Origin of the sequence: Microcoleus sp. AT3-D2, assembly GCF_036705715.1 — a bacterium.
Classification (GTDB): domain Bacteria; phylum Cyanobacteriota; class Cyanobacteriia; order Cyanobacteriales; family Microcoleaceae; genus Microcoleus.
In genome coordinates, this window is the sequence record NZ_JAUBVE010000001.1 from 57672 (window position 1) to 159448 (window position 101777).

Consider the following 101777-nt stretch of genomic DNA (forward strand, 5'->3'; position numbering starts at 1 on the left):
AAATATCAGCGACTGAGTGCGATCGCCCGCAAGCTTGCAGCAATTCATCCTGAAAAGCTTGCACTCCCAAACTAACTCGATTTACTCCCGCCGCTGCATATCCCCGCAATTGTTCTAAAGTAAACGTACCAGGGTCTATTTCTATAGAAATTTCCGCCTCAGCAGCAATCCCAAATTGGCCGTCGAGAGTCTCTAAAATATTGCTCAACTGACTGACAGAAAGCAGTGAAGGCGTGCCGCCACCAAAAAAAACTGTTTTGAGAGATGCGCCTAAATTTTTAGTTTCTTGAATTTCTTGACACAGTACAGCAACGTATTGGACTATGGTGCCTGAATTCTCGCCATTTTTGCGATCGCCCACCACAAAAACCGGAAAATCGCAGTAGTAACAGCGGCGGCGACAAAAAGGTATGTGCAGGTAAGCCGAAGTGGGAATGCCGGAATTTGTCGCTTGCACACTTTTTTTTAATTCAAATGTTAAATAATCTGTGGGGGGGTTCATTACATTTCAAGCCGAAAGCGCAACTTCAAATCTAAAGTTTTAATTAAACAATCATGAATAATTATGTATATTATGACATTTTCTTAGCAAAAAAGCGCTGCGAACGATGGCGTCCCGCCCTCGCCCGTGCTACGGCTCTTTATAATTTAACCTCGTACGATTTTGATCGACCACAATTCCCCAACAGCCCGCAGCGCGGTCTATTCGCACCTCGTGCCTGCTTTCGGCGGGGCGTGGTAAATTCCGAGCGACTCGCTGGCACATCCCCCAAAGGGTACAACCGCGAAATATAAGTTTATGAAAGTCCCTGAGTAAATATGGCGATATCCGACCAAAGCATGAAAACAAGTATCAGCACTGCAAAGATATAATGTGAATAAATTCATTAACCTAGAACTAATGCTAGACGCAATCATAATAATCTCATTCATAATCGCAGGCGGAGGCATCGGCTATTACGGAGTCGAACTCCTGCCGATCGAGCTGCTGGAGCAAGTTACAAATATACAAGGTTTAAGTTCTGTACTAGGTTCCTTTGGAGCATTAATCGGCTTCGTGATGGGATTAGTGGCTCAAACAACCTATCGGCGCTTGGAAAAACAAGTCCGCGATATGCCAGTCGAGATGCTGCTGACGCGGGCGATCGGCTTAATCATCGGACTGCTAGTAGCGAACTTAATGCTGGCTCCGCTGTTCCTGCTGCCAATTCCCCGCGAGTTCGGCTTCATCAAACCTTTAGTCGCAGTCTTGGGTAGCGTCATGTTCGGCTTCACAGGCGTCAGTTTGACCGACACCCACGGCCGCGCTTTCTTGCGGCTGATCAACCCCAAAAGCTTTGACACGGTGTTGGTAGCCGAAGGTACTTTCAAACCAGCAACTGCCAAAGTTGTCGATACTAGCTGCATTATTGACGGCCGAATTGAAAACTTGCTAGAAACTGGTTTCCTCGAAGGTCAAATTATCGTGCCGCAATTCGTGCTCCAAGAACTGCAACTGGTAGCTGATTCCGCCAACGATCAAAAGCGAGTGCGCGGACGCCGCGGCTTAGATGTACTCAACCGCATCAAAGAAACATATCCAGAACGGATTCAAATTCACTCGGCTGACTACGAAGATATTGCCACAGTCGATGCGAAATTAGTCCGCTTCGCTTTGGATATCGACGGCATTTTGCTCACCAACGATTACAACTTATCAAAAGTAGCTACCGTCCAAAAACTGCCGGTTTTGAATATCAACGATTTGACTCATGCGGTGCGCCCGACTTATTTGCCGGGAGATACGATCGAACTAAAAATCCGCAAAGAAGGCAAAGAACCGTCTCAGGGAATCGGTTACTTGGATGACGGCACAATGGTTGTCGTGGAAGCCGGTAGCAGCTATGTCGGCGGCGAAGCCAGAGTCGTAGTCACCAGCGCCCTGCAAACAAGCGCCGGCCGCATGATATTCGCCCGTCCTCAAGAATCCGTTATTGTTTAAAACTGAGTAACAATGGCCAGGGCAATCAGAATCAAATATTGCGATCGGTGTTCCCAATCTGCCCCGACTCTCTACCGCGCCCGGTATGACGAGTCGGGGCAGTGGTTTTTTTTGTGTCTTAAATGTTGGGAATCGGTAAGTAAAAACAATCCTTTTTACTTCTACGGTGGCACTTGGAAAGCCAGCAAGAAAAAATAGCAATTACCAGCTTCTTCTTCTTTTCTCTTCCTTCGCGTCCTTAGCGTCTTCGCGGTTCAATCATATCAATATCAGTGATTCAGGAGTAATTAAAATCAACCAATCTCGATCGCATCTTCATACAATGTCTCAATCGCACAGCTAAAATTAACGCTAGCAAACTGAACGTCTTGCCCTTGAGTGTAAGGATAAAGCACCCACAAACCCTCTGCATTCCGGCGAAAACACTCTACACTAACTCTTTCTTGATTGATTAATACATACTCTTGCAAACTTTCAGAAGTGCGGTAATCAGCAAATTTATCGCCTCTGTCAAAAGCCGCTGTTGTCTGCGATAAAACTTCGACAATTAAGCACGGGTAGCGAATGAAATCTTCATCAGCATTTTTGTCTCGTTCATCACAACTCACCGCTACATCGGGATAGTAATAAAAATTTGATGCCTCAATCCGAACTTTCCTATCTGCCATGTAAGGCATACAACCACTTCCCCGAAGATAGTTCCTCAAAAGTACAGATACGTTCCCCGTAATAATGACATGAGGTTTGCTTTCCCCTGCTTTTGCATAGATTTTCCCTTGCCTGTACTCCTGTTTTATAGGGCTGACTTTCTCGGCTTCTAAATAGTCTTCGGGGGAGATAGAGGTGCAGCTTTTACTTGCAACCATATAATTTTGAGGTGGGTGAGGATTTCACTATTATAGCCGTAGCACGGGCGAGGGCGGGACGCCATCGCCCTTTTTCACCTTTCCCCAAAGTTTCAACGTCGGCGCGGAGTCGGAAGCCGGCGTTCGCCATTTTGCGGTTGCGGTTTTTCTTGCAGCTTCATCGTCAAACTAACCCGCTTTAACTTCTCATTCACCTCCAAAACCCGCACTTTCACCACTTGTCCGACTTTGACAATCTGTTTGGGGTCATCTACGAATCGATCGGCTAATTGAGAAACGTGAACCAAACCATCTTGGTGTACTCCCACATCAACAAAGGCTCCAAAGTTAGCTACATTCGTGATTATGCCTTCTAATTCCATCCCAACTTGCAAGTCGGAGATTTCTTTAATTCCTGCTTGGAAAGTGGCATATTTAAACTCGGCTCGCGGGTCTCTTCCCGGTTTTTCTAGTTCGGAAATAATGTCTCGGAGTGTTGGTTCACCCACTTTTTCGGTGACATATTTCTTAATGTTTACAGTCTTGATTTTTTCCGATATTTGTGTTATTCCTGTCAACGGCAAGTCTAAATCCTTGGCGATCGCCTGCACTACAGGATAACTTTCGGGATGAACTGCGGTATTGTCCAGGGGGTTTTCTCCGCCGCGAATGCGGAGAAAGCCGGCTGCTTGTTCAAAAGCTTTGGGCCCAAGTTTGGGAACTTTCAGGAGTTGGCGGCGATTTTTAAATGCGCCGTTTTCGTTACGGTAATTAACGATATTTTTGGCAACTGTTGTCGTCATTCCTGACACAAATGTCAGCAGTTCTTTCGAGGCTGTGTTTAAGTCAACTCCGACATAATTAACGCAGCTTTCGACTGTTTCGTCGAGTTTCTTTTTGAGCAGTTTTTGGTCAACGTCGTGCTGGTATTGACCGACTCCTATTGATTTCGGGTCGATTTTCACGAGTTCGGCGAGGGGGTCTTGCAAGCGCCGCCCGATGCTGACTGCGCCGCGAACGGTGATGTCGAGGTCGGGAAATTCGGCGATCGCCACCTCGCTTGCTGAATAAATCGATGCACCCGATTCATTCACCATGACTTTAATCGGTTTCCTGTCCATTTGGGCCAAAACTTCCGAAACAAATTCGTCTGTTTCGCGAGAAGCTGTACCGTTGCCGATCGCGATTAATTCAATCTTATATTTTTCAATTAAATGCTTGACAATTTTACCAGCTTGTTGTCGCTGAGCGGCCGCTTGGTGGGGGAAAATTGCTTGATATTCTAAAAATTGCCCGGTTTCATCGAGGGCGGAAACTTTGCACCCCGTGCGAAATCCCGGATCGATCGCCAGTGTCGGTTTCATTCCCGCTGGCGCCGACAGCAGCAACTCGCGGAGGTTGGTTTCAAAAGTGGCGATCGACTCGATATCAGCGACGGCTTTGTTGTGCGATCGCACTTCGGTAATTAACGAAGTCTTCATCAGCCGGTTGAAGGCATCCTTCAAGGTCGATCGATAAAACTCTTTAACTTCCGGTATCCTAGATCTAATTTCCTGAGCTTCCAAATAAGCCATCACTGCGGATTCATCAAACGCCAGATCCAAATCTAAGACTCCTTCCGTTTCCCCGCGAAACAGCGCTAACATATTGTGCGATTGAACGCTTCTCGCTGCAACTTGGTAATTGCGGTACATTTCAAATTTAGTGCTTCCTTCCGGGAAATCATCTTTAATTTTTGAGAGAAAAACTCCTGTTCGCATCAAAAAATCTCGCAAGTAAGCCCGCAATTCTGCTTTCTCCGAAACCGCTTCCGCCAAAATATCCGCAGCACCTTTGAGAGCTTCTTCTACTGTTTTTACTCCCTTTTCTTCCGAAATGTATTTAGCTGCTTCAGACTCAAAATCTGCTGGTTTAGCCGTCGGTAAGTTCAGAGACTTGATAAATTCTGCCAGCGGTTCCAAACCTTTTTCCCTAGCAATTGTGGCTCGCGTCCGCCGCTTGGGTTTGTAAGGCAGATAAAGGTCTTCTAGTTCGTTTTTTTGCAAACACGATTCGATTTTCGCTTGCAATTCTTCAGTGAGTTTCCCCTGAGATCTAATCGTCTCTAAAATCGATTTTTTGCGGTCTTCTATTTCCGTCAGATAGGTGAAGCGATCGGAGATATCCCGTAACTGAATTTCATTCAGCAAATCCGTGCGTTCTTTGCGGTAGCGGGCAATAAACGGAATAGTTGCTCCCTCTGCGAAAAGTTCCAGAGCATTATTGACTTGAGATAGATTAATGGAAAGTTCTTGAGCAATCAGTTGAGGAATGTCGATCATAGTGCAGAATTTCGGATCAGTCGATTTTAGATTTTAGATTTTAGATTTTAGATTTTAGATTTTAGATTAACTTCACAGAAGAGACGAAGAAAAGGGAATCATCCCATTTTTGTTAAAATCGCTTTCTAGGAGTGCGATCGTCCCGCACAGCAAAGCCGATATATCTCGCTTCTAGCTCTACGGCTTGCACTCCTGTGAAAGCATCATTGGGATGTTCCCGTGATGTTAGCATAAATGCAGTCATTGCTCAATATTATATGTTTCCTTTTAAATATCCTGTGCCGCAAACCGATCCGCCGCGATCGCCCAGAGAAACGCTGCCGACGATGTACGATTTACCCAGCGAAGACCCGGAGGAACCTGGTTTGCCTGACGAATTTCACGATTTGCAGCCGCAGTTGTTGAGCCTGACGTTTCGACCTCGGAATTATCCAGCTTCTGAGATATTTAGCGGCACCGACATGAACCTTTATTATGACGTGCATCACACTCTGTGGCACAAGCAGCCGGATTGGTTTGGAGTTGTGGGAGTTCCCCGACTTTACGATCGATCCGAACTGCGGATGAGTTATGTTACTTGGCAGGAAGGCGTCAATCCTTTTGTAATTGTAGAACTCCTTTCGCCGGGAACGGAAAAAGAAGATTTAGGCGAAAATACCGATGAGGAAAAGTTGCCACCTCAGTCGGGAAGCACTACGGATAACGGGCAAGTTTTAGAGGCCGAGACGAAGGAGGAACCGCCGAGAAAATGGGATGTTTACGAGCAAATTTTGCGGGTTCCTATTTATGCCGTTTTCAGTCGCTATACTAACAAATTGCGAGTGTTTGAATGGAAGGGCGGACACTATCAAGAATTAGAATTGCCCGACTCGCGAGTGTGGATTGCTGACCTAAGTTTGGGCTTGGGTTTGTGGCAAGGAGAGTTTCAGGGAATCGATCGACTGTGGTTGCGCTGGTATGATGTTGATGGCAATTGGATTCTGACTGAAGCGGAACAGCAACGGCAGCGGGCCGAGTCAGCGGAATCTAGGGCTCAACAAGCGGAAGCTCAATTGCAGTCTTTAATTCGGCGGCTGCGGGAATCTGGTATCGATCCCGATCAATTTTTAAACGGTTAGAGAGGACTGAAGTCCTGACTAAAAACTGGTTCGCAGTCAGGACTTTAGTTTGTTTTTACTTCACCATAAGACTCAAGGCCTCACTACGCACAGGCTTTAAGATTTGACCAAAACTTGATTGGTTGCGGCTTGTTTGTTTGTTGCTGGTACTCTTTGCGGTAAAGTCATCCGCGTCGAGAGAGTGATGCAAATAAGCTTGACCGACAGAACCGAAAAGTTGCAGTTTGTCAGAAATGACCCATCGCATGGCATTGATAGCTTTTTCCATTATTTCCAACAAATCAGGCTCTGACAGAGAAATGCTACTTTTTAACACGTCCATATAAGCTTCGCGAACTTCTGTATTCACATTAAATTTCGATACTCCGAATTTAATACACTCATGAATCATTGATCCCGGCAAACCGCTAGCACCGTGCATCACTAACGGCACTGAAACAGCAGCCCTGATTTTTGCCAGACGCGGAAAATCTAGTTTTGGTTCGCTTAAATATTTGCCGTGAACGTTACCAATTGTTACGGCTAAACAATCCACCTTAGTTTCTTTGACAAACTCTAATGCTGCTACGGGATCGGTCATTTTTGCAGCTTTCTCATCGCTTGTCAAACCGTCTTCCCTGCCACTGATTCTGCCGATTTCTGCTTCAACTGCCGCACCGTTAGCGTGGGCTAATTTAGTCATTTCTCGGCTAAATATTAAGTTTTGTTCGTATGGCAAAAAAGAACTGTCTGCCATAATTGATTTGATGCCGGCGGCTAAGCCGAGGTGAATGTCTTTTTCTGAAGTGCTGTGATCTAAGTGTACTGCGATCGGCACTAAAGATTTGCGGGCCGCTTTGATGCACAGCGCGACTAAAGGCGATTGTCCGTATGGGAGGGCGCTGGGGTGAAGTTGCAGTATAGCAGGGCTGTGCAGCGCTTCGGCCGCATTGATGACGGCTTTTACTCCTTCGAGGTTGTAGACGTTAAAAGCGCCGATCGCATAACCATTTCTCAAAGCCGTGTTCAGCAATTCGCTAGTTGAGGCGAGCATATAGTACCTACTTTAAAAACTTTTCTGAATGTTGATCATTCTATCAAAGTTTAAGGGCAAGCTCAGCTTAATCTGTGTTTATTTTAATTGCGAATTCTTCGGCTACGATTTATGTGAAGTGGATTTATTCTTGGGTAAGGTGCGCTTAGCGCACCCTACTATTTGTTTGGTGACTCTAGCGCACCTTACTCCTTGAGTGATTTACTAGGTTTGTGCGTTACCCACGTGCAAACCGCACTCTTTTACGGTCGCTTCTTCCCACCACCAGCGACCTTCGCGTTCGTGTTGGTTCGGCAATACTGGCTTGGTACAAGGTTCGCAACCAATACTTACAAAACCGCGTTCGTGCAACTTGTTGTAAGGCACATCCAAAGCGCGAATGTATTCCCAAACCTCTGCCGAAGACCAATTTGCTAAGGGATTGAATTTAATTAATTCATGGTCAGGAGTTGAGAATGCAGTGTCAACTTCAATAACCGGAATACCGTTGCGGGTACTGGGACTTTGGTCTTTGCGCTGACCGGTAATCCAAGCATCGAGAGTATTCAATTTGCGGCGCAGCGGCTTGACTTTCCGCACGCCACAGCATTCTTTGTGACCGTCTTGATAAAAACTAAACAATCCCTTTTCTTCTACTAGGGCTTGTACTTCTGCTGCATCGGGAAACATTACTTCTAATTTAATGCCGTAATGTTTTCTGACTTGATCCAAAAACTGATAAGTTTCTGAGTGCAATCGTCCGGTGTCTAGGGTGAAAACGCGGAAATTCTTGGTGATTTTTGAGGCAAGATCGATCAGAACTACATCTTCAGCCCCGCTGAAAGAAATGGAGATATTGTCAAAATTTTCTAGGGCAAATTTGAGAATGTCTCGCGGTGTTTTTTGACTGTATTCTGCTTCTAGCGCGGCAATGTTGAGATTTCTTTGGATGGCAACCATATTTTCGGGTTTTCGGTGTTCTTTTCCTCTAGCCCTTTATTATAGCCGATCGCCGTCTCTGGCTCACCGACTAATTTGACAATCAAGCAATGTCGTCCGGGACCGCCGGATTCATCCGTGAAGCGAGAAAAAAGCTCCGACTGCTCATCACCCGCCCCCGGATTTATCAGCGGGAGCGCTTTCTTCAATCTAAAATCTAAAATCTAAAATCTAAAATCGATTGACCGCATCTTGCAGCAGTCTTTGCGGCTGAACCCACAATCAAGCTCAAGGATGGCGATCGTCTGCTGGTAGCAGTTTTGGTGAACCCAACACTCCTCTACTGGCTAAAATGGGACGGCCGCGCGATCCATTGAATTTGCGCCCCAATTATAAAACACACACAATAAAATCATTTAAATGTCATTGTTACAATCCTAAAATTTGACTTGTCTTATTAATTAAATAATAGCGCTTGCTAAGCGATATTGTGCTGTATTTGAACGGAAAAAACATTATTTTAATACCAGTATTAACACCGCTATAGATCCTTTTAAATTGCTGTCAATACCGCTAATTAAATAATTTATCTAACATCATTTAGGCACTGCACTAGACTAGCTTATTGGGAATAAAGCTAAAAAAATACGTAGAAAATCCGGCTTTTGTCGGGTCATCGATCTTTCTCCTGATATCTGTTGGTTTCAAAACAGCGAATTACCACGAATCAATTACTAATTGCCGATTAATTTATTCAGAGCAATGTAGTTAGTAAAGTAAATTTTTATCGCTTTTTGTCGCTGACCGCCAACCTTCAGCCATACGATCGGCTATATTGTATTTGGAAGTACATTAATTTGTCCGTAAAGCGGTCTAGTCCCATCGCCGCCGATCGCGCCAGCTTCTGAATAAACGTAGTCCGCTGTCAATAAGAGCAAGGAAGTGTGGAATTATGTCAAAAATTTTAGTAGTGGACGACGTTAAGAGCGAACTAGAAATCATCTGCCGAATTCTTCAAGATGCCGGATTGGATGTGATCCGGGCAGGCGACGGCGAAGAGGCGATCGCCATGATCCGCAGAACCCCTCCGGCTTTGGTCGTTTTAGATGTAGTGATGCCACGAATGAACGGGTTTGAAGTGATCAGAGAATTGCGGGGCGATCGCGCAACTGCAAAATTGCCCGTAGTATTTTGTACTCATAAAAACACCGAGATTGATAAAGCTTGGGGAACAGATTTAGGGGCCGATGCTTACGTCAGCAAACCCTTTGAACCTCAGCAACTCGTCCACATAGTGCAGCGCCTGCTTTCGGCGTAAACAAAATATAAAGTGATCGGCAGCTTCTCAAAAAACATTATACAGACAAACCCCCTTTTTTTTTAAGAAACTGGGTTTTTGAAACCCCTAAAAGTTTTATGTTTAATGATAGCGACCTGCTTATTTGCTCAACCCGCGATTTATCTAACGGAAACATTTGAGGCACCAAAACTGATGCTGAAAAAATCGATCGGCGATCGGCTTTAGGGTCAAAGCAAAACTTTAATTTGTAAGCTACACTAGAAACTAAAAATAATCCATGAAAATAACGACTCTCCCCGCTGGGGGGAATCAGACAAGTGCAACAAAGCAATTTCTCCTGTTCGGTCAAGGAGGGAGTCTGTTCGGCATAGAGTTAGATGCAGTGCGGGAAGTCCTTTCCCTCAATGAACAACCGATTTCCCTGGTTCCCAACACCCAGCCATTTTTGCTGGGATTAACCAACTTGCGGGGCGAAATCTTAGCAGCAGCAGACTTCGGACTGTTTGTCGGTATTGAGTCGGTTGACACCTACCACTCAAACAGCCGCATCTTAGTGGTAGAAGCGCCCGATCCGCGAGACGTGAGATTGTTGTCGAGAATCAGCCTGGGATTAGCCGTCTCCCGCGTCGAAGGAGTTTTACCTCTCAATCCCGATCGCATTGTCTCAGCACTAGATGTCAGTCCCGACCTAGCTCCATTCTTAAAAGGTCTGTACAATTCCGAAGGACGCTTGCTAATGATTGTCGATGTAGAAGCGATCGCCCATTCCGAACGCTGGTAAGAATCAACAATACAGATAAGTCTGCAACGGCTGTGCATCAATAATATTAACTAACGATCGCCGGCATCCGATTTGCCCATCCTTAATTTTATGATCAAACTTCTCTATACCTGGATCGCAACGACTTTCACCCTGACATTGCCTGACTTCTCCCCATCGGTGGTAGCTGGGGCTGCTAATTGCATCATTTGTGCGTGTTACTTTGGCATCGCCTGGCTAATCAGTTTAGGTTTGTGGCGAAACCGTCAATTCGGGTTCGACATCTTCGCCACAGTCACAGCAGGCATATTTTGGAGCTGCGCTTTCGGTCACAGCGGACACGCCGCCGAATACCTAGGACTGCCGCACTCTCCGGTGGCGCAAACAGTGTGGGATTGGATAACTGTAATTCCGGCGATCGCTTTTTTGAGTTTGTCCAACCGCTACACCTTCTTAGTAGGTTCCACCCAAATCCTTAACTCTAAAAAAGAAACAGAACAAGCGCTGAGCGAAACTACCCAGCAATTTCACGCAATCTTCGACCAAGCTTTTCAAGCGATCGCATTATTGGAGCCAGACGGTACTCTGATCGAAGCAAATCAGACAGCGCTAAAATTGAGCGATTTGCAAGCATCAGAAGTCTTGGGGATGAAATTTTGGCTGGCACCAGGGTGGGCATCATCTCCAGCCAACCAGCAGCGCCTAAAAACGAACATTAAACAAGTCTTGATCGGCAATTTAGTCCGAGAAGAATACGAAATTACCGGCCCCAACAACGATGTGACAGTAATGGACGTGTCGTTTAAGCCGCTGTTAAATTCCACAGGAGAAGTATTTCAAATCCTCGCCGAAGGCCGCGACATTACCAAGCGCAAACAGACAGAAGCCGCTTTGCAGCAGCTAACGGCAGAACTAGAGCAGCGAGTGAATGAAAGAACCGAGCAGCTCCTGCAAACTAACGCACAATTGGAACAGGAAATTCGCGATCGCACCGCAGTACAAGAGCAATTAAAAGCCTCAGAACAATTCTTAAACAACATCCTCAACAGCATCCCCGACCCGATTTACGTCAAAGACAAACAGCACCGCTGGTTAATATTAAACGATGCCTTTTGTCAATACCTAGGTCACAGCAGAGAAGAACTAATTGGCAAATCCTACGACCAGTTCTTGCCCAAACAGGAAGCAGAGACATATCGAGAAAAAGACGAATCAGTTTTCTTGACAAATACCAGCAGGGAAATTCAAAAAACTATCACAGACCGAGCAGGAAAAACCCGCTTTGTGTCCGCCAAAAAATCTACCTTTATAGATGCCGACGGCAGACAATTTCTCGTTTGCGCGATTAGAGATATCACCAATCGCGTGCAAATGGAAGAACAACTGCGGCAAACACTGGCAGAAGCAGAAAGCTCCCAAAACTTGCTGCGAACAGTCATTGATGCTACGCCAGACTGCATTTTCGTCAAAGATCGAAACTTGCGCTACACCCTAGTCAATGCAGGTTTCGCCGCCGCCTTCGGCAAAACTCAAGCAGAAATTATCGGCAAAGACGACGCAGAAATCGGCATATCGGTTGATCGAATTTTCGCCAACTTCCACGCCGAAACCGATTCCCAGAACCAAATCCAAAACTTCCGGGCCGACAACCACCTCGCGCCCGGTTCCAACGACTTAGCCACCTTAGCCGACGGCAAAGTACACACCTTCGACACCCAGAAATTGCCCCTCAAAGATGCAGAAGGTAACATTTTAGGAATGCTCGGCTTCGCGCGCGACATCACAGAGGGCCGGAAATCTGAACAAGAACTATTGCGGTTCAAAGCAATTTTAGAAACCACAACAGACTGGGTAGGCATAGCCGACACCCAACAGCGCACCATTTATCTCAACCGCGCAGCCAGAGAAATGTTGAGAGTTGGCGAAAACGCAGATTTAGCCGGATTCAGCATTTCCGACCTGACATCGCCCAAAAGTATAGACACTCTTATCAACGTCGGCATCCCCGCAGCTTGTCGGGAGGGGGCGTGGAGCGGCGAGGCAAGGTGGCGAACTTTAGAGGGTCAAGAAATACCAGTTTCTCAAGTAATTATTGCTCACAAATCCGAGAAGGGAGAAATTGAATTTCTGTCAACGATCGCCCGCAACATTACAGAAAGCAAACGCACAGAAGAAGCCTTGCAGCAGAACTTGCAAATGCTCGACCTTGCCAGCGACGCCTTGATCGTTCGGGATATTGACGGCACGATTAATTTTTGGAATCAGGGAGCCGAACGGATGTACGGCTGGACAAAAAAAGCAGCTTTGGGGAAAGTCACCCATACTCTATTGCACACCATTTTTCCCCAGCCTTTACCAGCTATCTCGGCACAGTTAGAAGAGCAAGATTATTGGGAAGGAGAATTAATTCACACCACCAATTATGACACCAAAATTACCGTATTCAGCCGCTGGAATTTGCAGCGAGACGAACAGGGAAAACCCAAAGCAATTTTAGAAACTAACAACGATATCACGGAGCGCAAGCAAGCCGAAATCGAAAAGCAAAGATTGATTTCGATCGTAGAAAGCAGCTCGGATTTTATCGGCACTGCCACCCTGGAGGGAGAGGCAACATACCTGAATCCCGCTGGAATGAAACTAGTAGGATTGCCAAATATTGAAGAAGTCAAAAGCAAAAGTGTTTATGAGTTCTTCTGTGCAGAAGATGTTAAGTTTTTCCAACAAGAAATCCTGCCGCCTACTGTGCGAGACGGTTTTTGGCAGGGTGAATTCCGCTTGAGGAACTTTCAAACCGGCGAAAACATTCCGGTTGACTTCACCATATTTACCGTCAAACACCCAGAAACCGGCGAGCCTATCGGTTTGGCAACAGTTACTCGCGACATCAGCGATCGCAAGCGTGCAGAAGAGATGCTGCGCGAGCGCGAAAGACTATTCCGAGCGATTTTTGACCAATCGTTCCAATTAGTGGGGCTGCTAAAACCAGACGGAACCGTTTTGGAAGCAAACCAAACAGCCCTCGACATCGCCGGACTGGAGCGCGAAGACTTCGTAGGCACGCAGTTTGCAGATAATTTGTGGTGGCAAATTTCCCCAGAAGCCAAGCAAAAAGTGCAAGCAGCGCTCATAAAAGCTGCCGCCGGCGAGGTAGTCCGCTACGAAGCCGACGTGCTCGTTGCTGGGGGTGCTGTGATAACTGTGGACTTCTCCCTCAAGCCGATCGTAGACGACAGCGGCAAAGTCGTGCTGCTAATTCCAGAAGGCCGCGACATCAGCGATCGCAAAGCCCTAGAACGAGAATTAGTTTTGCGTCAAAGCCGCTTTGACGCATTTTTCGCAGCCGCCCCGGCCTCAATGTTTATTTTGGACGAGCAGTTGCGCTTTGTGCAAGCCAACGAGGAATTAGCGGCAACCACCGGCGTCTCTGTTGCCGAACACCTCGGCAAGACTGTGAGGGAAGTTGTACCCGAAATGATCGATACCCTACAGCCGATGTTGCAGCAAGTTCTTGTCACCAACCAACCGTTGTTAAACGTTGAGGTGTCGGGCACAACCGTCAACGAACCGGGCGTCATGCGAGATTGGCTAGCATCATACTTTCCTTTGCCCGGATCTGACGGCAAACCCATCGGTGTCGGGGGTGTGGTGATCGAAATTACCGATCGCAAAAAAGCAGAAGAAGAGCGCGATCGATTTTTTACCCTTTCCCTAGACTTGGTTTGTATTATAGATTTTGAAGGCAAATTCAAGCGCCTCAATCCCGCTTGGGGAACAACCCTCGGCTACTCCCTAGAAGAAGTGGAAAACCAACCTTTTATCAATTTCGTCCATCCAGACGATCGCGAACAAACCCTAGCAGAAGCGGCAAAAATAGCCAGCGGCGCCGAAACAAAGTCTTTTGAAAATCGGTATCGGTGCAAAGACGGTTCCTACAGGTGGCTGTCGTGGAAAGTGCGGCCTGAAAACGAACAAAAGCTCATGTATGCAGTCGCTCGCGACATTACCGAAAGCAAACAGGCACTTAATCAATTACAAGAAACAACAGCCCAATTAGCCCGTTCCGAAGACCAATTTCGGCAGCAAAGCAATCTCTTGCAACTGCTAATAGACAGCATTGGCGACGGCATAATTGCTGCCGACGAAAATAGCAATTTTCTTTTGTTCAACCCCGCCGCCCAAGATATCTTTGGCATGGGTGCGACAGATTATACTCCCAACGAATGGTCGGCAAAATACGGTTTGTTCTTGCCCGATACCGTAACTCCCTTTCCCCCAGCCGAAATACCTTTAGCGCGCACGGTTCGAGGAGAAGCCTTTGACGATGTAGACCTTTTCACCCGCCACGCAGGCAAGCCTAACGGTCTGTGGGTGAAAGTTAACGGCCGGCCGCTCAAAGACGAAACGGGGGCGCTTAAAGGCGGCGTAGTCGTTTGCCGCAACGTCACCGAACAAAGAGCATCCCAGGAGCGAATGCAGCAGTTGGCCGAGACACAGGAACGCTTGCTGCAAGAACTAAAAACTCGGCAAAATGCCCTAGACGAAGCTGCGATCGTCAGCGAAACTGATGTCCAAGGCATGATTACCTACGCCAACGACAGATTCATTGAAATATCCGGTTACAGCATGGCAGAACTCCTAAACCACAACCACAGCCTCATCAATTCGGGCTACCATCCCAAATCATTTTTTACAGAAATGTGGGTGACAATTTCTCGCGGTTTGGTGTGGAAAGGGGAAATCAAAAACCGACGCAAAGATGGCTCGTTTTACTGGGTAGATTCGACGATCTCCCCCATCTTTGATACCAGTGGCAAAATAGTCAAATATATCGCCATTCGCTTTGACATCACCGAGCGCAAAGAGGCAGAAGAACGACTGGAAAAATTGGCAGCAGAACGCAAAGCTGAAGCTGATTCCCTGACGCAGCAAGTCCTCAAATTGCTGGGAGAAATTAAAGGCGCTGCTCAAGGCGACTTGACAGTCAGGGCGGAAGTGACTAACGACGTTTTAGGTGCTGTCGCCGACTCTTTCAACTTCTTAATCAGTTCTCTGCGGAAGGTGGTAACGGGAATTCAAACTTTAGCCGAACAGGTAACATCTGCCACCGGCGAGTCGATTAACAATACCAGTCAACTCACTCAACAGGCGGAAATTCAAGCCACAAAAATATCTGCCATCATGCGGGAAATCGAGCGGATTGTGAATTCGATCCGCGACGTGCGAGATGTTTCGGTGCGCGCCGAAACAGTTGCCCAGCAGTCTTCTCAAACGGCTGAAGTCGGCGGTCTGGCTGTCGATCGAGCTGTCGAAGGCATTAACGGGCTCCGGGTGACGATCGCCTCTACCTCGAAAATGATGAAGCGTTTGGGCGAATCTTCGCAGCAAATTGGCAAAATTGTAACTTCGATTTCTCAACTTGCTTCGCAAACTAATTTATTAGCTCTGAATGCTACTATTGAGGCGGCGCGAGCCGGCGAACAAGGTTTAGGCTTTGCTGTTGTTGCCGAAGAAGTGCGGAAATTAGCAGAAAGATCCGCTGGCGCTACGGAGGAAATCTCCGAAATTGTCGGTACAATTCAAGAAGAAATCAGCCGCGTGATGAAGGCAATGGAATCGGGGACGCTGGAGGTAGTGGAAGGCACTAAGCTGGCAAGCGAAGCTAAAACTCACCTCAATGCCATCATCGAAGTTAGTCGAGAAATGAATGCTTTGGTGCAGAATATTACTATCGCATCTGCCAAGCAAACTGTTTCGGCTGAGGGAATTGCTAACAGTATGCAGCAAGTCAACGAGATTGCTAATACGACTGCACAAAAAGGTGCGGATGTCAAAGCATCTTTGGACGAGTTGTCTGGTTCTCTGGGCCAATTGCAAAAGTCGGTGGCGAATTTCCGCAGTTAGTTCAGTTGACAATTGACAGTTGACAGTTATACGAATCACTAATAACTATCGTTGTTGCCGGGGCGAGTTGACGAATATCCTGAATGCGAATTTATAGATAATCGTGAACCCACCCTGACAACAATTACAGTTAAATAACGGGGTACATATATAAAAAACTGCCCACAGAAAACTGTTAACTGCCAACAGTCAACAGTCAACAGACAACAGACAACAAACTAATATGAATGATGACGATTTAAACGAATTAATAGATGCTTTTACCGCAGAATGCGAAGAGTTTCTCCAGTCAATGGAGACGAATCTGCTGGCGATGGAAGCTGCGGGTTTGAAAGAGCGACAAGCGGCAGTTAAAGAAATGTTTCGGGCGGCGCACTCGATTAAAGGTGCAGGTTCGATGTTGGGCTTTCAAAACGTATCGGCGGCGGCTCACACGCTGGAGGATTGTTTTGTCATTTTGCGCGATCGCACAGACTTGTCGGCTCTGGAACCGACTACTGTGAGTGTTTTGCTGCAAGGCGTGGATGCTCTCAAAAAGATTACGATCGAATCTGTTCAACACTCCGATGTCACAACTCCGGATCAAACGGAAAACTTGGAGGCGATCGCCCAAATTTTCGCCCAATTCCAGGCTAAGTACGGCAAGTCAGAACAGCCGCCAGTCCCCGCAGCCAGCCCATCGCCCGCCCCCGACACCCTGAAACTGATTTTTGAACAGCAAGTGCCGGCACTCTTCAATCGCCTAGAAACCGAGCTTTCCCAAGCTTCCGAGGCAGATTTGGCAAAAAGCGTCACCGCCCTCAACCAGGTTTACTACCAACTCTCCGGTTTGGCTGGAATGCTGCAATTGCCGGATTTTGGGAAAGTCGCCGCAGCCCTCAGCGCTTTGATCGAGTCTCCTGACTTGACTCTACAACGTTTGCAATCCGAGGGTTGGGCGATCGCCCAAAACTTGCAAACCGCACGCCAACAAATATTGGAAGGAAGGGCGATCGACATCCCCGAAATCTCCCCCACTCCCCCCCTCTCCCCTTCTCCCCCTCTTCCACTCTCCCCCTCTCCCACTCCCCCCGAAATCTCCCCCTCCCCGACTCTCCCAGTCGCCAACCCGCAAAGGCCGACAATCCGGGTAGACTTAGAACGCTTAACTGAATTGGTGAATCTAGTCGGGGAATTAGTCATCAACCGTACAAATTTAGAACTTCAAGAATCCGAACTGCGCGGCGAAGTCAAGCGCATCCGCCGCAATATCGTAGATTTAAGCCAATTCGGCGGTCAGTTGCGAGAAGAATACGACAGACTGAGCTTTGCAGAGTGGAGAGGGGGAAACGGGAACTCTGGATTGGGAAAACTTGCTGCTGCAGAAACAGAGTTCCCCGTGATTGCTAACGGCAAATCCTCTCCGGTTCATGCTCACTTCGATATCTTAGAGATGGATCGTTATACAGAGTTCCACTCGACAGCCGCCGAAGTGATCGAAACTGCCCAAGCAATTTCTCACTCCGCCACCAAATTAGACACCTTAGCCATGAAATTCGAGCGCAGTACCGACCAACTGCGCCGCATTACCGAACAACTACGCAGCCGCGTCATGCAGTTGCGAGTCGTGAGTTTCAGTCGCGCCGTCGATCACTTGCCCAGAGCGCTGCGGGAAATGTGCCTCACATACGATAAAGATGTCAACCTGCTGCTAGTGGGAAGAGATACCAAAATAGACGAAAGTTTGCTCGATGCTTTGCGCGATCCCTTAATACACTTAGTGAGAAACGCTTTCGACCACGGCATCGAAATGCCCGAAGTTCGGCAAGCAAGCGGCAAGCCGGCCAGCGGTCAAATAGAAATAGAAGCCCGCCACCAAGGCGGCCAAACTATTATTACTGTCGCCGATGACGGCAAAGGCATTGACCCGGAAATCATTCGCCGTAAAGTTGTCACAAAGGGTTTGGCGACGGAGGAACAAGCTCAAGAATTTTCCATTGCCGAACTCTACGATTTTCTGTTTTGGCCGGGTTTCAGCACTACAGAAGGGGTCAGCGACCTTTCGGGGCGGGGAGTCGGGCTCGACGTGGTGCGAACAAATTTGCGGGCTGTGCGGGGGACTGTGAAGGTAGACTCTCGGCTGGGAAAAGGTACGAGTTTTATCATTAAACTGCCACTGCTGCTGTCGATTACTGATGCTTTGATGGTGAAGACCGATCACAATAAAATAGCAGTGCCGCTGGATGCAGTCGAGGAAATTCTGCACATTAAAGCCTCGGAAGTTCACCTTGCCGGCAATCAGCCGATGCTGTGGTGGCGGGAGGAATTTATTCGTTTGGTGAGGATGCAAGATTTGCTCGAATACAGCGTCGTCGGGCCGGATGCCCCCTCTCCTGACCCTTTGACCCAAGACGAAATTCCTGTCCTGGTTTTGGCTTCTACCGAAGGAATGCTGGCGGTGGCCGTGGAACGGCTGATCGGTCAGCAGGAAATTGTGGTTAAACCTTTGCCACCGCCACTCTCGAAGCCTCGCGGCGTTTTGGGGACTACGATTTTGGGGGACGGGCGGGTGGTGAATATTCTGGATGTGGACGATTTGGTGGGCCAACCTGTGGTAAATAGCTCGATCGCCGCTGTCTCCGGTAAAGTGGAGGAGATACCGCCGAGTTCGAGTCAGTCACCGCAGATTTTGGTAGTGGATGATTCCTATACAATTCGCCAGTTGCTGTCTCTGACGCTGACTCGTGCTCGCTACCGGGTGGTACAGGCTAAAGACGGCGTGGATGCCCTGGAAAAGTTGCAAAATGGTCTTGATTGCAGTTTGGCGATCGTGGATATTGAAATGCCCCGGATGGATGGATTTGAATTGTTGCGATCGATCAGATCGACCGAACGGTTTGCTAAGATTCCCGTAGCCATGCTGACATCCCGTAGCGGGGAAAAACATCGGCAAATGGCAATGGAATTAGGCGCAAATCAATACTTCACCAAACCTTACAGCGAAGCCCAACTTTTACAAGCTATCCCCAAATTAATCCACCACTCAAGAATTTAATTCACAATCTCAAATTTCCCATCAAATAATCCCTAATCTCAAACAAAACTTAGGCAAAAAGTAATTACACCAGCGAATAATAGTGGTAAACTACGCAGCCCAATCACTTTCTAAAATCCAATAATTTTCACTTCTCAATCAAATAATCTTCAATCTTCAATCTTCAATCCAATAATCTTCAATCTAAAATCTAAAATCTAAAATCTAAAATCGAATGACTCACGCCAATTACAATCGCCGCTTTCGGAGCAAGAAACAAGCCACTGTTAGAATTGCTCCTAAAAAATTTGTTTCTTTTGAACTTGGAAATATTTACTATGCTGTTCCTATTGAACGAGTGGAGCGCATTGTTAAAAATTTTAAGGCCTACGGTCTTTTACCTAACGGTAATAGTTTACTGCGGCATCAAGAAGAACTGATTACCCTAATTAATTTATCCAAAATTTTTCCCAGCAGTCCGAGTATTGCTGAGTGCAAATACCTGATTATTTGTACCTTAAATAAAAGCGATAGGTTAGGGATTCCCCTTCCTGATATGCCAAAAATTTTGGAAATTACCGAAGAAAGCTTCTGCGAGATTCCCGAATTGTACCGTCAACAGCAACTGCCTCCGGTAATAGAAAAGTTAATTCGCGCACCTGATGGTTCCGAAGTTTTTTATCTGAATTTCGATCTATTTAGCGAAATGTAGGGGGTTCACTTTTCGAGGTATCATACCATATAAATGGTATTTTGGCAAACAAAAAGTTAGAAATTTATGAAAAAACTCACAATCATGTCGATCGCCCTACTAATTTTTGCAGCAATTCTCGAACTGCCGAAGGTGGGGCTGCAACTAAGTGCGATCGGGCAAATAGAAACACCGCAACCAATCCCAACACCGCAACCAATCCAAACACCGCAACCAATCCCAACACCGCAACCACAAACACCCCAACCAATCCCAACACCGCAACCAATCCCAACACCGCAACCAATACAAACACCCCAACCAAAAGCAGCCGACCCCAAAAACCTCGGCTACGTCTCCCCAGAATTTGCCGAAAATTTCTCCCAGCAACAAATCGACCAAATCAACGCCAACGTCGAAACGCTGCTGCTAACTCAAAGCTGCTCCCGCTGCGACCTCCGAGCCGTAAAATTAGTTAACATTAACTTAAAAAATCCCATCCTTACAGGATCAGATTTATCAGATGCCAACCTCAGCGGTAGTCGCTTCGAGATCTCAGATTTTGTCAACACCAATCTAGCTCGCACAAACTTAAGCGGAGCCGAATTAGTAGGAGCGAGAATCAGCAACGCTAACCTCAGAAAAGCTAACTTGACAAAGACAAATTTAGACGGTGCAGACTTGCGATTTTCCGACTTGAGAGATGCCAATCTTTCCGATGCCAACCTCCGCAATGCTAATATAGATGGCGCTAGTATCGATCGAGCAAGCATGGCCGGCACCACAATGCCAGACGGCAGAAAAAATAATTAATAATAGAGGTAGTCTTATGTCGCCGATTAAACAACGCCTTCTCGAAGCGATCGAACGGACTCCTGAGCCACTTTTAGAGCAAACGCTGGCATTTCTGGAATTTTTGACCAGTCGGACACAATCCGCGATCGCCCCAGACTTCGACTCAGATTTTGACTCAGATACCGACTCCAACGAGCAAATCCTCGCCGATCTGAAAGCCTCCCTCCACCAAGCCAAAGCGGGACAAACCTTTCCCATATCGGAACTCTGGAACGGTATCAATGTCTGATATGTCAGTCCAAGTCACATTCACGGTACTCTTCAAACGTCGCCTCAAAGGACTCGCTAAAAAGTATCGCCAAATTCAAACCGATATTCAGCCAGTCCTTGATGAGCTTATCCAAGGAAACTTCATAGGAGACCAGATTACAGGGACTCAATACACCGTTTACAAAGTCCGGGCTAAAAACAGTGATTCCCAAGTTGGTAAGAGCGGCGGTTATCGCTTGATTTATCAAGTTGAATCACCGACTCAAGTTGTTTTACACCTGATTTACTCGAAATCAGAACAAGCAAATGTCTCCGCCGAGGAAATCCAAACTGCGATCGCAGAATACCAAGCGAACCCAGACGAATAAGCCATTTTTCAAATCTAAACGCTTGCCCTTCTTGCTCTTTGAGGCGCTCGCTGTCATCGTCAAAATCTGTGTCGTGCCTTCCTTCAATTCTATTCAAACAGCCAAAAACCTCTGAATCACCTCATCACTTAATTCGCTAGTGCTTCCAGAAGCCACAATCCCGCCTTTTTGCATAGCATAATACCAGTCAGCTTGCCGCACAAAATGCAAATGTTGCTCCACCAACAAAACAGAAATTCCCCTAGTCGCAACCACACGGCGCACCGCAGCTTCTATGTCTAAAATAATAGACGGTTGAATCCCCTCCGTAGGCTCATCCAAAACCAGCAACTGCGGCTCACCCATCAAAGCCCTAGCAATAGCTAACTGCTGCTGCTGTCCCCCGCTCAAATCACCTCCCAGGCGATCGAGCATAGTTTTCAAAACAGGAAATAAATCAAAAATTTCCTCGGGAACTTCAGGATTTTTGGTTTTGGTTGGTTTCGCTTCCAAACCTAACAATAAATTTTCTTTAACCGTCAAACGTGGAATAATTTCACGCCCTTGAGGCACATAACCAATTCCTAATCTAGCCCGCTGGTGAGTCAACTTAGAAGCAATAGATTCTCCGCCAAAAGCAATAGTACCACTGCGGGGTTGCAGCAACCCCATAATCGTTTTTAGCATAGTAGTTTTGCCGACACCATTGCGGCCGATCAAGCAAACCATTTGCCCCGCATTTACGCTTAAATCCACATCGCGCAAAATGTGACTTTCGCCGTAATAAACATTCAAATTAGAGACTTGTAGCATAATTATTTACTGTTGACTGTTGACTGTTGACTGTTGACTGTTGACTGTTGACTGTTGACTGTTGACTAATAACTATTCTTCAGGTTTTCCCAAATATACCTCAATTACCCGATCGTCATTTTGCACCTCATCCATAGTCCCCTCACACAAAACCGCACCCTGATGCAACACCGTCACCTGCCGCGCAATTTGCCGCACAAACTCCATATCGTGTTCTATCACTAACACCGAATGACTTTCGGCGAGCGAAATTAGCAACTCTCCAGTTAACATCGTTTCCTCATCCGTCAAACCCGCCACAGGTTCATCTACCAACAACAAATCAGGAGATTGAGCCACCAACATTCCAATTTCCAACCATTGCTTTTCCCCGTGAGAAAGCAAACCCGCCGAAATATCAGCTTTAGCAACTAAACCAATTGTTTCTAACAAACCCGCAACCGTGCGTTTTTCAGCAGCCGAAGCAGGCTGGAACAAAGTCGAAAAAACATTTTTATGGCGGCTGCAAGACAATTCCAAATTTTCGCGTGGCGTTAAATTCAAGTAAACTCGCGGCGTCTGAAACTTGCGACCAATTCCCAAGCGCGAAATCCTATCTTCCGACAACTTGCGTAAATTTTGTCCCTTAAATAACACCCTGCCCTCTGTCGGCTGCACCTTCCCGGTAATTGAATCGAGAAAAGTTGTTTTCCCCGCACCGTTAGGGCCAATGATAACGCGCAGTTCGCCCGCATCCATGCTAAAATTCAAACCGTTGATGGCTTTAAAACCATCAAAACTCACAGTCAAGTTTTCGATTTCTAAGACTTTTTTATTCATGATTAGCAATTAAGTCACTAATGGACAACAACCGATACCCCTTGTAGGTGCTAAGCGCAAATATCATCCCTTATTACGCAGATTTTCTCGCCTTTTGTGGCACCATAATTTCTCCTTCTTCCCGGCTGTTTACTCTACACTAAAACTGCTAGAACTGCTCGACATGGGAGGTGGAGCAGCAGCCATAATTCGCTCAGCTAACTTCGAGAGCGGCAGACTTTGCAAATACACTTTTCCAGGCCCGGTTAGCTTGACTAAAAACAAGCCTTCGCCGCCAAATAGAGCATTTTTAAACCCGCCAACAAACTGAATATCGTAATCTACAGTCGGCGCAAAAGCTACCAAACAACCAGTGTCCGCTCGCAACACTTCGCCAACTCCCAAATTTTTCTCAACTATTGTTCCTCCCGCATGAACAAAAGCTAGCCCGTCACCCTGCAATTTTTGCAGAATAAAACCTTCTCCGCCAAAGAAACCGGCACCTAGTCGCTTGGTGAAAGCTACCTCAATTTCAATGCCATTTGCCGCACAGAGAAATGAGTCCTTTTGACACAAAAATTTACCGCCAAGTTGGCCTAAATCGAGGGGAATTACTTTACCCGGATAGGGGGCGGCAAAAGCGACGCGGGCCTTACGATTTCCGGCGTTGACAAAGGTGGTAATGAAAAAACCCGCTCCTGTCAGCATTCGTTTGAAACCTTGAAATAAGCCGCCGCCTGTGGATGTTTGCATTTGGATGTCGCCTTCCATGTATGTCATGGTTCCAGCTTCCGCCCTGACGCCTTCTTTGGGGTCGAGTTCAATCTCGATGAGTTGCAAATCGTCGCCGTAGATTTTGTAGTCAATAATATCTGCCATATGTTGACCCTCAAGTTCAAGAACAAAGCTGTTTGCTAGGGATATCTAAGTAGGTGGACATATATATTGCGTCTCCTCAGAGAGAAACGCAGCTTTTCCCAAGTTTATTGGGATTGTTTTGTTTGTCTCTTGCCAGTGAAATTATTTTATTTCCACCTACTTATAAATTACACGATATTTTTGCAATCAATGTTCAAGTTCTTCTTTTTCGAGCTGCACTTGCGGGTCTTGTTCCAGGCTGGGATAAGTAGATGCGTACTTCGGTCTTCTGAACAAGCTGCGGATTTGGTCGAAACCTTGATGTTGCAGCCATCCGACTAAGCCGTCGGGCAGCACTGTGACTACTATTAGGAATAGCGCGCCTTGGAAAAATAGCCACACTTCGGGAAACTGTTCGCTCAAGAAACTCTTGCCAAAGTTGACTAGCAGTGTTCCCAATATTGCTCCCGATAATGTGGCGCGACCTCCCACTGCGACCCAGATTACCATTTCAATTGAAAAGGCAATATCCATTGCTTTTGGCGAAATGATTCCGGTTTGTACGGTAAATAATGCGCCTGCAATCCCGGCTAAACCGGCGGAAATTGCAAAGACTAAAACTTTGTAGCCTGTGGGATTGTAACCTGAGAAACGTAGGCGCACTTCGTCGTCGCGAATTGCTACTAGCAGGCGGCCGAAACGCCCGCTGGTCAGCCATCGACACAGGGCGTAAGTTGCTGCTAGAAATAGTATGGTGAGAATGTAGAAAATATATTGAGTATCTCGGTCATTTACTGTGGCTCCGAACAGGGTTTTAAAGTCGGTGAGTCCGTTGGTTCCGTTAATCAGTTTTTGCTGACCGTTAAAGAAGTTGAAAAATACAATGGTTGCTGCTTGGGTAAGAATTGAAAAGTAAACGCCTCGAATTCGATTCCGGAATACTAAATAACCTAAAAGTGCGCCCAAGATGGCGGGGATGAGAACTATTGCTAATGCTGAAAAGGGAAATGAATAAAATGGTTGCCAAAACCAGGGGAGTTCGGTAACGCCGTAGAGGTTCATAAATTCTGGCAATTGACTGCTGGCGGTTGGGGGAATTTGCAATTTTAGGTGCATGGCGAAAGCGTAGCCGCCGATCGCAAAAAACACCCCATGCCCTAAACTAAGCAAACCCGTGTATCCCCAAATCAAGTCTATGCCGAGGGCGGCAATTGCTAGTGCTAAAAATCGCCCCAATTGATTGAGGCGAACGTCTGGAAGTATTCCTGGGATCAGGAATATGAATGTGAGGGCGATCGCGCTAACAATTGCTGCTTCTTTTAGCCAGGGTTTTTGATGTTTTTTCTGCATTTTTCGCTACACTCGCAGTTGTAATTTTTAATTTTCTACCGTCCGCCCTTTTTGCGGGAAAATCCCTCCCGGCTTCACTTGCAGAAAAGCCATAATTAAGGCGAATACCATTACTTTTGCCATGCTGGTTGTGGCGAAAAATGTGAAGAAGTCGGCTAAAGGCTTGATAGGAGCGAACATTAATGCTAAGGTTCCCGAACCGATCAGGTAATTGGCAGTGCCGATCGCGATCGCAGCAACTACACTCCCCACAATCTTGCCGACACCGCCCACAACCACCACCATAAAGGTATCGACTATATAATTTTGTCCAGTATTTGACCCTACCGAACCGATCAAACTAATCGCGCACCCAGCCACACCAGCCAACCCCGAACCCAAAGCAAAAGTCAGCGCGTCTACTTGTTCGGTAGGAATTCCCAAACACGCACTCATGCTGCGATTTTGCGTCACGGATCTAATCCGCAATCCCCACACAGACTTTTGCAAAAATAGGTAAATTCCCGCCAAACAAATTCCTGTCAGCACAATAATAAAAATTCTGGCATAGGGCAACTGAAAATTGCCCAGCGGTATGCCACCCCGCAACCATTTCGGTGCAGTTACATCCACATTTTGAGCGCCAAACCAAGGTTGAGTTACTGCCAGTTTGTAAGTTTGCCCTAAAAAAGCGCTCACCGCCCAGGAAATACCCAAAGATAAAGGCAAAATTAGGGCAATAATGTTGTTGCGAATGCGATCGAAATCCAGGCGCGATTTCAGCAACCGCAAACCGCCAAAAAACAGCAAACAAAACACCGCAATCCCAATTACCAGCACCCAACTGACGCTGCGGACAAACTGCTGCAAAATTAAACTTACACCCCAAGTTGCCAGCAGAGTTTCTAGCGGCCGCCCGTAAAGATAGCGAATCACTCCGCGTTCGAGAATTAATCCTACCAATGCAGCTACTAAAAAAGCTAGGGGAATTGCAAATAAAATGTATGTTTCAAAAGCAAATCCTCCAATACCTTTGAAGACATTTTGCACCACGAAAGTTGTATAAGCCCCCAGCATCATCAACTCGCCGTGAGCCATATTAATCACGCCCATCAGCCCGAAAATAATCGCTAATCCCAGGGCTGCAATTAATAAAACAGCGCCGATGCTAATGCCGTTAAATAAACCATCTAATATCGCCAATTTTGTTCCTCCTGCATCAAGTCTGTTAACTTTGTTCGCGGATTATTATGGGCGGATTTTACCCCATTGGTGTCAACTTAAGCGTCTAGTTTTATATAAAAAATGCTTAGAGTCAGTATCTCGATTCCCCTAAATCCCCCTTAATAAGGGGAGTAGGGGTTGACTTTGAAGCCTCCACTTCCCCTATATTAAGGGGGAATTTGAAGACTCCAGTTATATCATGTCCGATCGAGTGACCGCGATTAAAAGGGCGGGTTTTTGAGATTGTTAATTATTGGCAGATATTTTTCGTGAACCCGCCCCTACCGTATTAGGGGTAATCGACCGGACATAATATTACCTCTTATTAAGGGGAGTAGGGGGTGACGCAAGAATGCTCTTACTCCCCCCTTATTAAGGGGGGGCCGGGGGGGATCTCCGGGTTTAAAAATACGCCATTGGGGGGGATAAAAGATACGTTGCTAACGTTAACAAAATTGGTATTACCTACTTATCAAGCTTTGAATTTGCCACCTTTTGCGGGGTCTGACCAATCGCAAGCAAAGCCTTTTGTTTCAGCTACAAACTGATTCCAAGGCACCGGATTCACTACTGCTGGCGTAGCAAAAGCGATGTTAAATAAACCGTCGTCTCTCACTTCGCCCAAGCGCACAAATTTAGAAAGGTGATGGTTAACATCCATCGTTACTGTGCCCCCCGGTGCGTCAAAGGTTTGACCCAAAGCGGCTGCCCGTACTTTTTCCAAATCGTCGGCTGTCCCTGCTTTTTCGACAGATTGCTTCCACAGGTAAACCATGATGTAAGCTGCTTCCATCGGGTCGTTAGTCACTCTATCTTTGCCGTATTTTGCCCTGAAAGCTTCCACAAATTTTGTATTGGCCGGAGATTCCACAGTCATGAAGTAATTCCAGGCGGCGTAATGGCCTTTAAGATATTCTACGCCGATCGCCTTTACTTCTTCTTCCGCAATACTGACCGACATTGACGGATATTTGTCCGGGCCCAAACCTGCACCCTGCAACTGTTTGAAGAATGCTACGTTGCTGTCGCCGTTGAGGGAATTGAAAATGACGCCGCCGTCTGGTAAAGCAGCCTTAATTTTACTAATAATTGGCGTGACTTCTGTCCCGCCCAAAGGAATGTAATCTTCCCCAACTAATTCGCCGCCTTTGGCTGCTAGCTGTGCCTTGATAATGGTATTTGCCGTGCGGGGGAAAACGTAGTCCGACCCGACTAAGAAGAATCTTTTCCCTTTATTTTCTAGCAGCCAGTCAACTGCTGGTTCGATTTGCTGGTTCGGCGCCGCCCCGGTATAAAAGATGTTCTTGGAGCACTCTTGACCCTCGTATTGTACGGGGTACCAAAGCATATGATTTTTTTCTTCAAATACCGGCAATACTGCTTTGCGGCTAGCGGATGTCCAGCATCCGAAGACGGTGACAACTCTATCTTGGTCGATCAATTTTTTGGCTTTTTCGGCAAAAGTCGGCCAGTCTGAGTTGCCATCTTCTATGACTGCTTCGATTTGTTTTCCGAGGACACCCCCAGCTTTATTAATTTCTTCGATCGCTAATTGTTCGGCATCGACAACGCTTTTTTCGCTGATTGACATCGTGCCGCTCAAGGAATGCAAAATTCCTACTTTGATCGTGTTTCCGCCCCCGGCTGCGGCTGGTGTAGTTCCTGTTGATGTGGGAGAAGCGGCGGGAGTTCCTGTTGGAGTGGGAGTTCTACAAGCTTTTAGAAATAAACTTGATGTGAGGGTAGCAGAACCGTATAAAAGAAATTTCCGTCGATCGAATCGCTTTGTCATTTTTTCTTGTTACTCTTGAATAGATGAGTCAGATGATTGAGAATAATAACACATAGCGACTTGATATTAAGACTCGCTTCAGCAGACTGTTGTATTTTTAGCTACAAAACTTATTGTTTTTGAGAAAATGAATGTTTTGTGGGGTTTGAAGGCAACTGCGGCAGAAACCGGGCTGATACCATTTTAGATTTTAGATTTTAGATTTTAGATTGACTGATGACATCAGGGTGGGGATCACGGGCTTACCGGATTTTTTTGGGAAACCGGGTTTAGACACCAAAATACGTCTTTTCAGCAATTAGTGTGTAATTAGAAACCCGGTTTCTTTACATAAATTATCTTATTGATGCTACCAGTTAGGCAGCAACCGGGTCGATCGCACAAAATAGAAAGCAGGTTTCTCACTCTCCACAGGTTCTTGATGCTAAAACTTAGGCCGCAACCGGGTCGATCGCCCAACATAGGCTTGTGTCAAAGCAGGTGACGATCGCACTTCGCTTTGAACTCAAAGCGAAGTGCGATCGTCACCTGTAGAAATGCCCCTGATTTATGGAGAATAGCGGACTCGAACCGCTGGCCTCTGCGGTGCGATCGCAGCGCTCTACCAACTGAGCTAATTCCCCTGATTGAGTTTTAATTTAGCATTTTAGATGCCGGATTGCCGAATCTAAAAGGCTTACAGGTCTTGCTGGCTCTCACGTTCGCAGACCGTCACCTACACTAGCACGTAACTGCTAAAAAGGTCAAGTGTTTTCTGCCGCTGACTCAGTGGGGGCGATCGAGCAAAGTGCGGCCACTCTATCCAACTCTAAATCAGCAAAATAGTCCACCGTCCAATTAGCTTGGCGCTGGATCATGTGAAACGGGTAAGTGTGAGTCACACCCGCAACCTGAATCCCCGCTTTTTTCGCCGCTTCAATCCCCGCAAAAGTATCTTCTATCGCCAAACACTCGATCGGTTGCAGCTTAAAGTCAGGATATTTCTGGTTGAGAAGTTCCACAGCCAATAGATAGCAATCGGGTGCTGGTTTGCTCGCCGTCAAGTCGTCGCCTGCGACAATTAACTCAAAGTTTGCTGCCAAACCGGCCCGATCTAACACCAATTCTATATCCGATCGCATGGCCCCGCTAACTACGGCCATTTTCAGTCCGGCAACCCGAATTTTGTCAATAAATTCTGCCAAACCCGGATAAATCGGCAGTTTCTCCAAAGTATCTATTTGAGCTTTGTAAGCTTCGGCCTTGCGCCGCAGCAGCCGATCGAGGTATGTTTCTGTCAGAAATCGTCCCCGGCGCTCGAGCAGTGCGGTAATGCAAGCGCGATTGCTCCTTCCTAAACAAACTTCTCGAACCTCCCCACGTTTGAGCTGGAGATTTTCATCGAGCATCAATCGATCGATTATTTTCTCGTGAATCGGCTCGTCATTAACAATCACACCATTAAAATCAAATAAAACTGCTTTTAGAGTCATTAGTCATTAGTCAGTAGTCATTAGTCATTAGTCATTAATCATCAGTCATTAGCAAGTTAGTAGGGGCGGGTTTTACCAACCATCTCAACCTAAAACTAACCATCTATAAAACCCGCCCCCAAAGGGCGAAAAATACACCTCAACAATACATCAAGCGGGAGCTGGAATGCCTGGTAAATCGCCATCAAAATCAGGAGTTCGATCGCCCCAATTCCACCCCCTCGCCACCTTTGCCTGTTCCAAATCTTCCCCCGGCAAAGGTTTCACGCCCTGCGTCACCTGATTAGTCCACCAGTGTTCGTGAGTTTGCACCGCCGCAAATCCAGCCGCCCCCGCCCAAGCATCGAGGCTGCCAGCCGCGTAAGACTTAATATAAGGCTCCTCAAAGATATCAGTCAGCCACTGTGTCTGCCGCAAAGTTTTTTGGTTTCCGTCCAAAATTGCCACTTGTCCCCCAACCTTCAGCAGCCGGAAGCTTTCTCGCAAAATTGCCCGCGATACAGCAGGCGGCGTCTCGTGAAACAGCAAGGAAGCTGCGACTAAATCGAAGCTGGCATCGCCAAAAGCAACGCTTTCGGCATTTCCGTGTAACCATTGGATATTTAAGCCGGCTTTTTGCGCTTTCATGTCGGCAACTACCAGCATATAAGGCGACAAGTCCAAGCCGACAACTTCCGCTTCGGGAAAGGCTTGCTTGAGCATGAGGGTTGTCGAACCGGTGCCGCATCCCAAATCGATAATTCGGCGCGGTTTCACCCGCACAGCGTCAATTAAACCTTGCCTGACGACTGTTTCGTGGGGAGGCAAAACATATTGCGTGATTGGATCGTAGGAAACGGCGGCACTGGGGTTGAGGTAGCCGCGTTTAATGCCGTGAAAGTTTTGGCTGGTGTAATATTCGGGATAAACTAAGTTCGGTTGTCGGTAGCGATCGCCCGCTGTTTCCCAGTCGATACCTTCGTAGAGTCGTTTCAGTGCTTCTTCGTCGATCGCCAGTCGAATCAGGGGCGACAAAAAGCGCTCGAAAATTGTATCCTTGCCAACAGCCATAAAACACCTTTAACAAAAACTCTTCTAATTTTAGCCAACGGCCGTAAATTTAGCATTAATTAAAAGTGTTGAGCCCCTCTTCCCTCTTCCCTCTATCCATTACCTCCGTTACAAAATCCGTGGGCTTCCTTTCCCACTTCCTGCTTATACGAGTTTAAAAAATGCAACTATAGACCCGATCTAAACTCTTATTTCATCAGTCATTCCCCAATCTCAAATCTCAAATCTATAATCTATAATCGTATTACTTCCCGTTAGTAATAGGAATTTTTACCAAACACTCCGTACCCCCGCCCGGAGGTTGAGAAATTTTGATGCTGCCGCCGTGTCCATCTACTACAATTTTGTAGCTAATTGCTAACCCCAAACCCGTGCCTTTGCCCACCTCTTTAGTAGTAAAAAATGGGTTAAAAATTTGGTCTTTAACGCTGTCGGGGATGCCGGGGCCGTTGTCGGCGATCGCCACTTTCAGAAATTTACCGCCATGTTCGCGAACTACTCCTGTGGAAATAGTAATAATTTTATCCAGGCGATCGATCTCGTTCAAAGCATCGATCGCATTACTCAGCAAGTTCATAAACACCTGATTGAGCTGAGAGGGATAGCACTCGACTGAAGGCACTTTTCCGTATTTCTTGACTATATAAATTCTATTTTTGATGCGGTTAGATAGCAGCAGCAAGGTATTTTCTATACCTTCGTGAATGTCCGCCAGCTTTTTGTCAGATTCATCCAGGCGAGAAAAGTTTCGCAAAGAAAGAACTATGCTGCGAATGCGTTCGGTTCCTATTTTCATGGAATTCAATATATGTGGCAAATCTTCCTCAATAAATTCCAACTCTATTTCTTCGCTAAAATCTTCGATTTCCTGGGGAACCTCTGGGAAGGCTTCTTTGTATAAACTCACCAATTCTAATAAATCTTTAGTATATTTGCTAGTGTGAGGCAAATTAGCCGAAATGAAGTTAACGGGGTTGTTGATTTCGTGCGCTATTCCAGCCACCATTTGACCGAGGGATGACATTTTTTCGCTCTGCACTAAATGAGTTTGAGTTTTTTTCAGTTCATTTAAGGCACTATTAAGCAGCTTTACTTGGTCTTGGGTTTGACTGTAAAGGTGAGCTTGAGTAATTGCGATCGCCAATTGGTCTGCTACAGCTTTTAACAGTTGGATTTCCTCCCGGCTCCAAAGCCAATGAGTAGCGTGGCTACAAATTAAATAACCCTGCGGCTGGTTCTGAGTCTGGACAGGTACGGCTAAATAGCTATTAGCTTTAAGTTCCGGCGGTTGAGTTACACCCTTCGCCCAAGTGTCGCTCGAAAGAATAATTGGTTCGCCTTGACCACTCCGTACTAACACATTTTCGAGAAAGTAAGACTCAAACTTTATTCCTTGTGTCGCAGAATGAGATGGGCAACATTCCCACAGGATTTGTAACGTTTTTTCTTGCGGTTTGTACCAACCAAAAGCCGCCCGTTCTAGGTGCAGCAAGCTTACTATTTCTTCAACTGTACTTTGCACAATTTTGTCTAATTCCAGGGAAGCGCGAATGCGTCCAGCAATCCGGTTGAGCATGGCTTCTCGCTCCGCTTGAGCGCGATTGTTTTCGGAGGAGTAAATTAGCCAAATTGCTGCTAGCATTGCCGGGACGAGCAGTCCGGCGACTACGGATGTCAGCAAATTTAATGCTTGCAGTTGGGATTCAATATTTTCGCGGGGAATTACTAAAGCCATCGACCAGTTAACTTCCTTGAGGGGAGCATAGGCCACATACACCCATTTGTTATCTATTTTGACCAGTTCGATGTTCGTCTGGCGGTTGATCATTTGCCGCGCAATTGTGGAGAGAGCGGGGTCTTTTGACTGTAAAAAGCTTGGGGCCTCCTGGTCGATATTTCCGATTAAGTTATTGTTGGGATGAACAATTGGCACTCCTTGTGAATTGAGCGCAAAAGCATAACTGTCAGAACCGTACAGCAAGCTGTTAGCGACAGATGTTACTCGGTCTAATTTAATGCTGCCTGAGAGGACTCCAATTACTTTATTGGGAGCGGGAGGAAAGGCCCAAATAGGAGCTGAAATAATAATCGTAGAAACTTTTGTACTGCGGCCTATCAGCGGGTCGGAAACGTTGAGCTGCCGGGCCATTGCTTTTTGAAAGTGTTGGCGGTCTTTGGCGTTGGCGCGGTTGCCTAGAGTGTTGATAAATGAGCCGTCGGGTTGAATTAATGACAGGATGAAATACTCTTTTAACCTGTAGATTTCTCCTTGCAACCGGGGTTCGACTAATTGCCAATTGAGAGTGCCAACCGTAGGATCGTAAGCAATGGTTTCTATTTCTGCTTTGCGGCTGCTTAGCCAGCGGTCGATTTCATCGGTGCCTTTTTCTAGTTTTAATAGTGCTATTTGCTTTAAATTGTCGAGAATTAGTCCGCGCACAAAAAAATAGCTGATGCAAGCAGTTGTGCTAATGGTTAAAGCGGTGGTACCCAGAATTAGCAGGGTCAGCAAATGGCGGCGCTGCCGTCTGTGTTGCCAAAGACTGTGCGCTTGCTGCCACTGCGATTGAGCAGAATTGCTGATGTTGTCCCAAAAGTGGCGTAGCTTTTTTGTTTGGTGTGGTGGCGGCGCAGACACAGATCCGGCTTGATTTGCTGGGTTTTGCATCATCAAATGTTCTCTCCGAATCAAATTCCTCAAACGGTATTGGTCATTTTGCAGAATTAATATCAGCCAAGTCGTGAGACCAGTTTCAGAAAATAATGCAACTGTAGGCCGGTGATCCCAACCCTGGTAGGCATCAGTGATTCCCAATCTCAAATCTCAAATCTCAAATTTAAAATGATATGACTTGCGTTCCTGACTGCAAACAATTCTGATTCCGATCGCACGCTTGCCTTCTATTTTGGCATCAGCTTTATATTTTGACCTTCTGTTTACCTAATTGAGGTAACAGCTTTACGATATCTTTAATATCTATATCGTTTGTATAACAAAATAATTATAAATAACACAGAGAAAACACGGACTTTTTTAAATTAGCAATGTATTATAAGGTAGAGGTAAATACTTATTGACAATTTTACTAATTTGCGCTGTGGTTTCAAGGGGAAATTTTTTCGTCTAAAGCTTTTTTTGCCAAGCGGGTTGCATAAACGGTGAGGGCGATCGTTGCTAGCAAACCAATGCCGTAGAGAGTCCACTCAGCAGCAGTGCGCGATCGCCCGCTAGATCCAAGTGCAGCCAAACTCCCAGCCAGGGAACCGATATAAACATACATGACAGTTCCGGGAATCATGCCGATCCAAGATGCGAAAAAATAATCTTTTAAAGATACCTGCGTGACTCCAAAAGCATAGTTCAGCAAATTAAACGGAAAAATGGGAGAAAGTCGCGTCAGCAGCACAATTTTCCATCCTTCAGAAGCAACTGCGGAGTCGATCGCCTTAAATTTTTGATTGCCCTCTATCTGTTTGGAAACCCAGTCGCGAGTTAAATACCGCCCTACCAAAAAAGCGCAAGTTGCGCCTAAAACTGAGCCGATGGAAACACAAACCGAACCGCCAACGACTCCGAACAAAACGCCAGAACCGAGAGTCAGCAAAGAACCGGGGATAAATAGAACCGTTGCTACAATGTAAATTAGAATAAAAGCTGCCGGGCCCCAAGGGCCGAGACTCGCGATCGACTCCAAGGCATTTTTCAGAATTCCTTGGAAGTTAAAAAACCTGGTCGCTGCAATTAAAGCCACAGCTAAACCAATCCCTAAAATCAGCTTCCACCTGTTGGATGGCGGCGGATTTTCATCAGGCGATCGCGAATCATTCATTACCTAAACTCCCCATTCATTCATTGCATACACCGTAAGGTTTGTCGTTGCGCTTTAGCGCTAAAAAACTTTGTAATAAAGCGCAACTTTTCCCTTAAATTAAATCAAAGTACCACCGCAGCTAGAACCGCTACCCGCCGTACAGCCGTAACAATAAGCAGCCGTTTGCACCTCTTGAATCACATCTAAACTGCCAGATTCGAGCAATTTAGCAGTATTTATCTTTTCCCCGCTGCCAGTTTTCGCCGGCAGATTTTCCATCTGGTTAAAATCGCAGTCGTAGACATTGCCCAAATAGTCGATCGACAATTCGTTACGACACATTAAATGTTCCAGAGTACCGGGATTAAAATTATCCTCCAAAAACCCCAGATAAGGCTTGTGAAGTTTCTTATGTTCCAAATGAAACTTAGTCCGTCCCACCGGCAAATTAGTAATCGCGAACAATTGATTAAAACAAATCCCAAAATGTTCGGCTAAATAAACCTTGTAATCTTGCTCTAACTTGCCTTGTTCCGGTGTTAGCGAAAACTTGTCTGTTGCCGGCACTTGTGGATTGTACACCAAATCCAGAGTTAAATTTGGGTTTTTCCCGTATCCCAACTGATTTAGCTTTTGCAGCGCCCGAATCGAACTGTCAAAAACACCGTTGCCGCGCATTTTGTCCACATTGTCAGCTTGGTAGCAGGGAAGCGACGCCACAATTCTGAGTAGGTTCTGCGCGCAATATTCGGGAATATCTTCAAAACCTTTTTCAAAGTAAATCGTCAAATTAGAACGAACAATTACCTCTTTACCTGCAGCCCTGGCAGCTTCCGCTAGCGGTTTAAAACCGTAAAGCATTTCGGGAGCACCGCCGGTGAGGTCAACAGTTTGAATTTGAGGAAAGCGGCGAATGATTTCAATTAATTGGTCGCAAATTTCCGGGGAAAGTTCTTCTGTTCGTTTCGGGCTAGCTTCTACGTGGCAGTGAGTGCAAGCGAGGTTGCAGCGTTTGCCGAGATTTATTTGTAAAACTGTAATCTGCTTTTTAGTTAAAGCTGAGTTAATTTTGTTTTTGAAAGGCGTGACTGCTGTCTGAATCATGTGCTAAACTTTTTAGTCTCTGCTCGCAACGGATTTAGAGGCGTTCCGACGGAACGCCTCTCATAATTTAGCACTAATTCTAATAGTTCTGGACGCATCAAAACCCAAGAAACCGGGTTTTTTGCCGTTTTTGCGGGATGTAAAGCGTCTTCTGGGAAAAAAACCCGGTTTCTGACCACCCGTGCGTGTAGGACGATTAATCTTACTTTAGAGAGTCAACTAATGTTTCAACTCGTGCTTTAATTTCATCTCGAACGCGGTGAAAAGTTTCGATGGGCTGTCCGTCGGGATCGTCGAGTTGCCAATCTTCAAACACTTCTCGCAATACCCACGCTTCGGGTAAATTCACACCGCAGCCGCAGAGAGAAATTACGGCGTCGTAGTCTTCTGCATTGAATTCCCTTAATGGGTTGGATGTTTGATCGGTGATGTCAATGCCGATTTCTGACATGACTTGAATTGCTGTCGGATGAACTCTGCTTGATTCTAACCCGGAACTGGTGACTCCAATCTTGCCGGCTCCGATGGTTTTAGCAAATCCTTCTGCCATTTGCGATCTGCAGGAGTTTCTTTTGCAAACAAACATTACTTTTTTCATGGTTTTTGTTGGTTGTTAGTTGTTAGTTGTTAGTTGTTAGTTAGATGTTTCAAGGGCGCGATTTGCTAGGGCGATCGCCTCTTTAGCTGCTTGTTCCTTGCGTTCGCTGTAGCGATCGGTCAAATAGTCGGTTTGCTCCCGCAACAGCAAGGTAAACTTGTACAGTTCCTCCATTACGTCGATCGCGCGATCGCGATAAGGCGAATCCTTCATCGTCCCATCATCGTTAAACTCCTGATAAGCCTTAGCAACCGAAGACTGATTCGGAATCGTAAACATCCGCATCCAGCGACCCAAAATTCTCAAAGTATTGACAGCATTAAAAGACTGCGAACCGCCGCTAACTTGCATCACCGCCAAAGTTCGGCCTTGAGTCGGTCTGACAGCCCCAATACTTAAAGGAATCCAGTCAATTTGATTTTTCATAATGCCGGTAATATTGCCGTGCATTTCTGGACTAGACCACACTTGACCCTCCGACCACAGGCTTAATTCCCGTAATTCTTGAACCTTCGGATGCGTATCGGGAACGCTACCATAAATCGGCAGTTCTAGAGGATTAAAAAATCGAACTTCTGCACCGAAGCCCTCAATAATTTGAGCCGATTCTTCCGCCAACAAGCGGCTGTAAGAACGATCTCTTAAAGAGCCGTATAAAAACAAAATTCTCGGTTTGTGCGTAAAACTTGTCATGCTACTTTCAATTAAAATCCCGAAATCCGTTAGATATTTCCCGATAAACTGCTACTGCTAATTGTGCTCCCCAAATCGGAGCAACCCAGTAAACCCAATGGTGGTTCCAAATACCGCCAATTAAAGCCGGGCCCAGAGACCGTGCCGGATTCATACTCGCTCCGGTAATCGGCCCCATAAATGCAGCTTCTAATCCTACAGTTAAGCCAATTGCTATCCCGGCAAAGCCGATGTGAGCGCGTCTATCTAATCCCGAACCGAGGATAACAAACATTAAGATAAAGGTCAAAACAGTTTCTAAAATTAGAGACTGCAACCAGTTACCATTGAGAGGGATAGTTGCACCGAGATTTGCTACTTTTCCTAGGGTAATTAGCAGCAGTTGAGAAGCTGCGATCGCACCCGCACACTGCGCTAAAACGTAAGGCAAAACTTTGTATTTTGGGAAAAAACCGCTCGCCCAAAACCCTAAAGTTACCGCTGGATTAAAGTGTGCGCCACTGATGTGTCCTAGGGCGTAAATCATCGCAGTTACTACTGCCCCAAATACAAAACTGACGCCTAAATGAGTTACGGAACCAGCGCTAGTTTTGTTAACCATCACCGCACCGGTGCCTGCAAAAACCAAAATAAATGTACCTAGAAATTCGGCGATCGCCTCTCGCCTGCAATCTGGCCGAGCACAACCTAACCTCTGAGCTGTTGCATCCATCGCTCTCAACTAATTGGTTCCATCCCATCATATCAATAAAAATTGATATGTCAATCCTCAAAGAAGCCCTATCAGTATTTGAGTGATTAAGAAATGTTGATGGGTTAACCCGCGTCGGAACAGGGGCGCGCCGGCAGGATCTGGCTGAAGCGGCGGTATTCGGCGAGGTACTGTTCGAGGGCGACAAACTGAGCTAAATTGAGGCTGTAGTAGATCCAGCGGCCTTCTTGGCGGCTGCGGACTAAAGCTGCATCCTTCAAGGCTTTGAGGTGGAAAGAGAGTTTAGGCTGAGGGACAGAAAGTCGATCGCACAAATCGCACACGCACAACTCCTGTTCCCGCAGCAACTCCAAAACCTGAATCCGCAGGGGGTCAGAAAGAGCGTGAAAGCCAGCAGCAATCAATTTATCTGCAACAAGTGGCGCGATCGGAGAATTTTTAACCATAAATTACCCTTAAATTTTTATTCAAAAACTCCCGGCGCGATTTCTGGTTTTTACCGTTAGATGCGATCGGGTTATCCTTTGATGACAATCTCAAATCAACGGCGAACTCTTTCTCTTCCAAGACTAACGATTAATTCTCTTACCGATGCAACACCCAGTAAGCGCAGCCGCTGATTGCAGCAGCAATTGGCAAGGTCAAGATCCATGATAGTAGAATCTGATAGAAAACGCGCACATTAGCTTTTTTTGAAATCAATCCTACACCAAAGATTGAGCCTACCGAAACATGGGTAGTAGAAACTGGAAGTCCATAGCGACTGGCAGCAATAACTAAAAATCCCGTCACTAAGTTTGCCACAAGCCCTTGACCTGTATTCATTACTGTAAGCTTTTTGCTCATTGTTTCGGCAACTTTTTTAGCATTCAATAAACCGCCTATCGCCATTCCCAAACCTACTGCTAAACTTCCCCACTGAACTGATATTGATTGACCGACTAACATCAGCGAAACAATTTTCGGAGTATCGTTCAATCCTCTGGCAAAACTGACTATTCCAGCACTCATAAAATGGCAAACATCCACTAATTTTTGGCTGGGAATTTGTAAGAAATTTCCCCGGTACCTTTGCGTGCATTTATCTAGAGAATCGACCGCGACATCAGCGGTTGTGATGCACTTCAGTATGTTAGTTGCATCGGGCTGGGGAATGGGAATAATCTGTTGAATTTGACCAGCGCAAATACACCATTCTTTCTGGATTCCTAAATAAACTCGCAGGTAGCGAGACAGCGCATAAATTAAAGCTCCTAATAGAATAGCAATCATGGGACTCAGCAACAAAGGCATTAGAAAATTTTTCTGCAATGCAGTCAAATTAACTTGAGTACCAATTGCTACTAAACCTGCACCGACAAGAGCACCTGTAAGACCGTGAGTTGTGGAAATAGGGAATCCAGTTAAGGTAGCAAGAATAACGGTTAAACCCGCAGCGATCGCGACTGCCAAATGAAAATCTGTGCCATTGGCGATATCGTCTGGAACTAGCCCTTTTCCCGAAAAGCTTTTTACCAGGGTTTGTGCTATAAAAATAGAAAATACTGAACCTGCAAAAGTTGTGATTGTTGCCCAACCAATTGCTGTTTTATAGTTGGTCGTCTGACTGCCAAACAGTGTCGCCACGCCTTTAAAATTATCATTAGCACCATTGCAGTATGCTAAAAAAAAGGTGGCGAGAAATAGCGCAATAAGTAACATTCTATCTATTACTCAAAATAAGTGTGGTTTATTTAAAACTGTTTTTGGCCCGGGCCGCTACAGCACAGAATTTGATTATATAGACACAGTTGCCTCAAATAAAATAATGAAAATATTAAGATTTGTTTAGGGAATAGGTGAGCGATCGCATCTTAATTTCGCGCAACATGGGCGCGATATTGAAGGATACTATAATTAAGGCGATCGCTTCAGGTACGCTCAACCCACCCATTCACTTAGGATTTTGTACCCGCGCCGGCACATCCGTGAGTCCAGCTTTCTGCATCAGCGAAATCACCCCTATAGATAGAATTCCCCCAATAATTGTCCCGACAACTACCAGGATAATAAAGACTTTTTGCAGAGTTTTTTTAGTTGCCGGGTGGTACTGTTTCGGCAATGCTTCACCTTGCTCGTCAACTTCTTGCTCCAAGGGGTCTAGCGGATTGGATGGATTTGAGTTAAAAGGATTGGGCGATTGATTCATGGCTGGCTTTGGTTAAAGGATATCAACAACTATTTTAACTTGCGATTTGCCCTCGCAGCTTAAATAATACATTCTGGTTTCACTCAAGACTCTATAAATTTTATTAAGATACCGAGAATTTTACCAACATTATTAATAAAATATTCGCTGGTGTCAATCTCGATCGCAATTCCTTCTAACTTGAAAAATTTCCAGATACTCCCAGTTGTCACCACTCCATAAATTATGTGAATGTCATTTTCTTGACGCTGGTTAAATATTTGTGCTGCGATCGTTTCTGCCATGCACTGTCCTAAGCCGGATTGGATGTTGTCATTTTTGGCTTCAACCAAGGCGATAACGGGGGATTCAATGACTAGCTGTTCCGGCGATCTGCTAATTAGAAAATCGCAATAACCGCTCAAACCCCTAGCAGCGTCTACATTGAATTCTCGACCGGAAAATAAACTTATCCGTTCCGGTAGCCGTTTTTTTATCTCAACTAATATTGGCGCGACAATTAGCTCGGAGCGAGCTTTTTCGGAATTAATTTCTAGTGCTAAAGGCAGATTGAATTGCAAAGTTTCTTGCAAAAAACTGCTGGGTTCTATTTCGGGAATGTCAGCAAACAAGCCCATCTTGCTCGAAAAGACGATGCCGAAAGAGGCCTTAATTTGTTCGAGACTAAATTGACTGTAGGGCATTTGACTCCCTCTCTCAAAACAATAATTTTTTCAAACATCGCAGCCGGGGCGGGTTGCTCTGATTTTACTACTTAAATTACAGATTTTAGTGAACCCGCCTCTACAAATTTTTACACTTCTGCTTTTGACAAACGATCAAGAGAAATTGTTGCCGCCTCAGATACTTGAGAATTACTATCTTTTTCTAAGTATTTCAAAGCCGAAACGCTCTTAACACTCGGCAAATTGCCCAAAGCTTCAGCCAGCCTCTGGCGGATCAGCCAATCTTCCGACTGAGCAAAATTGAGGATGCGATCGATCGCCCCAATATCTTTAATTTCCCCCAAAGCCGAAATTGCCGCCTGCTGGATCACCACTTGCTCGCTGTCGAGAGCTTTCAGCAGCACATCGCGGGCCCGGGGATCTTTGAGATTCCCCAGAGAAACAGCAGCACTGAAGCGCACCAGCCATTGAGTATCTTCGTAAAAAGCCCGCACCAAAGCATCAAAAGCTCTGATATCTTCCAGATAGCCCAAAGCACCCGCAGCGTCAGCGCGAATGCCGTAATCCGGGTCTGTTTCTAGCAATTTGACTAGAATAGGATAGCACTCTGCTGTCGGTTTCACGCCGAGAGCAAACACAGCCATCGATCGCACTTGCAAACTTTCATCGTTCAACACCTTTTTAATCAAAGGCACCGCCTCTGCAGCAGGCACATTCCGCAAGTTGGCCAAAGCCACCATTCGATCGGCGGAATTTTGGCTTTCTAACTTGGCTGCAATTTGCTCTAAGCTTAAAGTTGTCATTATGGGTAAATCTTGTAGTAAAACTTTACATTCGGGTTATTTTGATTATAGGGGAGTCTCAGGGGAAAAGCAGGCAGTAAAAACCGCCCTGCGTATTTGAGAAGAGTAAGATTGCGGATTAGTGAGACGATTAATCTAAAGCTCAGATTGCGTGGAAATAATCAATGAGAAAGTTTATTATTTAAATCCCAAGCACAGGCGAGGTGTTTCTGCCGTTCCCTAAGGCTTTGCCCGATAGTTAGCCGCCCTCTGACAACCTGCAATCAACTATGCCGTTCTACCACCCGCCCTTTTACTCCTCAGCCTTAGAACAAGCGATCGATCGCTACCCCCTCACTGCCGGGCCAGACACTTCCTTAGCAGTGGCGATCGCCCTGATGAGTCAGTTGCAAAACAGTTGTCCCCTAGTCAAAACACCTGTACCCTCAGACCGGGGGGCGATGACCGAAACATCCACGCCGGAAAAGGTGCGGGCCCGCTGCGTGTTCGTCGTGCAGAACCAGCAAACTATTACCACAGGCAACTTATCCGACAACCCCAGCCGCGGACTGTTAATCGGCATATTAACTCCCGCCGACCTAGTGAGGCTGATAGCTTCTGGCACAATAGACAACCAGCACAAAGTAGCCCTGCACAAAATACCAATTTCCGAAGTGATGTCGCCGGTGTCGGTTTCCCTCACAGAATCCGATGACCAAGACGTGTTTACCGCTTTATCCTTATTTCGCCAGCACAAGATTCGCTATTTGCCGATCGTCAATCAATTTCGCCACTTGGTAGGAGTGCTGACACGGGAAAGAATTCGCCAAGTATTGCAACCTTCAAACATTCTTAAATTGCGGCGGGTAGCAGAATTAATGACTACGCCAATTACAGCGCCTCACACCGCCTCGCTGCTGACCATAACCGAACTGATGTCAGAGCATCAAGTCAGTTGCGTAGTGATTACAAAAAACAAAGAATTAACAATGGAGAAGCCCAAAGATGACTATACCTCCATTTTTCACTATTCCTTTCACCAACCCCTGGGAATTATTACCGAATATGACCTTGTGCAGGCACAGTTTCTCGAACTAAATTTCCAGCAAACCCCAGCTCAAAAAGTTATGAGAACTCCCCTGCAATTTCTTCAACCCTCCGATTCTCTATGGACGGCGCACAAAGAAATGCAGCAGCAACAAGTGCAGCGGTTGGTCGTGTGCGGCGGGCGCGGAGAACTGTTGGGGATTATTACTCAGACCAGCTTGCTCAGAGTCCTCGACCCCACCGAAATGTACCGAGTTGTCAAACAGTTGCAGCAGTCGGTTTATCAACTGCAAGCCGAAAAAGTGGAACTGCTGCAAAGCCGCAACGCCAAACTGGAACAGCAGGTGCGGGAACGGACTGCAAAACTCCACGAACAATTGCAGCGCGATCGCCTGTTAACTCACATTTCCTTGCGGATTCACCAATCCTTAAACCTCGAAGAAATTCTCAACGCCAGCGTCGATGAAGTCCGCCAAGTTTTGCAAGCTGATCGAGTAGCAATCCTGCATTTAGAGTCCAGCAATTACGGTATTGTAGTGGCAGAATCCGTTGCCGAAAAATGGCCTTCAATCTTGGGAGAAATCATGCCGGATAATATTTGGCAAGAAGCTGCTTCGGTGATAGAACAGGAAATTTATGCCGTCCCCGACATCGACCAAGCCTGTTTGATCGCCGAAAAATATGCGCGGTTTCAGCAAGCGCAAATCAAAGCTTATTTGATTGTACCAATTTTGCAAGACGGCAATTTGTGGGGGATGATGTGTGTCCATCAGTGTTCCCAATCCCGGCAGTGGCAGCCTTCGGAAGTGGATTTGCTGCTGCAACTGGCAACTCAAATCGCGATCGCCATTCAGCAAGCCCAACTCTATCAGCAAGTCCAAAATCTCAACACCGACCTCGAACGCCAAGTCCAAGAACGCACCGCAGAATTGCAGCAAAAAGTTCACGAACTCCAGCATTTAAATGTCCTCAAAGATGAATTTCTCAGCACAGTTTCTCACGAACTGCGGACGCCTTTAGCTAATATAAAAATGGCTATTCATATGCTGAGAATTTCTCCCACAGTCGATCGACGCCAGATTTACCTAGAAATTTTAGAAACAGAATGTACTAGAGAAACAGATTTGATTAATGCTTTGCTAGATTTGCAGCGGCTCGAAGCCGCAACTTGCCCGATCGACCTCGAACCAGTAAACTTAGAAGTCTGGCTGCCTACTATTATCGACCCGTTTTACACCCGGGCCCACGACCGCCACCAGGATTTGCGAGTAGAGTGCGATCGCCACCTCCCCACGATCAGTTCCAACCGCGCTAGTTTGGGACGAATTTTAGCCGAGCTCCTCAACAATGCCTGCAAATATACTGCCAATGACGGCGAAATTTTTCTGAAAGTTGAGTGCAAAAACGGAGACTGGGAACAAGAAGGACAAAGGACTAATTCACGAGAAGCAAGTGCTGTGGCTTCAGAAATCCAATTTACACTCAGCAATCAATCGTCCATTTCCATAGAGGAATTGCCTCGAATTTTTGAGAAATTTTATCGAGTTCCCAACGCAGATCCTTGGAAACAAGGAGGTACAGGTTTGGGTTTAGCTTTGGTTCAAAAACTTGTGGAACAGTTGCAAGGAAAAATTGAGGTTGAAAGCAGGAATGGCTGGACTAATTTTATCGTCACATTTCCTACCAACCCGGATGGAAATTAGTCCGCCATCAATCAATTTTCGATTTTCGATTTTCGATTTTCGATTTTCGACTTCGGCCTGAGAGGTTCGCCGAGCGCTTAGTCAAGTCGCGCTCAGTCGAACGATTTTCGATTTTCGATTTACTCCACAGACGAATCTGGGAGTTTGAACAAGAGTCTAAAATTTTGGGATTTCCATGACTACGAATTTCAAAGGTGGTACCCGCCACGTGATTTATCCGTGGAATCAATCCAAAATCGAAAATCAAAAATCCTCAAGAAAGAGCATTTATCCGTGGGGTCGCCTCTAAAATCTAAAATCTAAAATCGATTGACTCCTGTCGGGGGCTGGTATCCTTTTTTGGGGGTCATCTTTGTTGGGTGTCACTCTTTCTTAGGAGCTAGTTTGCGGATACGAGACGGTGCTGGTGTCAAATTCAAATATTCATTTTTATCTTCAACAACAACTGATGATCTCGATGCTGGATACTTCTTGCGTTTAGGGGCATGATTCGCAACTGTTCCCAAGCATGGTATGCCAAAATTTTCTAATTGACTGAAAACTTTTTGGACTACTGAAAAGGAAACCTGCTTAATTGCTACAACCATCAGTATGCCATCGGTGCGCGCCGCTAAAAAATTCGTATCTTTACTGTCAACGAGCGGCGGCGTATCGTAGATAACTAAGTCAAATTTTGCGTGAAGTTCTTCCATTAAATACTGCATCCCAGATGATGCCAGCCGTCGGGCAGTACCAGGATTCGGGAGACCAGCAGTTAATACAAAAAGATTATCTGCTAGATGCGATCGTTGGATAATTTCATGGGGTTCGTTTTTATTGTCGAGCAAGTTGCTCAATCCCTTGACATTAGGCAGTTCCAACAGCAAGTGCAGGCTGGGGGAATGCAAATTCGCGTCTACTAACAGCACTCGCTGACCCGCCAGCGCTGCCACGTGAGCTAAGTTTAAAGCAACGGTAGATTTGCCTTCGCCAACTGTAGCCGAACCAATTGCCAAAGAGCGAATCGTTCGATTTGAAGAAAGAAAGCGGATATTAGTATAAAGAGAGTCAAAAGCTTCTATAAATTCCGCAGCAATTTTCTTATTCCCCTCTTTTCCTTCAATATAAGCATAGGCATTAGCAATAGAAGGCGGCAATTTTCTAGCATTTTTGTCCAGAGGAATTGCTCCCAATAAAGGGGCTTCAACCGCATCTTTAACGTCATCAGCACAGTAGAAAATATTGCGGAACTTTTCAATGAGGATAGCAGCTCCCAGACCCAAAACTAGCGCTCCAACAACTGCCATCAAAAATTTGTTTTTAGCTTTCGATGGAACAGTCATCAACTGGCCCTTCTCATCCTCCGGTATCCGTGGTTCAGAAATTATTTCCCAAGGTACTTGGCTTTGAGCGGCTTGGACGCGCAGAGTTTCCCGCTGGCTTAAAAGTTGATCGCGGGTGCGGGCGGCTACTTCTAGTTGCTGTTGCAGTTCGTTGTAGCGGCGGGCTATGGTGGGGAATTCTGTTGCTTGCCTGTTTAAATTGTTTTTAGTTTGGGTGATTGCTTGAAGGCGAGCTTCTAAGACTTCTACTTGGTTAGCAGTATCAACCAATTGTTTAATCAAGCCTATGCGAATAGAATTTTGAAAATTCTGAACTTTAGAATTGGCTTGGGCGCCTACTAAATTTTGCCCCAAAATTCGCTCAGTTTGCTGGTTAAGCAAAGCTACTAAATTTTCCCGCTTGCGCTCTAAAGCTTCCACTATAGGGTTAGCCGATTTAAAACGAGCTGTTTCTACAGCAATCTGACCTTCTACTTCCTTAACCTTGGTCAGCAACTCTTTATATTGAGGTTCTTCGCTTAAAGCTGAAGCAGCAATAGCTTCATTTGGTGTAAAATCTAATTGTTTTTGCAAGTTAGCGTACAGCGTTTTCTGTTCTTGCAGTAGCCTTTGAGTTTCTAACTCTAAAGTTTCTACGGTACGAACTTGCTCTATTAATTGCGCGCCTTGTTCTTGAGGGTTGGTAATCTTTTGCTGCTGCTGTATAACCTGTAACTCCGATTTCAGGTTGTTTACGCGCTTATTGAGTCCCGGAAGCTGGTCTTCAATAAATTTAACACCTTCACCAATCCGAGTCTTGCGTTCATCAAGACTGTACTTTAAATATTTCTTTTTAGTTTCTTGTAAAACGAACTCAACAAATTTAGGGTCATTCCCCATGAAGCGAACTTCCAAAATTTTAGTGAGCGTCATCTGATCTTCTCCCATCCGCACAACGACTAATTCTTTTTGAAGAAGTTTCTCAGTAAATTGTGGATATCGTTTTTGGACTTGTTTAACAATAGCCCCCAGCATCTGAGGACTCTGGAGAATTTGAAGTTGAGTTGCGTAGTCCAAACTAAAAAAATCTCGATTAGGTACTCCACCCCCCTCGCTACGATTGGCTAGGGCAGAGGGATCAGCAATTCTTGCCTCCGTTGTCACGGGTTCGACTAGCATCCGAAAATCGCCTTGATATGTTTTCTTGCCTCCCTTGATCTGATAAAAAGCTCCAGCGCCTACTAGACCTATAATCCCAATAATGATTAGGGCTTGTCGCTGAAAAGTCCTCAATAACGGTTTTACATTCAATCCTTTCTGAGGCTGCGCGCTTAACTCTTCTCCCTCGTCAACGGAAAATTGCTGCACCTGTCTGCTCTGGTTGCTAATGGGTACGATATGAGCGTCCTGTTCTCTTTCCATGTTGACCTCTTGGATATTTTGTGGGTAAAATCAGCTTTCTTCTGCGAGCCTTCAGGTTGATACTTTGAGCATTGGCTTAAGGATATCACACGAAATTATTGGTTGGTCGAGCCCACTTCCTTCTAATAGTTCTCACTACTTTCACATAGTATACAAAAATAACTAAATCCCTATGCTATGCCGGCGGCAAAAGTTATTTTACGACTGCTGGAGAGTTATATCAGACTGCATTTGGGTCGGCTGCGTTGTGGTTGTATTTAGGGTTTCCGGGCGACGAAGCCAACTTTTGCAGGTGTTGCTTAGCTTCGCGACAGGGGGTTCAATAACTTTACCAAACTTTTACAATTGACCGTAACACCTCAGCCGCTGCTGGCGCTGGTATTGGTTTGTCCTCTATGCCATTTTTCGGTTCGCAGTCCAGGGCAGAAGCATTTGTTAACTTATGCGCTAACTGACCGGCTAAAAGGTTTTGCATTTCCCATGTAGATAGAATTAGCCACATTCAGCAGATTTTTGGGAACGGCAACTAATCGAATCAATTTCCGAGAAAAATCTGTTTCTTCTTTTAATTATAAACTTTTGGAGGGGCTAGCTGACTGAATTAATTATATTGGCTTACTTATAATTATATCACAAACTACTCTCTATACTGCGCGACAGACATAAAAGTTAATAATTTGTGTTCTCAAGCCCGATCGACATCTCGAACAACTCAAGCCTTCAGGGTTTTTCTACCGGGGCAGATGGGGCGGCGCGATTTATGTATTTTCGTAAAAAAACTAGGTTTCTGGGTTGCGGGGCTATTACTAAAACTCTCCCTGTTATTCGCCCTCCAAGCAAGCTATAGCAATCCTTTCGGGAAACGCGAAACTCGCTTTTTTGAATTAACCGATGCCATAATAAGATGACAAATTGTTAAACAAAAAGAAGAGTTCGCACAGAATGGGACGATTGCTATTGCTCTCGCTCGGATTAGCTCTTCGTAGTTGTTATTTTGCGTTTTTACTAATTACCAAATACTCCTTATTAGCGCTTACTGATTTTGTGCTTTTCTTTCTCGCAGTTTCAGCAATATTTCTGCATGAACTTCGCGGGTTATAGGATAAAAATATGTAAGAATCATGCCAGCAATTAAAGCAATTGTGGGCAGCGGCCCGATTGCAACTCGAATCGCAAACAGTGCCGACTCTGGCTGTACGGGTGCAGGCTGTCCCGGAACTGTAGATAGAAATCCAGCTCCTTCTAATGCTTGGCCTACCAACCACAAACCCACTGCTAATCCGATTTTTTGCAGCAGTACCATGAATGAATAAAAAATGCCTTCGCGTCTTTCTCCGGTTTGCAATTCGTCGAGTTCGATCACATCCGGTATCATCGACCAAGGTATTAGATAAGCCGTGGAAACTCCGACACCGGCCATGACTGCTAGCAGGTACATCTGCAATACTTGTCCTGGTTGGAGGAAAAACAGTCCAGCTTGGGCAATAATCCACAAACTCATGCCCATAAAATATACTGCTTTTTTGCCGTATCGATCACTGACCTTTCTCCAAACAAATAGCATGATTAATGCAGTGCCTTGAACTGCGATCGCAACCAAGCTAAAAACGTCTTCGGGCTGTTGCATCCAGTTAACAACAAAAAAGGGAATAATAGTAGCAGTCAACTGCACTCCCAGCCAAGAAAAGAGATAAATTCCAATGACGTACAAAAAAGGACGATTGCTAAATACAACCCGCAACTGTTCTTTCAGCGGCAAGGAGGTAGAATTATCTGCCTCTGGGTTTTCTAATAGTTGGGCTGCGACGTGCTTGCGAGTTCCCCAAACGCACCAGTACAAAGGCAATACAGAGATAACTGCACAGATTGCAGCTAATACTAAATATTTTTGATTCGGGTTGTTTTGAAATACAATAAAGATATGTCGAGCTAATAGTAAGGAAAAGATGCTGCCGCCAATGGAGAAAGCAAATCTAAAACTATTAAGGCTAGTGCGTTCGTTGTAGTCTTGAGTAAGTTCTGGAGTCAGGGCAGTGTAGGGAAGATTGACAGCCGTGTAGGCGGTGTTGAACAAAATGCTGATTCCAACATAGTACCAAAATAACACTGTGTGATCCGTGCTAGGTACAATCCACTGCAATACGAAGAATATGCCGAAGGGAATGCCACCATATATTATCCAAGGATATCGGCGGCCCCAAGGGTGAGAAGTGCGATCGCTCAAAACGCCCACAATCGGGTCATTTATGGCATCCCAAACCTTGCCAACTACCAAAATATTACTGGCTAAGCCGGCCGGTAAACCAGCGACATTGGTAAAGAAAACTAGGAGGTAAAATGCCAAAACATTAGCGGTAATTGCCGGGCCGAGGTCGCCGGCACCGTAAGCTAATTTTGTTGAGAGGCTGAGTTTTTTTGTTTTGGGGTTGTCGGCGGCTGGTCGAGGCCCGGAAGTGTTGCTCATAAACTTTAATTTCGAGATTTTTTGGCAGTCACAGTCTTTCCAGTAGGAGTATAACTCGCGCTACGCCCTAATACTAAGTTTTTTGTAGCGATCTGGATTATTCTGAAGACTGGGTAATTGGTAATTGGTAATTGATAGATTTGTAGGGGCGGGTTCACCAACAATAATCGCCCCAAAACAAACAATCTCAAAAACCCGCCCCCACCCAACAAACAAGCCAAATTTACGTTTAGATTTACGGTGGGGTGGGGGCGGGTTTATATAAATAGTCGGTCATTGTTATGTATGGTTTGTGAACCCGCCCCTACAACGTTGTGGTAATTCGAGCGATATCAATATACACAATACCCGTAGATACCATAGGGTGCGTCGCCACAGATAATCTACTTCCCAAGCTCGAAAATCTAGCAGCTACGCACCATACAAGGGGCGGGTTTTACCCGAAGTATTGATCGGTAGCTAAAGATATCGATAAACCCGCCGCCCACAGACTTAAGGAAAAAATTGCGAAATCTGAACTTCTATTTCTGGAAATGCCAGCATTGACAAAACATCATCTTCATTAAATACTGTTTCTTGTCGGTAGTTTGCCTCGCCCGGTTCGCGAAAAACATAAACTTGCCGCGTGTTAACATCCAGTATCCAATAATCAGTAATTCCCGCCTTAGTATAAGCCGGTGCTTTCCGCTTGCGGTCTGTTTCTAAAGTCGTGTCAGCTATTTCTACTAATAATAAAATATTGTCGGGTGCGGGATGAAAATCTTGGTACAGCCGAGGGTCAATTTGCACTACAGCAATATCCGGTTCTGGTTGTGAATTATAGCTTAGAGCGATCGGGTCTTGAATGCGAATTAAAGCAAGTCCTGCCAGCAGATTTCTTAGATAGTCGGCTGCACAGAGGTTAGTTGCTGCGTGCGGAGGGTTTTTTGCACTCATTGAAATAATTTGCCCGTCAATTAATTCGACTCGTTCATCGGGATTGAGAATGCCTGTTTCGGTCATGCGGCGGTATTCGTCTACAGTCCACAAGCGTACATCTGTTACAGTCATGGCACAATTTCCTTTGGCGATATTATCTATTATCGATTCACATTCTAGTTTTTATTAAATTACTCGGTCAACAATCTAGATTTAGCTGTAATTGCTCCCACACACCACAAAATGGCATTGACAATTTCCGATCGCTGAATATCTTCTGCGTCTAAAAAACTTGCAAACTCTTCCTCAATATTCAAATGGTCTGCAAAATCATAAAGTATGCGCTTATATTCAGTTGGCATGGGTATTAAAGTAGCTTTCACTAAATCGAAAAGTGCGTTCAAACAATTGAGGATAGTAGCTGACTCGTCAAAATCTTCGGCATCGAGCAAGTACAGCGTTTCTGCAATGTCGCAAATAGCGTCTATTTGTGTGGGTGGCTTTCCCAGTTTGCTGACATCGATATTGCACAATTGGAGAGCGTTAATCGCTAATTCTGGACGGGTAAAAAATACAAGTTGACCGCCGGCTACTAAGGGCGGCTCTTGTTCTCCATAGACAATTAGAGTATATAGATTTGGTATTTCGGTGCCGGGGTCGATCCGGAAACCGAACAGCCACAACAATTTTTCTGTATTTGGGATCGCTGTTTGCAGTGTTGTTGGGAAAATATTTGGTTCTGACATGAATTTTTAATCCCTATAATACGCTCTTAAACTCGGTTTCTACGCAATTTTTTTGTTTTTGTGAGAAATCTACAGAGGAACCGGGTTTATAAGGCAAGAGTGCGTAATTTTTTTCCTATAAATTTTGCTGGATTATGTCGTAGCATTCGGCAACAGTTGCTCTTTCTTCCATTGCGGCTACTAGGGCTTCGTAAGCTGATTTGTGGCTTTCGAGCAGGTTTTTTGCTCGCAGCAAACCCCAGTTTTGTTTAAGTTGAATTTCGGAAATTGGACGGCGCAGTTGTGTTAAAATAGCACTAATTTTGGTACGGTCTTCTGCTCCTCCTTGTGCGCTGCCGTAAACAAATTTTTCGGCGACTATTCCGGCCATCCATACCGTGCAGTATTGGTCTAAAAGTTGGGCGGAAAGTGTGCCACTTTGGAGTTGAGATGCTAATTGTTCGTCTTCAAATCGGACCCCGCCTTGGGCTGTTTGACCTTGTTTAAATGCTTCCCAAGCGTTGAGGGCGTAGCTGGTTACGGGAATTCCCAACAGGTACGCGACTAGGAAGTGTCCGGCTTCGTGGTGAAGGATTCGATCGCGCTTTTGTTTGGAAGTTCCCCCCAGCCAATCTAATAAAATAGTACCGCCTTGACCTTGCCACTGGAAACTGTCAAGGGTGGCTAGCCCCAACAGGCAAAAAGTGGCGATCGCAGGTACGGCTTCTGGCAAGTTGAATAGAGGCCCCAACAATATTGAAACGGTGATGGCAAAGATAGAAATAGCGATAATATTCAAAGAAGTGTCTTTCATAACTGGGAATTGGTAATGGGGAATTGGTAATGGGTAATTTGTAATAGGGAATTGGTAATGGGAATTGGTTTTAGAGGTAAACTCAGGTACGATCGCGCGATCGGTTTGGCAGCGTCGGGTCGATCGCAGCAGCCGGGACTTCCGACAAAAACACCACCTTCCAGTTTGACTGAAAATTGTCCCTCCGAAGCCACCGATATTAAAAAGATATTAAAATAAATCAAAGTCCAGTAAAAGTGTTAGTGGAATCCTTCATGTCAGTTTTGGCAGCGATCGCAGTTTTAGGTATCTTGATTGTCGTTCACGAACTCGGCCACTTCCTGGCGGCGAGACTTCAACACATCCACGTCAACCGCTTCTCTATCGGTTTCGGGCCCGTCCTCTGGAAGTACCAAGGCCCGGAAACTGAATACGCCCTCCGCGCCTTTCCCCTGGGAGGTTTCGTGGGTTTCCCGGACGACGATCCAGACAGTACAATTCCCCCAAATGACCCGAATTTGCTCAAAAATCGCCCCGTGCTCGATCGGGCGATCGTCATTAGTGCAGGGGTAATTGCCAACTTGATTTTTGCTTACTTCCTGTTGGTGGTGCAATTGGGCACTGTCGGCGCAGCAGAAATGAACTACCTACCTGGAGTTAAAGTCCCGGAAGTCGCCGCAGAAGTCAGTTCTGCCGCCAAACAAGCGGGAATTCGATCGGGCGACGTTGTTCTGTCTGTTGACGGCAAGGAATTGGGCGCTTCCCGCGAAGCAATCAAATTATTGGTCACAGCAATCCAAGATCATCCCAACCAACCCCTAGCTTTGGAAATTCAGCGCCAAGAACAAAAATTTGTGGTGACAGTAACTCCTGAAGAGTCGCCCGAAGGCAAAGGTCGCATTGGCGTGCAGCTAACTTCTAACGGCACTGTCGTGCGGCAGAGGGCCGGATTTGTAGAGGCGTTTAGCAAGGCCGCCAAAGAATTTGAGCGGATTGTGGTGCTGACGGTTCAAGGTTTCGGGCAGTTACTTAGCAATTTCAGCCAGACTGCCGACAAGTTGTCCGGGCCTGTGGCGATTGTGGCGATTGGTGCAGGGATTGCCAAATCGGATGCTGCGAGTTTGTTTCAGTATGCGGTGTTAATTAGCGTCAATTTGGCTGTGATTAATATCTTGCCTTTACCTGCTTTGGACGGCGGTCAGCTAGCTTTTCTTTTAATAGAAGGACTGCGCGGCAAGCCTCTGCCGAACCGTATTCAGGAAAATGTCATGCAGACTGGTTTGGTCTTGTTGCTGGGTTTAGGAGTTTTCTTGATTATTCGCGATACTGCTAATTTGGCTGGCTTTGATTTGCGAAATTTCATGCAATAGTAAATGAAGGCAGAGGGAACAAGCAAGAAGGAAGTAGGACGAATTATCTCTACTTTTCCGTTTTCCTATTTTCCTGTTTTTCCCTCTCCTTTTTTTCCTCAGTAAGCGAGGCAGAGCCTCTGGTTATGGGTTCCCCGGTCGTCCCTAGGAACCAGTAAAAAACAAATAACAAATGACTAATGACTAATGACTACTGACTAATGACTAATGACTAATGACTACTGACTAATGACTAATGACTAATGACTACTGACTACTGACTAATGACTAAAAAGTTAAGTTTAAAACAACGATCGCTCGAAATTCTGATTCGCCTCAAACGCCTCTATCCAGAAGCTCCTTGCACTCTCAACTACGAAACTCCCGTGCAGTTGCTGGTGGCGACGATTCTCTCGGCTCAGTGTACGGACGATCGAGTAAATCTGGTAACGCCGGCTTTGTTTGAGCGTTTTCCCGATGCGGTGGCTTTGGCAAATGCTGATATAGAAGAATTGGAATGTCTCGTGCGATCGACTGGTTTCTACCGGAATAAGTCTAAAAACATTAAAGGTGCTTGTCAGGCGATCGTCAATAAATTTAACAATCAAGTGCCGCAGCGGATGGAACTACTACTAGAATTGCCCGGAGTTGCCCGCAAAACGGCTAATGTCGTTCTCGCCCACGCTTTTGGTATTAATATGGGCGTGACAGTAGACACTCACGTCAAACGTTTGAGTCAACGGTTGGGATTGACCGAACATACCGATCCTATAAGGATCGAGCGGGATTTGATGGTATTGTTGCCGCAGCCGGATTGGGAAAATTGGTCGATTCGGTTGGTTTATCACGGCAGGGCAGTTTGTAATGCGAGAAATCCGGCTTGCAATATTTGCGAACTTGCAGATTTGTGTCCTTCTGCTAATAGTTAGGTTTTCCATAAATGTTAATTACAGGCTTTCCGCCCTGTACCACAAAAATCTGAAGTTTTTACAGATTGAGACCCTTCTGCTAATAGTTAGGTTTTCCATAAGTATTAATTACAGGCCGGAAAGTCTGTTGCTAAAAATGTTGAGTTATTGTGGAACAAGCCGGAAAGCCTGTTGCTAAAAATGTTGAGTTATTGTGGAACAAGCCGGAAAGCCTGTTGCTAAAAATCTTGTTGACAAAAGAAATAATTCAGATAAACTCGATCCGAAATGACCAAAATATAGTAAAATAGTAGATTGTGATTTATCTAAGGATATCAACAGATTATGGCTAAGAAGAGCATGGTCGAGCGCGAGAAAAAGCGCCAGAGACTCGTAGACAAGTATGCCGACAAGCGGGAAGACCTGAAAGAGCAGTTTGACCAAGCTAACAATCAGATGGACAAAATGGCGATTCACCGCCAACTACAACAGCTACCCCGTAGCAGTTCGCGGACTCGCTTGCGGAACCGCTGCTGGGCAACTGGACGCCCCAGAGGTTACTATCGTGACTTCGGACTGTCTCGCAACATGATGCGAGAAATGGCTCACGAAGGTCTTTTGCCCGGTGTTGTGAAGTCTAGCTGGTAGCACGAAGGAAGAAGGAAGAAGGAAGAAGGAAGAAGGAAGAAGGAAGAAGGAAGAAAAAAACTCACAATTAATCGGCAGGATTAGGTTTGGGGTTGATTTTTGTTTCAGACTTATGAGTTAAATTTTCCTCCTTCTTGCTTCACTGGCCACAGCATTTATCGATGCCGAGACTTTCGAGTAACAAGTCGCTGACGGCATTGGCGATCGCAAATTCGCCGTAGAAGCTTTTAGAAAAATCATAGGCCTGCATTTCGGTGACGATCGCAATTACGAGGCTGCCCACGTCATTTTCGCCTTCCATGCGCTGGCGGACATAGATTTGGGCAGCTCTTTTAGCTATTTGCTGGTTGGCTGCTTCTGGGATAAACTCGGAGTCTAGCCATGCCAGCAGCGTTTGTTGGAGCCATTGGCCTTCTTGTTCAGGGTTTTTGGCGGGCGGTAAGGTAATAGGTTCAATGGTTTCAGACATGATTATTCCTAATTGCTAATGTTGACTTTGAAAAGTTAACGGAGAAATGACAACTGATAAATATATGCAATATGATATACCGACAATTATACAAGGATATGCCCAAGGCTACTTCTTGATGGCAAATGAGGGCGAGGAAAGTTTGGGGTGGTATTCCAGCCGGCAGCGGGCGCTGATTCCCCTGGATGAAAGATTTACCTATCCGAAATCCCTGCGTCGCCAAATCAATCAAAATCGATTTTCGGTGACTGTGAACCGCGATTTTGGGGCGGTGGTTGAGGGTTGTGCCGATCGCGAAACGACTTGGATTTCTAAGGAGCTCAAGAAGATTTACTGGGGTTTGTATGAGGCCGGTTGGGCTTACAGCTTCGAGACTTGGTGCGGGGACGAATTGGCGGGCGGTATTTTAGGATTGTCGATCGGCGGTGCGTTTATTGGGGAGTCGATGTTTTACCGAATTCCCGAGGGTTCTAAGGTGGCGATGGTGAAGTTGGTGGAGAGATTGCGCGATCGATCTTATCTACTTTTCGACGCTCAAATGAACAATCCGCACTTGGAAAGATTCGGAGCTTATACTGTTAAGGAAAAACTGTACAACACTCTTTTGCAAGCAGCTTTGAAGCGCCGCTGCACGCTATTTTGAATATTCTGTCAGTCGGAAAAAGGCTGTACCGTTTCCGACCCCACTAGCTGCTTCAAACAATAGTATAATTAAGCTGAGATACTTCTCGGAGACAACCACTATGCAAGTCACAACCGAAGAAATTATTTATCCCAGCAGCGACGGTCAACCAATGGCAGACAGCACAATACAATACAAATTAATTGTCACAATCAAAGAAGGTTGCGAATCGCTGTTTGAAGATGACCCCAACGTGTTTGTAGCCGCCGATTTACTGTGGTATCCGGTTGAAGGTAGACCAGAGATTTCTCAAGCGCCGGATACGATGGTGATATTTGGTAGACCAAAAGGCGAGCGACGTTCATACATACAATCTCGCGAAGATAATATTGCTCCCCAAGTCGTCTTTGAAATTCGCTCCCACAACGATAGTAACACAAAAATGAACAAGAAACTTTCATTTTACTATCGTTATGGAGTCGAGGAGTATTACCTTTACGATCCCGAAAGAAATCAGTTAGAAGGTTGGCAAAGAATTGAAGGAATCTTAGAACCAATTGAACCGATGGAGGGATGGATAAGTCCCAGACTGGGAGTGCGGTTTGAGTTACCAGAAGAAGGGTTAGAAATCTATCGCCCTGATGGAGAAAAGTTTCTTTCCTATTCCGAAATAAATGCAGAGCGGCTATTAGAGCGACGGCGCGCAGAACAAGAATTTCAGCGCGCAGAAGAGGCCTCGCAGCGGGCCGAACAAGAAGCTCAGAAAGCCGAACGTTTAGCCGCCAAACTGCGCGAATTGAACATCGATCCAGATAGCATCTAAGCTCGAACTAGGAGAATAAACCCGGTTTGTCAAAGAAATCGGGTTTCTGGGGATTGCAGTTATTTACTTTTTTCAGGGCGAACGGGGATATTTGGTCGATCGCCCCCAGCTCAAATTACTTATACTACAATATATAATACAGATATTCGAGCCAAAATCCTTGGTGCTCAGAAAAATCAGAATCGAAGCCCCTTGAATGTGCAAAAATATTCAAGCAAACATTAGTAAATTATACAAGGAGAAATTGTTGTGGATTCCAGATATAACCCCCAATCCATAGAAGAAAAATGGCAGCAGACATGGGCTGAGCAAAACTTAGACCAGATGCCAGAAGATACCCAAAAGCCTAAATTTTATGCCTTATCCATGTTCCCCTACCCGTCGGGAAACTTGCACATGGGCCACGTCCGCAACTACACAATCATCGATGTAATTGCCAGACTCAAGCGAATGCAAGGTTATCGGGTATTGAATCCGATGGGATGGGACGCTTTTGGTTTGCCCGCAGAAAATGCAGCCATCGAGCGAGGAATTCCGCCTGCACAATGGACTTATCAAAACATTGCCCAAATGAAAGGCTTATTTCAGCGTTTGGGCATTTCATTTGATTGGACAAAAGAAGTTACAACTTGTTCTCCCGATTATTATCGGTGGACTCAATGGATTTTCTTGCAATTTTTAGAAGCAGGATTAGCTTATCAAAAAGAAGCCGCCGTGAATTGGGACCCCATAGATCAAACAGTCTTAGCAAACGAACAAGTAGATAACGAAGGTCGTTCCTGGCGTTCCGGTGCCAAAGTCGAGCGCAAATTATTGCGGCAGTGGTTCCTCAAAATTACCGATTATGCCGAACAGTTATTAAACGACTTAGACAAATTGCCAGATTGGCCAGAAAGAGTCAAATTAATGCAAGCCAACTGGATCGGCAAATCAGTCGGCGCTTACTTAGAATTTCCGATTGTCGGAATGGATGAAAAAATCGCCGTTTTTACCACACGTCCCGATACAGTTTACGGCGTCAGTTACCTTGTTTTAGCGCCGGAACATCCTCTAACTAAGCGCGTGACAACGGAAGACAGAAAAGCCGCCGTAGAAACCTTCATCAAAGAAGTCGCCGCCCAAAGCGAGATCGATCGCACAGCCGAAGACAAACCAAAGCGCGGCATCCCCACAGGTGGCAAAGCAATCAATCCTTTCAACGGCGAAGAAATTCCCATTTGGATTGCCGATTATGTGCTGTACGAATACGGCACCGGCGCAGTCATGGGAGTACCCGCCCACGACACGCGAGATTTCAAATTTGCCAATCAATATCAACTGCCAATTAAAGTAGTAATTGTGGATGATGATGAGCTGCCCTTGACCGAAGCTTACACCGAACCAGGAATTATGATTAATTCCGAAAGCTTCAACGGGATGGATTCAATTAAAGGCAAAGCAGCGATTATTCACCATGCCGAAAATGCAGGTTATGGCAAAGCCCGAATCCAATACCGCTTGAGAGATTGGTTAATTTCCAGACAGCGTTATTGGGGCGCTCCGATTCCCGTAATTCACTGTCCCACCTGCGGAACAGTTCCCGTACCCCAATCTGATTTGCCCGTATTGTTGCCGGAAAATGTACAATTTACGGGCAAAGGTTCGCCCTTGGCAAAGATGGAAGAATGGGTAAACGTTCCTTGTCCGAGTTGCGGCACTCCGGCGAAGCGGGAAACAGATACGATGGATACTTTTATCGATTCATCGTGGTATTTCTTGCGCTATCCCGATGCTCAAAATCAAGAGCAAATCTTCGATACGGCGAAGACAAATGATTGGATGCCCGTAGACCAATATGTCGGCGGCATCGAACACGCAATCTTGCACTTGCTGTATTCGCGGTTCTTTACCAAGGTTTTGCGCGATCGGGGTTTGATCAATTGTGACGAACCATTTAAACGCCTGTTAACTCAAGGCATGGTACAAGCAATGGCATACAAAAACCCCGTTACTGGCAAATACGTTCCCCCAGCAGATATAGACCCCGCAAATCCCAAAGATCCTCAAACTGGCGAAGCTTTGGAAGTCTTCTACGAGAAGATGTCCAAATCAAAATACAATGGTGTTGACCCCTTGGAAGTTATGGGCAAATATGGGGTAGATACGGCGCGGATGTTTATTTTATTCAAAGCGCCGCCAGAGAAGGATTTGGAGTGGGACGACGCTGATGTGGAAGGGCAATTTCGCTTTTTAAATCGCGTTTGGCGCGTGGTTACAGAGTTTGCTGGACGAGTCCCTGCCACCCCAGATCAAGCAGGAGAGAATGCTGAATTAAGTAAACCTGAGAAAGATTTGCGGCGGGCAATTCACACTGCAATTAAGGAAGTTAGCGAAGATTTGGAGGGCGATTATCAGTTCAATACTGCTGTTTCTGAAATGATGAAACTCAGCAATGCCTTGAATGATGCTAAATGTAAAGATTCGCCAATTTATGCAGAAGGAATTAACACTTTGATTCGCTTGTTAGCGCCTTTTGCGCCGCATATTGCTGATGAATTGTGGCACAATACTGGTAACAGTGAATTGGTGCATACGCAAACTTGGCCGACTGTCGATCCATCGGCATTAGTTACCGATGAAATTACGCTGGTTATTCAAGTTATGGGCAAGACTCGCGGCACAATTCAAGTGCCTTCTGGTGCTGATAAAGCTGCTTTGGAAAAGTTTGCTCGCGAGTCGGAATTAGCCAAGCGTCACCTGGAAGGTAAGGAGATTAAAAAGGTAATTGTGGTGCCTGGAAAGTTGGTTAATTTCGTGGTAGCGGGATAAAGATGAGAAACCCGGTTTATTGAAGAAACCGGGTTTATGAGACTTGCAGTTAAGAAGTAGCCATGCCAAAAATGAGCAAGCTAAACAAGACAAAAAAAACTTTTTTGAGAGGGCTATTCTGTTTAGGAAAATTTTGGGCGATCGCCTACATTGCTTCCTGTATACTCTTGTTTTTTCTGCAAACTCGTTTGCTCTTTCAGCCAACACCTACAATCGCCAAAACACCGGATGCTTTTAACATCCCTTACCAAGAAGTTTGGTTGCCAGTTAAAACTCGATCGCGCAAAATTGAAAAACTTCACGGTTGGTGGCTGCCCGCCGCAAATCGACAATCATTAGGAACTTTATTGTACCTGCACGGCAGGGGTTTGAACATCGGTGCGAATATCACTCAATCTTACCGCTTTCGGCAATTGGGTTTTTCTGTATTGCTGATTGATTACCGGGGTTACGGCCGCAGTCAAGGCAGTTTCCCGAAGGAATCACAAGTATATGAAGATGCTGAAGTTGCTTATGATTATTTAGTTAAGCAGCGGCAATTGTCACCCAGCGAAATCTTTTTATACGGTCATTCGATGGGAGGTGCTGTTGCTGTGGAATTAGCGATCGCACATCCAGAAGCTGCGGGATTAATTGTTCAAAGTTCGTTCACTTCAATGCTTGATATGGTAGAACGCTACAGTATAATGCGGCTGTTTCCGCTGCGGCTGCTGCTGACGCAAAAATTTGATTCTTTGGCGAAGGTTAAATTGCTGCGAATTCCAGTGTTGTTCGCCCACGGGACTGCTGACCCTTTGATTCCCAGTGGGATGAGTAAACAGTTGTATGCTGCTTCTCCTGAACCTAAGAAAATTTTACTTGTTGCTAATGCTAAGCACAATAATGGAGATCTTTTTTTTAACATTAGCGAATACCGACAAACTATTGTTAATTTTGCCGAGGAATATAGAATGAGATGAATGCCGATTACGCTCTCTATCTGTAAATTACTTGTACTTTATCTCCAAATTCTAGCTGCAATACTGATTGAGCGCTGCCGCCATTAACGGCAATTTCTACCCAACCGTCAGAACCAGTTATGGCAATTAAATCGCCCGGTTCGCTGTCGCTGTAGGTTTTACCGCTGGGGATGCGAATTGCATCAGAACTATTGCTAATTGTGAATGACCAATTGTTACCTATAATGCAACTATTAGGGATATTAGTAATGAGATTGCCAAAGCGATCGACATATTGAATGCAGCCTGCTGCACCTGTGGCTGTAACGGCACAATTTGGTATCTCTAACTGTAGTAAACTTGCGGGGTCGAGATCCTCCCCCAACTCTTCCAACGCCACCCCGTTCGCCAAGTGAGCGCCCGCAGCAGCGAAAATATCGCGACCGTGAAAAGTGCTGCTGGGTTGAGGTGTGCGCCAGTATTTGCGGTTGGTGAGTTCGACAGATGCGATCGCACTTTCCCGACTCAACACCCCGCTAAACAACCCGTTATCGGGCCCGACAAGAAAGCAATTAGCACATTTAATCGCAACCGGGCGTCTCTTGCTTCCCACCCCCGGATCGACGACAGCAATATGTACGGTTTCCGGCGGAAAATAAGCAAAAGCAGTCATCAAACAAAACCTCCCCGCCGCAATATTTTGAGAGGGTATTTGGTGCGTAATGTCAATGACTTTTAACTGCGGGTTAATTTGGGCGATCGCACCTTTCATCACTCCCACATAAACATCGGTTAATCCAAAATCCGTAAGCAGAGTTATAATTCTATTTTTAGACATATATCCAAAGGTTAAAATATGGTATCACAATGGGAAAACTTTCTGCAAAACTTGGGAGAATGGCACGGTTCCTTTACCCAGTTATCGCCGCGAGGAGAGGTACTTCAAGATACTCCTAGCATTATTTCTCTCGAAGGTTTCAATGACAACAAAACAGTGCGATTAAAACTCCGTCGGTTTTACCCAAATCCTAGCGGTGTCGGCGAACCGGAAGTCAACGAACTTGTTCGAGAATTTCAAGCTTTGGGACGAGATATCCTGTTTTTTGAGAATGGAGCTTTTTGTCAGGGAACTATTCAACTAGCGCCTTATTCTGAGTGCGGTGCCGAGTTTGGTTTTATCTACAATTATCGCCGGTTGCGCTTCCCTATGATCTACAATACCGACGGCAATTTATCCAAACTTACATTAATTCGGGAAAAACAGCCGGATAAAAATGTCCCCGAACGTCCGCATTTAACTGTTGAAGATTTGCTGGGAGAGTGGCAGGGTGAAGCCGTGACAATGTATCCAGATGGGCGTTCTCCTGACATTTATTCAACCAAAATGCAATTGCATTTGGAAAGTAGCGATCGCCTAGTGCAGAAAATTACTTTTGGCAGTAATGCTACTGTTATCAGTTCTAGCGCCAGCATTGACGGTTCTGTATTAAATTTTAACGAAGGTGCTTCGCCCGTGCAAGTTGTGCTGCTTCCTGACGGCGGTTCTTGCACTCTCCCTGTCAAGATTGAATTGAGAAAACCTATATTTTTCGAGGCAGGTTGGTTGGTAGAACCTGACTTGCGGTTTCGGATGATTCGCAGTTACAATGATCGGGGTGAATGGGTAAGTTTGACTTTAGTTACTGAACGCAAAGTTAGTCATTAATTCCGAGCAGTTGTTGAGGATTAAGATTGAGTCTTTTGCCCAGGCAAGATGCCCGCCCCACTATAAAATTGATATATTGTGGAACGGGCATCTTGCCCGTTCTAAAAATAGTACAAGATATCAGCAGTACAAACATTTTTCCAATTTAGGAACCGGATTTTGTTTCCTGTGTTTGCGATTGAATCACCGCACTCCAATCATCATTGTTAACAGCCGCTTCCAAATCCTTAGCCTGTTCGCCGTCACTTTTGGCCGCTGTTTCTAACTCTTTGGTAAGAGTGGAATCTGCCATTGCTTTCCGCAATTTCAGTTTCTTTTCCTCATAAGCTTTTTGTTCCTCAGCAGACATTGCCGATCGCGCAGCTTGACCTACCGTAGCCGCCCACATTTCGCTTTCAGCACCGTTTCCAGGCGGAATGCTGCCAATTTCTGCTATCCAAGCATCCCGCAAACTTTCCATTTCTTCCCGCTTCGGGAATTTGAAAGTTTGCACGCGCAGGAAAGCACAATTTTCGACGCCGTTTTGGGCGATGTGACCGTTGATTGAAAGCAGGATATTTCGCGAATAACCGATAAACTGAGTGTTGCGGGAAATATCCATTACAGCGTAAACGCCGGCGACTTTCGCATTAGTTGCCAAATCGCGCCATGTATCGATCGACATTACTTGCGTGCCGTCATTTTCTAATTCAGAAATAGCGGCCGCTGCGCTGTGTTCTGAGTCGGAACTGTATAAAAAGTTGTGCAGTCCTTCATGGGCGACAGGTACGTTTTGATGTTCAATTGCTACGTCTCGATCAGCATTCACTTGATTAGCTTCCATTAAATTCAATCCCTCAAAAAATGTCAACTTTACTCATTAAATCCCACTTTCAAGGGCGGGCAAGATGCCCACCCATAATAAAGTTCTTGTGGAACAGGCCGAAAAGCCTGTTCTATGGTGTTTTTGCCCTTATATACTTAACTTACGGCAATTTGTTGCAATTCCTCGTCAGTCAATTTAACTTCGAGCGCCCGCACAGAGTCCTCAATACTCGATACTTTGGTCGCACCGGGAATCGGAACAATGCAGGGCGATTTTGCCATCAACCAAGCTAATACTATACAGTAAACAGAAACATTTTTTTCTGCGGCTAATTTGGCGATCGCGGGCATATCTTGCAAGCTGGTGACGCGGCGGCTTCCTCCCAAAGGACTCCAGGGAAAAAATGTCAGTTTTTCGGTTTCGCAATATTCCAGCACGCCGTCTGATTCCGGCTGTCTGTGCCACGGATTATATTGATTCTGAACAGAGACAATTTCTACTGTATCGCGGGCGCGTTTGATCTGCTCTACAGAAAAGTTGGAAACTCCAACAAATCGAATCATTCCTGCTTCTACTGCTTCTTTTGCAGGTGCTAGGGCTGCTTCGATGGTATAAGCGGGATCGGGCGAGTGATATTGCCAAAGGTCGATCGGTTCTTTGCCCCCCAATGCTTCAAAACTTTCGCGAATTGTCTTGCGTAAATGGTGGGGGTTGCCGTTCCGCGTCCAAGCACCTTGAGGCCGCATTAAGCCGCCTTTAGTTGCCACAGTAACGGCCCTAACATCTCCGCTATACTGTTCCAAAGCTTTGGCAATCAGGTGCTCGTTGTGGTGTTTGTCGGATTGATCTTGGCAGTAGGAATCTGCGGTGTCAATTAGGGTGACGCCCAAATCGAGGGCGCGGTGGATTACTGCAATTGATTGATCTTCTGGCGGTCTGCCGCTTAAGGACATTGGCATACCTCCAAGACCGATCGCGCTGATAGTAAAATTACTGTTACCCAGTTTTTTTCTTTTCATTGGTTTGCCTGCGTTTGCGTGGTTTATTTCCAGTTTACATTTCAAGGATAAGTTGAAATCTTACATTTATTTAACTATCTAAGTAAATAGAAACAAATATTTTTTAGATAAGCTGTTTTGTCTTGAGAATGTATATTTCACTTCCCTATTCCGCACGTGTCAAATCCTCTCCCTCTCAAACATAATAGACAATCTAGATCGGCAGCAGCCTACCTACCTGCTTAACTAGCTGGAAGCGCTGGTGTAAAAGCGGAGTGCAAATTGCCAGAAGTAGCGGGAAAAAAATAACAGCCCGATCGCCAATATTCCCGCCCCTGCGATCCAAACGATTTCACCTCTCCCCAGCATGGCTTCTGCTGGCACAGTCGTCAAGAAGGCAACGGGAACCACAAAAGTGAAGAAAAATCGATAAGCTGCAGGATAAGCTGCCATGGGAAATCTACCCGCTTCTAACAATCCTTCGAGAACTTCGGTAACATTGTAAATTTTAACAAACCAAATGCTGGTTGCCCCTAACATAAACCATATACTGTAAAGAGTAATAGTTCCGAATAACAGCGGTATTGCTGTTAAAAAATAGTTACCGATTGCTACTCCCAATTTGTTAGCAGCATACAGCAGCAATACAGTGCCCAAGATTAAATCTGGCATTCCCCAAGGCGAAACTGTGTTTGCAGATAGCCAAAATTGAGAACTGATGGGTTTGAGGAGTACGAAATCGAGAGTACCTTGCTGAACTCGATCGACAATACGGCTGAGATTAGGTGCTAGAAACGTTGACGAAAACCCCTGCAAAATCGTGAAAATGCCGAGTACAACTAAAGCCTCTTCCCATTTCCATCCCGAAAAAGTGTAGCCTGTACGATAGAACAAAAATAGCCCAAACAAGCTGCCCGCAAGATTTCCGAGACTGCTGATGGTCGCGAGGACAAAGTTGATGCGGTATTCTAGTTCCGCTGCGATCGCCGCACCCCAGAACAATTTCAGTACGTGCAAATATCGTCCCATGTTTATAGCCATTTTTTGCGGTGTAAATACTTAGATTGCATCTTATTGTAAAGCTTGTGTTAAGTTAACTGCTGTACAGGCTGCTCTTTTAACTATAATTTTAAATTATTGAGCCCCCTTAGTTAAGTTGCTTTACTAACACGCAGTATTAACTTATCTAACAATATTTAAACAAAAATTACAATTATTAATTTAAGTCAATCCTAAGCCCATATATTTTGGCAATTATTAAGAAGAATTGATGTTTTTACACCAATTCTCGCTTGATTGATTGGAAAGACTAATATGTTACAATTCTTAATCTTATAAAGATTTGACAAATATCTAACCATAGGGTGCGTGACGGTGACTAATCATTGTACCGCAGCCCTTTACTATTGACTATCACGCACCGCTTTACCTAGGTAATATTTTTCTTACCAGCCACAGAATTCTGGGGAATATTTTTCTCGCCAGCGGCAGGATACCCAGTATCAATCGGCCAAATATTAAACCGAAAAGCAAACTCCAGATCATCGTGGGGCTGAAGGAATGAAGCAGGAGGGAAAAATCTGGTTGCTATTTAATCGGTGTATCTTTGATTAGGGGATAGCTGGCCCAAAAGATTTGTCCACCGCCGATCGCAGTTGCGACAAAAAGATGATATTCTCAAGTTGGCGAGAGCGCTTTTCTCTTTGTCTTCCTTCTTCCTGCCGATTTCCATTTGTTCTCGATCGCGCTCTTTCTGCTCTTGTTCCTTTTGCTTGTATAATTCTATTTGTTCGCGATCGCGCTGACCTTTCCATACCAAAAAGCGATCGCCTGCGCGTTGAGAAAAAGAGATAAAGTGCGCTCGACCTTTCCATCCCAAAATGCGATCGCCTGCGCGTTGAATTAGTAGGTTAGTTGATCGCACTAGCTCTACTTTTCGCCAAAAAAATTCCGTTACCAACTAAATGTTAAAATCTGTCTCGATCGACAACTACTTACCGCGCCCTGGCTTACAGTCTGCAAACCCCAACGCTAAGTGAGTCAAGAAAACTGGCGAGATCCATTTCTACGAAAGCTTCTATGGGATACTAAATAGCAGTCGCGCGGGTAATGAGGGCGATGCGGATGCGATCGGGTAGGTAAGCGAGGATGGATTGAGCGTCAGCCGGAATTTGCGGGTTGCTTGCGGTTGTCCGTCGGTCAATCGATTTTAGATTTTAGATTTTAGATTTTAGATTTTAGATTTTAGATTTTAGATTTTAGATTTTAGATTTTAGATTTTAGAGGCGACCCCACGGATAAATGCGGGGGCTTGAGGATTTTCGATTTTCGATTTTGGATTGATTCCACGGATAAATCACGTGGCGGGTACCACCTTTGAAATTCTTGGTCATGAAGATTGGGAGCGATCGCAACTAAGCGCTGTTAATCTCAAGGATGCTATCATAGATTAACAGTTACTATGTCTTTATAGGTAAATGACATGAATGCTAAAGAATTGCTCCTTAAAGAAGTGGATAATATTCCAGAATTTATATTAGAAGAAGTTTGGGATTTTTTGCAATTCCTCAAAGCAAAGTATGATAAAGATAAGTTAGAAGCAAGCCTGCTCAGTGAATCTTCTTTGCAAAAAGACTGGTTAAAGTCAGAGGAGGATGAAGCATGGCAGAATTTGTAAAAGGTGATGTGATAGTTGTTCCTTTCCCATTTTCCGATTTAACACAAGCCAAGCGCCGACCGGCTTTAGTCATAGCAACTTTGGCAGGAGACGATCTAATTCTTTGTCAAATTACTAGCCAGAAAATCGCCGATCGCTATGCTATTACCCTTGAAAGTAGTGATTTTAGCGAGGGCGGACTTAACCAAACTAGCAACATTAGACCTAATCGCTTGTTTACCGCTGACCGAGAAATTATACTTTATAAAGCTGGTAAGCTTAAACCTGAGAAGTTGAATGAGGCGATCGCTAAGATAGTTGAAATTATTCACCAGTAATTCTCTATTGTCCAGCGTTCCTCAGCTCACAATGCTGTTTGACTAGATTGTGTTGTGCGATCCCCTGGGCGTTGAAAAAAAGACATAAAGTGCGATCGACCTTTCCACACCAAAAATGCGATCGCACTCACACTCCCAAGCAAATATCGCCCTTCTTATTCCACTCATGGCGATCGCCGCATCACCTATAATTTTAATTAACACCCTGTCCCTCCCTTAAGCAGGGCTGGGGGGACAGGATGAAACGGGAAACGAGACTTAAAGCGATCGATAAACGCGATAGTTAATTTCAGGGAAAATATTATCAATCTCCTCAACCTTCTCCAACCAACCCGAATCAACTTTCCCTTCTTTCACTTCATCGTAAAGCTTGTGAAAGCGCATTAAGTGCGATCGAGTCCGCCGCACTGCATAGGGCACCATCGTCCCTGTACGCATGATAAATGCCCAGTCAGAAGATTGAGCTAGCAGCACTTCCCGGGCCGCTTGGTTCAAAGCGCGCCACTGCAATTCATCCGCAGGTTCCATGCTTCCCAACTCAATCATCCGTTCCGCAGCTTTGTGCAAGTGCGGGTAAATCCAAGCATTGGTATCGTTGAGCCAATATTCGTGGAAACCTCGGAAACCCCAGCTAGACTGAGACGGGCGGCACACTTGCTGAGTCGGATTTCCCCGCAAATAATCGGCTAAGTGCGTCATCTCGTAGGTATTCTGGTCGTACCAGCTCTTGCGGAACAGGTAATCTAAGAACCAAGGCCCTTCGTACCACCAGTGACCGAAAAGTTCGGCGTCGTAAGGCGAAACAATAATCGGCGGACGCTGCATAATGCCGTTGAGGTGTTCGACTTGGCGTTCCCGGTTAAAAGCAAAGTTGCTGGCGTGTTCGGCTGCTTTTTCCCTTGCCCAGTAAGGATCGTACAACTGTTTATCGCCTAAACCCAATCCGCGACCGGTGATTTTGTGATATTTAATCCCGGTATTTTTCCGCTGGCCGTTGGGCATGATGTAGGGCTTAATGTAATCGTAGTCAGCTTCCCAGCCCAAATCTTTGTAGAATTCGCGGTATTCGGCCGCGCCTGGATAGCCGACTTCGGAAGACCAAACCTGCTGCGATGATTCGTGATCCCGGCCGAAGGCTGCGACTCCGCACTCGGTGAAAATTGGGGCGTAGCTGCCGTAGCGGGGACGCGGGCGGGCGTAGAGGATGCCGTGACCGTCTGTGAGAAAGTAGCGGAGGCCTGCGTCGGCTAACATCCGCTCTAAGCCTTCATAGTAGGCGCATTCGGGCAGCCAAATGCCTTTTGGTCGGCGACCGAAGTTTGCTTCGTAGTTGTCGCAAGCTACTTGAATTTGTGCCCAAACTGCTTCGGGGTACATTTTCATCAGCGGTAAATAGCCGTGGGTGGCACCGCAGGTGATGATTTCGAGGTTGTTGGTATCTTGGTGTTCTTTGAAGGCTTTGACTAAATCTCGATCGTACTTTTCCCAAAAGTTGCGGACTTGAGAGAAATGGGCGGCGTAATGTTCTGCCAAATACCGGAGGTGGCCGTTGCCGCTGTTGTGTTCGATTTCGAGATCGGCTAATTCTTCGAGTTTAGCCAAGTGGTCGTCGAAGCGGTCTTGCAGCAAGGGGTCGCGCAGCATGGCCACCAAGGGCGGCGTCATGCTCATGGTAATTTTAAAGTCGATGCCGTCGCGCTTGAGCCCTTCAAAGACTTGCAGCAGGGGAATGTAGGTTTCCGCGATCGCCTCAAACAGCCATTCTTCTTCTAAAACGTAGTCGCTTTCGGGGTGGCGGACAAAAGGCAAGTGGGCGTGGAGAACGAGTGCGAGGTAGCCAATAGTCATAAAAAAATTCGGTAAGTGGGAAACGAGCGTGTCTTTAGACCTGAGAGGGAAACGGCTAGGCGGTTTCAACCGCCGTGAATCTTTCCATTACACGAGGATTGCTAGATGGGAGTGTACTTTTGTAATGTACTTTCAGTGGGACAATTACCACTTCCAACCTCGCAACCCGCGATCGCATAATGTTCGCTCCTTTATGAGCCTCTATGAGAGGGGTAATGTTAGCTTGCGCCTTAGTTAAGGGCCGATACTATATTTAGGACACTGATTTAACCCAATAAGTCTGTTTAATCCTAAATTTCGCTTGGCAAGGAACTAGCGAGAGCATTCCCTGGTAGGCCTTTAACTCTTACCGTTAACGTAATACGCAGGTACGCCTCTGGTCAACTATGGTTTAAGTCTTAGGCCCGAAGCAAGCGTGTCTTGATATCTGGGTCGTTGACAGTGATTTGGATGCCGTAGTTATTAACTGACGCCAGTTAGGCACAGCTTTAAAATATTTTAAGATTTTATGCTGAAACGGGACTCACAAAATGCCGTGTTTTTCTAATGGCCTTTCTCTAACAAACTAAATGTCAGCAAATTCTGATTTTCTGCTTGCTGTCGGATTAGGGTTGCTGCTGTTTGAGAGTCTACTGGCTTTGAAAAAAAGAATCCTTGGGCGTACTCACATTTTAACCCTTTTAGTATAGATAGTTGCGAGGATTCTTCGACTCCTTCGGCTACTACATCCATGCCTAAATTGTGGGACAAAGTAACGATCGATCGCACAATTTCTGTCGGATCAATGCCTCCTTTACTGAAATCGAACTCACCTCCCATCCTGCTAACAAAAGAGCGGTCTATTTTTAAGGTATTGGTGGGGAAGCGGTGCAAGTACGAGAGCGATGAATAGCCGGTACCGAAGTCGTCAATGCACAAATGTATGTTTCGGGTTCTGAGCTGCACCAGCATTGCTGTTACTGATTCGGAATTTTCTATGAGTACGCTTTCGGTAATTTCTAGTTTTAAACTGCTGCCGTCGAGGTTAGTTTCTTGAAGAACTTGGTCGATGTATTCGATTAAATCTGGTTGAGAAAACTGTTTGACAGAAATGTTGACGCTAACGCTTAAGGGGGGGTTGCTGGGAAATAGCTGCTGCCACTGGCGGATTTGGTGGCAAGCTGTGCGGAGTACCCAGCGGCCGAGGGGTACGATCAAGCCGGTTTCTTCGGCTATGGTGATGAATTCGCCGGGGGAAACTAAGCCGCGTTCTGGATGCTGCCAGCGCACTAGGGCTTCAAAACAGGTAATTGTGTTATTGGCGATCGACACGATCGGCTGGTAGTGAATAATAAACTGGGGCGCTGCGGATAAGGGAGGTAAGGGTGATTCCGAGGATGGGGGAAAGTCTTCTTCTCTGGCCGGCTCTCTAATGGATTCGATCGCCCGCCGCAGGTCGTTTTCTAGCTGCAACAGCCGCAAAGCGTGGGCGTGCATGGAACTGTTGAAAACTTCGTGTCGGGCTCTGCCAAGTTCTTTGGCGCGATACATTGCTGTGTCGGCGTCGCGCAGCAGGGTTGTCGGTTCCAGGTATTCGGCAGAACTCAAAGCTATGCCGATGCTGGCGGTGATAAATACTTCGTGTCCGTCTAGAAGGAGAGGGGAGGTGATTTTCTTTTGCAGGCGGTTGACAATGGTGGTAGCTTCATTGATGCCCTCGATGTCTTCTAGTAACAGCACAAACTCGTCTCCTCCGAGGCGGGCTACTGTATCTCCGACCCTCAGACAAGCTTCCAGACGCCGCGCGATCGATACTAGCAATTGATCGCCGATGGCGTGGCCGAGGGAATCGTTGACTACTTTAAATCTATCTAAATCGAGAAACAGCACAGCAAACAAGTAGTCTTTGCGCCGTTTTGCCATCCTCAGAGCGTGTTCGAGCCGATCGGTCAATAGCGATCGGTTGGGCAATCCGGTGAGGGCGTCATGAAAAGCATCGTGCAGCAGTTGTTCTTCGGCGAGTTTGCGCTGAGTGATGTCGTGACAGTTAATCACGATTCCCTGGACTGCGTGATCATAAAGCAAGTTGGTAGCTACAGCTTCTACATAACACCAGGAACCGTTGCGGTGGCGGACTCGGTACTCAACTGGGCACTGACTTCTTTTGGGGTTTTCAATAGCTTTGTGGAGGGTTTCGGTGATCGTGGCGCAGTCGTCGGGGTGAACTATTTCTAAGGCGCTGCGACCGATCGCCTGGTGGGGCGGGTATCCTAAAATTCGCTTGACGGAAGGACTGATGTAGCGGAAGATGCCTTCGGCGTCGAGAATGATCGTGATGTCTGTGGCGTTTTCAATCAGCGATCTAAATCGCTGTTCGCTTTGGCGCAGGGCTGATTCTGCTTGTTTGCGATCGCTGATGTCGAGTGCCACTCCGTCTATAATTACGTCGCCGTTTTCGTTTTTGGAAAATTTAGCGCTGTCTTGCACCCACTTGACCTCCCCAGATCTCAGAACGATGCGGTACTGCCGATCGCACGGCAAAAGACTCGCTGTCGATGCTGCTACGCTGCTGTCAAAAAAGCTTTTGTCCTCTGGATGGATGATTTCTGTCAAGAGTTCCGGGTGCGAAATCACTTCTTCGGCCCCGATCCCAGTAACTTCGCGCACGCCCGGACTGATGTAGGGCATGGACATTGTGCCATCTGGATGCAGCACGGTGCGGTAGACTGAGCCGGGAATGTTGGCTGCCATTGTGGCTAGCTGCTGCTGGATGCCGCAGACTGCTGCTTCGGCGCGCTTGCGTTCTGCAAGTTCGGTTTGGGCTTGTTGGTAGAGTTCGGCTTGGTGGATCGCGATCGCGCACTGATCGGCTATGGCTTTGAGTAGCGACTGTTCTTCGACGCTCCAAGAGCGCGCCCGATCGCACTGATAGAGGCTAATTCCTCCCAAAAATGACTCCTGGTAAAGCAGTGGGGCGATCGCGACGGCGCGAAACCCTACCAACTCTGCTGATTCTTGCAGGGAGGGGCACAGGGTCGATAACTCGTCGATAATCAGGGTTTCCCCGGCCGCGAGTCCTGATCTGTAGTGCTCGGCCACTTGGCAATTTAGCCCGACAAACCGTTCTCTGTCGGATGCTTTACTGATGTAGCGAACTCTGATGCCGCCTTCAGCATCTGGCTGCAAGATGGCGCAGGCGCTGATGTCTAGAGCTTCGTGCAGTTGATCTGCGGTGGTTTGCAGCACTTCGTCGAGTACAAGGGTGAAGCGCATGGCTTGGAGGATGCGGTTGGCGATCGCTTCTCGCTGAGCTTGCCGCTGAATTTGGGCGATCGCTTCTTGTTGCTGACGCCGCATTTTGTATTCTTGGAGCGATCGTTCTAAAACTGTTGGCAACCTAAACAGTCGCCCTTTTAATACGTAATCGGTCATTCCGGCTTTGATGCACTCAACTGCCGCTTCTTCTCCCAAACTTCCCGTTATTAAAATCAATGGTATGTCGTGGCCCAATTCCTGCATTAATTTCAACACTTCTAAACCGTTGAATCCCGGGAGGCGGTAATCGGATAGTACAGCATCGTACTTGCAATTCTCAAGCAGTTTTCTGCACTCTGTTGCTGTTTCGGCAGTGTCGCACTTAAAATTTACCCCCCCCGCTTCTAAGGCGAGCACTATTAATTCCATATCTTCTGCCATGTCTTCGATAATCAACAATTTTAATGTTGATTCCGCTACCAGTTTTAGTAGATAGTTGGTCTGACTTATATCTAACATAAGGTATTGGGGATGTTTTTAATTTGTTATTCGTGTTGTTGCTATTAATTTTTTAGACTGAATTTGGTTGTTAATTTTATCTCGATATTTTTAGTTATTTTTAGCAAAATCAATTATATGCTCTACTCGCCAGACCTTTATTTAGCATCGGCAGTCGAGGGCTGACCGAACCGATTGGGGATCATCCCTCTTTTTAAAAGAGCGTTTTTTAGGAGTACGAGCATCTTGCACAGCCAAGCCTAGATCTTTCGCTTCCATCCCCGACAGTGAACACTCCTGTCATACCAAAATTCTGATGCTCTCACCGATTGTGACTTATTTAAGTGTATAAGAGTTTTAAATTATGAATTTAAAACTCTTATACACTTAACTTATGAATCTATATTACCGCTTGAGATTGTTTGCCCTAGTTTAAAGTAAAAGGTCGCTCCTTGACTAGGTAGGCTTTCGGCCCAAACCGCGCCGCCGTGGCGGTGAATAATCCGCTGGACGATCGCCAAACCGATGCCCGTACCTTCAAATTCTCTCTGGGAGTGCAGCCTCTGAAAGGCTCCAAACAGGCGATCGGCATATTCCATCGGAAAACCCACCCCGTTATCCTTGACAAAAATCGTCCCATCCGGTAAACCCTCAATAACTATTGTAGCTGGAGTGCGTCCGCGACTGAACTTGACGGCGTTGCTAATCAAGTTGCTGAACACCTGTTGCAGCAAGGTTGGATCTCCCATTACTGTCGGCAAATCTCCGACGGCAAATTCAACGTTGTGGGGAGTTTGGGCCGGATCTGCGACAGTTGCTGGTTTAGTCAATTTAATCGCATTTTGTACCAAACGGCTCAGATCGATCGGAATTTGCATCAACTCGGTGCGAGTCACCCGCGACAGGGCGAGCAAACCGTCAATCAACAGGCTCATTTTTTGGCTGCTGTCTTCAATTACTTCCATATAGTGAACTATTTTGCGATCGCTCAAAGCCTCAGTTAATTCTAGCCGCTGCTTCAACGCTTCTACAAAACCTGAAATGTGTCGCAAAGGTGCGCGCAAGTCGTGGGAAACTGAGTAAGAAAAAGATTCTAATTCTTGATTGGCAGCTTCTAATTGCTCTGTGCGTTCTGACAAAGCTTGTTTTGTCTCTACCAACTCAGTGATATCGCGAGCAGTCCCAATTAAAGCATAAACCTCGCCGTTGAGATTTCTCAGCGGAATTTTAAACGTGTCGAAGTAAGCATTGCCACCCGGTCTTACAAATTTTTCCTGGTAATGCAGAGTTTTGCCTGATTCAAAGACGTGCAAATTTTCCCGGCAAAATCGTTCTGTGAGTTCGCTGGGATAGCACTCAAAAATAGTTTTGCCTTGCATCTGCTGCCTGGTGTCGAAGCCAGAAAATTCGGCAAGGGGATGGTTGACAAAAGACAAGCGCATATGGTTCCTTTCTACAACATAAATGTAGTCCGGCAAAGCATCAAAAAAAGTCTCTAATTCTGCGGTACGCTGGGCAACTTGAGCTTCTAAAGTTTCGTTGAGTTCTTTAAGTTCAGCTTCTACTCGTTTGCGTTCGGTAATATCTTGACCAATGCCGATACAACTGCCGTCGGAAAGGTGAACATTAGCCCAAGAAGTGTCGATAATTCGCCCGTCTCTAACTTGTGTTTTGAAATCGCTCCACTTCTGAGTTGCTGCTTGGATTTCATCCAAAACATATTGACGGTATTCTGGTTGCGGATAAAATTCTGCCAAGATATCGCGGTTTTTGATTTCTGCCAAACTCCAGCCTAGCACTTGTTCCCAGTGGCGGTTTACCCAGTTTATTTGACCATCTTTGTTTAAGAAGGCAAGCATAATCGGCACGTTGTCGAAGATAGTTTGCAGCAGTTCTTTTTGCTGTTTTAATGATTCTTCGGCTTGTTTGCGATCGCTGATATCGAGTACGGAACCGATAATTTGCCTCATTTGTCCGTCAGGGGTTCTTTTGAAGATTGTAGAGCGATCGTGCACCCAGCGCCATTCCCCATTTTTGTGTTTAATTCTGTAGTCTCTGTCATCCGTTTCATAGGGATTGCTGCTGTGTTTTAGTCGCTCCATACCTGTAATTATCTTTAACAGATCATCGGGATGAATTAAGTTAGCTACAGCGTCTGTACCCAAATCTTGCAATTCTTCGGGAGTGTATCCCAGCATCGCTGTGATCGATTCATTTGCATAAATATTTTTGTTTTCTACTGCATCGTAAATGTAAAGGAAGTTAGGAATAGTTGTCAGGATACTCTCCAAAAGTTGTTGATGCTTTTGCAGTTCTGATTCTGCCTGTTTGCGCTCGCTTAAGTCCAGCACAAAACTGACGCCTAACTGCTTCGTTCCTTCTAAAAATGTGCTGCCCAGCAGCACCGGAACGAGGCTACCATCGGAGCGTATAAATTCTTTTTCAAAGGGGACAACAGTATTTCTAGCCTTCAGTTCGGCAACTTTTTCTGTATCTAAACGCACGTATTCTGGCGGTGTCATTTCTTGCCAGTTAACTTTTCCGGCAAGCAGGTCGTCCCGCGTATAATTTACGGTGCTTAAAAAAGCCACGTTGGCATCTGTAATGTGGCCGTTAAGGTCCCAAAAAATTAAGCCGATCATATTAGAATCAACTATGGCTTTAAATTTGGATTCGCTTTGTCGCAACTCCGATTCGACTTGTTTAAGTTCTGTGATGTCGCGGGCGATGGATAAAACTGTTTCTACTGAATTGTCTTCAGCAAACTCAGGAATGACTCGACAGTGGTAATGTTTTATGCCATCGGGAGTGGGAAACTCAAATTCTATGGTTTCTTGTTTGCCGGTGCCAAATACTTTCATAAAAGTCTCGTCCCACAGGTCGCACAAGTGCGGCGGCATTCCGGCTTGTCTGGTGGTGTTGCCAATCAATTCTGCGGGGTTTTTTCCGATTAATGATTTGACTGCTTGGTTGACGTAAAGGAGGCGCAGTTCTCGATCGAACCGCGTTATGATATCGGTAGAATTTTCGGCTAGGGCGCTGAAAGCTTGTTCGCGCCCGTGCAGTTCTTCTTGAGTACGGTGGCAATCGGTTATGTCTCTGCCAAGAGATAGAATTGAAACTACTGTTCCCGATTCATCCATTAGTGCAGAATTGTACCATTCGCAGTAAATTACCGAGCCATCTTTGGTATAGTTGCGGTTGCGGCAAACGTTGCGGGGTTCTCTGCTGTGTAACAGTTCATTTGTGACAGAGCACACTTGCTCCAAGTCTTCTTGATAAACTATTGACCATTGGTGCCAGTATTTGCCAATTACTTCTGCTGCACTCCAGCCAAATATTTGTTGGGCCATTGGCGACCACCGCACTACCCGAAATTCCCTGTCCCACTCTATAACTGCCAGGGGCGAGTTTTCTAGGTGAAATTCCCGCCGCGAGTTGGCTTGTTTTATTTGAGTTTGAAGTTGCTGGCGGAGTTGCTTCGCCCCGGCCAAGCGGTCGCTGATTTCCTGTGTGTTTGCTGAGCCGGCTTTGGCAATGTGAGCAATGGTTTCTGCTGTTTGTTTTTCGAGTTCGTTCCAAGCGAGTTCGAGGGCTGATTCCGCCTGCTCTAGCTCAGTGATGCTGTTGTGAAACAGTGTGGCACTTTCAACTGGAATTTCAGGCATATTTTTGACACTTAGGCAAGTGTTACTTTTACAATTCAAAATTAAAGTTTAAAAATTAAAAATATGTAATTTCCTCTCAAATTATACATTTTTAACTTTTAATTTGTGCGCGGAGCCGATCGCCCTCAGTGGGCGGTGCTATTAAAGACTGCCACTAAAAGGGTTTGGCGTGCAGCTCGATCGGCAATTGTGGTCGATAGATCTAAAACTCTCCTGGGCAAGGGTGTGGGCGGGAGCTGGCGCTAAATATATTTTTGCACAGGGTTGTTGTTTGGGGCGATCGAAAGGATATCGGCGTGGGTCGATCGCCAATCTGTAGCAGGGTGTTGCGTATGCAGAACCCCATATGTCTCAACTAAACACGCTTTCTCAAAGTCCGATAGGGGTTTAAACCTGCCGAACAAAGGGTTTGACGCGCTTGTTGACACCAATGAAACCGCCCCTACCTACAAATAATCTTCAATCACTTTGGTCAATAAAAAGCTAAAATAAAATCTAAAGTTATTCAGTCTTTAAAATTGCTTATGACTGCTGCTGCACCCTCTTCGATAAAAAACCAAACTCAGTACGAAGCCATTATCGGCCTCGAAACTCATTGTCAATTAAGTACCAATACTAAAATTTTCTCCAGTTCTTCTACAGAATTTGGCAATGCTCCAAATACTAACATTGACCCAATTTGTATGGGAATGCCTGGAGTGTTGCCAGTATTAAATCAAAAAGTGCTGGAGTATGCGGTGAAAGCAGGGCTGGCTCTCAACTGCGAAATCGCACCTTACAGTAAGTTTGACCGCAAGCAATATTTCTATCCCGATTTGCCGAAAAATTATCAAATTTCTCAGTTCGATTTGCCGATCGCTACTAACGGTTGGCTAGAAATTGAACTCGTGGATGAGACGGGAAATTCTACTAGAAAAAAAATCGGGATCACTCGCTTGCACATGGAGGAAGATGCCGGAAAATTGGTTCACGGCGGCAGCGATCGGCTCAGCGGTTCTACTTATTCAATGGTGGATTACAACCGTGCCGGTGTGCCTCTGATCGAAATTGTTTCGGAACCGGATTTGCGATCGGGCGCGGAAGCTGCCGAATACGGTCAAGAATTGCGCCGGATCGTGCGCTACATCGGTGTTGGCGACGGGAATATGCAGGAAGGTTCGCTCCGGTGCGACGTGAATATTTCGGTGCGCCCCGTTGGCAGAAAAGAGTTCGGCACGAAGGTGGAAATTAAAAATATGAACTCTTTTAATGCGATCGAACGGGCGATCGATTACGAGATCGAGCGACAAATTCAAGCTATAGAGAATGGCGAAACCATCGTCCAAGAAACGCGGCTTTGGGAGGAAAACAAGCAGTGTACTTTCAGTATGCGGATTAAGGAAGGTGCCAGCGATTACCGGTATTTCCCGGAACCGGATTTGCCTCCGATCGAAGTTTCGGCTGAGCAATTACAGGATTGGAAAGCTCAACTGCCGGAATTGCCGGCAATGAAGCGCAATCGCTACGAAACTGATCTCGGTCTTTCTCCCTACGACGCGCGGGTGCTGACTGACGACAAAGCGGTGGCGGAGTATTTTGAAAAATCGATCGCCGCCGGTGCTGTGGCTAAACAAGCTGCCAATTGGGTGATGGGCGATATCACTGCTTACCTGAAAAATGAAAAGCTGGCGATCGCAGAAATTCCTTTCCAACCGCAGGATTTAGCCGAACTGCTGGCGCTAATTGATGCCGGCACCATCAGCGGCAAAATCGCTAAGGATATTTTGCCAGAGTTGCTGGCAAACGGTGGTTCGCCTCAGAAGTTCGTTGAGAGCAAGGGTTTGATTCAAATTTCGGATACTGGGGCGATCGATCAAGCGATCGATGCCGTGTTAGCCTCCAATCCCAAGGAGCTCGAACAGTACCGAGCCGGTAAAACTAAGCTGCTGGGCTTTTTTGTCGGCAAGGTGATGAAGGAAACGGGCGGCCGGGCTGATCCCAAACTGACCAACGAGCTGCTGGTGGCGAAGCTTAACGGCCCAGGCTAAGCAGTTGTTAAGGGTCGTGTAGCGGATACAGCCGCGGGCGATCGGTTTTTCCCGATCTCGCCGCGCGATCGCCCTTCTCGCTGGCTCGTAACTTTATAATTAATCTACATTTCTTTACAACATCTTCACGTTTGGGGGGTAACACCCCTCATTCCGGTCGTGTTATATTGTGTTATGTAGATGCACCCTGATGGCAGAGAGAGTTACTTAGGTAGCTCTCTCTTTTTTTTGTCTTTTTTTTTTCACGGACGTGAAAATACGGAGGGGAGAGGGGGATTGGCCATACTGATCCCCGATTACCGATTACCGATTAGCAATTACCGCTTTGAGTCGATTAATATCAACTTTAGTTATTAACTAATTTTGGCATTATGAGCGAACAAGCTAGCGAGCTAATCAAGCAGGGGATTTCGCAATATCAGGCGCGCCAATTTGAGGCGGCGTTGGGCTGTTGGCAGGAAGCGCTGGCGCTGTATCGCTCAATGGACGATAAGCGGCGATCGGGTGCGGCGCTGGGTAATATGGGCGTAGCTTACGAAGCGCTGGGAAATTACGCTCAGGCGATCGACTGCTACCAGCAGCATTTGGTGTTAGCGCGGGAAATTCGCGATCGCCGGGGTGAGGCAAATGCTTTGGGAAATCTGGGCAATGCTTGCTGTGCTTTGGAGGATTTTTCTGGTGCTATTGATTACCAGCAACAGCGTTTGGCGATCGCGCGGGACACTGGCGACGGGCGCTCTGAATTGGAAACTTTGGGCAATTTGGCGCTAGCTTACGATGCTAAGGGAGATTTGCCTGGTGCGATCGAATGTTATCACGAGCAGTTGTCGATCGCGCGCGCCAGCAAGGACGATCGCATTGAGCGCAATGCTCTCAAGTATTTGAAGCTCGGTTACAAGTATTTAGCAGATTACGAGAAGGCTAACCAGTACCGACAGGAGCAATTGGCGATCGTCCGGGAACTGTTTTTAACTGATAAAAATAAGAGTTTTGTACAACTTGCAGAAACAGTGGGTTTGAATCCAATTGAAGATTTTGCTGGAGCTAATTTAAGCGGTTTTGACTTGCACTACACTGATTTTAACGGTGCGGATTTGCGCGAAACCAACCTCCGAGGCGCCGATTTGACTTTGGCTGATCTCAGCGGTGCTTTGCTGAGCGCTGCTATTTTAATTGATGCTAATTTGTGCAATGCTAATTTGCGGGATGCTGAACTCAGCAGCGCCAATTTAAGCGGTGCTGATTTGCGGACAAAGCTGCCCCGGGCGAATTTGAGCGGTGCAAATTTAACCGGCGCAAATTTGAGCAGTGCTTATTTACCAAATGCGATTTTAGTAAATGCAAATTTAACAAATACTGATTTCAAGAATGCTGATTTAAGCGGTGTTAATTTGAGTGGTGCGAATTTAAACGGTGCTGATTTGAGCCGCGCTGATTTGAAAAGTACGGTGGTTAAAAATGCGAATTTTTCTGGTTGTGTCGGAATTTCGGAAGCCCTGAAGGTTGAATTGATGGCACGGGGCGGGATTTTTGAGTAGAATTTATTGGAAAGGTTGGTAATTGTAGAGGGTAAGAAAAGCTATGACTGCCGTAACTGCAAAACGATTCTCGATCGCAGAATATCACCGTTTGGGAGAACTGGGGTTTTTCGCCCCCGATGACCGAGTTGAATTGATTCGCGGAGAAATTATCATTATGGCTGCGAAAGGTACGTTTCACTCTGTTTGCAACTCGCTATTGCTTAAAAAATTGTACCCACTGCTGGAAGAACGAGCGATCGTGCGCGGTCAAGAGCCGATTATTTTGTCGGCTGATAGCGAACCAGAGCCTGATGTTGTTATTGCTCGCAATCGTTCTGATAATTATTTATCTTCTCACCCGGAGCCTGCTGATGTTTTGCTGGTAATTGAGGTTTCTGATTCTACTTTGAAATACGACAGGAGAACCAAGTTATCTCTCTATGCTGAATCGGGAATTTCTGATTATTGGATACTTAATTTGGTAGATATTCAACTGGAAATGCACAGCGAACCTTATCAAAAACAAAGAGGTGGTTTCGATTATCGAGTCAAACGAGTGGTTTTGCCGAATGAGGTTGTAGTAATTCCAGGTTTCCCAGATTTGTCTCTCGATTTATCTGCGGTATTTCCGGCGCAGATGGGTGAGTAAAAAATCTGGCTCGATCACACATATTTTAACTCAGTAATTAAAGAGCGATCGAGCTTTTTTCGATGATATAATCTAAAAGTGCAAAGGAATGATATTATGTCCGGTCGATGACCCCTAATACGGTAGGGGCGGGTTCACGAAAAATATCTGCCAATAATTGACAATCTCAAAAACCCGCCCTTTTAATCTATCATCCAAAACAACTTGGTTTCTGACCCCGGATTTATTCACGGGAGAAATCTAAAATCTAAAATCTAAAATCTAAAATCTAAAATCTAAAATCAGATGACTGCTCAAACTCTCTCCCCGCCCGAACAAATCGTCCAGCTATCCGGTATCAGTTGGCAAACCTACGAAACTTTGCTTGCCGAAATCGGCGATCGGCAAATTCGACTGACATATAATCGCGGCAATCTTAAAATTATAGTACCTTCTCCAGAACACGAACGCTTCAAAACAATAATGGGTCGATTTGTTGAAACCTTAGCTGAAGAATTAGATGTGAGAATTGAACCTCTTGGATCTACCACATTCAAACGTCCTGAACTTAGCGGTGCAGAACCAGATAAATGTTTTTACATCCAGAATATTAGTGCAGTTAAAGGCAAAAAAAGAATCGACCTGACTCAAGATCCGCCGCCGGATTTAGTGGTAGAAATTGATATTACCAGCCGTTCGGAAAATACCTTGCAGGTTTATGCGGATCTGGGAGTGCCGGAAGTTTGGATTTATAATGGATCGCGGCTCAGAATCAACAGATTGGAAAATGGAGAATACGTTGAGGGCGAGCTCAGTTTAGCATTTCCCAGCTTACCGATATTAGAGATTGTCAGATTTTTGGAACAAGCAGAAACAATGGACTATTTGGAATTAGTAAAAGCATTTCGGAATTGGGTAAAAAGCCAAATTCAGCAAAACCAATGAAGGGCGGAGAGAATTAAACAAAATTTACAATTACACCCACAAAAAAAAGCTGTGTTGTGATAAAATAGAGATGATAAACTAATTTAAATATCAATTACAGGCTGGTAGTGCCAGCAATTCTACCCGATATGCGATCGCTAGAGTCTCACAACAAATACCCAGATTGCTTGTGGATGCAATTAGAAGCTATTCCAGTTCCATCGGTTGCAGCCCAAACCCAGCAGCTCGACATTCACTTGAGCCTGAATTTTAACGAGCATTGGGAACCCTTGCTAGGTGGTCGCGTCAAATTTGGTCTGCAAGGCGGGACGCTCAAGCTCTATCTAGAAAACTGCGAAATTCCCGTAGCATCACGTCAGTTAGTCGGTTCTTTCAAGCTTTTGCCGATAGGAGAAAGCCTGCCCATTCAAAGCAGTGCAGAAAATTTAGTAACTGAAAGTCAGCGGGGAGTTCAGGGCGGGGAGAAGGCGGAAAAAATTAAGGAAACAGAGAGCATATTTTGTCACGTTTCCACAATCAGCGATGATACAAAGCCAGCTTGGATTTTTGCAGTAGAACAGGGCAAATCAGTATTAAAAGGTTTGCTAAAAAGTGCTAAGCTGGGAGAATTGGCTGGCAAAGAATTTAGGATGGCAGCGGCTTTTGAAGTTGCTAAAGAAGATATTAATCTCACAGATGCGGAGGGTTTGTGGCCGCACGATATTACGCCCAATCAACATTCGGTTTTAGAAAGAATCCTGACTATATACCTGCAAGCAAATAAACTCCAACCTGCCCTCAGTTGGGCGCTATTGTCCTACAATTTGCCTCCGGTTGAACCGCGCGAGGTGGAAATTGTCCCGGAAGCTGAATCTCAATTGCAGGAAATGGTCGATCGCATTATCTCCGCTGAAACCGACAACTTTGTAGAGTTAGCCCAAATCGCCAATCTCAACCCAGCACTAGATTTTGCAGGTGGTAGCTTGCGCGGAACGACTTTAAGTGCAGTGGATTTTAGCAGCGCAACTCTCGATCGGGCAAATTTCCGGGGTGCAACCTTAAACGATGCCGATTTCAGCGACGCCAACCTGCAAAATGCCAAATTCGGCGGTGCAGATTTGAGCGGCGCTTTCTTAGGAAATGCTGATTTAAGCGGCGCAGATTTGCACAAAGCAAGTCTAGCTTTAGCTAACCTCAGCGGTGCCAATTTGAGCAGCGCAAATCTGCTGGAAGTGAACTTAACAAATACTAATTTCAGTGGTGCGAATGTCGAGTCAGCCAGATTCGGAAACAATTCAGGAATGGATGAGGAGATGCAGGTGAATCTACAGCAGCGAGGCGCAATTTTTGAAGAGGTTTAGTCCGTAAGTGCGAGATTCCTTTCATCCATCTTGCCACAAAAATGGCGATGGGGATGTAAATAGTAAAATTTACTCTGGTTTACTGCTTGTGCTATAATTGAGTAAAAATCTTTGTAATTACCAATTGCTAAGATAATGCAAGCTGAAAAAATATCAATTTCCTTATCACAATCGCTACTACAGTTTATTGAAACTTACAAAATTGCTAAAGGATGCAAATCGCCCTCCCAAGTAATTGAAGTAGCTTTGGAATTGCTGCGAAATCAAGAATTAGAATCTGCTTACAGACAAGCATCTAGTGAAGTAGATGCCGCTTGGGATGTAACAGTTGCCGATGGATTGACAGATGAAACGTGGTGAAATTTACTACGCTAATCTCAGTCCTACGGTTGGTTCTGAGATAGATAAACGCCGTCCCGTATTGGTGGTGAGCAATGACGCTAATAACCGTGCTGCCAATACAGTTACAATTCTACCAATTACCTCTAATATAACCCGTGTCTACCCTTTTGAGGTGTTGCTAAATCCAGAGGATAGCGGTTTGCCCAAACCTTCTAAAGTGCAAGCACAGCAAGTACGGACAATTTCTAAACAGCGAATCAGCAGCGATGCAGTCGGAAGTTTGAGTGAGGAAATCATGCAGTTGGTAAATGCTGCTCTCAAACTGCATTTAGAGGTTGATTAAGTCTCATATATCCGCAACATAACTTTTTCGGCGTTGCTGATCCGAAGTATGAAAACACAAACCAGATCCCCGACTTCTTTCTTGCCACTCGGATTTTCAGTGACTGACTTTGATTCAGAAGTCGGGGATCTGCCGGAAATCCTACCGTTATTCAGCAACGCCCAGCGCGATCGCCCTTTTATCCATATCCGTCCATCGTGGCACGGGCGTCTCGCCTGTGCTTCCGAATCGGGTCAAAAAGAGCGATCGCCCTACCAAACAAATTATCCTTCATCCTCCGACTTTACAGGAGGACGCCCAGAAATCACAATAAATCCCACAGACTCAAGAGTCATGTGCGGGCGGCGAATACCAGCTAAAACCGCTTCACTCAACAAACTTTCGGTATTGATTTCCTCAGCCAAAACCGATTCTAAAAGTTGTTCGGATTTAGAAAGTCGATTCAATCGCAATTGCAATTGATTCACCCGGTTTTCGAGTTGGATAGCAGCAGTGACAGCAGATCGATCGCACATTTCCACAAAAGCCGATCGCCCGCGCAGCAATTCCTCCGATACCACCCGTCCCTTTTGACAAAAATCATCCCATTCTAGCGGATCGACAAAACTGTCAATCAGCGACGTGCGATTTTTAGACAAATTGTAATCCCGATTTGGCCCGCCTTTCCCCTTATAACCCCGCTGCAAAATCGCTAGAATTTCCGCATCTTCCACCAGAGACATCGGCTCGCTGCGAGCATCTACAAACACAGTTTCAAAAGTTGGGATAAACAGAGCATCAGCGCGGCGCTGCAAAGCTTTCAAGTTGTAATTTTCGATGTTTTGTGCTTGCAAAACTTGCTCGGCCGGCTGCACATCAGTCTGGATTGAATAATTAAACTGGAAGCCGAACCACTCCTTCCCCGGCGCAGCATCCCAACTTTCATCATGCCGCCACATGGCAAAAGCTTGACCGCGATCGTCCCAGCGAATATAAGAGCTAATTGCATCGATCAATCCCTCACCAATGCGGTAAAGAGCCACATCCGCATTCTGATAAGCAATACGGCGATTGTAACTGCCATATTGCTGGCAATAAGGAACCAATCTGGTCATCAAATCGTTCGAGGGAATTAACGTTTTTTGAGTAGGTTTATAGCGCATCAACCCCGATATACTCGGATGTTCGATTTGTTTGAAGTGAAGAGCTTGACACAACCAGCCTTCAGTAGCCCGCTGCATTTCTTTATGCTTAGCATCGCAGTTATCGAGAGACTCAAAATACTGAGATGCGCTGTCATCAAGAGTATCAATTTCATCGAGAACGTACTGTTCGTCAATTTTGATTTTCTCTTGTTCGATTTCAGTTTTAATCGCTTCAATTTCGCTGGATAAGCCCTTGCCTCCCTCAGCAAACAACTTTTCTTCAAGTTTGAGAATTTTTTCCTCAGCATAAAACTGAAGGCTGGCAATAGATTTGTTGAAGATATCAAACCCATCTTTTAAAACTTGAAACCAAGCTTCGTGGGGACTCTCCGGCATATCCGGGCCTGCAAACAAACAAAATTGCACTCCCATTTTGCTGCCAATGCGATCGACTCTGCCGAGTCTTTGTTCTAACTGGTTGGGAAACCACGGCAAATCGAAGTGAACTAACCAATCTGTCAATTGCAGATTTACCCCTGCTTCGGCAGATCGATCGCACACTAAGATAAAACAATGCGCCTCAGTCTTAAAGCGCTTGAAACTAGCCTCAACATCATCAGCCGATTTGCTCGTGTCATGGCTGGCGATCGCATTTTTACCAAAGATTTTCGCTAAATTTTCCGCAATCTCTTTACAAGTCGCAGTAAAACTGGTAAAAATCACAATTTTCGGGAAACGCTCGCCGGGAATCGGTCGTTTAATTTGCTGTTGAATTCTCGACAGCAAATCGCGAGGATTGCTGTGATACTCGCGCGGAACCTTCAACGCCACTGCCAGAAATCGGAGAATGGCGATTCGTAACAAACTCAGTCGATCGAGTCCTTCCTGGGGCTTTTCCAGGGTGTTAAGCAAGGTTTCTAGTATTTCCCTTTCTTCGGGAAACAGCGCAGTTTTGGTCAAAATTGCCGTGTCATTTTGTCCAAATTCGCGATCGAGTTCTGGAGTCGATTTTTTCTGCAAGCGAGCTTTGATAACCCGTTCTAAAACATTCAGCCAAGTACCAGAAGCGCGGAAAAATAGCAGAAAAATTCTCTGATATTCGCTCGACTTGGGAGCGACGGTGCGCCATTTATCGAGTACGGTTTGAATTTCCGACCACTGTTCATCATTCAGATCGTACTCGGTTTTGGGGACAGCATCTCGATCGAAAATCACATCTTCAACCGCATCCCGGCGGTTGCGAAGGATGCGACGATGCAGGCGATAGGTATCGCTAACATGAGTGCGAATAGTTCGGACAAGCCGAGCCTGTTCTGCGGTTTCTTTAGTTTTTAAACAACTTTCTAACTCTGTTGCTAATCCGATTAAATAATCATCTTTTGCAAAAAGAGTGCGGAGTTGAGCGAGTTTTGTTTGCAAAACAGCAGGCTTGGCATTTTCTCGGAAATCTAGCAAAGCGCGGCCGATTTCTTGACGGTTTTGCACCTGTTCCTTGAAGCTTTCCAGGTCATCAAGACGGTAAGTTGTCGGATCTAGCAAGTGCAGCATCGTTAGAAAATCTTGCTCATGGCCGATAACTGGCGTTGCAGATAATAACAATACATTTTTGCTTTTCTGAGCTAGTTTCTGACAAAGTTCAAAGGACTGCTGCTGAGTACGATCGCTCGAATGTGCCATTGCTGCCACATCATGCGCTTCATCCACAATCAGAAAATCTAGGTTAGCGTTGCGGCTAATTTGATTGATGTCGCTAACAGCAGCAAGCTGCACTCGGTCAGCAAAATGAGACAAATAGAATTTATTTTCCAACTCCTGTCGCCACTGTTCGAGCAAGTATTTCGGAACCAGTACCACAGCGCGTCCGTTGGGTTCATCTAGCAGGAATTGGCGGAGAATTGTCCCGGCTTCTACTGTTTTTCCTAGTCCTGGTTCGTCTGCCAATAAATAGCGCACAATTGGGTCTTCTAGGACGCGCCGGACGACTTCAACTTGGTGCGGATAGAGGTCTATGTTAGCAGAAATTAAACCGGTCATGCCGCGGCTGACGGCCCGCTGTTCGATCGCAGATTGAACAAATGCCAATCGCCGATCGTGAAAATACGGCGTTTCTTGGCCTTTGACTGCTAAAATGTCGATCGGATCGGCGATCGGGATATTGCAGCGAACGTAAAGTTCGGTTTCAACAGCTTGCAAACTTTGGCTGTCGGGCAGGTCAATTTCGTACTCTAATTTATCTTCATCCCAGTCATAAACTCGACCGATTATCCACCTTTCCTGAGTTGTACTCCAGAGGTAGCAGCGGGTTTGGCGCTGAAGTCTGGCTTCTTGCAGCAAACCCAAGGGTACAGTTTTGCGGATGCGGTTTTTAACTGAGCAAAAATATTCAACTACGGCATCGGTACGCGATACCTCGACAACTTTTCCGACTCCCAAATCGCTTCGGGGCGATCGCACTAACGAACCAACATCAATCATAGTTTTAGCCTGACAATACTTACTAGAATACAGTACATCCTTTCACCTTAAAAAAATTAGCAAGATGCGATTTTCGCCTGCCTCGCTGTTTTAGTCAAATGACAGTCAATCATCTATTCGGAAAACAATAAGTTTAGCATGGTAACTAACATTTTGGTATTCAATAAATATCCGGGCAGCGAATAAGAATACCTACTTACGATCAAGGAAAAACAACGCCTGCATTACCGGATTCCCATTTCGGGTATTTCTGCATAACACTGCTATAAATTTGAGAGTCTGTAAACTCTGCTAACCAAGCTTGTAGCGGTGGCCAAGGCTGTTCGTTGAACCAAGCTTGATCTGTATGAGCAAATTGACGCACAAAAGGTGCGATCGCCATATCAGCCAATGCTATATTATTACCAAATAAATATTTAGTGGCGCTTAACTGTGAGTTGAGTTTTTCCAGGAATAAAGAACCTTCATAACGATGTACTTGGGCATCAACACCGGGATAACGATCCGGGTACTTATAACGGTCAAGATGATATTTAAACCTATCATCAAATAGAGCGATTAGTTCCAGCATTTCTGTAAGAGAACCTTGCTGTGGCATCAACCATTTTTCAGGATCATGTTGTTTCAATGCCCACAACATGATATCGATACTTTGATCCAGTACGCGCCCATCAACATCAATCAATATTGGTACTGTACCTTTGGGAGATATCTCCAACATCTCTGGTGGTTTGTCTCGCAAAACAACTTCCCGCAACTCACACACCCGATTGCTAACCATCAAGGTCAAGCGCGCCCGCATAGCATAGGGACAGCGGCGGAAGGAATACAAAATCGGGTATGTTGCTAACATATAATATCAATTCCGGTTGCACCGGAATTAGTGTTGACTGTTGACTGTTAACTGTTGACGGGCGGGTCGAAAAACTGAATGGTTGAGTGTTAAGCTTTGACTCAATTTTATTATTCCGATGCAACCGGAAACGATATAATTAGTCGATCGCACGATCGGGATTTTCGGGTCAGAAACCCCATTTCTTCGTAGATTTCTTGTCGCCAAACAAGATTTTTCGTAGAAACCGGGTTTCTTTGAGCTTAGTGAATAATACTATTAGTCGCAGGCCTCATCTACTTTTTCCTTCCCATCGTAGCGCGCGCCTATATGTACTTGGTTGCGACGCTTAGCAAGCTCAATCTGACGTTGACGTTCAGATAAGGCTTGTTTTTTGGTTTCAGTTTTTGAGTCATGACAATGAGGACAACTCACACCAAGTACAAATAATTCAGAAGCCTTATCTTCCTGACTAATCGGGTGACGACAACCGCGACAAAGTTCATAGTTTCCCGGTTTTAAGTCCTGACCAACAGAAACCCGTTCATCAAACACAAAACATTCACCTTCCCAACGACTTTCTGCTTCCGGTACTGTTTCCAAATATTTTAAAATTCCGCCTTCGAGATGATAGACTTCCTCAAAACCTTGACTACGCAAAAAAGCAGTAGATTTCTCGCAGCGAATACCACCCGTGCAAAACATTGCCACCTTGGGTTTATTGCGTAAAGCAGTTTCTCGCAGCACCCATTCAGGTAACTCAGAAAAGCTTTTTGTTTTGGGATTAATAGCGCCTTCAAAAGTACCCATAGATACCTCGAAATCGTTACGCACATCAACCACGACAACATCGGGATCGTCAAGCAGCTTATTCCACTCATCAGGCTTAACATATTTGCCAGCCATGAGGCGGGGATTAATGTCCGGTACTCCCATCGTGACGATTTCGCGCTTCAAGCGTATTTTCAGGCGGTAAAAAGGTGCTTTTTCCGAGAAAGATTCCTTGTGTACCAGATCCGCAAAACGCGGGTCACTACGCAAGAATGCCAGCACTGCGTGTACGCCCTCGGACGAGCCTGCAATAGTGCCATTAATGCCTTCTTGAGCCAGTAAGATAGTGCCTTTGACGTTGTTGTTGTTGCAACAATCGAGTAGCGGTGCTTTCAGCTCAGCAAAATCAGGTAGTTCAACGAACTTATATAAAGCAGCGGTTAAGAAAGAAGCCATAGATTGAATGGATAAGACTAATTAGAATTTTGAAAATTAATTTAAACCGGACGGTGGGACTCGAACCCACGACGTTCAGCTTTACGAGTAAGTATCGGTCATGCAACCGCCTGCTGGCAGAGGATTGTATGCTCAAAGCTGAATTTTGTCTCCTATTTTGTCTCCAAAGTGCTAGCCTTGTCCTGTTGCTTTTTGCATTTTACCATGACCGATACGTCTAGTAGAGCCAAGAAAGGATCGGTAGTTGTCCAGACTCGCAGTGGCAGGTTGCGCTTGCAGTTGCCCAGGCAGATTTACGGGGGCGATCGCAAGTACCTGTACCTAAACCTACCTGACACCCCTGAAAACTGGGAATTGGCACAAGCTAAAGCCCAACTGATTGAATCCGACATCAAGTTCGAGCGTTTTGACCCTACCCTCAAAAAGTACAAGTCGCAAACTCACTTGACCGTCGTTGAGACTATCAAGTCCAAGCCCGAACTGACTCTAACTAAATTGTTTGAGAGATATTTAGAGTTCAAAAAACCTGCTGTCAAGCCCACAACTTTTCACTATTTAGTAACGAGCATTCAGGCTTATATTAACCGCTGTCCCTACCAAAGTTTGTCCGAGGATGATGCTTTGCAAATACGCGCGTGGCTGCTAGGCGATACTACTAACAGCATGACTAAGCGAATCTTGACTTATATAAATGCAGCGGTTGAATGGGGGATTAAATTTAAAATTATCACCAGGTTGTCCGCTTCTCCTTTTAACGGAATGGCAGCCGACTTGCCAAAACACAACTGGCAAAGTGACCCCGAACCGAACGCTTTTAGTCCAGAAGAAAAGGCGTTGGTATTAGAAGCCTTCAAGAACCACAGGGGAAATTGGAACGGTAGGGGTTATTCAGGGCAAAAACTTTGCTACTATTACCCTTTGGTGCAGTTTTGGTTTATGACTGGATGCCGTCCCTCTGAGGGTGTTGGCTTGAGGTGGCGCGATATTGCCACTGACTTTTCTCACATTGTGTTTAACGGCAGTGTACAGCATCCGGGCGGGATGGAAACTAGGGTTGATGGTAGTAAAAATAACAAGCGCCGCAAATTTCCTTGTAATCAGGAATTGAGCGAGTTTTTAAGAAAGCTTGAGCGGGAAAACTTGACGGACAACAACAGTCTGGTTTTTCCCTCACCCAAGAAGGGCGGGGCGATTAATTACAGCAATTTCACTATACGAACGTGGCATAAGTTGGTTGATCCAATTACTGAGAAAACTCGCGAGTTTGAAGAAGACCGCAAAACCACCACCCCTTATTCTTGTCGGGATACTTTTATTAGCGAGCAGGTTGGTAAAGGCGTACCGAGTGCCGTTGTGGCTAAGTGGTGTGATACGTCGGAGAAAGTAATTAATTCTGTGTATTTGGATGGCAAGATTTTGGAGCATTTACGCCCCCTTTGATGCTATTAATATGTTGATTCTAGGGTCATTTGAGGAAGATTTAGCTAGCTCGAAGACGGACAAAGACCCAGACAAAGGTCCGACACCTAAGCCACCAGCCGAAAAAGTTTATCAAAGGTTGGACCTGTTGCGCTCAATCATAAAAAGTCCAGGGCGGAATTGGCGGATCTAACAATTCTAAATGATTTGCAAAACCCTACGCGAGAAAGATGCTTGCACTACAAGGATTCTGATCTCGATTAATTTTGCGACTGATTTAGGACTGCTATATAGTGGCGGTGCTGGACGTATTTGCAGAGCTAGGCGATCGACCCCATCTGTATTTGGAGACAGTCAAAATTGTCTCCAAATTGTCTCCAAATTATCTCCAACTAGCTATCCAAAACCCGATATTTATCTCCAAAACATCCCGTGCAACCACAGAGAACCAGCCCTAGAAACGCCAAAACCCTTGATTCCTCAAGGGTTTTAAATACTCTTCGCACAAGCGGACGGTGGGACTCGAACCCACGACGTTCAGCATGGGAAGCTGACATTCTACCACTGAATTACGCCCGCGCTTAGTGTTTTTTACCTGTTTTCACCTTTTTTGACTTGGGAGGCCGATCGGTAAAAAACGACTAGAAAAACATTATACAACTATTTTCTGATTTTGAGTATAGCATTTTGACAATCAATTTTGGGCGGCAGCCGATCGCACAGCGGAGCCATGCACTGTGGCGGACGAGCAAATTGTCATCGCAACGAAAAGCTGCCACGAAATGAGCAATCGCCTCGCTTCCGAACATTGACAAAGAGTTAGCGGCTTCTGCAGGCACATTCCGATCGCGATCGAACAGCATCATTTTTAACAGCGCCGCCAAAGCTTCCGCACTTTGAGTCTGCCGCCATCCCATCCCCACGAACATCGCACCATAAACTCCCCATCCTTCACTTTCCTCACCAACATTGATCGCACCACCGCAGAGTCGCACTTTCTCACAGCCGTTACCCCCGGCAGCCTGTCTTGAGAATCCGAACTTTGCAGCGCTGCTTGGATTTCCCTAATTTCTCTAAGTCAATTAAAATATATTTTTGTTACTTTTCTTTAAAGTTTTAGCACAAATCGCCGGATTTTGGGAAAATAAAAAAAAATTCTGTTATCAGATTGTGTCTGCTAATTAACAGCCTCAAACTTCAACACCAGAAGAAGTTCAGAAAGTAATTGCTGAATTTGATCAATATTGGCAACCGCTAATCGACGATACTCGGGAAAGGAATCAAAAGGTAAAAATGCCCCAGCAAGCAGTGATGAATGAGTCAAAAAAATAATCCAGAGATAATTTATATCGACGCGGCGCTAGCGAATTTGCGTGAAGCGAAGCTATCCCCCTCTTAATCGCCACAACCTGCATAAAAACGAGATTAATTACTGTTCTGTATGGTGTTCTGTTGCTTGAGAAGAGTCCAAAAGATTCCGGTGGGAAGTTTATTGATGAGTTGCGGCATTTAGGGAACTCCACTCGATCGCAAACATTCATAGAATTGCTACGATCGCAGAATCTGGAAAGTTCACTGATTCTTTACTCTTAACAGTACAATTAGTACAATTTATAAGGGATTTCCCGTTTCAATCTAGTCCCCCACTAGGAAAGGGAACTCCAAAATAAGGATTTTAAAATCGCTTGAGCGCACCGACCGAGTTCGCGTAGAGATTATATCGGCAGGTAGATGACTCATTTATTCATTTTGATATATATATATATATCAAAAATACACAAGCAAAATAACTATAATACGCCGCTAGCAATATATCTCGTCAAAAAAATGAGTCGTAATAAGTATTTCAAGAAATCTCGACCTAAAGCTGGTATCAAAACTGCTCAAAAGCAGAACAATCAAAACGACTTATTTCCTGTAGTCGGAATAGGAGCATCTGCAGGTGGATTGGATGCCTTTATGGAATTACTGAGCCATTTGCCGATCGATACCGGCATGGCGTTTGTAATAATTCAGCATATGTTGCCGAGTCACGGAAGTGTATTGAGTGTGATTCTGGCTCGATCGACCCAGATGCCCGTGCATGAGGTGACAGATGGGATGGTGATAACACCGAATCAGGTCTACGTTATTCCCCCGAATGCCAGCATGACCATCGTCGATCAATCAGTGCTGAAGCTAACGCCTCGCGGCAGAGGAAAGGGCGTATTTATGTCCGTCGATATTTTTCTGTTTTCCCTCGCCCAAGAACGGGGGAACAAAGCCATCGGCGTCATTTTGTCCGGAGGCGACAGCGATGGTGCCCAAGGGTTAAAAGCGATTAAGGCCGCGGGCGGTATTACTTTTGCCCAATGTGAAGACACAGCACAGGTTAGCAGTATGCCGAATACTGCGGTGGCTACGGGTCAGGTAGACTTTATCTTGCCACCGAAACAAATTGCCCAGAAAATAGCAGAGATCGGCAGTCATCCCTACATGAGCGATCGGCCTTTGATAGAATCGCTCACCAGTAAAGATGCGATCACCAGCGAAGGAGCGATCAGCAGTAAAGATGCGACCGCCATTATCTACAGTTTGCTGCGGGCGGATACAGGAGTTGACTTTACTTACTACAAGCAAACCACTTTGATGCGGCGGATATATCGGCGGATGTTCCTCTACAAGCTGGAACGGATCGAAGATTATGCGGAATATCTCCAAAACACCCCGACAGAAGTAACGGCGCTGTATCATGATGTCTTAATTCATGTCACCAGCTTTTTCCGCGACCCCGAAAGCTTTGAGGCCTTAAGCAGCAATGTTTTTCCCGAAATCGTCAAAGATAAATCGCCGAAAACACCGATCCGAATTTGGATTGCCGGCTGTTCAACGGGTGAAGAAGCTTACTCGATGGCCATCTGCTTGCTAGAGTTTTTAGCAGCTCGATCTATTAACCTGCCGATTCAGATTTATGCCACAGACATCAGCGAAAATGCGATCGTGACCGCCCGCACTGGCTTTTATACCCACGCCCAAGCCGCCAATATTTCACTCGAACGCCTACATCGGTTCTTTGTCGAAGTCGAGGGCGGATACCAAATTGCTAAGCCCGTGCGGGAACTCTGCGTCTTTGCTAGACAAAACCTGATCGGCGATCCGCCATTTTCCCGGATGGATTTGATTACCTGTCGGAACGTGCTGATCTATCTGGGACCCCAGTTGCAGAAAAAACTGCTGCCAATGTTCCACTATGGGCTTGGGCCCGGGGGCTTTTTGCTGTTAGGCACTTCGGAAACGGTTGGTGAGTTTTCAGAATTGTTTGCGCTATTCGACAAAAAGAATAAAATTTATACTAAAAAACAGCTATCGCATTGGCTCAGCATGGATTTAAATGCTAGCAGCTATTCTCTGACACCCCCCAACGTTCCACCGCAACAAACGGAAAAAATGGACGAAATCGAAATTGACAAAGAGGCCGATCGCATTGTTTTGAATCACTATGCCCCTGTCGGGGTCGTGATTAACACAGCCAGCGAGATTCTGCAATTTCGAGGACAGACGAATTCCTACCTAAAACTGGCTCCCGGTAGGGCGAGCTTTAACTTGCTGAGAATGGCAAAAGAAGGATTGCGCTTGGAACTGGCAACTGCAATTCAAGAAGCCTCACGGCAGAAGCAATCGATCGCACGGGCAGGGTTGGAAGTTGAAGATGGCGAGATCATCCGGCAGGTCGGAATTAATGTGATTCCATTCCAAGCCGGATCTGTGGCAAAAGACTATTTTTTAGTGTTGTTTCAAGACGAGTTTCCGAGCTCTGCAAGGCCTGCTGCTGACGATGGTAGAGTCAACTCTGATCCTTCACAGGCTGAAAATCAGGAGATTGCAAGGCTGCTAGAGGAACTGAAAACCACTAAAGAACATCTTGGAGCGATCGTCCAAGAACATCAAGCCGCTAATCAAGATTTGAGAGCCGCCAACGAAGAGATTTTGTCAAGCAACGAAGAGTTGCAAAGCATGAATGAGGAACTCCAAACGGCGAAAGAAGAGATTCAGGCAACCAATGAAGAACTCAACACGATTAATGACGAATTGCAGCGGCGCAATCTTGAATCCACTCAGGTGAGCAACGATTTAGAGAATCTGCTGGCCAGCATCAATATTCCGATCCTGATGCTCGGAGGCGACCTGCGAATCCGCCGGTTTACTCCCGCAATCGAAGGTATCTTCAACTTGATTTCTAGCGATGTCGGGCGGTCTTTCAGCGACATCACTCACAAGTTGCTGATACCGGACTTAGAGAAACCAATTTTAGACGTGATCCGCACGCTCAATATGAAAGTTCAGGAGGTTCAAGATCGAGACGGTCGTTGGTACGATCTGCACATTCGACCCTACCGGACGCTCGACCACAAGATTGATGGGGTTGTGCTGATGTTGGTCGATATCAACGATCTAAAAGTGAGCGCCCAGCATTTGATGGAAGCGAAAAATTACGCCGAAACGATCGTGGATACCGTGGTGCAACCGTTGCTAGTGTTAGATCTCAACCTGCAGGCGCTCACCGCCAATCGTTCTTTCTACGAGACGTTTCAGGTGGCGCCGAGCGAAACAGAGCATCGCTCAGTCTTCGATCTGGGTAATGGACAGTGGAATATTCCCAAGTTGCGATCGCTCCTCAAAGAAATTCTGGCAGGTAATCCCCAGTTTCAAAATTTTGAGGTCGAGCATGACTTTGAGGAGATCGGGCATAAAATAATGCGACTCAATGGGCGCAAAATGCCTCCGGTGGGCGATACACATATGATTCTGTTGGCGATCGAGGATATCACCGAGCAAAAACAGTTGGAGACAGAACGCAGCCTTCGGATTCAAGAACAATTGGCTCGTGCGGCTGCTGAGGAGGCCAACCGCGTCAAAGATGAGTTTTTGTCCGTCCTCTCTCACGAACTGCGGACGCCGCTCAATGCAATGATTGGCTGGGCACAGTTGCTGCGCCTGAAAAAATTTGACAAGGCTAAAACCGACGAGGCGCTAAAAACGATCGAGCGCGCCGCCAAAGCACAAAACCAGCTCATCGATGACATATTAGACGTTTCGCGGATTACCACAGGCCAATTTCGGCTCAATGCTTCTGAAGTTGAGCTCAATCCACTGGTTGAAAATGCGATCGGGGTAATTCGTTTCGCAGCAGAAGCCAAAAATATTAAAATTGAATCCAGGCTAAGTCATTTAAAACCAAAGATTTTGGGCGATCCAAGTCGCTTACAACAAGTGGTGTGGAATCTACTTTCAAACGCGATTAAATTCACCCCAGCCGGAGGAAGGATTGACATCACATTAGACTACATAGATGGAATGGCTCAAATCCAAGTTAGCGATACTGGTAAGGGCATTCCCCCTGATTTTCTCCCCTATGTGTTCGATCGCTTCCGTCAGGCGGATAGTAGCTACTCTCGCAGAGACTCAGGATTGGGGCTAGGACTGTCGATCGTCCGTCATTTAGTAGAACTCCACGGCGGTACAGTTTGTGCAGCAAGTGCGGGTGAGGGACAAGGGGCAACCTTTACCGTGAGGTTGCCGCTACGAACAGATATCCATGATAGTTGACTGTTGACTGTTGACTGTTGACTGTTGATTGCTGACAATGACGGACGGTGCAACCGGAATCGATATAACTATTTACCAAGAAACTGGGTCTAAAGCCCCGTCCTTATAGGACGGCTTTAATTATAAGTAATATGAAGAATTATTAAATATACAGACTTGTAAGTAAAAGTTTTAGCAAAAGTGAGAGACTATTCTAATGATAGTTTTAGAGTTTAAGTTGAAGGGCAAAGCGGAACAATATCGAATCATAGACGACATGATTCGGACGGCTCAATTTGTCCGAAATAAAACTCTTAGACATTGGGTAGACAATCAAGGGATTAAGCTAGTAGACCTGTACAAACAATGCGCGGTTATGGCAAAAGAGTTTGAATGGGGGGGCAAGCTTAATTCGACGGCACGTCAAGCTTCAGCGGAACGTGCCATTTTTGCTATCCAACGTTTCTTTGCTAATTGCAAAACGAAAAAACCCGGAAAAAAGGGATATCCACAGTTCAAGAAACATACTCGTTCCGTTGAGTACAAGCAATCCGGTTGGGCGCTTTCTACCGACAAAAGATGTCTAACATTTAAGGACGGTTTTGCTGCTGGGAGATTTAAGTTAATCGGCAGTCGGGATTTGCATTTCTATGCGCCCGATGAGATTAAACGAATCAGCGTTGTGCGTCGTGCCGACGGATACTACGCCCAATTCTGCATCAACGTTGAACGAAAAGAGGAATCCGTTTCTACTGGTAAATTTATTGGCATAGATGTCGGGTTAAACCACTTCTATACTGACAGCGACGGTGAAACAGTTCCTAATCCTCGGTATCTCAGAAAAAGTGAAAAAGCTTTGAAGAGATTGCAGAAGCGAGTTTCTCGGAAAAAGAAAGGTTCCAGAAACCGGAAAAAAGCGATCAACAAGTTAGGAAGAAAGCACCTAAAGGTTAGTCGGCAGCGTAAAGACTTCGCCATAAAGACGGCGTTGTGCGCGGTGAAATCTAACGATTTCGTAGCCTACGAAGAACTTCAGGTGCGGAACATGGTTAAAAACCACAAGCTCGCTAAATCAATTAGCGATGTGGCGTGGTCATTGTTTGCTCAATGGTTGGAATATTTTGGAAAAGTGTACAGCAAAACAGTAATTGCTGTTCCACCTCAGTACACTTCCCAGGATTGTTCAAATTGTGGAAACCTAGTCAAGAAAACTCTGTCAACTCGAACCCATATTTGTAGTTGTGGTGCGGTGTTAGATCGTGATCACAATGCCGGAAAAAACATTTTGGTAAAGGGTTTGAAGCAGGCAGGAATCAATTTAAATACGGTGGGGCACACCGGAATTCACGCTGGGGGACAGACCGATCTCTACTCGCTGCTGGTGACCAAACAGAGATAAGTTCGACTGGATGATCCAAGAATCCCTGCGCCTTCAGGTCAGGGAGTGTCAACAACCTTAACCTCAGCGCCATCCTTAAGAAAACCAGTCCCAGTAACAACCACCCGATCGCCCGCCTTCAAACCCTTTTTAACCACCACCTTAGCAGCAGTCAAATCGCCCACAGCACCCCCGGAAATTTCCCCGACTTCCACCGGTTGAGCCTGCACCTTGTCCTCGCCCACAAGTTTATAAACCAGAGAACTGCCGTCAGGTTGCGGCAAAATAGCTTTAGCAGGGACTTTCAAACCTTGAGCCGTTGTCGTCGAAATGGATGCGCGCAAAAACATTCCCGATCGCAAAAACTCGCTTGTCGGCAAATCAATCTTCACCGTAGCTTGCCGATTTTGCGGGTCAACTACCGGCGAAATCTCTCGCACAGTTCCTGACAACTTAATCCGCTTGTCAGAATCCGAAGTAATTTGCACTGCTGTTCCCGGCCGCACTTGCGAAATCTGAGTTTCCGGCACTTTCAATTGTAGTTCCAGCTTGTTGCCCCGAATAATCGAAAATAGTTTTTGACTTCCCGAAGAAACATCGCCAACTCGACCAATTCTTTCAGCTACAGTGCCACTATCGGGCGCTCGAACAATTGTTTGTTCTAGTTGAGTTTGTAACTGTTTGACTTGTGCATCATTGCTGCGGACACTTGCTGCGTTATTTCCGACATTTGCTCTGGCACTGCTAACACTCGCTCCGGCCGTATTCACTTTAGCACGAGCGCTGGCGAGAGCCGCTCTAGCCGTACTGATATTAGCTTCAGCAGTAGCTACTCTAGCAAGAGAAGATTGCACTTCTTCCGCTGCTTTATTCTGTTCTTGCAAAGCTGTATTCAAGTCAGCTTTAGCTTTGTTCAAGTCTTGAACAGCAGTCTGCCGTTCCGTCTTTCGCCTTTCCAAATCTTGCTGACTAATTACTCCCTGATTCGCCAAATCTTGGGTGCGATTTACTTCTCTTTGAGCTTGATCTAATTTAGCCTGAGCGGAGGCAATGCCGGCTTTAGCTTGAGTGACACCGGCTTTAGCTTGTTCCACACCGGCCCTTGCTTGCCCGACGCCTGTTTTGGCTTGCGCTGCGTCAGCAATGGCTTTTTCAACGCCAGCTTGGGCTTGAGCAACGCCGGCTTGGGCTTCTTGTTGGGCTGACTCGGCTTGCTGTACCTGAGCTTGGGCTTGTTCTACGGTAGAATTGGCCGATTGTACTCCCGCCAGCGCTTCGGCAATTTGCGATCGTAGCACCGAATCGTCCAAAACCGCCATCGTCTGACCTTTTTCTACCGCATCCCCTTCATTCACCAACACCTGCTTGATTTGCAAACCGTTGGCTTGTGGCAGCACTGGCAGCAAGTCATAGGCTGCTACGGTGCCTGTCGCTTCCAGAGTTTCACCCACCTGGGCAGATTCCACAGGCGCCACTGTCACAGTCGGAGCCGTCGCCTGCTGAGTTACCGAAGGAATTGGAGCTGCGGGACGCGAACTCTGATTCCCCCCAGTCAAGTTTACTGCTAGCAACGTTGCAGCCACACCAATCCCTGCGCCCGCCAACAAGGCAGGCCACCTGATTTCTTTGTGGGGCCCAACTTCAGTTGCTTCTGGTTCCCAAACTTGTTCCGCCTCGATTTCTGGAACTTCCAGCGCAACTTCTCGTTCATCTTCGTCAGCGGAGAATTGCCAGCGAGAGTTGTCTGAGACTTCACTTTCAGCTACATCCACTGCTGAGTTCCTGTCGCGCCCGCTCTCCACGGGGGGAAGGGGTTGCTTTTCTTCGGCTTCTGAAAAAACTTGATTAGTCACGGTAGTTCCTCTCGCCAGTATGAGCCTGTGCTTTTGTATATTGTAAAGAAAGATTACGATATTATTTAGTTCATTGTAGCGGAGGGCCTCTGGATTAACGCTTCCTCCTTTTGGGTGAGTGTGGCGGCGTTTCACCTGAGAAGAGCGATTTTGATTAAATTTGATCAAAGTTTGTTCGATGACATTTAATTTGATCTGCCTCTGGGGCATACTGAATATGAGCGTGATTTCCGAGCGTGGGGTCGATCGGACTGGCATTGTCTCTCCCCAAGTGGCTTGGGCATCAACTATCTATCAATGCTCAGAAAAGTCAGTCTAATCTTGAACTGATTATTCCTAATCTATACTCTCATGTGTTTACTGTATAATACGGCACATCTCTTGAAAAATTTGTGCGACTTTATTTAAAAAAATCAAAATGAGTAGTCTCTTTTCTCCCCTCCAACAGTTTCTAATTACTTGGCTGCTAGTGCTAGTAACGGGATGGTTTACCCTAACTGCTGTCAGCTATGTTGGGGAACTGGTCAGCATTTTAGTAACCGCGGGACTCATTGCATTTTTATTAAATTATGCAGTAAAAAGACTGCAAGTATTTTTGCCACGGGGAGTAGCAGCAGGGCTGGTTTATTTAACTGCGGGTGTGATAGTAGTAGTAATCGGTTTAACTATTGTGCCGCCGGTGTTCAACCAAGCGAGCCAGTTGGGGGTGAGGTTGCCGGAATTGCTGGAGTCGGGGCGGCTGCAGCTAGCTGAATTTCAAGCCTGGAGTGCCGATCGCAATTTACCGTTTGACGTGCAAATATTGGAGCAGCAACTGTCAGCTAGAGTCCAGGGACAAGTCCAGGCGATCGCCGGTACGGGTTTAGGCTTAGTTGTAGGTACTGTTAACTGGTTTTTGGACTTAATTTTTATTGTGGTGATTTCCTTTTATATGCTCCTAGACGGGCAAAGAGTGTGGCAGGGTTTGACCAGCATTTTTTCCCCAGACATTCGCTATGTTTTAACAGAGACTTTGCAGCGAAACCTCCAGCGATTCGTATCGGGACAGTTATTGCTGGGACTATTTATGGCCATCTCGTTGAGTCTGGCTTTTTGGTGGCTGCAAGTTCCGTTTTTTCTGTTGTTTGCGGTATTTATAGGATTGACGGAAATAATTCCGTTTATTGGAGCAACTTTGGGAATTGGCACTGTTAGTATAATTGTAGCGTTTATTGATTGGTGGCTGGCGCTGCAAGTGTTGGTAGTGGCGATCGGTCTCCAGCAAATCAAGGATAATTTAGTAGCTCCCCGAATCATGGGCAATCTCACCGGATTGAGCCCGGTAATTATTTTCACAGCTTTGTTGTTAGGAGGTAGAGTGGGAGGATTGTTGGGAGTTATCCTGGCAATTCCGCTCACTGGGGTTGTAAAAAGTATAGTAGAAATTGTACTCAATCCCAAATTGCCACCGCAAACAGGCTCGTTTTTCTACAATCCTTTTAGCGGCGAGGAGTTGGGAAAAATACCAGAAGAGGAAAGTAGAATAATCTTGGTCGCAGATGAACAAAAGTAGTCTAATTTTTGTAGTAAGTAATTCAGTTATGACAACTTTTATAAGTCAGGAATTAAGTTTTGGCTGCTGAGTCCATTAAGAAAAGACTAAAGTCTCTACAAAGAACTTTAGTCTTTACTACGAACCAACTAAAAATCTCAAACCTAAAAAATTATGAAATGGTGGCAAAATCTTAGAAAAAATCCTCTAGCTCGGTTAGGAGCCGTGCTACTGTTAATTTTTTATACAGTCGCACTTTTTGCCGAATTTGTGGCACCTTACGACCCCTATGACTCTCAATTAAACGGTTCATTGCTGCCGCCGACTCAGATTTATTTAACCACCCCAGACGGGCGATTTATCGGGCCCCACGTTTATCCGACTACTCAGGGCCCAGTGGATGCGGATACCGGCGCTCGCGAGGTAATTGTAGACTGGCAAAAACCCTCTGCTGTCGGTTTGTTTGTCAAAGGTTCTTCCTATAATTTTTTAGGAGTTTTGCCATTAGACAGGCATCTGTTTGGTACTACAGGAGAAGGCCAAATTAACATTTTAGGCACGGACGAACAAGCTCGCGATCAATTTAGTCGCTTAGTACACGGCAGCAGAATTAGCCTCAGCATCGGTTTAGTTGGCATAGCAATTTCTTTTCCCTTGGGATTGTTGATCGGAGGCATATCGGGTTATTTTGGCAGTTGGATTGACAGTATCTTAATGCGCTTTGCCGAAGTATTGATGACGATTCCCGGTCTTTATTTATTAGTAGCGCTAGCAGCAGTATTGCCACCGGGATTGACAAGTGCTCAGCGATTTATATTGATTGTGCTGATTACTTCATTTATCAATTGGGCGGGTTTAGCGCGGGTGATTCGCGGTCAGGTACTGTCAATTAAACAACGAGAATTCGTGCAAGCGGCGCGGGCAATGGGCGCCAATCCAATTTATATTATTGTCCGCCACGTGTTGCCACAAACTGCAACTTATGTAATTATTTCTGCCACTTTGGCGGTTCCGGGTTTTATTGTGGCGGAGTCGGTTTTGAGTTTAATTGGCTTGGGGATTCAACAGCCAGATCCTTCTTGGGGGAATTTACTATCCCTGTCTACTAACGCTTCAATTTTAGTGTTGCAACCTTGGTTGGTTTGGCCTCCGGCAACACTGATTATTTTGACAGTTTTGGCGTTTAATTTATTGGGGGATGGGTTGCGAGATGCTCTCGATCCGAGAAGCATTCAAAGGTAATTGGGACTGGGTAATTGGTAAGTGGGAATCGGTAATGGGGAATTCAAATATTTGTAGGGGCGGGTTCACCCAAATTTATATCATCAATTCCCAGAACTAAAAAACCCGCCCC

80 protein-coding genes and 2 tRNA genes (1 of these 82 only partly in view) are annotated in these 101777 nt (G+C 45.8%); 35 read left to right on the forward strand and 47 right to left on the reverse strand.

Features of this window, described 5'->3' with window-relative positions:
- Positions 1-502 carry the 5' portion of a radical SAM family heme chaperone HemW gene (gene hemW / locus QUB44_RS00205; protein WP_333361655.1) on the reverse strand. 866 nt of this gene lie to the left of the window's left edge, so only the first 502 of its 1368 coding nucleotides appear in the window; the start codon lies at positions 500-502; the stop codon falls past the left edge of the window.
- A 399-nt stretch (positions 503-901) separates the two neighbouring features.
- Between hemW and QUB44_RS00210 the strand changes: the two genes are divergently transcribed.
- Positions 902-1981 (forward strand): PIN/TRAM domain-containing protein, encoded by a 1080-nt coding sequence (locus QUB44_RS00210; protein WP_333161322.1) that lies wholly within the window; start codon positions 902-904, stop codon positions 1979-1981.
- A gap of 293 nt (positions 1982-2274) precedes the next feature.
- Here QUB44_RS00210 and QUB44_RS00215 read toward each other — a convergent pair whose 3' ends face one another.
- From QUB44_RS00215 to QUB44_RS00225, 3 genes are all read right to left on the reverse strand, one after another.
- Positions 2275-2847 carry a Uma2 family endonuclease gene (locus QUB44_RS00215; RefSeq protein ID WP_333361656.1) on the reverse strand — a complete coding sequence of 191 codons (573 nt, stop codon included), beginning with the start codon at positions 2845-2847 and terminating at the stop codon, positions 2275-2277.
- Positions 2848-2939: 92 nt separating this feature from the next.
- Complete coding sequence (locus QUB44_RS00220) at positions 2940-5147, reverse strand: Tex family protein (protein WP_333361657.1); 2208 nt, start codon at positions 5145-5147, stop codon at positions 2940-2942.
- A 112-nt stretch (positions 5148-5259) separates the two neighbouring features.
- Entirely contained in the window at positions 5260-5391 is a 132-nt protein-coding gene (locus tag QUB44_RS00225) for a hypothetical protein (protein WP_333361659.1), read from the reverse strand.
- 13 nt (positions 5392-5404) lie between these two features.
- Here QUB44_RS00225 and QUB44_RS00230 point away from each other — a divergent pair, with 13 nt between their 5' ends.
- Positions 5405-6265 carry a Uma2 family endonuclease gene (locus QUB44_RS00230; protein WP_333361660.1) on the forward strand — a complete coding sequence of 287 codons (861 nt, stop codon included), beginning with the start codon at positions 5405-5407 and terminating at the stop codon, positions 6263-6265.
- Positions 6266-6320: 55 nt separating this feature from the next.
- On the opposite strand, the gene QUB44_RS00235 is transcribed toward QUB44_RS00230, so the two are convergent.
- Positions 6321-7298, reverse strand: coding sequence for a class II fructose-bisphosphate aldolase (locus QUB44_RS00235; protein ID WP_333361661.1), 978 nt, complete (start codon positions 7296-7298; stop codon positions 6321-6323).
- Between the two features lie 204 nt (positions 7299-7502).
- Positions 7503-8237 carry a phosphoadenylyl-sulfate reductase gene (locus tag QUB44_RS00240; RefSeq protein ID WP_333361662.1) on the reverse strand — a complete coding sequence of 245 codons (735 nt, stop codon included), beginning with the start codon at positions 8235-8237 and terminating at the stop codon, positions 7503-7505.
- A 931-nt stretch (positions 8238-9168) separates the two neighbouring features.
- Between QUB44_RS00240 and QUB44_RS00245 the strand changes: the two genes are divergently transcribed.
- The 8 genes from QUB44_RS00245 to QUB44_RS00280 all read left to right on the forward strand — a co-directional run bounded on the left by QUB44_RS00245 (position 9169) and on the right by QUB44_RS00280 (position 21317).
- Positions 9169-9534: a response regulator gene (locus QUB44_RS00245; RefSeq protein WP_333161204.1), complete on the forward strand. Its 366-nt coding sequence runs from the start codon at positions 9169-9171 to the stop codon at positions 9532-9534.
- A gap of 259 nt (positions 9535-9793) precedes the next feature.
- Complete coding sequence (locus QUB44_RS00250; RefSeq protein WP_333161205.1) at positions 9794-10297, forward strand: chemotaxis protein CheW; 504 nt, start codon at positions 9794-9796, stop codon at positions 10295-10297.
- 90 nt (positions 10298-10387) lie between these two features.
- The gene (locus tag QUB44_RS00255) at positions 10388-16180 is read left to right on the forward strand and encodes a PAS domain S-box protein (RefSeq protein WP_333361663.1); all 5793 of its coding nucleotides are present in this window, start codon (positions 10388-10390) and stop codon (positions 16178-16180) included.
- A gap of 223 nt (positions 16181-16403) precedes the next feature.
- Positions 16404-19214, forward strand: coding sequence for a hybrid sensor histidine kinase/response regulator (locus QUB44_RS00260; protein ID WP_333361665.1), 2811 nt, complete (start codon positions 16404-16406; stop codon positions 19212-19214).
- Positions 19215-19428: 214 nt separating this feature from the next.
- Entirely contained in the window at positions 19429-19905 is a 477-nt protein-coding gene (locus QUB44_RS00265) for a chemotaxis protein CheW (protein ID WP_333361666.1), read from the forward strand.
- 66 nt (positions 19906-19971) lie between these two features.
- A complete protein-coding gene (locus QUB44_RS00270) occupies positions 19972-20697 on the forward strand; it encodes a pentapeptide repeat-containing protein (protein WP_333361667.1) in 726 nt (241 codons plus the stop codon).
- Between the two features lie 16 nt (positions 20698-20713).
- On the forward strand, positions 20714-20968 hold the full coding sequence (locus tag QUB44_RS00275; protein WP_333361668.1) for a hypothetical protein: 255 nt from the start codon (positions 20714-20716) through the stop codon (positions 20966-20968).
- A complete protein-coding gene (locus QUB44_RS00280; RefSeq protein WP_333361669.1) occupies positions 20961-21317 on the forward strand; it encodes a type II toxin-antitoxin system mRNA interferase toxin, RelE/StbE family in 357 nt (118 codons plus the stop codon). The genes QUB44_RS00275 and QUB44_RS00280 overlap by 8 nt, the downstream gene beginning before the upstream one ends.
- 93 nt (positions 21318-21410) lie before the next feature.
- Here QUB44_RS00280 and urtE read toward each other — a convergent pair whose 3' ends face one another.
- The 20 genes from urtE to QUB44_RS00380 form a co-directional block, all read right to left on the reverse strand.
- A complete protein-coding gene (gene urtE, locus QUB44_RS00285) occupies positions 21411-22109 on the reverse strand; it encodes an urea ABC transporter ATP-binding subunit UrtE (RefSeq protein WP_333361670.1) in 699 nt (232 codons plus the stop codon).
- A 72-nt stretch (positions 22110-22181) separates the two neighbouring features.
- On the reverse strand, positions 22182-22928 hold the full coding sequence (gene urtD, locus QUB44_RS00290) for an urea ABC transporter ATP-binding protein UrtD (protein ID WP_333361671.1): 747 nt from the start codon (positions 22926-22928) through the stop codon (positions 22182-22184).
- Between the two features lie 129 nt (positions 22929-23057).
- Positions 23058-23786, reverse strand: coding sequence for a TIGR00266 family protein (locus QUB44_RS00295; RefSeq protein WP_333361672.1), 729 nt, complete (start codon positions 23784-23786; stop codon positions 23058-23060).
- A 186-nt stretch (positions 23787-23972) separates the two neighbouring features.
- Positions 23973-25115: an urea ABC transporter permease subunit UrtC gene (gene urtC, locus QUB44_RS00300; protein ID WP_333361673.1), complete on the reverse strand. Its 1143-nt coding sequence runs from the start codon at positions 25113-25115 to the stop codon at positions 23973-23975.
- 27 nt (positions 25116-25142) lie between these two features.
- Entirely contained in the window at positions 25143-26297 is a 1155-nt protein-coding gene (locus QUB44_RS00305; protein WP_333361674.1) for an ABC transporter permease subunit, read from the reverse strand.
- A gap of 493 nt (positions 26298-26790) precedes the next feature.
- Positions 26791-28110: an urea ABC transporter substrate-binding protein gene (gene urtA / locus QUB44_RS00310; protein WP_333361675.1), complete on the reverse strand. Its 1320-nt coding sequence runs from the start codon at positions 28108-28110 to the stop codon at positions 26791-26793.
- A gap of 550 nt (positions 28111-28660) precedes the next feature.
- Positions 28661-28733, reverse strand: a tRNA-Ala gene (locus tag QUB44_RS00315).
- 120 nt (positions 28734-28853) lie between these two features.
- Positions 28854-29582: an HAD family phosphatase gene (locus QUB44_RS00320; protein WP_333361676.1), complete on the reverse strand. Its 729-nt coding sequence runs from the start codon at positions 29580-29582 to the stop codon at positions 28854-28856.
- A gap of 150 nt (positions 29583-29732) precedes the next feature.
- Positions 29733-30632, reverse strand: a complete 900-nt coding sequence (locus tag QUB44_RS00325; protein ID WP_333361677.1) for a methyltransferase domain-containing protein — start codon at positions 30630-30632, stop codon at positions 29733-29735.
- Positions 30633-30876: 244 nt separating this feature from the next.
- A complete protein-coding gene (locus QUB44_RS00330) occupies positions 30877-33447 on the reverse strand; it encodes an ATP-binding protein (RefSeq protein WP_333361678.1) in 2571 nt (856 codons plus the stop codon).
- Between the two features lie 289 nt (positions 33448-33736).
- Entirely contained in the window at positions 33737-34462 is a 726-nt protein-coding gene (locus QUB44_RS00335) for a TVP38/TMEM64 family protein (RefSeq protein WP_333361679.1), read from the reverse strand.
- 99 nt (positions 34463-34561) lie between these two features.
- Entirely contained in the window at positions 34562-35548 is a 987-nt protein-coding gene (gene arsS, locus QUB44_RS00340) for an arsenosugar biosynthesis radical SAM (seleno)protein ArsS (protein ID WP_333361680.1), read from the reverse strand.
- Between the two features lie 202 nt (positions 35549-35750).
- The gene (arsC, locus tag QUB44_RS00345) at positions 35751-36146 is read right to left on the reverse strand and encodes an arsenate reductase, glutathione/glutaredoxin type (protein WP_333361681.1); all 396 of its coding nucleotides are present in this window, start codon (positions 36144-36146) and stop codon (positions 35751-35753) included.
- A 36-nt stretch (positions 36147-36182) separates the two neighbouring features.
- Positions 36183-36839, reverse strand: coding sequence for an arsenical resistance protein ArsH (gene arsH, locus QUB44_RS00350; protein ID WP_333361682.1), 657 nt, complete (start codon positions 36837-36839; stop codon positions 36183-36185).
- A gap of 7 nt (positions 36840-36846) precedes the next feature.
- A complete protein-coding gene (locus QUB44_RS00355) occupies positions 36847-37551 on the reverse strand; it encodes an MIP/aquaporin family protein (protein ID WP_333361683.1) in 705 nt (234 codons plus the stop codon).
- A gap of 104 nt (positions 37552-37655) precedes the next feature.
- The gene (locus QUB44_RS00360; protein ID WP_333361686.1) at positions 37656-37997 is read right to left on the reverse strand and encodes a metalloregulator ArsR/SmtB family transcription factor; all 342 of its coding nucleotides are present in this window, start codon (positions 37995-37997) and stop codon (positions 37656-37658) included.
- A 139-nt stretch (positions 37998-38136) separates the two neighbouring features.
- The gene (locus QUB44_RS00365) at positions 38137-39252 is read right to left on the reverse strand and encodes an inorganic phosphate transporter (protein WP_333361689.1); all 1116 of its coding nucleotides are present in this window, start codon (positions 39250-39252) and stop codon (positions 38137-38139) included.
- Positions 39253-39484: 232 nt separating this feature from the next.
- Complete coding sequence (locus QUB44_RS00370) at positions 39485-39739, reverse strand: hypothetical protein (RefSeq protein WP_333361692.1); 255 nt, start codon at positions 39737-39739, stop codon at positions 39485-39487.
- 83 nt (positions 39740-39822) lie between these two features.
- The gene (locus QUB44_RS00375) at positions 39823-40422 is read right to left on the reverse strand and encodes a hypothetical protein (protein ID WP_333361694.1); all 600 of its coding nucleotides are present in this window, start codon (positions 40420-40422) and stop codon (positions 39823-39825) included.
- 110 nt (positions 40423-40532) lie between these two features.
- Complete coding sequence (locus tag QUB44_RS00380; protein WP_333361698.1) at positions 40533-41207, reverse strand: HEAT repeat domain-containing protein; 675 nt, start codon at positions 41205-41207, stop codon at positions 40533-40535.
- A 269-nt stretch (positions 41208-41476) separates the two neighbouring features.
- On the opposite strand from QUB44_RS00380, the gene QUB44_RS00385 reads away from it, so the two are divergent.
- Positions 41477-43936, forward strand: coding sequence for a CBS domain-containing protein (locus tag QUB44_RS00385; protein WP_333361701.1), 2460 nt, complete (start codon positions 41477-41479; stop codon positions 43934-43936).
- Positions 43937-44298: 362 nt separating this feature from the next.
- On the opposite strand, the gene QUB44_RS00390 is transcribed toward QUB44_RS00385, so the two are convergent.
- From QUB44_RS00390 to QUB44_RS00410, 5 genes are all read right to left on the reverse strand, one after another.
- Positions 44299-46659: a polysaccharide biosynthesis tyrosine autokinase gene (locus tag QUB44_RS00390; RefSeq protein WP_333361704.1), complete on the reverse strand. Its 2361-nt coding sequence runs from the start codon at positions 46657-46659 to the stop codon at positions 44299-44301.
- A 1033-nt stretch (positions 46660-47692) separates the two neighbouring features.
- Entirely contained in the window at positions 47693-49123 is a 1431-nt protein-coding gene (locus QUB44_RS00395; RefSeq protein WP_333361707.1) for an MFS transporter, read from the reverse strand.
- A 492-nt stretch (positions 49124-49615) separates the two neighbouring features.
- On the reverse strand, positions 49616-50173 hold the full coding sequence (locus QUB44_RS00400; RefSeq protein WP_333361710.1) for a Uma2 family endonuclease: 558 nt from the start codon (positions 50171-50173) through the stop codon (positions 49616-49618).
- A 59-nt stretch (positions 50174-50232) separates the two neighbouring features.
- Complete coding sequence (locus QUB44_RS00405) at positions 50233-50787, reverse strand: hypothetical protein (protein WP_333361713.1); 555 nt, start codon at positions 50785-50787, stop codon at positions 50233-50235.
- Between the two features lie 115 nt (positions 50788-50902).
- The gene (locus tag QUB44_RS00410) at positions 50903-51580 is read right to left on the reverse strand and encodes an ATP-dependent Zn protease (protein ID WP_333361716.1); all 678 of its coding nucleotides are present in this window, start codon (positions 51578-51580) and stop codon (positions 50903-50905) included.
- 57 nt (positions 51581-51637) lie between these two features.
- On the opposite strand from QUB44_RS00410, the gene QUB44_RS00415 reads away from it, so the two are divergent.
- The 4 genes from QUB44_RS00415 (at position 51638) to rpsN (ending at position 54464) form a co-directional block, all read left to right on the forward strand.
- Positions 51638-51799, forward strand: coding sequence for a hypothetical protein (locus tag QUB44_RS00415; RefSeq protein WP_333105714.1), 162 nt, complete (start codon positions 51638-51640; stop codon positions 51797-51799).
- Positions 51800-51834: 35 nt separating this feature from the next.
- Positions 51835-52929, forward strand: coding sequence for an RIP metalloprotease RseP (rseP, locus tag QUB44_RS00420; protein ID WP_333361719.1), 1095 nt, complete (start codon positions 51835-51837; stop codon positions 52927-52929).
- Between the two features lie 263 nt (positions 52930-53192).
- Complete coding sequence (nth, locus tag QUB44_RS00425; RefSeq protein WP_333361722.1) at positions 53193-53837, forward strand: endonuclease III; 645 nt, start codon at positions 53193-53195, stop codon at positions 53835-53837.
- 324 nt (positions 53838-54161) lie between these two features.
- On the forward strand, positions 54162-54464 hold the full coding sequence (gene rpsN, locus QUB44_RS00430; protein ID WP_333049990.1) for a 30S ribosomal protein S14: 303 nt from the start codon (positions 54162-54164) through the stop codon (positions 54462-54464).
- A 139-nt stretch (positions 54465-54603) separates the two neighbouring features.
- On the opposite strand, the gene QUB44_RS00435 is transcribed toward rpsN, so the two are convergent.
- Positions 54604-54933 (reverse strand): hypothetical protein, encoded by a 330-nt coding sequence (locus QUB44_RS00435; RefSeq protein ID WP_190740107.1) that lies wholly within the window; start codon positions 54931-54933, stop codon positions 54604-54606.
- Positions 54934-54979: 46 nt separating this feature from the next.
- On the opposite strand from QUB44_RS00435, the gene aat reads away from it, so the two are divergent.
- From aat to QUB44_RS00455, 4 genes are all read left to right on the forward strand, one after another.
- Entirely contained in the window at positions 54980-55576 is a 597-nt protein-coding gene (gene aat, locus QUB44_RS00440; RefSeq protein WP_445251267.1) for a leucyl/phenylalanyl-tRNA--protein transferase, read from the forward strand.
- 100 nt (positions 55577-55676) lie between these two features.
- Positions 55677-56378 (forward strand): Uma2 family endonuclease, encoded by a 702-nt coding sequence (locus QUB44_RS00445; protein WP_333361728.1) that lies wholly within the window; start codon positions 55677-55679, stop codon positions 56376-56378.
- A gap of 249 nt (positions 56379-56627) precedes the next feature.
- Complete coding sequence (leuS, locus tag QUB44_RS00450; RefSeq protein ID WP_333361731.1) at positions 56628-59186, forward strand: leucine--tRNA ligase; 2559 nt, start codon at positions 56628-56630, stop codon at positions 59184-59186.
- A gap of 71 nt (positions 59187-59257) precedes the next feature.
- Positions 59258-60145 carry an alpha/beta fold hydrolase gene (locus QUB44_RS00455; protein WP_333361734.1) on the forward strand — a complete coding sequence of 296 codons (888 nt, stop codon included), beginning with the start codon at positions 59258-59260 and terminating at the stop codon, positions 60143-60145.
- A gap of 16 nt (positions 60146-60161) precedes the next feature.
- On the opposite strand, the gene QUB44_RS00460 is transcribed toward QUB44_RS00455, so the two are convergent.
- Positions 60162-60962, reverse strand: coding sequence for an SAM-dependent chlorinase/fluorinase (locus QUB44_RS00460; protein WP_333361737.1), 801 nt, complete (start codon positions 60960-60962; stop codon positions 60162-60164).
- 18 nt (positions 60963-60980) lie between these two features.
- Between QUB44_RS00460 and QUB44_RS00465 the strand changes: the two genes are divergently transcribed.
- A complete protein-coding gene (locus QUB44_RS00465) occupies positions 60981-61829 on the forward strand; it encodes a DUF3598 family protein (RefSeq protein ID WP_333361740.1) in 849 nt (282 codons plus the stop codon).
- 145 nt (positions 61830-61974) lie between these two features.
- On the opposite strand, the gene QUB44_RS00470 is transcribed toward QUB44_RS00465, so the two are convergent.
- The 4 genes from QUB44_RS00470 to QUB44_RS00485 form a co-directional block, all read right to left on the reverse strand.
- The gene (locus QUB44_RS00470) at positions 61975-62652 is read right to left on the reverse strand and encodes a GIY-YIG nuclease family protein (RefSeq protein WP_333361743.1); all 678 of its coding nucleotides are present in this window, start codon (positions 62650-62652) and stop codon (positions 61975-61977) included.
- Between the two features lie 137 nt (positions 62653-62789).
- Positions 62790-63653 carry an aldo/keto reductase gene (locus QUB44_RS00475; protein ID WP_333161262.1) on the reverse strand — a complete coding sequence of 288 codons (864 nt, stop codon included), beginning with the start codon at positions 63651-63653 and terminating at the stop codon, positions 62790-62792.
- A gap of 225 nt (positions 63654-63878) precedes the next feature.
- On the reverse strand, positions 63879-64673 hold the full coding sequence (locus QUB44_RS00480; RefSeq protein WP_445299851.1) for an ABC transporter permease: 795 nt from the start codon (positions 64671-64673) through the stop codon (positions 63879-63881).
- 550 nt (positions 64674-65223) lie between these two features.
- Positions 65224-65556, reverse strand: a complete 333-nt coding sequence (locus QUB44_RS00485; protein ID WP_333361746.1) for a hypothetical protein — start codon at positions 65554-65556, stop codon at positions 65224-65226.
- A 558-nt stretch (positions 65557-66114) separates the two neighbouring features.
- On the opposite strand from QUB44_RS00485, the gene QUB44_RS00490 reads away from it, so the two are divergent.
- Positions 66115-66309: a hypothetical protein gene (locus QUB44_RS00490; protein WP_333055634.1), complete on the forward strand. Its 195-nt coding sequence runs from the start codon at positions 66115-66117 to the stop codon at positions 66307-66309.
- Positions 66294-66626 (forward strand): type II toxin-antitoxin system PemK/MazF family toxin, encoded by a 333-nt coding sequence (locus tag QUB44_RS00495; protein ID WP_333361749.1) that lies wholly within the window; start codon positions 66294-66296, stop codon positions 66624-66626. The genes QUB44_RS00490 and QUB44_RS00495 overlap by 16 nt, the downstream gene beginning before the upstream one ends.
- 42 nt (positions 66627-66668) lie before the next feature.
- Here QUB44_RS00495 and QUB44_RS00500 read toward each other — a convergent pair whose 3' ends face one another.
- The 4 genes from QUB44_RS00500 to QUB44_RS00515 all read right to left on the reverse strand — a co-directional run bounded on the left by QUB44_RS00500 (position 66669) and on the right by QUB44_RS00515 (position 75874).
- The gene (locus tag QUB44_RS00500; RefSeq protein WP_333361752.1) at positions 66669-66830 is read right to left on the reverse strand and encodes a hypothetical protein; all 162 of its coding nucleotides are present in this window, start codon (positions 66828-66830) and stop codon (positions 66669-66671) included.
- 54 nt (positions 66831-66884) lie between these two features.
- On the reverse strand, positions 66885-68474 hold the full coding sequence (locus QUB44_RS00505; RefSeq protein ID WP_333036521.1) for a glycoside hydrolase family 57 protein: 1590 nt from the start codon (positions 68472-68474) through the stop codon (positions 66885-66887).
- Between the two features lie 543 nt (positions 68475-69017).
- The gene (locus tag QUB44_RS00510) at positions 69018-72227 is read right to left on the reverse strand and encodes an EAL domain-containing protein (RefSeq protein ID WP_333361755.1); all 3210 of its coding nucleotides are present in this window, start codon (positions 72225-72227) and stop codon (positions 69018-69020) included.
- Between the two features lie 371 nt (positions 72228-72598).
- Complete coding sequence (locus tag QUB44_RS00515; protein WP_333361758.1) at positions 72599-75874, reverse strand: PAS domain S-box protein; 3276 nt, start codon at positions 75872-75874, stop codon at positions 72599-72601.
- Positions 75875-76398: 524 nt separating this feature from the next.
- On the opposite strand from QUB44_RS00515, the gene gatB reads away from it, so the two are divergent.
- From gatB to QUB44_RS00550, 7 genes are all read left to right on the forward strand, one after another.
- A complete protein-coding gene (gene gatB, locus QUB44_RS00520) occupies positions 76399-77901 on the forward strand; it encodes an Asp-tRNA(Asn)/Glu-tRNA(Gln) amidotransferase subunit GatB (RefSeq protein WP_333361764.1) in 1503 nt (500 codons plus the stop codon).
- A 371-nt stretch (positions 77902-78272) separates the two neighbouring features.
- A complete protein-coding gene (locus tag QUB44_RS00525; RefSeq protein ID WP_333361767.1) occupies positions 78273-79439 on the forward strand; it encodes a pentapeptide repeat-containing protein in 1167 nt (388 codons plus the stop codon).
- 43 nt (positions 79440-79482) lie between these two features.
- Positions 79483-80070: a Uma2 family endonuclease gene (locus QUB44_RS00530; protein WP_333361769.1), complete on the forward strand. Its 588-nt coding sequence runs from the start codon at positions 79483-79485 to the stop codon at positions 80068-80070.
- A 285-nt stretch (positions 80071-80355) separates the two neighbouring features.
- Positions 80356-80994 (forward strand): Uma2 family endonuclease, encoded by a 639-nt coding sequence (locus QUB44_RS00535; protein WP_333361771.1) that lies wholly within the window; start codon positions 80356-80358, stop codon positions 80992-80994.
- A gap of 107 nt (positions 80995-81101) precedes the next feature.
- The gene (locus QUB44_RS00540) at positions 81102-82334 is read left to right on the forward strand and encodes a pentapeptide repeat-containing protein (RefSeq protein WP_333361773.1); all 1233 of its coding nucleotides are present in this window, start codon (positions 81102-81104) and stop codon (positions 82332-82334) included.
- A 135-nt stretch (positions 82335-82469) separates the two neighbouring features.
- Positions 82470-82694 (forward strand): CopG family transcriptional regulator, encoded by a 225-nt coding sequence (locus tag QUB44_RS00545; RefSeq protein WP_333361776.1) that lies wholly within the window; start codon positions 82470-82472, stop codon positions 82692-82694.
- On the forward strand, positions 82681-83019 hold the full coding sequence (locus QUB44_RS00550) for a type II toxin-antitoxin system PemK/MazF family toxin (RefSeq protein ID WP_333333393.1): 339 nt from the start codon (positions 82681-82683) through the stop codon (positions 83017-83019). The genes QUB44_RS00545 and QUB44_RS00550 overlap by 14 nt, the downstream gene beginning before the upstream one ends.
- Before the next feature lie 263 nt (positions 83020-83282).
- On the opposite strand, the gene dpdE is transcribed toward QUB44_RS00550, so the two are convergent.
- The 3 genes from dpdE to trhO all read right to left on the reverse strand — a co-directional run bounded on the left by dpdE (position 83283) and on the right by trhO (position 88677).
- A complete protein-coding gene (gene dpdE, locus QUB44_RS00555; protein WP_333361780.1) occupies positions 83283-86618 on the reverse strand; it encodes a protein DpdE in 3336 nt (1111 codons plus the stop codon).
- Positions 86619-86820: 202 nt separating this feature from the next.
- Entirely contained in the window at positions 86821-87471 is a 651-nt protein-coding gene (locus QUB44_RS00560; protein ID WP_333361783.1) for a glutathione S-transferase, read from the reverse strand.
- A 258-nt stretch (positions 87472-87729) separates the two neighbouring features.
- Positions 87730-88677, reverse strand: a complete 948-nt coding sequence (gene trhO / locus QUB44_RS00565; protein ID WP_333361787.1) for an oxygen-dependent tRNA uridine(34) hydroxylase TrhO — start codon at positions 88675-88677, stop codon at positions 87730-87732.
- A gap of 204 nt (positions 88678-88881) precedes the next feature.
- Between trhO and QUB44_RS00570 the strand changes: the two genes are divergently transcribed.
- Together QUB44_RS00570 and QUB44_RS00575 are read left to right on the forward strand one after the other, a co-directional pair.
- Positions 88882-90117 carry a tyrosine-type recombinase/integrase gene (locus QUB44_RS00570; protein WP_333361789.1) on the forward strand — a complete coding sequence of 412 codons (1236 nt, stop codon included), beginning with the start codon at positions 88882-88884 and terminating at the stop codon, positions 90115-90117.
- A 181-nt stretch (positions 90118-90298) separates the two neighbouring features.
- Positions 90299-90589 (forward strand): hypothetical protein, encoded by a 291-nt coding sequence (locus tag QUB44_RS00575; protein WP_333361792.1) that lies wholly within the window; start codon positions 90299-90301, stop codon positions 90587-90589.
- A 14-nt stretch (positions 90590-90603) separates the two neighbouring features.
- On the opposite strand, the gene QUB44_RS00580 is transcribed toward QUB44_RS00575, so the two are convergent.
- Positions 90604-90675 (reverse strand) — tRNA-Gly (locus tag QUB44_RS00580).
- A gap of 62 nt (positions 90676-90737) precedes the next feature.
- Positions 90738-91091: a HEAT repeat domain-containing protein gene (locus QUB44_RS00585; protein WP_333361795.1), complete on the reverse strand. Its 354-nt coding sequence runs from the start codon at positions 91089-91091 to the stop codon at positions 90738-90740.
- Between the two features lie 832 nt (positions 91092-91923).
- Between QUB44_RS00585 and QUB44_RS00590 the strand changes: the two genes are divergently transcribed.
- Both QUB44_RS00590 and QUB44_RS00595 read left to right on the forward strand, forming a co-directional pair.
- Positions 91924-95682, forward strand: coding sequence for a chemotaxis protein CheB (locus QUB44_RS00590; protein ID WP_333361798.1), 3759 nt, complete (start codon positions 91924-91926; stop codon positions 95680-95682).
- Between the two features lie 196 nt (positions 95683-95878).
- Positions 95879-97060 (forward strand): transposase, encoded by a 1182-nt coding sequence (locus QUB44_RS00595; protein ID WP_333361801.1) that lies wholly within the window; start codon positions 95879-95881, stop codon positions 97058-97060.
- 38 nt (positions 97061-97098) lie between these two features.
- Here QUB44_RS00595 and QUB44_RS00600 read toward each other — a convergent pair whose 3' ends face one another.
- A complete protein-coding gene (locus QUB44_RS00600) occupies positions 97099-98892 on the reverse strand; it encodes an efflux RND transporter periplasmic adaptor subunit (RefSeq protein WP_333361804.1) in 1794 nt (597 codons plus the stop codon).
- Between the two features lie 418 nt (positions 98893-99310).
- Between QUB44_RS00600 and QUB44_RS00605 the strand changes: the two genes are divergently transcribed.
- Positions 99311-100444, forward strand: a complete 1134-nt coding sequence (locus tag QUB44_RS00605; RefSeq protein ID WP_333361807.1) for an AI-2E family transporter — start codon at positions 99311-99313, stop codon at positions 100442-100444.
- Positions 100445-100597: 153 nt separating this feature from the next.
- On the forward strand, positions 100598-101665 hold the full coding sequence (locus tag QUB44_RS00610) for an ABC transporter permease (RefSeq protein ID WP_333361811.1): 1068 nt from the start codon (positions 100598-100600) through the stop codon (positions 101663-101665).
- Positions 101666-101777: the final 112 nt, after the last annotated feature.

Excerpts from the sequence above, each read along its gene's own strand:
- QUB44_RS00210 (WP_333161322.1), top strand. The coding sequence starts at position 902 with ATGCTAGACGCAATCATAATAATCTCATTCATAATCGCAGGCGGAGGC.
- QUB44_RS00215 (WP_333361656.1), bottom strand. The coding sequence starts at position 2,847 with ATGGTTGCAAGTAAAAGCTGCACCTCTATCTCCCCCGAAGACTATTTA.
- QUB44_RS00220 (WP_333361657.1), bottom strand. The coding sequence starts at position 5,147 with ATGATCGACATTCCTCAACTGATTGCTCAAGAACTTTCCATTAATCTA.
- QUB44_RS00225 (WP_333361659.1), bottom strand. The coding sequence starts at position 5,391 with ATGACTGCATTTATGCTAACATCACGGGAACATCCCAATGATGCTTTC.
- QUB44_RS00230 (WP_333361660.1), top strand. The coding sequence starts at position 5,405 with ATGTTTCCTTTTAAATATCCTGTGCCGCAAACCGATCCGCCGCGATCG.
- QUB44_RS00235 (WP_333361661.1), bottom strand. The coding sequence starts at position 7,298 with ATGCTCGCCTCAACTAGCGAATTGCTGAACACGGCTTTGAGAAATGGT.
- QUB44_RS00240 (WP_333361662.1), bottom strand. The coding sequence starts at position 8,237 with ATGGTTGCCATCCAAAGAAATCTCAACATTGCCGCGCTAGAAGCAGAA.
- QUB44_RS00245 (WP_333161204.1), top strand. The coding sequence starts at position 9,169 with ATGTCAAAAATTTTAGTAGTGGACGACGTTAAGAGCGAACTAGAAATC.
- QUB44_RS00250 (WP_333161205.1), top strand. The coding sequence starts at position 9,794 with ATGAAAATAACGACTCTCCCCGCTGGGGGGAATCAGACAAGTGCAACA.
- QUB44_RS00255 (WP_333361663.1), top strand. The coding sequence starts at position 10,388 with ATGATCAAACTTCTCTATACCTGGATCGCAACGACTTTCACCCTGACA.
- QUB44_RS00260 (WP_333361665.1), top strand. The coding sequence starts at position 16,404 with ATGAATGATGACGATTTAAACGAATTAATAGATGCTTTTACCGCAGAA.
- QUB44_RS00265 (WP_333361666.1), top strand. The coding sequence starts at position 19,429 with ATGACTCACGCCAATTACAATCGCCGCTTTCGGAGCAAGAAACAAGCC.
- QUB44_RS00270 (WP_333361667.1), top strand. The coding sequence starts at position 19,972 with ATGAAAAAACTCACAATCATGTCGATCGCCCTACTAATTTTTGCAGCA.
- QUB44_RS00275 (WP_333361668.1), top strand. The coding sequence starts at position 20,714 with ATGTCGCCGATTAAACAACGCCTTCTCGAAGCGATCGAACGGACTCCT.
- QUB44_RS00280 (WP_333361669.1), top strand. The coding sequence starts at position 20,961 with ATGTCTGATATGTCAGTCCAAGTCACATTCACGGTACTCTTCAAACGT.
- urtE (WP_333361670.1), bottom strand. The coding sequence starts at position 22,109 with ATGCTACAAGTCTCTAATTTGAATGTTTATTACGGCGAAAGTCACATT.
- urtD (WP_333361671.1), bottom strand. The coding sequence starts at position 22,928 with ATGAATAAAAAAGTCTTAGAAATCGAAAACTTGACTGTGAGTTTTGAT.
- QUB44_RS00295 (WP_333361672.1), bottom strand. The coding sequence starts at position 23,786 with ATGGCAGATATTATTGACTACAAAATCTACGGCGACGATTTGCAACTC.
- urtC (WP_333361673.1), bottom strand. The coding sequence starts at position 25,115 with ATGCAGAAAAAACATCAAAAACCCTGGCTAAAAGAAGCAGCAATTGTT.
- urtA (WP_333361675.1), bottom strand. The coding sequence starts at position 28,110 with ATGACAAAGCGATTCGATCGACGGAAATTTCTTTTATACGGTTCTGCT.
- QUB44_RS00320 (WP_333361676.1), bottom strand. The coding sequence starts at position 29,582 with ATGACTCTAAAAGCAGTTTTATTTGATTTTAATGGTGTGATTGTTAAT.
- QUB44_RS00325 (WP_333361677.1), bottom strand. The coding sequence starts at position 30,632 with ATGGCTGTTGGCAAGGATACAATTTTCGAGCGCTTTTTGTCGCCCCTG.
- QUB44_RS00335 (WP_333361679.1), bottom strand. The coding sequence starts at position 34,462 with ATGAATGATTCGCGATCGCCTGATGAAAATCCGCCGCCATCCAACAGG.
- arsS (WP_333361680.1), bottom strand. The coding sequence starts at position 35,548 with ATGATTCAGACAGCAGTCACGCCTTTCAAAAACAAAATTAACTCAGCT.
- arsC (WP_333361681.1), bottom strand. The coding sequence starts at position 36,146 with ATGAAAAAAGTAATGTTTGTTTGCAAAAGAAACTCCTGCAGATCGCAA.
- arsH (WP_333361682.1), bottom strand. The coding sequence starts at position 36,839 with ATGACAAGTTTTACGCACAAACCGAGAATTTTGTTTTTATACGGCTCT.
- QUB44_RS00355 (WP_333361683.1), bottom strand. The coding sequence starts at position 37,551 with ATGGATGCAACAGCTCAGAGGTTAGGTTGTGCTCGGCCAGATTGCAGG.
- QUB44_RS00360 (WP_333361686.1), bottom strand. The coding sequence starts at position 37,997 with ATGGTTAAAAATTCTCCGATCGCGCCACTTGTTGCAGATAAATTGATT.
- QUB44_RS00365 (WP_333361689.1), bottom strand. The coding sequence starts at position 39,252 with ATGTTACTTATTGCGCTATTTCTCGCCACCTTTTTTTTAGCATACTGC.
- QUB44_RS00370 (WP_333361692.1), bottom strand. The coding sequence starts at position 39,739 with ATGAATCAATCGCCCAATCCTTTTAACTCAAATCCATCCAATCCGCTA.
- QUB44_RS00375 (WP_333361694.1), bottom strand. The coding sequence starts at position 40,422 with ATGCCCTACAGTCAATTTAGTCTCGAACAAATTAAGGCCTCTTTCGGC.
- QUB44_RS00380 (WP_333361698.1), bottom strand. The coding sequence starts at position 41,207 with ATGACAACTTTAAGCTTAGAGCAAATTGCAGCCAAGTTAGAAAGCCAA.
- QUB44_RS00385 (WP_333361701.1), top strand. The coding sequence starts at position 41,477 with ATGCCGTTCTACCACCCGCCCTTTTACTCCTCAGCCTTAGAACAAGCG.
- QUB44_RS00390 (WP_333361704.1), bottom strand. The coding sequence starts at position 46,659 with ATGGAAAGAGAACAGGACGCTCATATCGTACCCATTAGCAACCAGAGC.
- QUB44_RS00395 (WP_333361707.1), bottom strand. The coding sequence starts at position 49,123 with ATGAGCAACACTTCCGGGCCTCGACCAGCCGCCGACAACCCCAAAACA.
- QUB44_RS00400 (WP_333361710.1), bottom strand. The coding sequence starts at position 50,173 with ATGACTGTAACAGATGTACGCTTGTGGACTGTAGACGAATACCGCCGC.
- QUB44_RS00405 (WP_333361713.1), bottom strand. The coding sequence starts at position 50,787 with ATGTCAGAACCAAATATTTTCCCAACAACACTGCAAACAGCGATCCCA.
- QUB44_RS00410 (WP_333361716.1), bottom strand. The coding sequence starts at position 51,580 with ATGAAAGACACTTCTTTGAATATTATCGCTATTTCTATCTTTGCCATC.
- QUB44_RS00415 (WP_333105714.1), top strand. The coding sequence starts at position 51,638 with ATGGGAATTGGTTTTAGAGGTAAACTCAGGTACGATCGCGCGATCGGT.
- rseP (WP_333361719.1), top strand. The coding sequence starts at position 51,835 with ATGTCAGTTTTGGCAGCGATCGCAGTTTTAGGTATCTTGATTGTCGTT.
- nth (WP_333361722.1), top strand. The coding sequence starts at position 53,193 with ATGACTAAAAAGTTAAGTTTAAAACAACGATCGCTCGAAATTCTGATT.
- rpsN (WP_333049990.1), top strand. The coding sequence starts at position 54,162 with ATGGCTAAGAAGAGCATGGTCGAGCGCGAGAAAAAGCGCCAGAGACTC.
- QUB44_RS00435 (WP_190740107.1), bottom strand. The coding sequence starts at position 54,933 with ATGTCTGAAACCATTGAACCTATTACCTTACCGCCCGCCAAAAACCCT.
- aat (WP_445251267.1), top strand. The coding sequence starts at position 54,980 with ATGACAACTGATAAATATATGCAATATGATATACCGACAATTATACAA.
- QUB44_RS00445 (WP_333361728.1), top strand. The coding sequence starts at position 55,677 with ATGCAAGTCACAACCGAAGAAATTATTTATCCCAGCAGCGACGGTCAA.
- QUB44_RS00455 (WP_333361734.1), top strand. The coding sequence starts at position 59,258 with ATGAGCAAGCTAAACAAGACAAAAAAAACTTTTTTGAGAGGGCTATTC.
- QUB44_RS00460 (WP_333361737.1), bottom strand. The coding sequence starts at position 60,962 with ATGTCTAAAAATAGAATTATAACTCTGCTTACGGATTTTGGATTAACC.
- QUB44_RS00465 (WP_333361740.1), top strand. The coding sequence starts at position 60,981 with ATGGTATCACAATGGGAAAACTTTCTGCAAAACTTGGGAGAATGGCAC.
- QUB44_RS00470 (WP_333361743.1), bottom strand. The coding sequence starts at position 62,652 with ATGGAAGCTAATCAAGTGAATGCTGATCGAGACGTAGCAATTGAACAT.
- QUB44_RS00475 (WP_333161262.1), bottom strand. The coding sequence starts at position 63,653 with ATGAAAAGAAAAAAACTGGGTAACAGTAATTTTACTATCAGCGCGATC.
- QUB44_RS00480 (WP_445299851.1), bottom strand. The coding sequence starts at position 64,673 with ATGGCTATAAACATGGGACGATATTTGCACGTACTGAAATTGTTCTGG.
- QUB44_RS00490 (WP_333055634.1), top strand. The coding sequence starts at position 66,115 with ATGAATGCTAAAGAATTGCTCCTTAAAGAAGTGGATAATATTCCAGAA.
- QUB44_RS00495 (WP_333361749.1), top strand. The coding sequence starts at position 66,294 with ATGGCAGAATTTGTAAAAGGTGATGTGATAGTTGTTCCTTTCCCATTT.
- QUB44_RS00505 (WP_333036521.1), bottom strand. The coding sequence starts at position 68,474 with ATGACTATTGGCTACCTCGCACTCGTTCTCCACGCCCACTTGCCTTTT.
- QUB44_RS00510 (WP_333361755.1), bottom strand. The coding sequence starts at position 72,227 with ATGTTAGATATAAGTCAGACCAACTATCTACTAAAACTGGTAGCGGAA.
- QUB44_RS00515 (WP_333361758.1), bottom strand. The coding sequence starts at position 75,874 with ATGCCTGAAATTCCAGTTGAAAGTGCCACACTGTTTCACAACAGCATC.
- gatB (WP_333361764.1), top strand. The coding sequence starts at position 76,399 with ATGACTGCTGCTGCACCCTCTTCGATAAAAAACCAAACTCAGTACGAA.
- QUB44_RS00525 (WP_333361767.1), top strand. The coding sequence starts at position 78,273 with ATGAGCGAACAAGCTAGCGAGCTAATCAAGCAGGGGATTTCGCAATAT.
- QUB44_RS00530 (WP_333361769.1), top strand. The coding sequence starts at position 79,483 with ATGACTGCCGTAACTGCAAAACGATTCTCGATCGCAGAATATCACCGT.
- QUB44_RS00535 (WP_333361771.1), top strand. The coding sequence starts at position 80,356 with ATGACTGCTCAAACTCTCTCCCCGCCCGAACAAATCGTCCAGCTATCC.
- QUB44_RS00545 (WP_333361776.1), top strand. The coding sequence starts at position 82,470 with ATGCAAGCTGAAAAAATATCAATTTCCTTATCACAATCGCTACTACAG.
- QUB44_RS00550 (WP_333333393.1), top strand. The coding sequence starts at position 82,681 with ATGAAACGTGGTGAAATTTACTACGCTAATCTCAGTCCTACGGTTGGT.
- dpdE (WP_333361780.1), bottom strand. The coding sequence starts at position 86,618 with ATGATTGATGTTGGTTCGTTAGTGCGATCGCCCCGAAGCGATTTGGGA.
- QUB44_RS00560 (WP_333361783.1), bottom strand. The coding sequence starts at position 87,471 with ATGTTAGCAACATACCCGATTTTGTATTCCTTCCGCCGCTGTCCCTAT.
- trhO (WP_333361787.1), bottom strand. The coding sequence starts at position 88,677 with ATGGCTTCTTTCTTAACCGCTGCTTTATATAAGTTCGTTGAACTACCT.
- QUB44_RS00570 (WP_333361789.1), top strand. The coding sequence starts at position 88,882 with ATGACCGATACGTCTAGTAGAGCCAAGAAAGGATCGGTAGTTGTCCAG.
- QUB44_RS00575 (WP_333361792.1), top strand. The coding sequence starts at position 90,299 with ATGATTTGCAAAACCCTACGCGAGAAAGATGCTTGCACTACAAGGATT.
- QUB44_RS00590 (WP_333361798.1), top strand. The coding sequence starts at position 91,924 with ATGAGTCGTAATAAGTATTTCAAGAAATCTCGACCTAAAGCTGGTATC.
- QUB44_RS00595 (WP_333361801.1), top strand. The coding sequence starts at position 95,879 with ATGATAGTTTTAGAGTTTAAGTTGAAGGGCAAAGCGGAACAATATCGA.
- QUB44_RS00605 (WP_333361807.1), top strand. The coding sequence starts at position 99,311 with ATGAGTAGTCTCTTTTCTCCCCTCCAACAGTTTCTAATTACTTGGCTG.
- QUB44_RS00610 (WP_333361811.1), top strand. The coding sequence starts at position 100,598 with ATGAAATGGTGGCAAAATCTTAGAAAAAATCCTCTAGCTCGGTTAGGA.